The 115343-nt window shown below is 39.9% G+C and carries 112 protein-coding genes, 1 tRNA gene and 2 pseudogenes (1 of these 115 running past the window's edge); 49 read left to right on the top strand and 66 right to left on the bottom strand.

Annotated elements, in window-relative coordinates; genetic code table 11:
- The 3 genes from nusA to ASL19_RS06960 all read right to left on the bottom strand — a co-directional run.
- Nucleotides 1-1143: the 5' portion of a transcription termination factor NusA gene (gene nusA / locus ASL19_RS06970; RefSeq protein ID WP_057177771.1), read on the bottom strand. It extends 144 nt beyond the left edge of the window; the window shows 1143 of its 1287 coding nt (coding positions 1-1143); the start codon lies at nucleotides 1141-1143; its stop codon lies off the left edge, out of view.
- A 207-nt stretch (nucleotides 1144-1350) separates the two neighbouring features.
- The gene (rimP, locus tag ASL19_RS06965) at nucleotides 1351-1812 is read right to left on the bottom strand and encodes a ribosome maturation factor RimP (RefSeq protein ID WP_057177829.1); all 462 of its coding nucleotides are present in this window, start codon (nucleotides 1810-1812) and stop codon (nucleotides 1351-1353) included.
- A 182-nt stretch (nucleotides 1813-1994) separates the two neighbouring features.
- Nucleotides 1995-3389, bottom strand: a complete 1395-nt coding sequence (locus ASL19_RS06960) for a hypothetical protein (protein WP_057177770.1) — start codon at nucleotides 3387-3389, stop codon at nucleotides 1995-1997.
- Nucleotides 3390-3523: 134 nt separating this feature from the next.
- Here ASL19_RS06960 and rfbB point away from each other — a divergent pair, with 134 nt between their 5' ends.
- Genes rfbB through rfbD form a run of 4 tightly spaced genes read left to right on the top strand, consistent with a single transcriptional unit; the run spans nucleotide 3524 to nucleotide 7034 of the window.
- Complete coding sequence (gene rfbB / locus ASL19_RS06955; protein ID WP_057177769.1) at nucleotides 3524-4645, top strand: dTDP-glucose 4,6-dehydratase; 1122 nt, start codon at nucleotides 3524-3526, stop codon at nucleotides 4643-4645.
- 2 nt (nucleotides 4646-4647) lie between these two features.
- A complete protein-coding gene (rfbA, locus tag ASL19_RS06950; protein WP_057177768.1) occupies nucleotides 4648-5529 on the top strand; it encodes a glucose-1-phosphate thymidylyltransferase RfbA in 882 nt (293 codons plus the stop codon).
- 51 nt (nucleotides 5530-5580) lie between these two features.
- The gene (gene rfbC / locus ASL19_RS06945; RefSeq protein WP_057177767.1) at nucleotides 5581-6126 is read left to right on the top strand and encodes a dTDP-4-dehydrorhamnose 3,5-epimerase; all 546 of its coding nucleotides are present in this window, start codon (nucleotides 5581-5583) and stop codon (nucleotides 6124-6126) included.
- On the top strand, nucleotides 6123-7034 hold the full coding sequence (gene rfbD, locus ASL19_RS06940; RefSeq protein ID WP_057177766.1) for a dTDP-4-dehydrorhamnose reductase: 912 nt from the start codon (nucleotides 6123-6125) through the stop codon (nucleotides 7032-7034). Before rfbC ends, rfbD begins: the two co-directional genes overlap by 4 nt.
- Nucleotides 7035-7059: 25 nt before the next feature.
- Here the strand turns inward: rfbD and radA are convergent, their stop codons facing one another.
- Nucleotides 7060-8628, bottom strand: a complete 1569-nt coding sequence (gene radA / locus ASL19_RS06935) for a DNA repair protein RadA (RefSeq protein ID WP_057177765.1) — start codon at nucleotides 8626-8628, stop codon at nucleotides 7060-7062.
- 179 nt (nucleotides 8629-8807) lie between these two features.
- Here radA and rpaB point away from each other — a divergent pair, with 179 nt between their 5' ends.
- Together rpaB and ASL19_RS06925 are read left to right on the top strand one after the other, a co-directional pair.
- Nucleotides 8808-9536: a response regulator transcription factor RpaB gene (rpaB, locus tag ASL19_RS06930; protein WP_006275629.1), complete on the top strand. Its 729-nt coding sequence runs from the start codon at nucleotides 8808-8810 to the stop codon at nucleotides 9534-9536.
- Nucleotides 9536-10198 (top strand): cofactor assembly of complex C subunit B, encoded by a 663-nt coding sequence (locus ASL19_RS06925; RefSeq protein ID WP_057177764.1) that lies wholly within the window; start codon nucleotides 9536-9538, stop codon nucleotides 10196-10198. The genes rpaB and ASL19_RS06925 overlap by 1 nt, the downstream gene beginning before the upstream one ends.
- On the opposite strand, the gene ASL19_RS06920 is transcribed toward ASL19_RS06925, so the two are convergent.
- From ASL19_RS06920 to psbH, 6 genes are all read right to left on the bottom strand, one after another.
- Nucleotides 10190-11617 carry a YcjF family protein gene (locus tag ASL19_RS06920; protein ID WP_057177828.1) on the bottom strand — a complete coding sequence of 476 codons (1428 nt, stop codon included), beginning with the start codon at nucleotides 11615-11617 and terminating at the stop codon, nucleotides 10190-10192. The two genes, ASL19_RS06925 and ASL19_RS06920, sit on opposite strands and share 9 nt — an antisense overlap.
- An 84-nt stretch (nucleotides 11618-11701) precedes the next feature.
- Entirely contained in the window at nucleotides 11702-12742 is a 1041-nt protein-coding gene (gene lpxD / locus ASL19_RS06915) for a UDP-3-O-(3-hydroxymyristoyl)glucosamine N-acyltransferase (RefSeq protein ID WP_006275632.1), read from the bottom strand.
- Between the two features lie 64 nt (nucleotides 12743-12806).
- Complete coding sequence (locus tag ASL19_RS06910; protein ID WP_057177763.1) at nucleotides 12807-14048, bottom strand: NAD(P)/FAD-dependent oxidoreductase; 1242 nt, start codon at nucleotides 14046-14048, stop codon at nucleotides 12807-12809.
- A complete protein-coding gene (pth, locus tag ASL19_RS06905) occupies nucleotides 14045-14674 on the bottom strand; it encodes an aminoacyl-tRNA hydrolase (protein ID WP_057177762.1) in 630 nt (209 codons plus the stop codon). Before pth ends, ASL19_RS06910 begins: the two co-directional genes overlap by 4 nt.
- A 7-nt stretch (nucleotides 14675-14681) precedes the next feature.
- Nucleotides 14682-14933: a TatA/E family twin arginine-targeting protein translocase gene (locus tag ASL19_RS06900; protein WP_006275635.1), complete on the bottom strand. Its 252-nt coding sequence runs from the start codon at nucleotides 14931-14933 to the stop codon at nucleotides 14682-14684.
- A gap of 179 nt (nucleotides 14934-15112) precedes the next feature.
- Entirely contained in the window at nucleotides 15113-15316 is a 204-nt protein-coding gene (psbH, locus tag ASL19_RS06895; protein ID WP_006275636.1) for a photosystem II reaction center phosphoprotein PsbH, read from the bottom strand.
- Between the two features lie 244 nt (nucleotides 15317-15560).
- Between psbH and psbN the strand changes: the two genes are divergently transcribed.
- Nucleotides 15561-15698, top strand: coding sequence for a photosystem II reaction center protein PsbN (gene psbN / locus ASL19_RS06890; protein ID WP_006275637.1), 138 nt, complete (start codon nucleotides 15561-15563; stop codon nucleotides 15696-15698).
- A 54-nt stretch (nucleotides 15699-15752) separates the two neighbouring features.
- Here the strand turns inward: psbN and ASL19_RS06885 are convergent, their stop codons facing one another.
- On the bottom strand, nucleotides 15753-18887 hold the full coding sequence (locus tag ASL19_RS06885; protein WP_057177761.1) for an alpha-mannosidase: 3135 nt from the start codon (nucleotides 18885-18887) through the stop codon (nucleotides 15753-15755).
- A 37-nt stretch (nucleotides 18888-18924) separates the two neighbouring features.
- Here ASL19_RS06885 and ASL19_RS06880 point away from each other — a divergent pair, with 37 nt between their 5' ends.
- Nucleotides 18925-20127, top strand: a complete 1203-nt coding sequence (locus ASL19_RS06880) for a hypothetical protein (protein WP_057177760.1) — start codon at nucleotides 18925-18927, stop codon at nucleotides 20125-20127.
- A 30-nt stretch (nucleotides 20128-20157) separates the two neighbouring features.
- Complete coding sequence (locus ASL19_RS06875; protein ID WP_057177759.1) at nucleotides 20158-21078, top strand: M23 family metallopeptidase; 921 nt, start codon at nucleotides 20158-20160, stop codon at nucleotides 21076-21078.
- Here ASL19_RS06875 and ASL19_RS06870 read toward each other — a convergent pair.
- Together ASL19_RS06870 and ASL19_RS06865 are read right to left on the bottom strand one after the other, a co-directional pair.
- Nucleotides 21075-21695 carry a L,D-transpeptidase gene (locus tag ASL19_RS06870; protein ID WP_057177758.1) on the bottom strand — a complete coding sequence of 207 codons (621 nt, stop codon included), beginning with the start codon at nucleotides 21693-21695 and terminating at the stop codon, nucleotides 21075-21077. The two genes, ASL19_RS06875 and ASL19_RS06870, sit on opposite strands and share 4 nt — an antisense overlap.
- A gap of 354 nt (nucleotides 21696-22049) precedes the next feature.
- Nucleotides 22050-22889, bottom strand: coding sequence for a fatty acid desaturase (locus tag ASL19_RS06865; RefSeq protein WP_006275642.1), 840 nt, complete (start codon nucleotides 22887-22889; stop codon nucleotides 22050-22052).
- Between the two features lie 515 nt (nucleotides 22890-23404).
- Between ASL19_RS06865 and ASL19_RS06860 the strand changes: the two genes are divergently transcribed.
- Both ASL19_RS06860 and ASL19_RS06855 read left to right on the top strand, forming a co-directional pair.
- A complete protein-coding gene (locus tag ASL19_RS06860; protein WP_040007870.1) occupies nucleotides 23405-24061 on the top strand; it encodes a sigma-70 family RNA polymerase sigma factor in 657 nt (218 codons plus the stop codon).
- On the top strand, nucleotides 24062-24625 hold the full coding sequence (locus ASL19_RS06855) for a zf-HC2 domain-containing protein (protein WP_235528946.1): 564 nt from the start codon (nucleotides 24062-24064) through the stop codon (nucleotides 24623-24625).
- A 4-nt stretch (nucleotides 24626-24629) separates the two neighbouring features.
- Here ASL19_RS06855 and ASL19_RS06850 read toward each other — a convergent pair whose 3' ends face one another.
- The 6 genes from ASL19_RS06850 to ASL19_RS06825 all read right to left on the bottom strand — a co-directional run bounded on the left by ASL19_RS06850 (nucleotide 24630) and on the right by ASL19_RS06825 (nucleotide 30953).
- Complete coding sequence (locus ASL19_RS06850) at nucleotides 24630-26981, bottom strand: ATP-dependent helicase (protein ID WP_057177757.1); 2352 nt, start codon at nucleotides 26979-26981, stop codon at nucleotides 24630-24632.
- A 121-nt stretch (nucleotides 26982-27102) separates the two neighbouring features.
- Nucleotides 27103-27765 carry a hypothetical protein gene (locus ASL19_RS06845; RefSeq protein ID WP_057177756.1) on the bottom strand — a complete coding sequence of 221 codons (663 nt, stop codon included), beginning with the start codon at nucleotides 27763-27765 and terminating at the stop codon, nucleotides 27103-27105.
- 6 nt (nucleotides 27766-27771) lie between these two features.
- On the bottom strand, nucleotides 27772-28863 hold the full coding sequence (locus ASL19_RS06840) for a RuBisCO accumulation factor 1 (RefSeq protein WP_057177755.1): 1092 nt from the start codon (nucleotides 28861-28863) through the stop codon (nucleotides 27772-27774).
- 132 nt (nucleotides 28864-28995) lie between these two features.
- Nucleotides 28996-29646 (bottom strand): Uma2 family endonuclease, encoded by a 651-nt coding sequence (locus ASL19_RS06835; RefSeq protein WP_057177754.1) that lies wholly within the window; start codon nucleotides 29644-29646, stop codon nucleotides 28996-28998.
- Between the two features lie 41 nt (nucleotides 29647-29687).
- A complete protein-coding gene (locus ASL19_RS06830) occupies nucleotides 29688-30470 on the bottom strand; it encodes an ATP-binding protein (RefSeq protein WP_082604663.1) in 783 nt (260 codons plus the stop codon).
- Between the two features lie 36 nt (nucleotides 30471-30506).
- The gene (locus ASL19_RS06825) at nucleotides 30507-30953 is read right to left on the bottom strand and encodes a DUF29 domain-containing protein (protein WP_057177753.1); all 447 of its coding nucleotides are present in this window, start codon (nucleotides 30951-30953) and stop codon (nucleotides 30507-30509) included.
- A 245-nt stretch (nucleotides 30954-31198) separates the two neighbouring features.
- On the opposite strand from ASL19_RS06825, the gene ubiE reads away from it, so the two are divergent.
- The 3 genes from ubiE (at nucleotide 31199) to ASL19_RS06810 (ending at nucleotide 33529) form a co-directional block, all read left to right on the top strand.
- On the top strand, nucleotides 31199-31891 hold the full coding sequence (gene ubiE / locus ASL19_RS06820; protein WP_057177752.1) for a bifunctional demethylmenaquinone methyltransferase/2-methoxy-6-polyprenyl-1,4-benzoquinol methylase UbiE: 693 nt from the start codon (nucleotides 31199-31201) through the stop codon (nucleotides 31889-31891).
- Between the two features lie 21 nt (nucleotides 31892-31912).
- Nucleotides 31913-33148 (top strand): DUF445 domain-containing protein, encoded by a 1236-nt coding sequence (locus ASL19_RS06815; RefSeq protein ID WP_057177751.1) that lies wholly within the window; start codon nucleotides 31913-31915, stop codon nucleotides 33146-33148.
- Nucleotides 33149-33316: 168 nt separating this feature from the next.
- Nucleotides 33317-33529 (top strand): hypothetical protein, encoded by a 213-nt coding sequence (locus ASL19_RS06810; RefSeq protein WP_006275651.1) that lies wholly within the window; start codon nucleotides 33317-33319, stop codon nucleotides 33527-33529.
- Nucleotides 33530-33987: 458 nt separating this feature from the next.
- Here the strand turns inward: ASL19_RS06810 and larE are convergent, their stop codons facing one another.
- Nucleotides 33988-34821, bottom strand: coding sequence for an ATP-dependent sacrificial sulfur transferase LarE (gene larE / locus ASL19_RS06805; protein WP_057177750.1), 834 nt, complete (start codon nucleotides 34819-34821; stop codon nucleotides 33988-33990).
- A 66-nt stretch (nucleotides 34822-34887) separates the two neighbouring features.
- Nucleotides 34888-36741: a hybrid histidine kinase/response regulator HrmK gene (hrmK, locus tag ASL19_RS06800; protein WP_057177749.1), complete on the bottom strand. Its 1854-nt coding sequence runs from the start codon at nucleotides 36739-36741 to the stop codon at nucleotides 34888-34890.
- 206 nt (nucleotides 36742-36947) lie between these two features.
- On the opposite strand from hrmK, the gene ASL19_RS06795 reads away from it, so the two are divergent.
- The gene (locus tag ASL19_RS06795; protein WP_057177748.1) at nucleotides 36948-37814 is read left to right on the top strand and encodes a branched-chain amino acid ABC transporter permease; all 867 of its coding nucleotides are present in this window, start codon (nucleotides 36948-36950) and stop codon (nucleotides 37812-37814) included.
- Between the two features lie 43 nt (nucleotides 37815-37857).
- Here ASL19_RS06795 and ASL19_RS17830 read toward each other — a convergent pair whose 3' ends face one another.
- Nucleotides 37858-37974 (bottom strand): photosystem I protein PsaX, encoded by a 117-nt coding sequence (locus tag ASL19_RS17830; RefSeq protein ID WP_040007874.1) that lies wholly within the window; start codon nucleotides 37972-37974, stop codon nucleotides 37858-37860.
- Nucleotides 37975-38073: 99 nt separating this feature from the next.
- Nucleotides 38074-39384, bottom strand: a complete 1311-nt coding sequence (hemL, locus tag ASL19_RS06785; protein WP_057177747.1) for a glutamate-1-semialdehyde 2,1-aminomutase — start codon at nucleotides 39382-39384, stop codon at nucleotides 38074-38076.
- A gap of 133 nt (nucleotides 39385-39517) precedes the next feature.
- Between hemL and hisIE the strand changes: the two genes are divergently transcribed.
- The 3 genes from hisIE (at nucleotide 39518) to hemE (ending at nucleotide 42289) form a co-directional block, all read left to right on the top strand.
- Nucleotides 39518-40171, top strand: coding sequence for a bifunctional phosphoribosyl-AMP cyclohydrolase/phosphoribosyl-ATP diphosphatase HisIE (gene hisIE / locus ASL19_RS06780; RefSeq protein ID WP_006275658.1), 654 nt, complete (start codon nucleotides 39518-39520; stop codon nucleotides 40169-40171).
- A 15-nt stretch (nucleotides 40172-40186) separates the two neighbouring features.
- Nucleotides 40187-41140 (top strand): NAD(P)-dependent oxidoreductase, encoded by a 954-nt coding sequence (locus ASL19_RS06775; protein WP_057177746.1) that lies wholly within the window; start codon nucleotides 40187-40189, stop codon nucleotides 41138-41140.
- A 96-nt stretch (nucleotides 41141-41236) separates the two neighbouring features.
- Complete coding sequence (gene hemE / locus ASL19_RS06770) at nucleotides 41237-42289, top strand: uroporphyrinogen decarboxylase (protein WP_057177745.1); 1053 nt, start codon at nucleotides 41237-41239, stop codon at nucleotides 42287-42289.
- A 20-nt stretch (nucleotides 42290-42309) separates the two neighbouring features.
- Here hemE and ASL19_RS06765 read toward each other — a convergent pair whose 3' ends face one another.
- Nucleotides 42310-43629, bottom strand: a complete 1320-nt coding sequence (locus tag ASL19_RS06765; RefSeq protein ID WP_057177826.1) for an ABC transporter substrate-binding protein — start codon at nucleotides 43627-43629, stop codon at nucleotides 42310-42312.
- A gap of 55 nt (nucleotides 43630-43684) precedes the next feature.
- Nucleotides 43685-44350, bottom strand: coding sequence for a glycosyltransferase family A protein (locus ASL19_RS06760; RefSeq protein ID WP_057177744.1), 666 nt, complete (start codon nucleotides 44348-44350; stop codon nucleotides 43685-43687).
- Nucleotides 44351-44541: 191 nt separating this feature from the next.
- Here ASL19_RS06760 and ASL19_RS06755 point away from each other — a divergent pair, with 191 nt between their 5' ends.
- Both ASL19_RS06755 and ASL19_RS06750 read left to right on the top strand, forming a co-directional pair.
- Nucleotides 44542-45756 carry a glycosyltransferase gene (locus ASL19_RS06755; RefSeq protein ID WP_057177743.1) on the top strand — a complete coding sequence of 405 codons (1215 nt, stop codon included), beginning with the start codon at nucleotides 44542-44544 and terminating at the stop codon, nucleotides 45754-45756.
- Between the two features lie 49 nt (nucleotides 45757-45805).
- Nucleotides 45806-46549 carry a bifunctional 2-polyprenyl-6-hydroxyphenol methylase/3-demethylubiquinol 3-O-methyltransferase UbiG gene (locus tag ASL19_RS06750; protein WP_057177742.1) on the top strand — a complete coding sequence of 248 codons (744 nt, stop codon included), beginning with the start codon at nucleotides 45806-45808 and terminating at the stop codon, nucleotides 46547-46549.
- A 1-nt stretch (nucleotide 46550) separates the two neighbouring features.
- On the opposite strand, the gene ASL19_RS06745 is transcribed toward ASL19_RS06750, so the two are convergent.
- The 5 genes from ASL19_RS06745 to dapF form a co-directional block, all read right to left on the bottom strand.
- On the bottom strand, nucleotides 46551-47471 hold the full coding sequence (locus ASL19_RS06745; protein WP_057177741.1) for an LD-carboxypeptidase: 921 nt from the start codon (nucleotides 47469-47471) through the stop codon (nucleotides 46551-46553).
- On the bottom strand, nucleotides 47449-48537 hold the full coding sequence (gene aroC, locus ASL19_RS06740) for a chorismate synthase (RefSeq protein WP_057177740.1): 1089 nt from the start codon (nucleotides 48535-48537) through the stop codon (nucleotides 47449-47451). Before aroC ends, ASL19_RS06745 begins: the two co-directional genes overlap by 23 nt.
- 143 nt (nucleotides 48538-48680) lie before the next feature.
- Nucleotides 48681-50396, bottom strand: coding sequence for a diflavin flavoprotein (locus tag ASL19_RS06735; RefSeq protein ID WP_057177825.1), 1716 nt, complete (start codon nucleotides 50394-50396; stop codon nucleotides 48681-48683).
- 42 nt (nucleotides 50397-50438) lie between these two features.
- Complete coding sequence (locus ASL19_RS06730) at nucleotides 50439-52151, bottom strand: diflavin flavoprotein (protein ID WP_057177739.1); 1713 nt, start codon at nucleotides 52149-52151, stop codon at nucleotides 50439-50441.
- Nucleotides 52152-52471: 320 nt separating this feature from the next.
- On the bottom strand, nucleotides 52472-53311 hold the full coding sequence (gene dapF, locus ASL19_RS06725) for a diaminopimelate epimerase (protein ID WP_057177738.1): 840 nt from the start codon (nucleotides 53309-53311) through the stop codon (nucleotides 52472-52474).
- Between the two features lie 5 nt (nucleotides 53312-53316).
- Here dapF and ASL19_RS06720 point away from each other — a divergent pair, with 5 nt between their 5' ends.
- Nucleotides 53317-53607, top strand: coding sequence for a hypothetical protein (locus ASL19_RS06720; RefSeq protein ID WP_006275668.1), 291 nt, complete (start codon nucleotides 53317-53319; stop codon nucleotides 53605-53607).
- Nucleotides 53608-53631: 24 nt separating this feature from the next.
- Here ASL19_RS06720 and ASL19_RS06715 read toward each other — a convergent pair whose 3' ends face one another.
- The 3 genes from ASL19_RS06715 to ASL19_RS06705 form a co-directional block, all read right to left on the bottom strand.
- Nucleotides 53632-55914: a cation:proton antiporter gene (locus tag ASL19_RS06715; protein WP_057177737.1), complete on the bottom strand. Its 2283-nt coding sequence runs from the start codon at nucleotides 55912-55914 to the stop codon at nucleotides 53632-53634.
- A 108-nt stretch (nucleotides 55915-56022) separates the two neighbouring features.
- Nucleotides 56023-56229, bottom strand: a complete 207-nt coding sequence (gene thiS, locus ASL19_RS06710; RefSeq protein WP_006275670.1) for a sulfur carrier protein ThiS — start codon at nucleotides 56227-56229, stop codon at nucleotides 56023-56025.
- Between the two features lie 42 nt (nucleotides 56230-56271).
- Complete coding sequence (locus ASL19_RS06705) at nucleotides 56272-57381, bottom strand: hypothetical protein (RefSeq protein WP_057177736.1); 1110 nt, start codon at nucleotides 57379-57381, stop codon at nucleotides 56272-56274.
- 283 nt (nucleotides 57382-57664) lie between these two features.
- Between ASL19_RS06705 and ASL19_RS17460 the strand changes: the two are divergent.
- Nucleotides 57665-57742, top strand: a pseudogene (locus tag ASL19_RS17460) (Mo-dependent nitrogenase C-terminal domain-containing protein); the annotation flags it as partial.
- A gap of 60 nt (nucleotides 57743-57802) precedes the next feature.
- On the top strand, nucleotides 57803-58822 hold the full coding sequence (obgE, locus tag ASL19_RS06700; RefSeq protein WP_040007883.1) for a GTPase ObgE: 1020 nt from the start codon (nucleotides 57803-57805) through the stop codon (nucleotides 58820-58822).
- 172 nt (nucleotides 58823-58994) lie between these two features.
- Here the strand turns inward: obgE and ASL19_RS06695 are convergent, their stop codons facing one another.
- Nucleotides 58995-59285, bottom strand: a complete 291-nt coding sequence (locus ASL19_RS06695) for an RNA-binding protein (RefSeq protein ID WP_006275673.1) — start codon at nucleotides 59283-59285, stop codon at nucleotides 58995-58997.
- Between the two features lie 257 nt (nucleotides 59286-59542).
- On the opposite strand from ASL19_RS06695, the gene ASL19_RS17825 reads away from it, so the two are divergent.
- The gene (locus ASL19_RS17825) at nucleotides 59543-59683 is read left to right on the top strand and encodes a hypothetical protein (RefSeq protein WP_161808582.1); all 141 of its coding nucleotides are present in this window, start codon (nucleotides 59543-59545) and stop codon (nucleotides 59681-59683) included.
- Here the strand turns inward: ASL19_RS17825 and ASL19_RS06690 are convergent.
- Nucleotides 59680-59898, bottom strand: a complete 219-nt coding sequence (locus tag ASL19_RS06690; protein WP_006275674.1) for a hypothetical protein — start codon at nucleotides 59896-59898, stop codon at nucleotides 59680-59682. The genes ASL19_RS17825 and ASL19_RS06690 overlap by 4 nt on opposite strands.
- Nucleotides 59899-59980: 82 nt before the next feature.
- Here ASL19_RS06690 and ASL19_RS06685 point away from each other — a divergent pair, with 82 nt between their 5' ends.
- Nucleotides 59981-60835 carry a DUF3598 family protein gene (locus tag ASL19_RS06685; RefSeq protein ID WP_057177735.1) on the top strand — a complete coding sequence of 285 codons (855 nt, stop codon included), beginning with the start codon at nucleotides 59981-59983 and terminating at the stop codon, nucleotides 60833-60835.
- Between the two features lie 29 nt (nucleotides 60836-60864).
- On the opposite strand, the pseudogene nrdJ reads toward ASL19_RS06685, so the two are convergent.
- The 5 genes and pseudogenes from nrdJ to ASL19_RS06665 all read right to left on the bottom strand — a co-directional run.
- A pseudogene (gene nrdJ, locus ASL19_RS06680) lies at nucleotides 60865-62916 on the bottom strand (ribonucleoside-triphosphate reductase, adenosylcobalamin-dependent); the annotation flags it as partial.
- An 87-nt stretch (nucleotides 62917-63003) separates the two neighbouring features.
- On the bottom strand, nucleotides 63004-64251 hold the full coding sequence (locus tag ASL19_RS06675) for a reverse transcriptase N-terminal domain-containing protein (protein ID WP_235528945.1): 1248 nt from the start codon (nucleotides 64249-64251) through the stop codon (nucleotides 63004-63006).
- Nucleotides 64252-64283: 32 nt separating this feature from the next.
- Entirely contained in the window at nucleotides 64284-64436 is a 153-nt protein-coding gene (locus ASL19_RS17820; protein WP_161489553.1) for a hypothetical protein, read from the bottom strand.
- 429 nt (nucleotides 64437-64865) lie between these two features.
- Nucleotides 64866-65129 (bottom strand): hypothetical protein, encoded by a 264-nt coding sequence (locus ASL19_RS06670; protein WP_006275679.1) that lies wholly within the window; start codon nucleotides 65127-65129, stop codon nucleotides 64866-64868.
- Between the two features lie 148 nt (nucleotides 65130-65277).
- Nucleotides 65278-65886, bottom strand: coding sequence for a hypothetical protein (locus ASL19_RS06665; RefSeq protein ID WP_057177733.1), 609 nt, complete (start codon nucleotides 65884-65886; stop codon nucleotides 65278-65280).
- An 82-nt stretch (nucleotides 65887-65968) separates the two neighbouring features.
- On the opposite strand from ASL19_RS06665, the gene mnmG reads away from it, so the two are divergent.
- Nucleotides 65969-67909, top strand: a complete 1941-nt coding sequence (gene mnmG, locus ASL19_RS06660; protein WP_057177823.1) for a tRNA uridine-5-carboxymethylaminomethyl(34) synthesis enzyme MnmG — start codon at nucleotides 65969-65971, stop codon at nucleotides 67907-67909.
- A gap of 8 nt (nucleotides 67910-67917) precedes the next feature.
- Here mnmG and ASL19_RS06655 read toward each other — a convergent pair whose 3' ends face one another.
- Nucleotides 67918-68460 (bottom strand): hypothetical protein, encoded by a 543-nt coding sequence (locus ASL19_RS06655; protein ID WP_006275681.1) that lies wholly within the window; start codon nucleotides 68458-68460, stop codon nucleotides 67918-67920.
- Between the two features lie 312 nt (nucleotides 68461-68772).
- On the opposite strand from ASL19_RS06655, the gene ASL19_RS06650 reads away from it, so the two are divergent.
- Nucleotides 68773-70671, top strand: a complete 1899-nt coding sequence (locus ASL19_RS06650) for an ATP-binding protein (protein WP_057177732.1) — start codon at nucleotides 68773-68775, stop codon at nucleotides 70669-70671.
- A gap of 104 nt (nucleotides 70672-70775) precedes the next feature.
- Here ASL19_RS06650 and cysE read toward each other — a convergent pair whose 3' ends face one another.
- Nucleotides 70776-71549, bottom strand: a complete 774-nt coding sequence (cysE, locus tag ASL19_RS06645) for a serine O-acetyltransferase (RefSeq protein WP_006275683.1) — start codon at nucleotides 71547-71549, stop codon at nucleotides 70776-70778.
- A gap of 88 nt (nucleotides 71550-71637) precedes the next feature.
- Entirely contained in the window at nucleotides 71638-73293 is a 1656-nt protein-coding gene (locus ASL19_RS06640) for a DUF3352 domain-containing protein (RefSeq protein ID WP_057177822.1), read from the bottom strand.
- 76 nt (nucleotides 73294-73369) lie between these two features.
- Between ASL19_RS06640 and ASL19_RS06635 the strand changes: the two genes are divergently transcribed.
- The 5 genes from ASL19_RS06635 to ASL19_RS06615 all read left to right on the top strand — a co-directional run bounded on the left by ASL19_RS06635 (nucleotide 73370) and on the right by ASL19_RS06615 (nucleotide 77195).
- Nucleotides 73370-73717: a rhodanese-like domain-containing protein gene (locus ASL19_RS06635; protein ID WP_057177731.1), complete on the top strand. Its 348-nt coding sequence runs from the start codon at nucleotides 73370-73372 to the stop codon at nucleotides 73715-73717.
- Nucleotides 73718-74005: 288 nt separating this feature from the next.
- Complete coding sequence (gene hrcA / locus ASL19_RS06630) at nucleotides 74006-75088, top strand: heat-inducible transcriptional repressor HrcA (protein WP_006275686.1); 1083 nt, start codon at nucleotides 74006-74008, stop codon at nucleotides 75086-75088.
- Between the two features lie 48 nt (nucleotides 75089-75136).
- Nucleotides 75137-75784 (top strand): hypothetical protein, encoded by a 648-nt coding sequence (locus ASL19_RS06625; protein ID WP_057177730.1) that lies wholly within the window; start codon nucleotides 75137-75139, stop codon nucleotides 75782-75784.
- 37 nt (nucleotides 75785-75821) lie between these two features.
- Entirely contained in the window at nucleotides 75822-76580 is a 759-nt protein-coding gene (locus ASL19_RS06620; RefSeq protein WP_057177729.1) for a class I SAM-dependent methyltransferase, read from the top strand.
- 12 nt (nucleotides 76581-76592) lie between these two features.
- Nucleotides 76593-77195, top strand: coding sequence for a hypothetical protein (locus tag ASL19_RS06615; protein WP_057177728.1), 603 nt, complete (start codon nucleotides 76593-76595; stop codon nucleotides 77193-77195).
- 23 nt (nucleotides 77196-77218) lie between these two features.
- Here the strand turns inward: ASL19_RS06615 and ASL19_RS06610 are convergent, their stop codons facing one another.
- Genes ASL19_RS06610 through ASL19_RS06595 form a run of 4 tightly spaced genes read right to left on the bottom strand, consistent with a single transcriptional unit; the run spans nucleotide 77219 to nucleotide 80735 of the window.
- Nucleotides 77219-77665, bottom strand: a complete 447-nt coding sequence (locus ASL19_RS06610) for a DUF29 domain-containing protein (protein ID WP_057177727.1) — start codon at nucleotides 77663-77665, stop codon at nucleotides 77219-77221.
- A 6-nt stretch (nucleotides 77666-77671) separates the two neighbouring features.
- The gene (locus ASL19_RS06605) at nucleotides 77672-78118 is read right to left on the bottom strand and encodes an SRPBCC family protein (RefSeq protein WP_006275691.1); all 447 of its coding nucleotides are present in this window, start codon (nucleotides 78116-78118) and stop codon (nucleotides 77672-77674) included.
- 25 nt (nucleotides 78119-78143) lie between these two features.
- On the bottom strand, nucleotides 78144-79784 hold the full coding sequence (locus tag ASL19_RS06600) for a radical SAM protein (protein ID WP_057177726.1): 1641 nt from the start codon (nucleotides 79782-79784) through the stop codon (nucleotides 78144-78146).
- A gap of 39 nt (nucleotides 79785-79823) precedes the next feature.
- Nucleotides 79824-80735: an alpha/beta fold hydrolase gene (locus ASL19_RS06595; RefSeq protein ID WP_235528944.1), complete on the bottom strand. Its 912-nt coding sequence runs from the start codon at nucleotides 80733-80735 to the stop codon at nucleotides 79824-79826.
- Between the two features lie 122 nt (nucleotides 80736-80857).
- Here ASL19_RS06595 and ASL19_RS17455 point away from each other — a divergent pair, with 122 nt between their 5' ends.
- A complete protein-coding gene (locus ASL19_RS17455; protein ID WP_141303925.1) occupies nucleotides 80858-81058 on the top strand; it encodes a hypothetical protein in 201 nt (66 codons plus the stop codon).
- 6 nt (nucleotides 81059-81064) lie between these two features.
- Here ASL19_RS17455 and ASL19_RS06590 read toward each other — a convergent pair whose 3' ends face one another.
- The gene (locus ASL19_RS06590) at nucleotides 81065-81946 is read right to left on the bottom strand and encodes an alpha/beta fold hydrolase (protein WP_057177725.1); all 882 of its coding nucleotides are present in this window, start codon (nucleotides 81944-81946) and stop codon (nucleotides 81065-81067) included.
- A gap of 190 nt (nucleotides 81947-82136) precedes the next feature.
- Between ASL19_RS06590 and pyrH the strand changes: the two genes are divergently transcribed.
- Nucleotides 82137-82865: a UMP kinase gene (gene pyrH / locus ASL19_RS06585; protein WP_006275695.1), complete on the top strand. Its 729-nt coding sequence runs from the start codon at nucleotides 82137-82139 to the stop codon at nucleotides 82863-82865.
- Entirely contained in the window at nucleotides 82852-83400 is a 549-nt protein-coding gene (gene frr / locus ASL19_RS06580) for a ribosome recycling factor (RefSeq protein ID WP_006275696.1), read from the top strand. The genes pyrH and frr overlap by 14 nt, the downstream gene beginning before the upstream one ends.
- Nucleotides 83401-83458: 58 nt before the next feature.
- Here frr and ASL19_RS06575 read toward each other — a convergent pair whose 3' ends face one another.
- Nucleotides 83459-83920 carry an AbrB family transcriptional regulator gene (locus ASL19_RS06575; RefSeq protein WP_057177724.1) on the bottom strand — a complete coding sequence of 154 codons (462 nt, stop codon included), beginning with the start codon at nucleotides 83918-83920 and terminating at the stop codon, nucleotides 83459-83461.
- Between the two features lie 817 nt (nucleotides 83921-84737).
- On the opposite strand from ASL19_RS06575, the gene ASL19_RS06570 reads away from it, so the two are divergent.
- A complete protein-coding gene (locus ASL19_RS06570; protein WP_181407064.1) occupies nucleotides 84738-85751 on the top strand; it encodes a succinate dehydrogenase/fumarate reductase iron-sulfur subunit in 1014 nt (337 codons plus the stop codon).
- Here ASL19_RS06570 and ASL19_RS06565 read toward each other — a convergent pair.
- The 4 genes from ASL19_RS06565 to psbX all read right to left on the bottom strand — a co-directional run bounded on the left by ASL19_RS06565 (nucleotide 85748) and on the right by psbX (nucleotide 87960).
- Complete coding sequence (locus ASL19_RS06565; RefSeq protein WP_057177820.1) at nucleotides 85748-86290, bottom strand: TolB family protein; 543 nt, start codon at nucleotides 86288-86290, stop codon at nucleotides 85748-85750. The two genes, ASL19_RS06570 and ASL19_RS06565, sit on opposite strands and share 4 nt — an antisense overlap.
- A gap of 13 nt (nucleotides 86291-86303) precedes the next feature.
- Complete coding sequence (locus tag ASL19_RS06560) at nucleotides 86304-86816, bottom strand: TolB family protein (RefSeq protein WP_057177722.1); 513 nt, start codon at nucleotides 86814-86816, stop codon at nucleotides 86304-86306.
- Between the two features lie 64 nt (nucleotides 86817-86880).
- Nucleotides 86881-87771 (bottom strand): Ycf66 family protein, encoded by an 891-nt coding sequence (locus ASL19_RS06555; protein WP_057177721.1) that lies wholly within the window; start codon nucleotides 87769-87771, stop codon nucleotides 86881-86883.
- A gap of 69 nt (nucleotides 87772-87840) precedes the next feature.
- Nucleotides 87841-87960 carry a photosystem II reaction center X protein gene (gene psbX / locus ASL19_RS06550; protein ID WP_006275703.1) on the bottom strand — a complete coding sequence of 40 codons (120 nt, stop codon included), beginning with the start codon at nucleotides 87958-87960 and terminating at the stop codon, nucleotides 87841-87843.
- A 101-nt stretch (nucleotides 87961-88061) separates the two neighbouring features.
- On the opposite strand from psbX, the gene ASL19_RS06545 reads away from it, so the two are divergent.
- Nucleotides 88062-88358 carry a YggT family protein gene (locus ASL19_RS06545; RefSeq protein ID WP_057177819.1) on the top strand — a complete coding sequence of 99 codons (297 nt, stop codon included), beginning with the start codon at nucleotides 88062-88064 and terminating at the stop codon, nucleotides 88356-88358.
- 16 nt (nucleotides 88359-88374) lie between these two features.
- On the opposite strand, the gene accC is transcribed toward ASL19_RS06545, so the two are convergent.
- Entirely contained in the window at nucleotides 88375-89721 is a 1347-nt protein-coding gene (gene accC, locus ASL19_RS06540) for an acetyl-CoA carboxylase biotin carboxylase subunit (protein ID WP_006275705.1), read from the bottom strand.
- A gap of 211 nt (nucleotides 89722-89932) precedes the next feature.
- Here accC and ASL19_RS06535 point away from each other — a divergent pair.
- Nucleotides 89933-90013 (top strand) — tRNA-Leu (locus ASL19_RS06535).
- A 10-nt stretch (nucleotides 90014-90023) separates the two neighbouring features.
- On the opposite strand, the gene ASL19_RS06530 is transcribed toward ASL19_RS06535, so the two are convergent.
- The 4 genes from ASL19_RS06530 to ASL19_RS06515 form a co-directional block, all read right to left on the bottom strand.
- A complete protein-coding gene (locus ASL19_RS06530) occupies nucleotides 90024-90653 on the bottom strand; it encodes a phosphoribosylanthranilate isomerase (protein ID WP_057177720.1) in 630 nt (209 codons plus the stop codon).
- Nucleotides 90654-90665: 12 nt separating this feature from the next.
- The gene (gene hemN, locus ASL19_RS06525; RefSeq protein ID WP_057177719.1) at nucleotides 90666-92048 is read right to left on the bottom strand and encodes an oxygen-independent coproporphyrinogen III oxidase; all 1383 of its coding nucleotides are present in this window, start codon (nucleotides 92046-92048) and stop codon (nucleotides 90666-90668) included.
- A gap of 68 nt (nucleotides 92049-92116) precedes the next feature.
- A complete protein-coding gene (locus tag ASL19_RS06520; protein WP_057177818.1) occupies nucleotides 92117-92791 on the bottom strand; it encodes a heme oxygenase (biliverdin-producing) in 675 nt (224 codons plus the stop codon).
- Between the two features lie 174 nt (nucleotides 92792-92965).
- Nucleotides 92966-93535, bottom strand: a complete 570-nt coding sequence (locus ASL19_RS06515; RefSeq protein ID WP_057177718.1) for a DUF721 domain-containing protein — start codon at nucleotides 93533-93535, stop codon at nucleotides 92966-92968.
- A gap of 125 nt (nucleotides 93536-93660) precedes the next feature.
- On the opposite strand from ASL19_RS06515, the gene ASL19_RS06510 reads away from it, so the two are divergent.
- The 4 genes from ASL19_RS06510 (at nucleotide 93661) to ASL19_RS06495 (ending at nucleotide 97443) form a co-directional block, all read left to right on the top strand.
- A complete protein-coding gene (locus ASL19_RS06510; RefSeq protein ID WP_057177717.1) occupies nucleotides 93661-94857 on the top strand; it encodes a hypothetical protein in 1197 nt (398 codons plus the stop codon).
- A gap of 132 nt (nucleotides 94858-94989) precedes the next feature.
- A complete protein-coding gene (locus ASL19_RS06505; RefSeq protein ID WP_057177716.1) occupies nucleotides 94990-95778 on the top strand; it encodes a PspA/IM30 family protein in 789 nt (262 codons plus the stop codon).
- A gap of 94 nt (nucleotides 95779-95872) precedes the next feature.
- Nucleotides 95873-96205 carry a co-chaperone YbbN gene (locus ASL19_RS06500; RefSeq protein ID WP_057177715.1) on the top strand — a complete coding sequence of 111 codons (333 nt, stop codon included), beginning with the start codon at nucleotides 95873-95875 and terminating at the stop codon, nucleotides 96203-96205.
- A 35-nt stretch (nucleotides 96206-96240) separates the two neighbouring features.
- Nucleotides 96241-97443 carry an LL-diaminopimelate aminotransferase gene (locus tag ASL19_RS06495; protein WP_181407042.1) on the top strand — a complete coding sequence of 401 codons (1203 nt, stop codon included), beginning with the start codon at nucleotides 96241-96243 and terminating at the stop codon, nucleotides 97441-97443.
- Here ASL19_RS06495 and ASL19_RS06490 read toward each other — a convergent pair.
- Nucleotides 97435-98085, bottom strand: a complete 651-nt coding sequence (locus ASL19_RS06490) for a LuxR C-terminal-related transcriptional regulator (protein ID WP_006275715.1) — start codon at nucleotides 98083-98085, stop codon at nucleotides 97435-97437. The genes ASL19_RS06495 and ASL19_RS06490 overlap by 9 nt on opposite strands.
- Nucleotides 98086-98181: 96 nt before the next feature.
- Here ASL19_RS06490 and ASL19_RS06485 point away from each other — a divergent pair, with 96 nt between their 5' ends.
- Nucleotides 98182-98826: a DUF3386 domain-containing protein gene (locus ASL19_RS06485; RefSeq protein WP_006275716.1), complete on the top strand. Its 645-nt coding sequence runs from the start codon at nucleotides 98182-98184 to the stop codon at nucleotides 98824-98826.
- Between the two features lie 45 nt (nucleotides 98827-98871).
- On the opposite strand, the gene ASL19_RS06480 is transcribed toward ASL19_RS06485, so the two are convergent.
- A complete protein-coding gene (locus ASL19_RS06480) occupies nucleotides 98872-99774 on the bottom strand; it encodes an alpha/beta fold hydrolase (protein WP_057177714.1) in 903 nt (300 codons plus the stop codon).
- Between the two features lie 19 nt (nucleotides 99775-99793).
- Nucleotides 99794-100285, bottom strand: coding sequence for a HugZ family protein (locus ASL19_RS06475; protein ID WP_057177713.1), 492 nt, complete (start codon nucleotides 100283-100285; stop codon nucleotides 99794-99796).
- A 143-nt stretch (nucleotides 100286-100428) separates the two neighbouring features.
- Here ASL19_RS06475 and ASL19_RS06470 point away from each other — a divergent pair, with 143 nt between their 5' ends.
- Both ASL19_RS06470 and ASL19_RS06465 read left to right on the top strand, forming a co-directional pair.
- On the top strand, nucleotides 100429-101922 hold the full coding sequence (locus ASL19_RS06470; RefSeq protein WP_057177712.1) for a CIA30 family protein: 1494 nt from the start codon (nucleotides 100429-100431) through the stop codon (nucleotides 101920-101922).
- 141 nt (nucleotides 101923-102063) lie between these two features.
- The gene (locus ASL19_RS06465) at nucleotides 102064-103053 is read left to right on the top strand and encodes a PRC-barrel domain-containing protein (protein WP_057177711.1); all 990 of its coding nucleotides are present in this window, start codon (nucleotides 102064-102066) and stop codon (nucleotides 103051-103053) included.
- Between the two features lie 28 nt (nucleotides 103054-103081).
- Here the strand turns inward: ASL19_RS06465 and ASL19_RS06460 are convergent, their stop codons facing one another.
- The 4 genes from ASL19_RS06460 to ASL19_RS06445 all read right to left on the bottom strand — a co-directional run bounded on the left by ASL19_RS06460 (nucleotide 103082) and on the right by ASL19_RS06445 (nucleotide 109879).
- Nucleotides 103082-103678: a hypothetical protein gene (locus ASL19_RS06460; protein ID WP_235528943.1), complete on the bottom strand. Its 597-nt coding sequence runs from the start codon at nucleotides 103676-103678 to the stop codon at nucleotides 103082-103084.
- Between the two features lie 61 nt (nucleotides 103679-103739).
- Nucleotides 103740-106733 (bottom strand): virulence factor SrfB, encoded by a 2994-nt coding sequence (locus tag ASL19_RS06455; RefSeq protein WP_057177709.1) that lies wholly within the window; start codon nucleotides 106731-106733, stop codon nucleotides 103740-103742.
- A gap of 46 nt (nucleotides 106734-106779) precedes the next feature.
- On the bottom strand, nucleotides 106780-109341 hold the full coding sequence (locus ASL19_RS06450) for a dynamin family protein (protein ID WP_057177708.1): 2562 nt from the start codon (nucleotides 109339-109341) through the stop codon (nucleotides 106780-106782).
- Between the two features lie 97 nt (nucleotides 109342-109438).
- Complete coding sequence (locus ASL19_RS06445) at nucleotides 109439-109879, bottom strand: hypothetical protein (RefSeq protein ID WP_040007895.1); 441 nt, start codon at nucleotides 109877-109879, stop codon at nucleotides 109439-109441.
- 234 nt (nucleotides 109880-110113) lie between these two features.
- Between ASL19_RS06445 and ASL19_RS06440 the strand changes: the two genes are divergently transcribed.
- Genes ASL19_RS06440 through ASL19_RS06425 form a run of 4 tightly spaced genes read left to right on the top strand, consistent with a single transcriptional unit; the run spans nucleotide 110114 to nucleotide 113854 of the window.
- Nucleotides 110114-110449, top strand: coding sequence for a hypothetical protein (locus tag ASL19_RS06440; protein WP_057177707.1), 336 nt, complete (start codon nucleotides 110114-110116; stop codon nucleotides 110447-110449).
- Nucleotides 110450-110492: 43 nt separating this feature from the next.
- Nucleotides 110493-112541 (top strand): pentapeptide repeat-containing protein, encoded by a 2049-nt coding sequence (locus tag ASL19_RS06435; RefSeq protein ID WP_006275727.1) that lies wholly within the window; start codon nucleotides 110493-110495, stop codon nucleotides 112539-112541.
- 22 nt (nucleotides 112542-112563) lie between these two features.
- Nucleotides 112564-113055, top strand: a complete 492-nt coding sequence (locus ASL19_RS06430; RefSeq protein ID WP_057177706.1) for a hypothetical protein — start codon at nucleotides 112564-112566, stop codon at nucleotides 113053-113055.
- 19 nt (nucleotides 113056-113074) lie between these two features.
- Nucleotides 113075-113854, top strand: a complete 780-nt coding sequence (locus tag ASL19_RS06425; protein WP_057177705.1) for a cobalt-precorrin-6A reductase — start codon at nucleotides 113075-113077, stop codon at nucleotides 113852-113854.
- Here the strand turns inward: ASL19_RS06425 and ASL19_RS06420 are convergent.
- Nucleotides 113826-115166, bottom strand: a complete 1341-nt coding sequence (locus ASL19_RS06420) for an amino acid permease (RefSeq protein ID WP_200959809.1) — start codon at nucleotides 115164-115166, stop codon at nucleotides 113826-113828. The two genes, ASL19_RS06425 and ASL19_RS06420, sit on opposite strands and share 29 nt — an antisense overlap.
- Between the last annotated feature and the right edge of the window lie 177 nt (nucleotides 115167-115343).

Raw genomic sequence — 115343 nt, 5'->3', positions numbered from 1 at the left:
CTCCGCTCCATAATCATATTTGGCCTGGTCTTTAATATCTATTTTCCATCCGGTTAACCGTGCAGCTAATCTCACGTTTTGACCTTCTTTGCCAATGGCTAAACTCAGCTGATCTTCAGCTACTAAAACGTGGGTCTGGCGACTTTCAGGATCCATTAAGCGTACCTCATCTACCCTAGCAGGACTCAACGCGTTAGCAATATAGGTGGCTGGATCCGGTGACCAGCGAATTACATCTATTTTTTCACCGCGCAATTCGTTAACCACTACTTGAATTCTTGATCCCCTAGCTCCAATGCACGCCCCTACCGGATCCACATCCCGATCTAAAGTATCTACTGCTATTTTAGTCCTCGGACCAACATAACGGGAAGGAGGATTGGCCTCCCGAGCTACTGCTACTATTCGCACTACCTCATCCTCTATTTCTGGCACCTCGTTAGCGAATAAGTAAACTACTAATCCTGCATCCGCACGAGATACTAGCAATTGTGGCCCTCTTTGTTGTCCTTGAGAAACTTTTTTTAAGTATACCTTAAATGTTGCATTAGATCTATAAGTATCATTTGGCAATTGTTCCCTTTTTGGTAGTTCTGCCTCCACCTCTGGCTGACCAAAACTACTACTAACTGCTAATATTACAGATTGTCTTTCAAATCTTAAAACTCTTGCTTGTAAAACCGTACCTTCTAAGTCTTGAAATTCTTCCTGCACCATTTGACGCTGTTGGTCTCGCAACTTCTGTGCTAAAACCTGTTTGGTTTGCATGGCTGCCATGCGTCCAAACTCCCCTTGATCTGGTGTCACATCTAAGACTACTGAATCCCCAGATTGAGCCTCAGGCGCTACCTGTTGCACTTCATCTAAGGAAATCTGATGATCACCATTGGTTACTTCTTCTACGATTGTTTTGGTGGAAAGAACCCGAAATCCCTCCCCATCAATATCTAGTTCTACCTCAAAGTTATCAAAATAATTTTCGTCAAATTGTCTGCGCTCTAAATTCTGGGCGCGGCGGTAGCGTTCATAACCTTTAAGTAGTGCCTCCCTAATGGATGATTGTACTGCTAAACGGGGTAAATTTCGCTCTAGGCTAATTTTTTCAATTAAATCTTTTAATCCGGGTAAAGTAACCATTGACATAAGCAGTCTCCTTAATCCTTAATTTTTATCCGTGCAAACGCTGCAATTTTGCACTGTTTATGTTGCCAATTTTTAGGAAAATCGTTGACTAATTTTATAGCTTTGGTAAGAACGCTTAAAACAGGTTTATGGCGTGACTGCTGGATAGACGTTCTAGATCGCTATATCTCTATATTTTCTCAATCACATAAAAAAATCTCAATTTCATTAGGGGTGATCATCTAATTGCACCTTGGTAACCAGGGATCTGAGAATTTCTACTACACGACCCTTTTGATTTAAGTAAATTTTTGTTTCATCTCGACGAATCAACTGACCTCTCCATTCTTTTTCTCCATCATCGGGATCACAGGTAGATACAACTACAGGAAATCCTTTAAAGGAAATAAATTCCCTGTCAGTTGCCAATTCCCTCGAAATCCCTGGGCTAGATACTTCTAAAACATAAGTGTCTGGAATAATCTCAGCTGCGTCTAGGGAACTTTCTAAAGCACGGCTCATCTTTTCACAATCGTTTAGACTAGTATCTTGTTGAGGATTGCGAATATCTACACGCAAAATGGGAGGACGCTGGTTTGTATGAAAAACCATGCCCACAACTTCCAGTCCTAGTTCTGCTGCTAGTGGAGTCGCTAATTCAATAATTTGTGGAACTAAGGGATGAGTCATGCGATAATTGAATAAAAAAAAGTGGGCACCCACCCACTTCCGGCGATAGGGATATCTTCCCAGAAGTCTGAGACGAACTTTTTTAGGTTTGTCTCTCTATGCTAGTGTAATCTATTTTTTTGCTGTTGACACCCTGCTACCAATTAACTGGCAAGAAAAATTCTGCGATCGCCTGATTTTGTTCACACTGCTTTAGACCGCATTTTTCTCGTCTGCTCTATAATTTGCTCTATGTCTTCTTGGGACAATCGCTGCACATAGTTTATTTTTACCTCTTCTAAAAGGTCATTTAGCAAACTTTGGAGTTCTACTAGTATGTGTTTTGCCTGTATTTCTCCTGATAATGTAGTTGTAAATTTACCAATTAAGTCCTTAAAAAGTTGAGCGGTTAGGGGATCTTTACTGACTTTAGTCATTATTGAATAAAGATTTTTGCCAATTTGGTCAGCTATCTCTCCACTGAGTTGATTTTGTACCTGGCTCAATCCTGGCAGCTGTAACAGGTTGCGATAAATTGGGACTTGTTCTAAGGCCCCTTCCATACTACGACTCAAAATGGCATTGATTTCCGGTTGAACCTTAGGCATAACAGTATCAATTAAAATACGTATTAATATTCCTGATATTGCCTCTATTTCATTAATGTTATTAATATCTATATACTCACGTTCATTTTGTTTAGGGTCGAACCAACGACTAATATCACTATGTTGAATCGAGAACTGAATTTGATTAATCACCCGCACCACAACAATTTCCGTGATTTCTTCGGCAAAATTAGCGACTATACCCTGGTGAATCTGTTTTCTTACTAAATATAAGTTTATAAGATTTGATTGGTCTAGACGTACAACGACTGGTACAATACGTAGCCAGCGCCAAAAGGGAAACAACAGAAATAGATCATACCAACGCCATAAAATTGCCTCCAACCAACTAAGATGAGAGTTTTGACGCTTAATATAAAAACTCCGCCATAACAGTTCCAACCCAAATACAGCTACAAATGGTAAATCAACTAACCAAAAATTATTGATCAACTCCCCATTTTCGCCAATTCTCCGGTAGTAATTACTAGCAATACTAGGGAGAATTTGCCGATTAAAAAATTCAATTTCTTCTACCCATCGTCCCTGGGATAAATATTCCGGACTCCAGAAAATTGTAAAAGCGCTCTTTGATGACTCCTGACCTACTCTTTCCCGCATGCGGTTTTTAATTTTTTCTAGGGTTCCACTTTTCCCAGATCCCGCAAAGGGGTTACTATCAATCATATCCATGCTCATACGGCGAATTTCTGCCAGTTTAGTTTTTACAACAGGGGAACCTAAACCACTTTCACTCACCTGGACTTGTAAACTGGCTATATTATTTAAATAGTTCACCGTATCTCGATGGGGTTCAATGCCTTTAATTGGATCATAAATACGACTAAGTTGGGGCAAATTGCGAAAGTAAAAATCTCGCCAAGGTACGTAACTCCAGTCAAACATCACCAGACCCAAATTAAGGGTAGCAGTGATTGCCATCAACCTTTCTAACCATAGATGTTGCTTGGAAATTCTCAACTTACTCATATATAATTGGGTTGCTCACTAGAAACTAGATAGTAATCTTACATGTAGTTAAATACACAAGAATGTTATAAATCTTAAAGGTTTGTTACCTCGGGTTATCTATAGAAATTCAATCAGTCCTAATTGCATTTAATATGTCAAACTACCAGAGAAATGATCTACCAAATTTACTAGTCACCGGTGGCGCGGGATTCATCGGGTCTAACTTTGTCCTGCATGCTAGAAGGTTAGGCTATGGTAACATAATTAATCTAGATAAGCTAACTTATGCCAGTAACCTACAAAACCTGACTGAGATAGAACGGAATGAAAAATATCAAGAGGGTTATAGATTCATTCAAGGAGATATTGGTAACTCTGAGCTAGTGAGTTACCTATTAGAAGAGTATGAAGTAGATGCAGTCATAAATTTTGCAGCAGAAACACATGTTGATCGTTCTATTTTTAGTCCGGGGAATTTTATTGAAACTAATGTAGTTGGAACCTTTAAGCTTCTGGAAGCCAGTAAAACCTACTGGCAAAAACTGTCATCTAAAAAACAGGAATCCTTCCGATTTTTACATATATCCACAGATGAAGTGTATGGTTCTTTAAATGCTGAAGATACAGCTTTTCGAGAAGATAGCCAATATGCGCCTAACAGTCCCTATGCAGCATCTAAAGCATCCGCAGATCATCTTGTTCGTTCTTACCATCATACCTATGGACTACCGACCTTAACGACCAATTGTTCTAATAATTATGGACCATTACAATTTCCTGAAAAACTGATTCCCTTAATGATTATCAACGCTATAAATGGTAAGCCCCTACCCATATATGGTGATGGTCAAAACATCCGGGATTGGTTATATGTCACAGATCACTGTGATGCCATTTATCTAGTTCTGCAAGAGGGTAGAATTGGTGAAAATTATAATATTGGGGGAATGAATGAACAAACGAACTTAGTAGTTGTGAACAAGATTTGTGAGATCTTGGAAAGACTAGCGCCCAAACCCAACTGTGAATACTCATCCCTAATTACCTTTATTAAAGACCGTCCTGGTCATGACCGTCGGTATGCGATTGATTGTAGTAAAATTGCCAAAGAATTAGGTTGGCAACCCAAAGAGAACTTTGAGAGTGGATTAATCAAAACAGTGCGTTGGTATCTAGATAATGCAGCCTGGGTAGAATCTATCCTTAGTGGAGCATACCAAAACTGGATCAAACAGAACTATGAATCTCGTGAAACATCACAGTTAAAGGGGTAACAATGAAAGGAATTATTCTAGCAGGTGGTTCAGGGACAAGACTTTATCCCCTGACTCAGGTAGTTAGTAAACAGCTGATGTCTGTTTATGACAAGCCCATGATTTACTATCCTTTATCCGTACTAATGTTAGCGGGAATCAAAGAAATTTTGATTATTTCTACACCCAGAGACTTGCCACTATTTGAAAAACTGTTGAAGGATGGTAGTCAATGGGGATTAAAGTTTAGTTATGTGGAGCAACCAAAACCAGAAGGATTGGCCCAGGCTTTTATTTTGGGGAAGGACTTCATCAAAAACCAGCCCGTTTGTTTGATTTTAGGAGATAATATATTTTATGGACATGGGTTAACAGAAATTTTAACTCGTGCTGTGCAACTAGAGCATGGAGGGTTAGTATTTGGTTATAAAGTCACCCAACCAGAAAACTATGGTGTGATTGAATTTAACCATTTAGGAAAGGCAATTAGTATTGAAGAAAAACCAAAAATTCCCAAATCAAAATATGCTGTTCCTGGCATTTATTTTTATGATGCTCAAGTGGTAGAAATCGCTGCTAGTTTAAAACCTTCTGCGCGGGGTGAATTAGAAATTACAGATATCAATTTAACCTATCTCCGACAAGAGCAATTAAGGGTGGAAATTTTGGGACGTGGATATGCTTGGTTAGATACGGGTACCCATGATTCCTTACGTAAAGCTAGTAATTTCATTTATACTTTAGAAGAAAGACAGGGGGTAAAAATTGCCTGCATTGAGGAAATTGCCTACAATCAGGGATATATTGATCGTCCCCAACTCCAGTTCTTAGTAGATTCTATGGGTAAAAGTAGTTATGGGATGTATTTGCGACGAATTTTACAAGATGAAATTACTTTTAAATAGTGTTTGTTAAACAATCAAATTTAAACAATCAAATAAACCCAAGAGAATTTTATGAAAGTAAGCAAGACAGAAATTCCAGACGTGCTACTAATTGAACCACAGGTTTTTGGTGATGAGCGAGGTTTTTTCTATGAGAGTTTTAATGAAAAGCTCTTTACAGAAAAAACGGGAATATCTCCTCACTTTGTTCAGGATAATCACTCTCGCTCTGGCAAAAATGTGCTGCGAGGGTTACACTATCAGATTCAGCAACCGCAAGGAAAATTAGTTCGTGTTGCAGTTGGTGAAGTTTTTGATATTGTTGTTGATTTAAGGAAGAGTTCCCCTACCTTTTCTCAATGGGTATGTGTGTATTTATCATCAGCTAATAAGCATCAACTTTGGATTCCACCAGGTTTTGCCCATGGTTTTTTAGTCCTATCAGAATATGCAGATTTCTTGTATAAAACTACGGATTATTACGCACCAGAATATGACCGATGTATTTTATGGAACGATCCAGATTTAGCTATTTCTTGGCCAATTGGGGATGAACCAATTGTTTCCTCCAAGGATAAATCTGGAAAATTATTTTCCCAAGCGGAGGTTTACCCATGAAAATTCTTTTAACTGGTATTTCTGGTCAGGTAGGTTGGGAATTGCAACGCAGTTTGATGACTGTGGGGGATGTGATTTGTTTAGGGAGAAATGAATTAGACTTATCCCAATATGAAACAATTACCTCCACAATTAGGGAGATAAAACCAGATTTAATTGTCAATCCTGCTGCTTATACTGCGGTGGATAGAGCAGAATTAGAACCAGATTTAGCTATGTCTATTAATGGTGTTGCTCCTGGTATTCTTGCTGAGGAAGCAAAAAGGTTAGGAGCTGCTATCGTTCACTATTCTACCGATTATGTTTTTGGTGGGAATCAAAATACTCCCTATCAGGAAAATGACCCAACGTTTCCACAAAATGTTTATGGAAAAACTAAGTTAGCAGGGGAAAAATCTATTCAAGCTGTTGGCACAAATCACCTGATTTTTCGTACTAGTTGGGTTTATGGTCTAAGAGGTAAGAATTTTTTATTAACTATGCAAAGGTTAGCCAAAGAAAGAGAAGAAATTCGAGTGGTTGATGACCAAATCGGGTCACCTACTTGGAGCAGGATGATCGCAGAAGTAACCGCCCAAATCATTGCTCAAATTCGCGGTCAAATGGTGATTTCAGGTACTACTTATCTGGCTGATTTTATGGCTGAGAAAGGGGGGATATATCATCTATCCTGTGGGGGAAAAACCAGTTGGTACGGTTTTGCCAAAGCTATTCTCATCGATAAATTTGCTGATGATCAATATGGTCAATACAAGTTACAAAGGTTAGTGCCAATAACGACACCAGAATACCCCACACCCGCACCCAGACCTAGTTATTCTCTATTAGATAACCAAAAATTATTGGATACTTTTGGTTTGAAAATATCAAATTGGCAACAGGTTTTAGATTTGGCTCTGGATAGTTAGTTTAATAATCTTTCCTAACAATCTTTTAGTCTTCATCCTCCTCCTCTAAATCCAAATCGCTATTTTCTAAAGATTGATGGGGAATAGCTGCTATTATAGCATCTATAACTTTAGAAACTTCTAATATTTCTATCTTCAAGTCAGGAAACTTTTGTCCCTTGGGTATGATTGCTCGTTTAAATCCTAATTTTGCAGCTTCCTTTAATCTCAGCTCCATTTGGGACACTGACCTTACTTGTCCCCCTAACCCTACTTCCCCTATTAATACTGTTTGCGGGTCAACTATTCTATCTCGAAAACTAGCAACAATCGCAACTGCAATCCCTAAATCAACCGCGGGTTCTTCTACGCTCAAACCCCCCGCAGATGCAACATAAGAATCTAGCTTTGACATAGGCACTCCCACTCTTTTTTCTAACACAGCTAGGATTTGTACTAACCGGTTGAAATCTACACCTGTTCCAGCTCTGCGGGGTGAAGGGTAACTTGTAGGACTAACTAAGGCTTGTAGTTCCACAACTATTGGTCTTGTACCCTCACAAGCAACTACAATAGCAGTACCGGGAGAGGGTTCATCCCGATTTCCCAGGAATAACTCCGAGGGATTAGGGACTTCTCTTAACCCATTAGACACCATTTCAAATATACCAATTTCATGGGTAGCTCCGAAACGATTTTTTACGGTTCTTAATAATCTATGGGAAGCAAAGCGATCGCCCTCAAAATATAAAACCGTATCGACTAGGTGTTCTAAAACTCTTGGTCCAGCAATAGTCCCCTCTTTAGTAACATGACCCACAATTAACATGGTAATATCTTCATGTTTGGCGACTTTCATCAAAGCTGCGGTACATTCCCGAACTTGAGCTACGGAACCAGGAGCAGATGTGAGTGCAGGAAAGAAAACAGTTTGTATACTGTCAATTACTGCTAGATTTGGCTTGAGAGAGTCAATTTCTCGGAGAATTTCTTCTAAATCTGTTTCCGGAAGGACATACAAGTCAGAGCTGATGGTGTGGTGTTCCACGGTAACCCTCTGGTCATCTTCCACAGCATCCTCAACATTATTCCCCGGATCTTGTTCAGGTAGTGGGTGAGAACTTTCCGAGCTTGTGTTGATATCCTCTACGGAAACCACCTGGAGAGGTTTGGACATTCCTAAACGAGAAGCGCGTAATTTTACCTGTTGTCCTGATTCTTCTCCCGTCACATAAAGAATACGGTATCGCTGGGATAGTTCATTAGATACTTGGAGTAATAGGGTAGATTTGCCAATACCCGGATCTCCACCAATGAGAACCATAGATCCGGGAACTACACCACCACCAAGTACTCTATCCAACTCCGAATATCCCGATTCCCATCGAGCAATTTGGCGATCGCTAATTTGGTCAAAAGTCAATGATGCTCTGGGTTTAGAAGGCTTAGTGGATTTAGCAGCTGGTTGAGCGCTGTGCCAACCACCCACACCTAAGGAATTGGCATTTTGTTCCACGAGAGAATCATAGGTGTCACAATTAGAACATTTGCCAAACCATTGAGAGAACTCAGACCCACAATTACTGCAAATAAAAATCGTCTTTGGCTTTGCCATGGGTAATATTAAAAAACATTAAAATTTGGTCAGGTGCAAGAAAAGGTAAAAGAAGCAAAACTGGTAGGTAGTAGAAATTGCTTTTTTAGCTTTTTTGAATTAATAGGTAGAATGATATCTTAATATTATGTATGGTATGAAAATTCCACAAAACAAAATTTAACGGAGAGTAGGAAAACTTGGAAAGTAATAAGGAAAAAATCCTCGTAGTGGACGATGAAGCAAGCATTCGGCGGATTTTAGAAACACGCCTTTCCATGATTGGTTATGATGTGGTAACTGCAGGTGATGGAGAAGAGGCTTTGGAAACCTTCCGCAAAGCAGATCCAGATCTGGTAGTTTTAGACGTGATGATGCCTAAGTTAGATGGTTATGGAGTATGTCAAGAGCTGCGTAAGGAGTCCGATGTCCCCATTATCATGCTAACAGCTTTAGGGGATGTAGCTGATCGGATCACAGGTTTAGAATTAGGTGCAGATGACTACGTAGTCAAACCCTTCTCCCCCAAGGAACTGGAAGCGCGGATTCGTTCAGTTTTACGTAGGGTTGATAAAAATGGGACTACTGGTATTCCCAGTTCCGGGGTAATTCATGTTGGCAACATCAAAATAGATACAAATAAGCGACAAGTTTATAAAGGTGATGAACGGATTCGACTAACTGGTATGGAATTTAGTCTATTAGAATTATTAGTAAGTCGTTCTGGAGAGGCATTTTCCCGTTCTGAGATTTTACAAGAGGTGTGGGGATATACACCAGAGCGTCACGTAGATACTCGGGTGGTAGATGTTCATATTTCTCGGTTGCGAGCTAAATTAGAAGATGATCCCAGTAATCCAGAATTAATCTTAACTGCGAGGGGAACAGGTTATCTTTTTCAACGCATCCTAGAAGCAGGGGAAGATTGATGACTACTAAATCTGATCCAAATAGAATTTTACGCCTTCTCCCCCTAGTAGTTGGAAGTCTGGGTGCTGTGTTGTTGTTGGTGAATCGTGTGTTGACACCCCAGCTTACAGAATCTCAAGCTAGGGGTGATGTTTTGGGGGTGATCCTCAGTGCGGTTTTAATCCTCACTGGACTAATTTGGCAACAAGTACAACCCAAATCCCCTGATACTGTGGAACTGATTGGGAAAGAAGGATTTATTCTAGCATCAGATTTACCAGAAACAATCAAGACCGAATTGGCTTGGGCATCCCGTTTATTATTAACTAATACAGTTACGCGATCGCTCGTTGTTTATTATAAAGGTGAGGTTCTGTTAAGACGTGGAATTTTAGGTTCTAAAGCAGAGGTAATACCTGGACCCATACTAGAAAGAGTTCTGGGGACTCAAAAACCAATTTATTTAGTTGCGCTCAGGGTTTACCCTGCCAAAATTGAATTTGATTATTTACCGGAAAACACACAAGGGGTAATTTGTCAACCTATTGGTAAAGAGGGGGTACTAATCCTAGGAGCAAATGCTCCCCGTAGTTATACGAAACAGGATGAAAATTGGATTGAGGGTATTGCGGACAAATTAGCAGTTACCCTGGAAAACCGAATGGAGCAGCAGTCAAGCTAATATGGTTGAAGGTTTAGTTTCAGGTGATAAGCGTTTAACACCCTGCTTGACAAATATTTCCCATAATGCCAAAGTCTGATTTTCTTGAAATACCCTTTGTAGCACTCGACCTAGTGTTTCCATATTTAACTGGTAGTCAGTTGTTAAAGCTATGTCTTGCTGTTCAAAGTACTCAATTAAACTTAAACCAGCTATTTTAGTTAAATAGGCCGCGCTGACACCTTCTACCATCCCCCCAGCGAAAAAGGTAACAGCATTGGTTTTTAAAATACCCGTTACTGCTTTGGTAGATAATTCCACCAGTCCCAACTTGAACATTAGGGTTGCAAGGGTTCTAGCTACTGTTTGGGCCTGATCGAGGGAGATTTTTTGTTGATAGATATTACCTAAATCCATAACCATTTGACCGGTAATGGCCACAGTTGCTAATATATCCAGAGCGGGTAGGGGATTAGCAAATGCAGCAGCACCAGCGATCCACTGATTTTGTTCTACAATAGGTAAAGAGCGATCGCGTCTAATAGAATTCAAGCAATTTCTAGCTTGGGTTTTTAAAAATAGGGACTTACGCCATGTGGTTGCACAAACCAACTGTGGTGCTTGTTGTGCCAAAATCACCTTGAGCTGTTCTACCAACTGTTGAATATTGGCTGTGGGTTGTTCCATACCCTCTTGAATGGATCCATCAGCAAGATGCTTTCTGACCTTTATGGGTAGGGGAGAAGCAGAAATAGGGAGCACATGACCGGGGAATGTTTGTTGCAGGGACTGGAGAATAATCGCGCGTTCCTCAGTCATATACTGGTCTTGCTTATTAAAAACTAGTAGAACTAATTGTTGAGTAGATCGTAATTTTTGCAAAACGTCTAGTTGGGATGCGGTAAGGTCTCCATTAGTGACAAATAGCACCAAATCAGAGTTTTGTAGTCCTAACAAAATAGCAGCATCACCATCCTGACCGAGTTCCGTAAATAAAGGTGATGTTTCCACCAACTCTAAGGGATTAGCAGATAAATTAGATACAGTTTTGAGGAGATGAATTATGGTACTTTTGCCTACAGACTTACCACCGGTAACCGCCATTTGGACTTCCTTTCTATCTAGCTCCAAAGTCAATTTGGCCAGTTGTTCTTGTAGAGTTGACAGACTGGGGTGATCAGCTACCTCATTGGCGATTTGGTGAATAATAGATTGGGTTTGACTGATAACAGCTTCCACCTTATTTCTATCTGGTGGACTATCATGTAGCTGTTCACCGGGTTGATTTTTGCGCAACAACCATAATCCTCCACCAACTGCTAAAGCACCTAACAAACCCAACTCTGCCATTTGTATGATAGAGTCGTGCCAAGTGTTTAACATCCATAGAGAAAAGGATAATCCTAATCCTCCCACTAATATTGGTTTTTGTAAGTTCACAGTTGCCATTCTCCCGAGCATTATTTTTTAGAATATCTCAAAATCAACCACTAAAGTGATTTCCAGTGGCAATTCCGGTAGTTGCTATGGATTTTTTGATAACTGTTTAAAGAAATTATATATCTCTGGCAACCTGCTATATACAGCAGATACCTTTAAATAGAGTTTATGAGGGAGAGCAGGTGAACCTGAGACTATTTCTCCCGGTGCAATATCGCCATGAACACCAGCTTGGGCGCTAACAATTGCTCCATCCCCTATTTTTACCTGATTGGCAATTCCCGTTTGTCCCGCTAGAATGACCCGGTTCCCCACTTTTACACCCCCAGCTATTCCCGCTTGACCAGCAATAGCACAACCTGAACCAATTTGACAACCGTGACCAATTTGCACTAAATTGTCAATTTTAGTGTGTTTACCAATACGTGTTTCCCCCACCGCTGGACGATCCACCGCACTGTTACAACCTATTTCCACCCCATCCTCCAATACTGTATAACCAGACTGTTCCATTTTTAACCAGCCTGTTGTAGTGGGAACAAAACCAAATCCTTCAGCACCAATCACAGTACCACTGTGGATTACACAGTCCGCACCAATTTGACTGCGTTCATGAATGGCACAATTGGCATGTAAAACCGTGCGATCGCCTATTTTTACATCTGGATAAATAACTACATTGGGATAAATAAAGACACCATTACCAATTTCTGTATTAGCAAGTATGACTACATGGGGGCCAATATAGACATGATCACCGATTTTAACACTAGGGTCAATTACAGCGGTGGGGTGAATGGAGGGGGAGGGTTTATATGGTTGATAGAATAGGGAGATAGTCTGTGCAAACAATAGACGGGGTTGGGGGGTTGCTAACCAGGCCATACCCTGAGCAGTAGCTTGCTGATGCAATTTTTCATCTAGGGGTAAAATCAACACACTAGCTTTTGTGGAGGTAAGCAAGGAGGCAAATTTTGGTCCTTCCACATAGCTGATAGTACCCGCTTGTGCTTCGTCTATAGCAGCAACTCCCCTAATTTCAGGATTCAGTTCTGGGTGGGAGGTCAAACTGTGGGATGTAATATTGTTTTGGAGTTTATCCACAACTTGGCTGAAAGATATCATAATTTGACAGATGTTATTTTATTACCTTGTTAATAATTACCTATTATAACTCATCCTCTTGTATCTACATACCCATTGCACATCCGGCTAAATATGCAGTAGTCCAAGCGCTTTGAAAATTAAATCCCCCCGTAATGCCATCTATATCCAAAATTTCTCCTGCAAAGTATAAACCGGGGACTATCTTACTTTCCATGGTTTTAAAATCTACCTCTTTTAAGTCTACACCTCCGCAGGTGACAAACTCTTCTTTAAATTCACCTTTACCGGTTATTACATATTTTCCTCTATGGACTTCTTGTGCTAACTGATTTAACACCTTACTACTTATTTCTGCCCAACGTTCTTCCACACTAATATTTACTCGGTCGATTAAATATTGCCATAGTCGGTGAGGTAAATCTACACCACGATGGAGTGCTATGGCTTTTTTCCCCCATTCTTGTTTTACATCTAAAAGCTTTTGTTTTACTTCCTCTAGGGATAAATCTGGCAACCAATTAATGTATAATTTCCCCTGGTAGCGGTTTTCGTATAGTAATCTAGCACCATAAGCGGAAAGTTTTAATATTGCAGGTCCGCTCACACCCCAATGGGTAACTAATAAAGATCCCGTTTGTTTTAAAACACCTTTTTCCTGTAAAGACAAAGTTAAACTGACAGAATTAACACTAATTCCAGACAAAGACTGTAGTTTAGGATCGGTAATTTTGAAACTGAATAGGGAAGGTACCGGACTCTCAATATGGTGTCCTAAAGCGCGAGCAATCTTATAACCAACTAAACCACTACCTGTAGCTAAAAGCAAGCGATCGCAATACAGGGAATACACATCCCCAGCTGATTTGCAATCAATTTTAAATTGTCCATTCTGACGCTCTACAGAAACCACGGAAGTGCGAGTTTTTAGTCTTACCCCCCCATGAGCTGCAAACTTAATTAAGCATTCAGCAATAGTTTCAGATCGGTCAGTAATAGGAAAAACCCTTCCATCCGCTTCAGTCTTTAATTTCACTCCATGTTCCTCAAACCAAGCGATCGTGTCCTGGGGTTGAAATCGACTAAAAGCACCACGTAACGCCTTACTCCCTCTTGGATAATTTTGGACTAAATCTTGAGGAACAAAACAGGCATTGGTCACATTACAACGTCCACCACCGGAAATCAGTACCTTAGCAAGGGGTTCCAAACCTGCTTCTAAGAGGGTGACTTGAGCTTGAGAATTGGTCTTAGTACAGGCGATCGCACCAAAGAATCCCGCTGCTCCACCTCCAACAACCACAATTTTTAATGACGACAATTTCAAAGCACACCATTCCAGCTATTACAACGGTTCATGGCCTTTTCCACCCCTTGCTTCAAGGTCAATTCCACACATTCCACCACAAATGCCAAAATCGGATCAATTAATTTTGCTTCCTGGGGGGAAAACTTTCCCAAAACATGAGAAACCGTATCACCATCATTATTGGGTAAATTCTTGGGTTTACCAATACCAATACGTAACCGGGGAAAGTTTTGACTATTCAAATGAGAAATAGTGCTTTTCATACCATTGTGTCCACCAGCGGATCCAGATAAACGAAGACGAATCTTTCCCAAAGGCAAATCCATATCATCATAAATTACCAACACCGATTCAGGTGGCAACTTGTACCAACTAGTAACTGCTTGAATAGACTCACCAGAACGATTCATATAGGTTAGCGGTTTCAAAATCCTAATTTTCTTACTTCCCAGCGCTAAACCCTCCCCAAACTGTCCTTGAAACTTCCGATTTTCCGTTACAGGAATATGCCAATTACGGGAAATAGCATCAATAGCAGCAAAACCAATATTATGTCGTGTTTGGTTATACTTAGGCTCAGGATTGCCTAACCCAACTATGAGCTGGGGAATAACCAAAGTAGGTGGAGTAATAACTTCTATCATCCGATTATTAGGAATGCTTCTGCTCCTTACTAGACTCTATTTGTTTCGGTTCAATTTCAGCAGTGGTCTTAATAGTCTCCTCCAGTTGTTGAACTTCTTTTTTAAACTCATTTTGAAACTCACTAGAAGCTTGTTGGAAACTACGAATAGTTTTGGCCAAGCTGCGACCAATTTCCGGTAGTTTCTTGGGTCCAAAAATTAACAAAGCTACTACCCCAATCACAACCATTTCCGGTAGACCAATACCAAATATATTCATAAAACCTCACAGTAATTGAACAATTATTTACTTCAACCCTAACAGATTAGACATAAAACTGCTTGTACTTTGACAATCATTTTTGGAGCAGCAAAAATGCAAGGAATCCGTCCCCGCTACTTGAGTAGTAACCGGAGACGGAAATTTCAACCTAAGTTTTTGATTGACATGGATAGAAATCAGCCACCCAAACTGCGCCAGTCTACAAGCACGTCTTGAATCAACAAAGATTTGTTGTAGACCTGCAGAATAATAAGCAAGAATACGAAAAACAAACCCATAAAAACAGCCATTAAAGGAGTTGTACCCCAACCAGGAGCTACCTTACCATATTCAGCGTTTAAGGGTCTGAGGATATCTCCCAATTTAGTCCGTTGTGCCATAGTTCACCTAAGATCAGTTGCCAAAACTTTTTTTTAATTTTCTTATTCCCTATTGTAGGGTGCTGCAATATTTCAGCAGTATTGTAACCTTACATGGGATAATTCTGACTATGAAGATAATACCACTATCCGGGTCAGGTAGTTGACTGTTCTGTAGGAAAACTGAAAGTTTTGTAATTCAGGTTTAATTAGAGTTAAGTTTTGTAATATATTATAACATATCTCATAACATAACTTTAAAATCATGGACTTAGACCCCGGTTTAGTGCTAGGTGTTTCCTTTAGTGCCATTCTCGTTGCTATCACTGCTATGGCCATATACACATCCTTCGGCCCACCCAGTAAAGAATTAGCAGATCCTTTTGAGGATCATGAGGATTAGAAGCACAATCAAGAATAGATAAGGGGGTTTTATCCCCTTTCTACTGAGGCAAGTTTATACTTCCCGAGTGAGAACCTGAAACGTGCTGATTTTCCAGGGTGCAATTGGGTTGACGACAGCGGGATAGATATTTCTTTCTAATAAATCAAGCGGGTTACCCAAGGTAAAAAATTCACTTTTTAAATTTAGGGTTGGTAAGTTTGCGGATTGACCATGACATTCATAAAATCTTAGAATAAAGCTTTGTGGATGGTTTTCGCTGACCTTAAAAGCTGTGATAATCAAATTATCTGCTGCTAGTGTGAGGAAACTGTTGTTTTTAAAAACTGGTGATGGTGATTTTTTAGTTTCGGGATCGAGAAGTACATTTAATGGTATATTGAAGTCGTATGCTCTTCTGACAGTTTCTGCTGCTTGCCAACCACCGGTATGGGGATATAAAGCATAATTGAACTGATGTTCTCCCCGATCTGCTTGAGGGTCTGGCCAGTGGGGACTTCTTAATAAAGTCAACCGCATTTGATTACCCTTGATGTCATATCCATATTTACAGTCATTTAGTAAACTTACACCGTAGTTTCCAGTATTTGTATCTGCTGTCAAATCTGCCCATTTTAAAGCGGGTACTTCCCATTTCGCCTGTTCTGATGGTGTGTGGGGATTAGTAGGACGACGGATGACCCCACAGGGTATTTCATAGGTAGCAATGTCGCTGTTGAGATTTAAAAGAAAAGAGGTTTTCACCAATACTTGATCTTCTTGCCAATTTACACTGTTCTCAATTTTAAGGATTGGGCAATTGGTTTGTAAAACATAATCTTGGGTAAATTCGGACTTGCCAATTTGACGTACAACTCGTAACCTTTGTTGGATAATACCCTTTTCTAACCATTCAATCGACTCTAATTTAGCAGGTGGTAGAGGTTTAGATTCATAATCTGGGTCAATATTCCAAGCATCCCAGTATTGTCCTTTATCCGCAAATGCTTGTAGCTGGTTTCCTGCTCCTTGCAGAACCTCTCGAAATTGGATTTTGTCAAATACACTTTCTAGATCTCCCGTTTGTGAATTGACCCTAACTAGTAAATATTCATTTTCCAGATAAAATTCTAAACAAAACTCTTCCCCACATTTGTTTTCATCCACATCCCCGGGAGAAAGCCAATATATTTGATATCCTATGGAAGGGATAGTAGGAATAAACAATAAACCATCCCTGGTTATTTGATATGGTAGCTGATTACCATCGAAGTCGTGAATTAACCAATGTTGAGGATGGGGAGGTTTGATCTTAACCACTTCCGAACGCTCCCAATTGAGTGAGTTAAAGATAATTACCGGAATGCTGTCAGGTTGAGGAGGTTCGGGCAAATTTATATTCCAGGCGATCGCTCTTAGTGATCTATCTAGGAGAGTAGATCCTAACTGTTGAACTTGTTGCCATTCTGGTAAAGCATCATGGTAAACTTGGGTGATGGAAGAACCGGGTAAAATGTCGTGGAACTGGTGAAATAAAACCTTTTTCCAAGCGGTTTCTAGTTCTGTTTTGGGATAGGGTAAACCATAAACAGCAGTAGCAAGGGTGGAGAATAATTCCGCTTGATATAAGAGATTTTCACATTGACGATTCCATCTTTTCTGATCCGCATGGGTGGTATAGCATCCTCGATGAAATTGTAGATATAATTCATCTTGCCATACTGGCAATTTCTCTGGAAGAATTGCCACAGAAGATTTGAGATATTGCCAATAATTTTCGGCGGTGGAAAATTCTATTTCTGGAAAAATGGGGGAATCCTTCCACCTTCTTGCAAGTTCCAACATATCACGAGTCGGTCCACCACCATGGTCTCCTACACCAGGTAACCAAAGAGCATTTACTAAACCGGTTTTAGTTTCCCATGTAGATAGATAATCAGTCATTTTGACTGGATCTATAGTTTCCCCAATGGGTGGTGACATGTAACTTAATATTTGACTACCATCGGGAGATTGCCACCAAAATAAATCATAATCAAATTGACTGGTATCATTCCAGCGGAGCTTTTGGGTGACAAAGAATTCAATCCCTGCTTGAGTGAGAAACCCAGGCAAAGTTCCACAAAAACCGAAAGTATCAGGAACCCACACTATCGGTGATATTTTTCCAAATTTTTCTAGAAAATAAAGCTGACCATATAACAGTTGTCTAACTATTGATTCCCCCGAAATCAAATTCAAATCTGGTTCTACCCAAAAACCACCTAACACTTCCCATTTTCCTAATTTTACCTGGGTCTGAATTTGAGTAAATAACCAAGACTGATGTTCCTCCATCCACGCATATAAAGCTGGTGTGGTATGACAAAAAATTAACTCAGAAAATTCCGTTTGTAATTTTAATACGGACTCAAAAGTTCTTTGTGCTGCTTTCCAAGTTTCTTGGACTGGCCATAGCCATGCTAAGTCTAAATGTGCATGACCTACTAAAAATAGTTTATTATCTTTAATACTTGTTAACTGGTCTATTCTCAAATAGGTTTGACGAATCTTTTCTAACAAGCTCTTCCAGTCTGATTGTGTTTTTATACCACAGCTAAAATTTATTAACTCTTCTACTTCTGTTACTAGTCTATTCCACTCCGTTGATGAAAGATTTTTTCCCCTAGTTTGGGCGATCGCCAACTCATTAGCTATAAGACCAGGATCTATATCATCCCCCGATTCAAAAATCATCTGGGAGTGCATCAAAGCTCCATCACAATGTCCAGGACTTACCAACCGCAATACAATAAAAAACTCATCTTTTGGTTTTACCTCTTGACTTAAAAGCAACCGTGGGGAACAATCAAATAAATCACCCGTTGACAATAAATTACCATTGAGATAAACCTCAACCGCATCCGCCCACCAAGTTAGAGATAAGCGCGCACATAAACCACTTAAAGGATAATCATATAAGCTTTCTGGCACAGTGAACTTTTGTCCTAACCAAAGTATGTGCTTTCCTTGATTCCAACCCACCTGTTGTTTGTCATTTAACTGTATGGGTTGCCAATGGAGGAGGTTTGATTGTATTACATCGGTAATTTCTAGGTCACCTCGCCAACACACCCAGGATGAAAGTATATTAACTTGACAGTGGGAGTGTAATTGTTCAATTTTGTCTGAGAGGGACTGACTGTGTGTTGGGGGGGTGGGATAATTCATAAAAGCAAACCCTAATTAACTAATAAATAAACTCGCAATGTCCTCCGGTTCCTCTAGTCCTTATCAAAGCCAAGTATTTAAATTTTTCAGTCACCAGTCTCGTCGGTTGTCCCAAAAATTGAGAGGTGCTTTCCGCAATTTACAGTTGGCAACAAAATGGGGGGCGGAGGCTTTGCTTTACCCGCTTCATAAGTCATTACAACCTGATGAACCAGTGGGGAAAAGACTGAAAACTTTGTACCCCCCTTTGGATGACCATACATCAATGGAATCACCAATTGTAAAAGTATTGGAACAAGTTAGGAGTTTACCATCTGCAGCTACTTGGGAATCGGAAAATTTACAAAATGTCAAATCCTCGGGTTGGTTTGGTGGAATTGTGCAAAAGTTGACCGGAGGTGCAAAAGATGACCAGTCTGTAAAAAGTAAGACATTACAGTCTCATATTCCTAAGATAGAAGCAATTGCGGTTAATTTAACAAGTCGTGATTTGGTACTTGTGGGGGAAAACAATAAGGTTTTTGATGTTTTAACACCTATACAACAAAAGCAAATTGCTAATAGCATTGAGGAGCAGATAAATAACTATTCTAACAGTAATGTGGAGATTCTAGCTGATCTCCTTCCGCGTGTATTCTCTTATTCACTGGTTTTGGCATCTAAATGTTTGAAACTTGTAGATACAATGCTGGTTAAAATAGAACATCAAGCTCAGTTACCAGCTAATGTGTCTGTTGGGAGTGCCAATGTTTTGGTCTTAATTCAATCTGTCATAGGTTACATTTTTGAAACTAGACAAATTACCTTAATGGGTGAAGAAACTGCTCCTGTTCTCCCTCACGAACTCACGACCAGTGCCAGGTTTTCTCCTAGCTGGGAACAAGTACAGACATCCCATGTTGGGGAAGTTAAGGAAGATTGTTGGTTAACATGGGAGGATTTATTTGGGAGCGATTTTTCTGATGGTGATTCGCGTCAACCCCGACAAATGTCTAGTTATGGTAAAAATTATCAAACTCAAGAAAGTGACCTCAAATTAGGAAGAGAACAAAATAATTATCCATACCACTATTATCAATTCAAGCCTGATTGGATAGAAATCAAAGCCACATTTATTGGTTATGAAAAACACCCATTGGAGCAGATTTTAACCTGGCTAGATCATCTAATGCTATGGATAGAAATCATATTCACCAGCATATTTTATTTTTGCAAGGGGTTGTTAGAATTGGAGCAATGATTTTTAAAAACTGTCACCAGGTTGAAATTGATGAATACTTACCATAAGTTGCGGATGATTAATCTCACCAGTCTAGGCAAGGTTATCACGGGAATATTGGCAATTACTCCCCTAGCTTGCATCCCGTCAGCAAAAGCATTAGAGGTGCAAATTTTACCACAAACGGTAAAATTGGGAGATACAATCTCAGTATTAATTAAGCCCGATGCGGAACAAACTCTAAATACTGATATCCAAAATCTTATAAAACCTAGTGTTAAAGTTGATGAAAACACATATCCAGCTTTTGCGATCGCACCAAATACCTATCGTTCCCTGATTCCTACTACCCCCCTAGAAAAACCAGGAATAAGAAAAATTACAATACTAGTGGGGGGACAAGAGGAAAAAAAATTAGAGGTAATAGTAGGTAATAGGAAATTTCCGTTACAGAGGATCAACCTACCACCAGGAAAAGCAGGAGTAAAAGCCACAGAATATGAACTAGCTCGTGTAAAACAGTTAAAGGAACTACAAACACCAGAAAAATACTGGAATGGAGTGTTTCTCAATCCCAATAAAGGGAGGATGAGCACGAGATATGGTGTCAGACGGTACTACAATGGCGTATTTGCCCAAGATTACTATCATCGAGGGTTAGACTATGCAGGTGCAGCAGGTTCAGTAGTAATTGCACCAGCAGCGGGGAGAGTAGCATTAGTGGGGAAGGTATCCCAGGGGTTTAGGGTTCATGGGAACGTGGTGGGTATTGACCATGGTCAGGGAGTAACCAGCATTTTCCTCCACTTGAACCGAATTAATGTGAAAGAGGGTGATTTTGTCCAAGCTGGCAACCTCATCGGTACTGTGGGTTCCACAGGTGCTTCTACTGGTCCCCATTTACATTGGGGTTTATATGTCAATGGCAAATCCATTGATCCTATATTTTGGAAAACCAAAACTATTGATTAGTGGCGTACTGATACAGGAGTGCCCAAGTCCACTTGTTCATATAACATTCTTACATCAGGGTTACGCATCCTCAAACAACCATGGGACACAGCACCACCAATCAAATCCTTATTAGGTGTGCCATGGAAACCAATTTCATTCTTACCGTCTGACCAAAAACCAATCCATCGATCTCCCAGGGGACTATCCGTCCCCGCTTCAAATATTTTCCCCGTAATTGGATGTTTCCAAATAGGGTGATGCTCCTTATGTATAACTTTAAAAGTACCCGTGGGAGTCTCCCAACCCTTTTTACCAACTGCAATTGGGTAACTAGCCACCACCTGGTCATAACGATAAACATAAACCCGGCGATCGCTCAAATCGACGACCACATCACTTTGGTTATTTCCCGCTCCGGGAGATGGAGAGTCATTTCCACCACCAAAGAAAAAGCCTTTTAACCCACTATTTGTTTTGTTTTGTTGTGTAGGGACTACCAATCTTGTGTTTTTTTCCCCATCACCAGAATTAGATGAAGAGTTCATATCAGCACCCAAAGCACTATCTCCAATAGTAATACCCGAAGAGAAATCCGGATTGTGCTCATTAGAATTGATATTTGTTCGCAGTATCATGGAAGGGGAATTATTGGACTCATTTGTAAAGGTATACCAATAGAAAACGAGAGAAACAATGGACGTGCCTAAGCAGAGTAACATAAGCATGGGTAGTAAAGGTTTTTTCTTTGCCATTGCAAATAAAGTATAGACTAAACGCTTTAATTTTTTGCCATAGCTGGCCCATTACAATTATTAAACCCTCCGAGAGTGTCAGTTAGCAAAAAATTTATCAGAAATTATCTAATGTAGGATCATCCTGACAAATGGGGTAGAAACTGCAAGAAAATTTTTCCCCATGTATTGACAAATCCTCATGAATGTTAATATTCTGAGGAATCGTGATACCCACAGGTAGGGATCAGGCTAAGCCTATCCCCGGTTCCAGGACACACCATGAGCTGCCAGGATCTGTTGGGCCTTGGTTATCCAAGTAAGGGGGAAACCCGCATCACGGTAGAGGGTGGCCGGGATCTTGTCCTTAATTTCTGCATGGAACTGGGGTAGTTCGCTCCAGTGGCGGCCACATTGGACATGGTGAGCCGTGTGGTAGCCCAGGTTGCAGGTAAAAAAGTTGTACCAGTGATCGGTGATATTATAGGTCGCTTTGTAGGGATCTTTCTCATCCAAACCCGCATGGTGCTCATAGGTGACATAGACTGTCATAAAGAGCAAAAAGGCCATGGGAAATACAAATTGGATCAGGGTATTGACACTGTTCACGGAAGCCAGAGCCAGAAGAACGAGCGCCGTGGCCACCATGTTTTGGATTAGCCTAACCCGGATTTTAGGATACTTTTTGCCCACCTTTAAGGCTTTAGGATAAGCTTGAGTTGTAACAGTCCACGCATATTCTAGGGGGGGCATTGTCCGGCCTTTCTCGTCTTTCCAGGCGGACTCATCCTTCGTTTGGTCAAGGTAGTTAACGTGGTGACCAAAGATATGGTGCAAAACCCAGGCTTCGCCGACAATTCCTGTTTGCAACCCCATCACTAGTTCCAGGGCGCGATTGGCCCACTCTGGATAAAAAAACTTGAGGTGCTGATGGTGGTGATTCCAGCAACAAATGCAACCCTTAATATTTAAGCTAATCAACATCCAAATGATGGGTATAAGGGGGGAAGGGCTAAATAAGAAAACCGCTAAATCGACTCCTAGAACCACAAGGATTGCTGCAATCAGATAAGCGTCTATTTTTTTTCTCAAGAACATATGGATGAACAAGGTTGTCGCAATGATACTATCGGTATCCCATGATCGAGGGCAATCTAGGGATTCCAGAGGTTTCCATTAATTCTACTTCCTTTGAGGGAAGTGCACCCCTCTATTTTAAGCTCTTACCCTGACTGGTGTCCAGACCCACTTTGGGAAGGTCAGCAAATTTTCTTTTGTTTTTCACTGATTCCAAGAGGGGAAGCAGTCCCCTTGTATACATTTAACTCGTGGGCAGGGTTACGCCCTGTTTTATCAGGGTGCGAGATCCCGTAGGGAGTCCTTCCCCATCGCATTTATATATATCCTGTTGGTTTGTTGGGTTTCGTGCCTCAACCCAACCTACGATTATCCACGACAAAACCAGTCGGTTTCCAACCGACTTGCGCTTTGAGACAGGGAATGAATTCCCTGTCTCCCTGACAAATAGAGAAGTGCAATTGTTTTGAAGGTTGGGAACATAAAAAATTAGACTCAGTCTAATAGATAGAGATTATTTTATGCCAGTGGGATCTATGAGTCAGTCTATTGCTGTATCCTGGTCAACTGTTGATGCCAATTATTCACAAGCATCGGTGCAAGTTGATAAACTCTCAAATCAGGATCTTATTTTGCGCTGTCAATCTGGACTGCGCCCGGACAAAGCAGCTTTTGCTGAATTGCTGCGCCGCTATCAGGCCCAGGTGGATAGGGTACTATATCACTTGGCTCCCGACTGGTCTGACAGAGCTGATTTGGCTCAGGAGGTGTGGATTCGAGTCTATCGGAACATTCACCGATTACAAGAACCTGCTAAATTTCGCGGTTGGTTAAGTCGAATTGCCACTAATTTGTTTTATGATGAGCTACGTAAGCGCAAAAGGTCTGGTAGTTCTTTGTCCCTAGATGCTCCTCGTTTAGCAGGGGATGGGGAAATGGATTGGGAAATTGCTAGCGATACACCAAGTCCGGAAGAACAACTCAGAACTAGGGAATTTTATGAGCAACTGCGGGAAGCTATTGCTGATTTACCAGAGATTTTTCGTACTACTATAGTCCTCAGAGAAATCGAAGGTTTAGCATACGAAGAAATTGCTCAAATTACTGGTGCTTCCCTAGGAACGGTCAAATCTAGAATAGCTAGAGCTCGTTCCCGACTGCAAAGCCAACTACAAAGTTATCTGGATGGTTAAGTGGATTCACAGGAAAATTCCTCTAGTTTACCCGTGGTTAAAGCGAATATGGATAGGTTTAATTATCAGGAATATCATGAAGGGGATCAGTTTGAACTGTTAAGCGCATACTTGGATGGTGAGGTTACAGCTACTGAACGTCAGCGGATAGAGCAGTGGTTGGCAACGGATGAATCCGGTAAGCGTTTATACATGAAACTGCTAAGGTTGAGGCATGGTGTCCGATCCATGTCTGTGCCAAGCTGTTACGCTGCGTCTTCGGAGTTATTTGATCTTGTTTGGAAACGCATAATTTTCCGTCGTCGGATAAATTGGATGTGGGGTGGTGCTGCTATTGCAGCTTGTGTTATTGGTTCCCTATCAGGAATTTTGCCAGGAAATACTTCCAGGTTACAACTAGCACAACAGAAGATAGATAGTGTCCAAACACAAGCACCAATCTCTCCTTTAATGGTCGCCCTCAATAACCCAATAGTTGAAATTCCCAAAACTGCTGTGGTGCGACCAGCAAAAATTGAGGAAATAGACTATATTCAAGAGGAGATGGAGTTTGAGGGGAATTAGGCAATTAGGCGATCGCATTGAGAGCTGTAAATACTGGAGATGGCAAAAGGTCTTGCAAACTATGTGGTTTTGTCCATGTGAAGGGTGCTCTTTTCGCAGCGGACATCCAGAGGAGTTTTTTTGCTCTGGTCATGGCTACATATAGTAATCTGTATTCCTCTGCTAGTTTTAAATCTTTAGCTTCTTCCCATGCTTGTTTAAGCTCAAAAAGACTTTTGTTTGAGTTGTGATTGACATTTTGCTGGGAATTATTCATGGTTTCTGTCCCTTGATGGAGTGCAGTGCGAATTTGGGCGCGAGCAACTTCTGCTAGGCTAAAATCACCTAAGAATTGACTTTGGGGTTTTACCCACAATTTGCCAGGAATTAGATTTTCATGCAAAAAGGGTAGGAACACATAGTCCCAGTCTAGACCTTTGGCTTTGTGCATGGTGATAATTGTTAACTGACCTTTTTTTATATATTTATCTTCATGGTTTTCTGTATCCACCGCTTCAAATTTTTCCGAATTGACTATTTCCACTAATGCATGAATTAGGGAACTTCTCGATCTATCCCCGGTAATTTGGAGATTAACTTTTTCTGCTAATTTATCTGCTGTAGCTAACTCCCCTTGATCATAGTTTAGACTTGAGGCCAAAAAGTAAATTATCTGATATACTGGTATTTCCCATGCTCCTTGCAATAAGTTCCTACATTGTTGAGCAGCTTCCTTAACTACTTGTGTTTGCACCTTAGTGAACGGTGTAGGATATAAAAATTCCTCGGGTAAAATTGCCAAGCTATTAACGTCTTGAGCAGCTATTAATTGTCTTTGCATCAGCACGGTTAATGCAGTTTTTAAAAAATCCTGGGAATGGGGGCGATCGCAAAACTGCAATAAAGCTAAGATTTCTTTTGGTACTTGGGAACGTCTTTCTGTTTCTGCTACCTCATATAGTTCGATATGATGCTGGTTACATATTGGTTCTATATTTTCTGCTAACCATTTACCTTGGCGATTTTCTCTCACTAATATAGCAGCAGTACCTACATTAGTTTTGAATAGTTCTACAATCTTTTGACCTATCAGTTCAACAGTGTGATGAATGTCATCAGGTGTATGTAGTTCCAATCCTTTTCCTGCAGGTGCAGGATTGGCATCGGTTTGCGGATCACCAATATTGACGACTTGAATTTTCTGATTTAGGAATGGTGGTTTTTTTGGTGAATGATTTTGTAGATTCTTTTTCGACCATTGGTGATTTACCCATTCCAGAACAAAGTTAGCCGCATCAATAATAATTCTACTACTACGTCCAGCTTGGTTCATAGTTGCCAGTCTTTGTTCCCCAGCACATTGTTGACAAAATTCCCGAAAATAAATGGGATCTGCAGGCGTAAAAGTGGAATTAATAGCTTGATTAGAATCACCAACCCTGACCAAATTCAAGGTTGTTTTTCCTCCGTTGCTATCTTTTCTTTCTGCCAATATTTCTAATAGTTGAGTTTGTAGCTGACTAGAGTCTTGTGCTTCGTCTTCAAAAACTGCAAAAATCTTATTTTTTTCAATTCGTAACGCACTGGGATTTTTGAAAACTTCTAAAGCTGCCAAAATCATATCATCATAATCAATCAAACCTTGGGACTTCATTAACTTTTCATACTCCTCATATAGTCCCGCTGCAATCCGCAAAATTTGATAGGAGTTTTGAGTTTTCTCACTCCATTGATAGAGAGTTTCCGGTACAATCCCAGAACTTTTAGCCTCATGAATTGTGGTATAAGCTAAATCTGGCAAAATCTCCGTTCTTAAAACCGATTGACGACGCAGTTTCTCCGTTTCTTCCCCATCAAATTGGTGTCCTTCCAATAAACGATAATACATGGTGGGATGCTTGCTAATCCACTGCTCTACAGCTATACTAATTAAACGATGACTCCGATTAGGAGTAATTAACTTCACCTGGTCTAACTCCAAACCAGACAGTTGGGGATAACGAGTGGCAATATTTAAAGCCAAACCATGTAATGTATAAACCACAAACCCCTTTTGTGGTAGAGATAGTTCCCGCAATTTTTCACAAATCTTTAATTTCAGGTTCATAGCAGCGGACTTGGTAAAAGTCACTAGGACTAATTGGGAACGGGAGTGGGAGTAATACTGACGCGCTATGGCAATAGCTGCTGCACTAGCCATTCCCGTGGATTTACCTGCACCAGGGACAGCGGAAACAGCTAATGGTCCCCCCAACCAATCAGCCATTTGCACCTGTCCAGGACGCAATTTTTGCCGAATCTGTTGGATTTTGACCTCTAGTCTATGTTCTCTATCTTGAGAGTCCCATTTTTCACTATTTAAATTCTCAAGTTGCATGGATTTGCTCTGATGATTCTGAATCTTAATCGCGGGTTAAGTAGGGAGGCACAATTATTTAATTCCACCCACCCACTTAATTTTATTGTGATTTGTTTATTGCTCACATCACCCCAATTCTTTAGTGGAGATTGAGATGGTTGGTAACAATCTTTTTGAGGATTTTTAGGATGATTTCTCCCTCATTTTTGGAACTATATTCCCTAGAAAACTCCAGTTCCATTCTTAACTTTTCAGATTCCATACCTTCAATTTTAGCATGGACAAAAGTCCAAACATCAGCAATCGTATAACACCCATATACTTCTTGGGGATCTTGTCTATCCTCTTGCCAATTCAATCTTCCAGCTGTTAGCAGTTGGCCATATAATTGGGATAGAGGATTTTGATTATCTAAACCCTTTTTCGCTTCCACCACCACCAGATATGGAACTTCTACACTATCAACCACGCTCCTAGCTAGTAAACCATCAGCAATTCCTTCTAATTCAAATTGGGGATATTTTGCCTGCAACAATACTTCCGCTAATGCTTGAATTTTACCCCTTTCTGCTAACAGTAAAAAGGGGTAAATTCCCCTAGCCCAAATGGTGGCTTCATTCATTAAATGAATAGAATAATTTAATAAATGAGATTGTATATAGCCCACCTGTTGCTGTTCATCTTGAGTTATGGTTATACTCTCAAGGTCTAACCATTCATAACTCCCAATTCCCTTTTCGTCTAATTGCACAAATCTTTTTAAATCAGATTTAGAAATCTTGGACAGGGTCAACTTTTCCATATCTCATCACTCATCAATTTGCCAACTATCTTTGGTAAAATCTTCGTCTAAAACTTTTTTAGGACGTAAAATGACAATTATGCGTCCTAATATTGTCTGCTCTGGTTGAGTTTCAAACCACTGAAAATCCACTTCTCCATCATTGTCAAAGGCAAAATAACTCCCGTCATCCCAATCTCTTTCATCTCTATCTATCACAATTAGAATTTGTTCGGTTTTGCCAGATTTGCTCTGGGGAAAAATGTTGCTCTCCCCAATTATCACTATTGGATCTTCCGCAGAACGCAACACTTGCCATCCCGGTAATGCTACCCAAGCTTGCTCACCAGCAAATTTAACTATGTTAAAAGGGGCTTCTTCTATAATTAGCGGTACTGACTTGACATCCTTTGGGGTTAGGGGTAATTCTCCTACTACGGGAACTAATCTGGGCAGTTCTTCATCAGACTCTAGTCGAAAATAGGGAAGCAAAGGCGCATTGCGCTGGGGAACAATGGTAAAGTCCGTTAGTAATTGTTCAATCTGTTTTCTGGCTGTACTCGATTGCACAAAACGTAATCCTTTGGCAATTAAACGAGATCTCTCCTGCAGGTCTGAGTTTTGTCTAGCCAGTTTCCAGCATTGGTAAGCAACAGCGTCTCCTGGATGGGTACTGAATCCTTCCGGGGGAGTGGAAAATCGGGAGAAGTCTTTAATAGCTTTAGCAATTTCCCTTGCTTCATCCACATCCAGTTTATGGGCAAAAATTAAATCCGCAGCTGTCGCTCTATCTCCTTGGGTTAATAGTCTCAGTTCGTAAAGAATGTCACTGGCTCTTGTTCCGTAGTAGGCTTTGGTAGCTTCTGATGCGCCGAATTTTTCTAGGGAGCTGTAAACTTGTGCACCAACAACCACCTGATTTTGCTGGATCGGTTCAAATCCTGTAGCTTCAAAAATATCCTGGGGATTATAGCCATTTTTTTGTAAATAGGCGATCGCATTTCCCCACTCTACCCAATTACCTTTTTTCTGTCTCAGTTTTACTAGTAATTCTTCAGCTGTATTATCTGTGTTCTGAATATTTCCCTGGTGGTTTTCTCTGTTGGAAGATTGGGTCATAAGTTACTCTTGTTGTTTTCACCTAGTTTATCCTAATCAACTTTTTTAAAATTTTAAAATAATTAAAATAAAATAATTAAAATAAGTATAAAAAAGAACTGCTCCCTATTTTATTACAATCTATTTAATAAGTCAAGTGGACAATTGATGGCGCAGGTTGCGTAACATACTGCTTGTTCCCCGTTTAATCGCTTGTTGTACTAACTCTGGAATGAGATCTGTAATACTCAGGGATGGAAAGACTCGACTGGTGGTACTCTTTTGATAGTTGTTTTTTTCTAGCAGGTAAATTGTTAGGCGATCATTTTCATAAATCCAGATCTCAGGAACCTGTAGGGTCAAGTATGTATCTAATGTGGTTTGAGAGGTAAGGTCACTCTCAATTGCTAAGTCTGGTGGCGGATCCGTTTCCATATTCATTCGCATCAAGGAGCGAACCCGATCCGCATTCTCTATATAAAAACAGGTATCTGGTTCCAGACCTGCTTGTTCTGGCTTTTTAAAGGTGGTAGAGCCAAAATCTTCCCAAGGTCTGTTTTCAGCATCTAATAGGGTTTTGACAATATCAGAAATAATGCGGTGAGGACGTTCATGAGCAGGAAGGGGAGACACAATTTCTAGGGTTCCATTGCAATAGTTCATTCGGGGCACTTGGCGTTCATCCCCCCAATCTTTATATAAAGCTTCATATTGCTCCCAAGTAACATCGTGAATCAACAAGTGACTACCCGGTGCAATTTCAATGGTAGTGATTGGCAATTTGACCAGATTAAGTGTAGTCATGATATTTTGTTTGTGGAACCAGATTTTGTCGTTATCTTATCCTATGTTAACAGAGTGACCTTAAATTCTTCCCCAATTTCTTCAAAGAGTACATCCTTGCCGAGTTTTTTCGCCTCTTGATAAACCATAGGTAAACCTCTGCCCAATTTATCTATGTATCTGAGGTTTTCCATAAATTTAACAATAACCGGATTTATAGAGTAAGACACTCCAAACCTGAGTTTATCAATAGTGACCGTGTTTGGTAATTTCCCCGGACTCATAAACTCTATCCGGTTATCAAACATAAAAATTCGGATCCTGGAACCGGTTATGGAATAATTACGATGCACACAAGCATTGACAATCAATTCCCGAAACACTTTGTCAGGATATTTTATCCTTTCATCTCTCCTGGTTCCCAAAATAGATGATGGGGTCAGGATATTGTTTTTGATTATTTGTAATGCTGCTTGTACCTGATCTGGCAGTGATCCTTCAATATTTTTTTTGTCTATTAACTCTTCTGAGATTGTATCTCCTAGAAAGTGGGCAAATGAGATAGAAGCATTATGGAAAATCCGCTGGGGATTAATGCCAAAGACCAAAAGACCACCAACTGTCACTTGCTCGTTTTCCGCAATGATATCAGTGTTTTTTAACAGTGTTATTTTCTCTTCCTGTTCCATTTCCATATAGTGGACATCATAACTGTGGAAATATCGATCAATGGCATTGTGATTGAGATAAGACGGATTGGTATTGTCAACTGCTGTGACATCAAAGTGATAAAGTCCACTTTGCTGAAATAGTCTCATTAGTTCAATGATATAGTTGATGTCCATAATAGTTCTTAATCTCTATCAGTTATATTAAATTAACTATGGCAAATATTCTGGATTGAGCACGTCTTTGGGATCAAAGGGACATTCTTGGGGAAATACCTCCAGTTCTAAACCAGTTTCCCGGGAAGCGATGAGTCGAGCATCGCTGTAACACTCGTCAAAAACCTGGGCAAAATATGGTCGCAAGCTAGGACTTTTCTTAAAAGCTCTATTTAAACGCAGACTATGTTCAGTAATTGATGCCCGCCAGCTATCAGTACGTTTATGCTTTTGATATTTCCACTTGAGTAAGTGCTGAAGCACCCGGATTAAATTGCTTTCTAAAGCATCTTTTTGACTATTGCCCATGTCTTCCAGTTCTTCAATGAGATGGGGAATTTCTTTGGGGTCTAACTTACTTAATTGCAAAGCTTGTATGGTTTCCTGAATCCAAAGATAAAAGTCTTGGTCGTAAACTGATGTGTTGCTATTCGATGTAGACATCTTTAAATTACCTGAAAGATTATTAAGCTTTACTGGTTGTCTTTTATATATTAAATTGGTTGACACCCATATTAACACAGCTCCTAATTTTTGACAAGGTGCGATCGCAGATAAATTCCCATTCTTTTAAACGAGCGATCGCTACCAAGACAATTCATGTTATATTGAGACTGGATTCGATTTCATTACCAAAAGTAGTTTGTTTTGTTTTAAATTTTAAATCTCCCAATTTTTTTCCGCCACCAATGAAGCAAGGAATTCGTGATATTTTTGACCGTATTGCTCCTGTGTACGATCAACTTAATGATCGGCTAAGCCTGGGACAACACCGCATCTGGAAGGAAATGACTGTGAAATGGAGTGGTGTGAAACCAGGAGATACTTGTTTAGATTTATGCTGTGGTAGTGGGGATTTAACCTTTCGTTTGGCTCGACGTGCAGGAATTGCTGGTAGAGTATATGGTGTGGATTTCTCTAATAATTTACTTAATGCTGCTAAAAACCGCCAGAAATTATCCCAGAACCCATATTCTATCACCTGGACAGAAGCAGATGTGCTGAGTCTTCCTTTTGTGGATGATCAATTTGACGTTGTGACCATGGGTTATGGTTTAAGAAATGTGACAGATATCACCCGCAGTTTACAGGAAATCTATCGAGTGCTAAAACCTGGGGGTAGGGCGGCAATTTTGGATTTTCATCGTCCTGATGACCACATCTGGAGGACCTTTCAACAATGGTATTTAGATTATCTGGTTGTTCCCCTAGCCACTAATTTGGGTGTAAGGGAAGAATATGCTTACATCAGTCCCAGTTTGCAGCGTTTTCCCAGGGGTAAAGAACAGGTTGCCCTAGCACGTCAAGTTGGGTTTGTCAATGCTGTTCATTATCCAATTTCTAATGCTATGATGGGGGTATTAGTAATTGTCGTTCCCTAATCGAACTGATTCCAAAATCCTGTGGATTGGTCACATCTTTGGCTTTATATGTCACCTCCCGTCCTGGGTGGTGTAATTGGCTATTTCACTAATGATATAGCCATTAAAATGCTTTTCCGTCCCTACAGACCCGTCTATGTTCTGGGACGTAAGTTACCTTTTACTCCTGGTTTGATTCCCAGTAATCAAGAGCGATTGGGAAACAATATTGCCCATGCTATCATGGGTTCCCTCCTAACTCCAGACGAATTACATAAATTGGCTGGACGACTTTTGGCAACTGACCGGGTCAAAGCTGCTATCCTATGGTTGTTGCAATTGGCACTAGCCCAAATTAAACAGGAAAAAAATCAGAAAACTGCTCAGATCTTGGCGGGAATTTTGCGCGATTTATTGGGGGATTCTCTTCCCCGTCTGTTAAGAGTGTTAGCTCGTAAAGAAGATTTTCTAGAAGTACAAATTAATCAAGTTTTTGACCGTCTAATATTAGAGTTTAGACTAAACGAAGAACAGGCTATTTGGTTAGCTGACTGGTTACTGAAGGTTGCTTTTCCACCGGATGTGTTAAGACAAGCAATAATTAATTTTCTCACAGATAAAACTATTCAAACTATTGATGATAGCTTTAGAGAAAAAACTAGTGGTACTTACTGGGTGGTAGCTAATCTTTTCGGTTTACGAAATACTCTTACCCGACTCAGAAGTTTTTGTTTGGATGAGAAGGAATTGACTAATCAACGACTGCAAGAGTTAGTTCAAGACCTACAATTGGGCGATCGCCTGAAAAAGCTATTACAGGATTTATCCCTGCAAAATTTGCCCATTGGCACAGTTCGTGAATTAAGAAAGAGTGTAAAAGAGAGCATAAGATATTATCTGCGAGACACTGGCAGTAACCTGATACAGGAAGTAACAGAATCAGCGGACTGGGAAAAAATTTCCATGCTTCTACTAAATCGTCTGCGCGATTCAGCCATTGTTAACAGTTCCCTAGAGTCTGTGGCTCAAGAGTTAGCCCTAATCTTAGACAAGTATTTAGAAAAAGATCTAGAAACCATTGTAGCGCAAGCAATTCCAATTTTATCCCTGGATAAAGTTATTGTAGAAAAAGTGAAGGCCACCTCACCTGCTGACTTAGAAGCAGCTATTGAGGGGATTGTCAAGAACGAGTTACAGGCAATTGTGAATCTAGGAGGTATTTTAGGGTTAGGGGTGGGTCTGTTACAGGTAGGACTTCTCCTTCTAAACCAGGTCTAGTCAGGGTTGGCATCAAAAAATGGAGAAGGAGGAGTAAGGAGGGGAAGATAGAGAAAAGGGGGATAGGTGGAGGGAAGAAGATAAAGAAAATTAAAAAAAAAATTGTTAAGTTTTATTATGTAGACAATAATTGCATTTAAAGTGCTAAGATTTTATCCGAAGTCGTTAATGTTTATTGTGAATTCCGTGGCTAGAGCAAGTACCGCAATTGGCGTAAGTCCAGTGATCAAAGAGACTGTGCAAAAACAGGCACATTCTACCCGTCTGACGTTAAAAGAGGTTATCCTCATGGGTATGTTGGCAATTGATAAGCTAGATGACCAAGGTCGTCAAGAGTTAGCTGATCAAGTGCACAAAATGCAAGTGGACGGCGAAATTTAACTCGGACTAGTCTTGATTCCTGGGTGAAGACCAAGAATTAAGACTGTCATCAGGCTAATATCAAGTTAAAGTCGTATCTCCAGCAACCTCAAAGCAAATCCCAAGGAAATCTGGAATCAAAGTGATGAAATTTTGACTTTCCTGGGTTTAGTTTCATCAGTAGCTAGATTTCTTTGGGAACCATTTTAAGTAAGAAATAACCTCAAAATTTTTAGGTGGAATAGCTACAGTCCTGACCAAAAACAGGTGCTAATTTGGGCGAATTCCTCCTAATAGTTTTAGCTTGTGCCGGGATCTAAATGCGGCTATAAATATAAAGGCGCGTGGGACACACGCCCTCAAAGCTCAATCAATGTCTTCATAGAAGAGTCGTTGAGAAGCCCACACTCACCTGTAAGGGAGTGTGTGGAGTATGTCACTTATTGTTATTTTTCTGCTTTCCTTTTTCTCTATCAGGATTATTTTTTGGGAAGGACGGGACCCTGTTTTGTCAAGACTCGATTCAGCTTACCACTCTGATAACCCTCTAAATCTAAGGTGACGTAAATAAACCCTAGATTTTCCAGAGTGGTTACTAGGGTAGGTAAGTCTGTTTTGAGGACGAAATCCTTGATTTTTTCCGGTGGGAGTTCAATTCTAGCAGTTTCCCCCTCTGATCTGACTCGCAGGTCTTCCCAACCCAAAGTTTTTAAATATATTTCTGCTCTCCCCACACGTTGTAATTTTTCTATGGTGATTTCTTCTCCGTAGGGGAATCGGGAACTTAGACAGGGTTGGGCGGGTTTGTTCCACCAGGGTAGTGCTAATTGTTGGGAAAGTTGACGCACTTCCATTTTAGTAATTCCTATTTCTGCTAGGGGTGATCTTGCTCCCCTTTCTTTTGCAGCTTGAATTCCCGGTCTGTAGTCTTTGAGATCGTCAGCGTTTACCCCATCAATCACATAACTGTATCCCCATTCTAATGCTAGGGGTTTGAGCGTGTCATGTAATTCACTTTTACAAAAGTAGCACCGGTTAACTGGATTGGACGTGTAGTTGGGATTGGCCATCTCTTGAGTATGGACAATTTTATGGGTTATCCCAATGGTTGCTGCTTGTGCAGTAGCTTCTGTTAACTCTTCCGGTAGTAAAGATGGGGATACTGCAGTTACCGCTACCGCGCGATCGCCTAATACTTCATGAGCAACCTTGGCTACTAGTGTGCTATCAACTCCTCCGGAATAGGCTATTAAAGCATGTCCCATTTCGGCAAATAAGGTCTTTAATTTTTCTAATTTTTCTGTGAGTGTCATATTTTTAATATTTTATACATATATGGCTTGATCCAGAAAGCTATGGACAAGTAGGATGGTTGATTGCTAGGAGTTCTGGCACTTTTCCAGTATAGCACCGAGATTTGTCAAATTTATGGGTTTAGGAATATAGTGGGTGAAACCGGAAGCTAGACATATTTCTCTGTCTCCCTTCATGGCCATTGCTGTTTGAGCAATGATAGGAATGTTCTGATATCTGGGGTCTTTTCTGATTTCTGATACTAAGTTCAGTCCGTTACCATCTGGCAGTTTCAAATCCATTAAGATGATTGTCGGTTGCACTTGTGGTAAATTTACCCACATTTCTGTGGCAGTTTTTACGTGTATAACTTGATAGCCTAATCTATTTAGATAAGTCTTTATGAGTTCACTATTATTTAGATCATTTTCTACTAGTAATATTGTGCAGTGATTGATTTTTTGAATATTGGTTGGAGTATTAATTAGGTGGTCAAGAGTTTTGTCAATTAGTTCTGGGTCTTGTTCTGGTTGAATTTCTAGTATTTGGGTAGTTCTCTCAGATTTGAGAGGTAGAATAATAGTAAATTCAGAACCTTGATTTAATTGCGATCGCACCTCAATACTACCTCCATGAATTTCCGCAAGTTGTTTGGTCACAATCAATCCTAAACCGGTGCCATGATTTTGTTGGGTATTTATGGTATTTACTAGTTGGGTATAGGGACGAAACAGTAGAGACAGGTCTTCCCCAGAAATGCCAACTCCCGTATCCCATACTGTAAATCTCAACCATGAATCTTTAAGAACAACTCGTAAACCTACACTCCCTACATTAGTAAACTTTATGGCATTAAACAATAGATTTAATAGCATTTGCTTCAGTCGTAGAGGATCCACCAACAGAGTGTTCACATCCTCATTGATTTCCAATTGTAATTTTAAACCCTTATCTCCTGCTTTTTCCTTCACTAGGGCCAAAACACTTTTACACAATGATGGTATATCGGCTACTTCCCATTGCACTTCTAGCTGATTGGCTTCTATTTTGGAAAGGTCTAAAATGTCATTGATTAAACTCAATAAATGCTTACCGCTGGATTGAATAATCTGTAAATATTCTTGATGGCGTTCTCTTTCCGCTTGGTAACCTTGAGCTAATAATAACTCAGTAAATCCAATAATCGAAGTCAAGGGGGTTCTGATTTCGTGACTAGTGTTGGCCAAAAATTGATTTTTAAGTTTATTCTTACGTTCTAGGTTGTAATTAAACTGTAATAGGGATTGATAGGAATATTTTAAAGTCTGAATTTTTTGAGTTTGTATTAAATAAGTCCAGGAATATTTAATGGCTTTTTGAATAAACTGCGATCGCCAGTGCAAGGGAGAAAATTGAGGTTTAGCAAGACCAGATAAATCAGATAGGGGATGAAGAGCAATTAGCCATTTAGTCACATTAGTAGAATCATCAGGAAAACGCCAAGCTAGGGGAGGGTTGTGCTTTTCCATTTCCAGGAGATCGGGGAGACCAATATGGGATTCCAAATTCCATCTGGAGGTTGTTTGTGACAGGGATGGAGGTGAAGTTGGTGAATTACACATCAAGACAATTCTAGCCATATTTTCTTGAGGTTCACACTCAGCTATATATAATGTAATACCTTCAAGACCCAACCCATTAAAATTCAAAGCAGCATAAACCTCATTAAGCAGAGTTTGCAAAATCTGGGACTCAGCGATTTTTGCCTCCTGGGTATTAGGTTCACCCGTGCTTAAAGGTGTATTAACTGCTGTGAATAAGCAAAAATTTAGACTAAGTTGTAACCGATTCAAATGTTTTTCCAACCACAAATCATATCCTTGTTGTTGGATGGTGCGTAAGAGTTTGGGGGTTTTATCTATCCGAGGATTTCCTTTTGGTAAGTTTGAGTATTTGTACATAAAAAGTGACCAAAGATACTAACCTTAGCGGAAAACAGCGGGAGATAAATAAGGGTTATATTTTCATATAGTGATCTCCACACTGTGTATGTTAACACAGAAGTTAATCTTCCTCACTAGCTTCGTATGAGATATAACTTATGATATTCATAGGGTGATATTGATGTTAGAATCTAAGTAAAGTGACTTTATAGTAGTATTTATTAATGGATGCACAACTAGCTCAATTAATTATTAATGGGATTGCGGTAGGTAGTATTATTGCCTTGGCAGCAGTAGGACTAACACTCACTTATGGAATTTTAAGACTATCGAATTTTGCCCATGGAGACTTTTTAACCTTAGGGGCATATTTTACCTGGGTGATAAACGGGTGGGGAATGAACATTTGGTTATCAATGGTTGTTGCAGCCATATTAACCGTGATAGCGATGTTAATAACAGAGAAGATACTGTGGTCAAGAATGAGAGCATTACGTGCCACATCTACCACCCTGATTATCATCTCCATTGGACTGGCCCTATTTGTCCGTAACGGGATTATTTTTCTTTGGGGGGGTAAAAACCAAAATTACAATCTTCCGGTAATTCAGGCCTTGGATATAAGCGGTTTGAAAGTGCCACAAAATCAATTACTAGTTTTAGTCCTAGCCATATTGGCGATTTTGTTCCTGCACTATATATTACAGAACACCAAAATTGGTAAAGCCATGCGAGCAGTAGCAGATGATCTAGATTTAGCCAGGGTTTCCGGGATTAATGTAGAACGAGTAATTCTTTGGACCTGGATTATTGCGGGTAGCTTTACCTCCCTAGGCGGTAGTATGTATGGTTTAATTACTGCTGTTCGTCCTAACATGGGCTGGTTTTTAATTTTACCCCTATTCGCCTCAGTAATTTTAGGGGGAATTGGCAACCCTTATGGTGCCATATTTGCTGCCTTTATTATTGGCATTGCCCAGGAAGTCAGCACTCCTTGGTTAGGATCTCAGTATAAGCAAGGAGTTGCCTTGTTAATTATGATTTTAGTTTTACTCATTCGTCCCAAAGGACTGTTTAAAGGAACAGTGTAGGGGAGGGGCTAGAAACTGGGAGATTCGGTCCCTCTCCACCTACCTACTCAATAATATGGAAATAATAAGCTGCTACTAAAAAGTTGATAGCCAGTAGCAGTATGGCCCAACTGGCGCGGAAAACATAACTGGGTTTGGTTTCTTTTGTTTTAGAAGTCATATTTGACCCTCCTGATTTAATCACATTTCCACAAATACCAAACAGCAGTACCAAATTTCCACTATCTTTAAAAATGTTCAAAGTTTAGCTACTCTCCACCTAGGTTGGGGAATTAACTCCCCTGAGTACCTCCTTCACCACTGCTAGGGTTTGGTCTATATCTTCTTCTGTATGAGCTAAAGAAGTAAAACCAGCTTCAAATTGGGAAGGAGCTAGATAAATACCACGTTCCAACATGGCCCGATAAAACCTACCAAATTTGACTGTGTCTGATTTTTTGGCATCCTCATAATTATGCACGGGACCTGATGTAAAAAATAGACCAAACATGGCGCTGATACTGCCACCACACACACTGTGTCCCGCTTCCTTGGCAATTGTTAGCATTCCATTGACTAATTTCTGGGTGATTCTCTCTAAATAATCGTAAGTTCCCGGTTTCTGTAATAGTTCTAATGTTTTAATTCCAGCAGTCATAGCTAAGGGATTTCCAGATAGGGTTCCCGCTTGATAGACTGGACCTGCTGGAGCAATCATGGACATGATTTCTCGACGACCTCCATAAGCTCCTACGGGTAATCCCCCACCTATCACTTTCCCTAGGGTGGTTAAATCAGGGGTAATGCCAAATTTTGCCTGGGCACCACCATAAGCAATTCGGAACCCGGTCATTACTTCGTCAAATACTAGTAATGCTCCGTTTTCTTGGGTAATTTCTCTTAACCCTTCTAAAAACCCTGCGTCGGGAGCAATAAACCCAGCATTCCCTACTACTGGTTCTAAAATTACCCCAGCTATTTCTCCTGGGTTTTGTTCAAATAGTGCTTTGACCGCTTCTAAATCATTAAAAGGGGCTGTTAATGTACCTTTTGTGGCAGATTTTGGCACTCCCGGTGAATCTGGTAACCCCAGGGTGGCTACTCCTGAACCTGCTTTGACTAAAAACATGTCCGCATGTCCATGGTAACAACCTTCAAATTTGATGATTTTTTCCCTATTGGTGTAAGCTCGCATTAGTCTCAGCACTGCCATACAAGCTTCTGTACCAGAATTAACAAATCTTACCATTTCAATACTGGGCACAGCATCAATTACCATTTCTGCTAGGATATTTTCTAGCACACAGGGCGCGCCAAAACTTGTACCTTTTTCTAGAGCTTGATGTAGGGCACTAATTACTTCTGGATTGGCGTGTCCACAAATGGCTGGACCCCAGCTGCCTACATAGTCAATGTATTTGTTACCATCCACATCCCAAATATGAGCACCTTTAACCCTATCAAATACTATTGGTTGCCCACCAACTGATTTAAAGGCGCGTACGGGTGAGCTAACTCCTCCTGGCATTAAATTTTGAGCTGCTGCAAAGATTTCCTGGGATTTTGTGGTTCTAATAGTAGTGTCTACCAAGGTGATCTCCTATAAGTGGTGATTAATTTCAGTTTCTATGAAAGAATAGGATAAACTTATCCTATTGTTTTATCCCATATTTTGATATGGTTTGATTATTGAGATGATTCTTAAATAAAGTCCGTCGCACACTATGCTATCCTCCCAATCTCTATCTTTAGAATCCTCTATCCCAGTGGAAAAAATTCGCTACGACCAATATGGTCTTGTACCAGCAATCATCCAAGACTATCTTGATGGTACTGTGTTAATGATGGCTTGGATGAATCAGGAATCATTACAACGAACTTTAACTACAGGAGAAACCTGGTTTTGGAGTCGTTCCCGTCAGGAATTTTGGCACAAGGGAGCTACTTCCGGTCATATTCAAAAGGTGAAAACTGCTCGCTATGATTGTGATAGTGATGCTCTACTATTTAGTGTGGAACAGATTGGTGATATCGCTTGTCACACCGGGGAACGTAGTTGTTTTCATCAGTTGGATGACACCAAAATTATTCCCCCTCCCCCAGATTCCCTATCTCACCTTTTTCATGTGATATGCGATCGCCGGGATTATCCTGCGGAAGGTTCTTACACCTGTAAGTTATTAGCAGGGGGGGATAATAAAATTTTAAAGAAGATAGGTGAAGAAAGTGCGGAGGTAGTCATGGCTTTTAAAGATGATGACCCAGATGCGATCGCGGGTGAAGTGGCGGACTTGTTTTATCATACTCTTGTGGCTTTGGCCCATCACCAAGTAGATTTAAGATCGGTCTATCGCAAGCTAGAAGAGCGGAGGAAGTAGGGGAGAAAATTTTCAATGAATCAAAAACGAATTTTAATCACGGGTGCCAGCGGTTGTATTGGTCACTACATTAGTGAAACACTAATAGAAAACACCAATCATCAACTTTATTTACTGGTGAGAAATCCTAACAAACTGCAAGTTAATACTGATATGCGTCCTGGTGTGACCATATTACAGGGCGACATGGGGGAAATTAGTAATTTGGGGAATTTACTCAAAACTATTGACACAGCGGTTTTAACAGCTACTTCCTGGGGAGGAAATAATATCTTTGATATTAATGTCAATAAAACCATACAACTAATGAATCTATTAAATCCTGACAGGTGTGAACAGGTAATTTATTTTTCTACTGCTAGTGTTTTAAATCGTGAAAATCAACCCTTAAAAGAAGCTGGAGAAATTGGCACCGACTATATTAGCTCCAAATACAAGTGTTTACGTAAAATTGAGGATTTAGAGATTTTCCCCAAAATTACCACAGTATTCCCCACCCTAGTATTGGGAGGAGATGAAAACAAACCCTACTCTCACCTGACCTCGGGTATTCATGAAGTGACAAAATATCTGAATATAATTCGGTTTTTAAAAACCGATGGTAGTTTTCACTTTATCCATGGTAAAGACATTGCCAAGGTGGTAGAGCATTTGATTGATCACCCACCACAAAAAGGAGACCCCAGAAGACTGGTTTTAGGTCAAGCACCACTAACAGTAAATCAAGCTATAGAAGAGGTGTGTGAATACCTAAACAAAAAGATTTACTTTCGCATTCCCCTTTCTCTAGCTTTAGCAGATTTAATCATTAAAGTCTTTAAAATTCAAATGGCCTCCTGGGACAGATTCTGCATGAGGTATAGACATTTTACCTATAACAATCCCATTAACCCAGGAATTTTCGACCTACCCAACTATTGTCCCACCATGACAGATGTTCTCAAAACCAGCGGAGTCAGCAAAGGTTGAAGAATGTTGAGTTTTATAAAGATATAAGAGGGAACCGTAAGCTGGGGATGATAAGCTAAACATGAAATATAAAAGTGACTTAGGATGAAGTGTTAAATGGGTGTTTCCTCAACGGTTCCTCTCCTGCTCCGAGCTGCACGCGGTGAAAAGGTAGATCGTCCTCCCGTGTGGATGATGCGTCAAGCGGGACGTTACATGAAAGCTTATAGAGATCTGCGGGAGAAATATCCTTCCTTTCGGGAACGCTCAGAAATTCCTGAGGTGGCCATTGAAGTCTCCCTCCAACCCTGGAGAGCTTTCCAACCCGATGGAGTAATTTTATTTTCCGATATTGTCACTCCCCTACCTGGAATGGGTATTGACATGGATATTGCGGAAGGAAAAGGGCCAATTATTTTTTCGCCTATTCGCACTCAACAACAAGTTGATGAGTTACACCCACTAGATCCAGAAACCGCTTTACCTTTTATTCGTCAGATTTTGGGAGCGTTGCGTCAGGAAGTAGGTAGTGCATCAACCGTACTGGGCTTTGTTGGCGCACCCTGGACTTTAGCAGCTTACGCAGTGGAAGGAAAAGGCTCTAAAACCTATTCTATAATTAAGAATATGGCTTTCTCAGATTCTAATATTCTCCATCAGTTATTAGACAAGTTGGCAGAATCTATAGCCGTATATATCCGCTACCAAATAGATTGTGGTGCTCAAGTAGTACAAATGTTCGATTCTTGGGCAGGGCAATTAAGTCCCCAAGATTATGATATCTTTGCCTTACCTTACCAAAAAAAGGTGTTTGAGTTAGTGAAAAGAACCCATCCACAAACACCCCTGATTTTGTTAGTTACGGGTAGTGCGGGACTGTTGGAAAGAATGGCTACCTCTGGTGCGGATATTCTCACCATTGACTGGACTGTGGATATGGCAGATGCACGTAGAAGATTGGGTAATAACGTTAAGGTGCAGGGAAATTTAGATCCAGGGGTATTATTTGGGTCAAAGCAGTTTATCCGGGAGAGAATTTTAGACACAGTTCGCAAAGCTGGCAATTGGGGACACATACTTAATTTGGGACACGGAGTGTTACCAGAAACACCAGAAGAGAATGTGGCTTTTTTCTTTGAGACTGCCAAAAACCTTCATGTTCCGGTGTAGTTTCCATTTTGGTTGGCAATTTAGGGGGAGGACATGTCTCCCCAAATTACATCCAAACGTTCCTGAGCTTGTTTTAAGGCAACTTCAGCTGAGGACTTGCCCAATAATGTTTGTTCAATTGCTCTACCTAAATTTTCCGAGATCCGACTAAAACCAGCTATAGTGGGAAGGGAACCAGCTAGGGGAATTTGGTCTAGGAATACCTTTAACCAGGGTCTGGTTTGGAGATAGTCTTGATATTCAGGACTATTTAAAGATTTGATATTGACGGGTAAAAAACCGGTTCCTATAGACCAGGGGGTTTGAAATTCTTGACTGACAATAAACTCCAGGAATTTAAGAGCAGCTTGTTGTTTTTCTGAAGTGGTCTTCATCATAAATATATTACCCGTACCAGTTACCGTTGCTGGAGTAGTATAGGTGGGGATAGGAAACGCATTAAAGGGTATGGGAGATTTTGTAATATAAGACCATGGTCCAGTAATTTGCATAGCCACCCGACCAGCGAAAAAAGCATCTTCCTCATAACCTCTTTCTGGTGGAGATAGGGTTGCTACACCTGTTTGTAATAGTTGTTGCCAAAATTTGATTGCGGTAATAGCAGCAGGGTTGTTGAGATTTGGATAGTTGTCCGTCATGATTCCCCCCCCTGCACTTAATACAAAGGGAAACCAAGTGAAAACAGTCCATCCCCCTTTACCTAGAGGTAATAATATGCCATACTGTTCTGGGTGTCCGTCTCGATTTTTATCTAGGGTTAATTTTTGAGCAACTGCTATTAATTCTTCCCAAGTTTTAGGAGTTTGGGTGATACCAGCAGCTTCAAATAAATCCGGACGATAAAAAATGCCGACGTTGCTATTCCACAATGGTAATGACCACAATTTGCCATTTAGTTTTAACTGCTCTAACAAGTTAGGAAATACCTCAGATTTATGTGGAAATTGATTCCACCATTGGTCTAGGGGAGTTACCGCATCTAGTTCTACAATTTGTCCGGTAATTCCAGGGTTATAAACCAAAAGATCGGGAGTGGCGTTACCAACTACAGAGGTTAATATTTTAGGTAATGCCATATCTGATCCCAAAATAAACAACGAATCAACTTGAATATTTGGGTGAGTTTGATTGAATTTGGTCACTAGTTTTTGAAAAACATCCCGATTCGCTGGTGGGTTAATTCCTTGCCATAAAGTTAGATGGGTAATATGGTTTTTTTGAGGTATGTTGTTTTGACAACCACTCAATATTGCCAAGGAACATAAACTCAATAAGCATAACAGTATGGAAATCTGGCGACTTAATTGCCACCTATTCAGCTGTAGTAGTGGTTTGATCATCACTTTAACATACATGTTGTTTATGAAGTTTTTTTCACGCTTGCGGGGTCGCGGTTTAAGATAAAGAATGCAGGATTTTATCAGTAAACTCCCTAGTTATACTCACTTCAGCTCTAGTGTAAATATACGTTTCCGGTTGGGAGAGTTTATGGGTTCTAACCAGCTTCTCCGCTCTGTCCCAAAAGTCTGTATCTTCACCATAGGGAAGATTATTAAACCCCTCTAAATCAAAAAATACTTTCCGTTTGCCAAAAAATGTCGGACCCAAAATACAATCTCGCAGGTTGATGATTTTCCCAGGTTGGAAAAAATCCGCTACAAATATATCCTCTTCACAAGCAAATCCACCTGCAATCAAATCCACCTCCGGATTACTTTCCATATACTCTAAACGTGTGGCTAGGTGATTTGGTAGGTACGTATCATCACTATCAATAAATGTGATATACTTTCCGAAGCAAGCCTGGATCCCAACGTTTTTGGCATAAGGTGATTTCCGATTTTGATGTTTTAGATAACGTATATTGCCATATTTTAATAGATATTCATTGATTATGGTAAAAGTTTCATCCTCACTACCATCATCAACAACTAAAAGTTCCCAATTGTGATGTGTTTGATTTATTACACTTTCAACACAGTTTACCAAGTATTTGGCGCGATTAAATGTACATAGAATAATACTGATTTCTGGTTTGAGATCAAATTTGATGGGACTCATAGTTCTGGTGAGTGGTTAAGGTTGGCGATCGCTCAAAACTTCCTGTATACTCAAGGTTGGTATATTAGGTGGTGATTGACAAACGGTAAAGTCTTGGTCAAGAATACCACTTAATTACCATGGAGTCAATATGATGACACTTTTCAACGAACCTCTTGAACTGCAAACACTTCCTAACTGCTCGAAAAATTATGAAATCTAATCAGCATATTTGTCATTTAGTTTTAAGTAATATTGGGGGAGCGCCCAGAACTGCAAATTCCCTAATTTCTACTCAGTCTCAAGCTGGTTATAAAGTCTCCACAATAGTATTGACTGATTTGGATTTACAATGGATAGTTGATTTTAAAGCTGCTGAAAAACTCATAATTATGAAAGTTGCCGGCAATTTATTTTATATTGGTGGAGTAATGCATCAAATATGGATAGCTATAAAATTAAGTAAAGTAATTGCGGAATTAAAGCCGGATATTATTGTTTGCCATACTGCATTTATTACGAAACTTTTTTATCTTTCTCAATTGATTCCAAGAAGTGTAAAAATCCCCTATATCAGTTATCTTCATACTGATTTCATTTCTGAATTACAGGGTGAAAGCAAAAACAACTCATTGATAGGAATATTTCAAAATTTATCTATAGGTGTTGATAATCGGATTAGTTTGAGTAGTCTTCAGCAAGCTAGCGGATTAGTATTTGTTTGTAAAAGTCTCTATGAAAGATTATTAAATCTGGGATTAAATCCCCGTCAAGTGGAAGTATGCTATAACCCTGCTATACCTGATACAAATAATCAGCCATTAAATTCCACAGCTGAGCTATGGTTAAAAAACCAGGAGTTAATTAATTTTGTATCTGCTGCTAGATTCCATCATCAAAAGGATCATCCAACTTTATTGAAAGCATTTGCTCTAGCTAGTCAGTATCATTCCAATATCCGTTTAATTTTACTAGGAGATGGCAATTTAAAAACAGAAATGCAAGAATTTGCAAATTATTTAAACATTAGTGATATTGTTCTATTTGCAGGTACTGTTACAAATCCTAGAGCTTACTTTTTATTATCTAGAGCAGTAATCCTCGCTTCTCATTATGAAGGATTTGGGATGGTGTTGGTAGAAGCTGTAGCTAGTGGAGTAACCTTTATTGCTAGTGATTGTCCAGTTGGACCACGTGAAATTTCTGAAGTATTAGAGTGTGGATGTTTAGTACCACCAAATGATGTAGATGCTTTGTCAAAAGCAATTATTAATCATGTAGAAACTCCTAAAGAGATAATAGACCGTTCTGAAAAAATAGAACGACTATTTAGTGAGTCTAGTTGTGCCAATAAATTAGAGATGTTAATCGAAAAAATTTTGCAGAAAAAACCTAAACATAATGCTAAACCACAGTTCAATCTTTGATAGGATTATAAGATACAGGACTATTTTATAAAAGAGGTAAAAAAAGAATATGACGATACCACCCATTCCATCGTTTTTGACTAGCTTTTGGCAAGATGCTTTTAGCTTGAAGCAACATCTTAGGGAATTTTTGAATTTGGATGAGAAAACCCTGGAAAGTAAACTAGCTGCTGGTCAACAAGAAATGAGTGAATTAGGTCACAAAGATTTTGACTGGGAAAAAGCTACTGCTTTCTATAAAGATCAGGTCAAGAATGAGTATCTTTTTGACCTTGGAGGTTGGCATTTAACGAGTCGTGATAATATTGGTAACACTTTACTTATAATCGCCAAATATGCTCACGGTAGGGTGTTAGATTTTGGTGGGGGAATTGGTACTCATGCCATTGGTGCTGCATTGTCACCGAATGTGAACCAAGTAGTTTATGTTGACATAAACCCGATTAATCGTGACTTTGTAGAATTTAGGTCTAAACAGCTAGGATTAGATAAAAAAATTGTTTTGTCTGGGGAAATACCCGATTTAGAGGTATTTGATACTATTGTTTGTTTTGATGTTTTAGAACATTTACCAGATCCTGTTGAGCAACTACTTATGTTCCACGAGTCCCTAGATCATGGGGGAAAAATTATTTTGAATTGGTGTTTCTTTAAAGGTTTCAATCAAGAATTTCCTTTTCATCATGATGATCCCCAATTGCTAAATAGGTTTTTCCAGACTTTGCAAACTAAATTTATAGAAGTTTTTCACCCCTATCTTATAAATGCTCGTTGTTATCAAAAATGGTCCTAAATCAGAGAATTTCTAATGTTCCTTGCACCGCATCTAATCTTGCTCGTACTCCCACAGGTAAAGCAGCATTAGGAATGTCATGACCAAAAGGTAGGTCAGACACAATAGGTATACCTAAATCAGATAGGCGATCGCATAAAACTTCCTGTATAGTCAAGCTTGGTATATTAGGGGGTGGTTGACAATTAGTAAACCCTCCCAAAGCAATACCTTTTACTTGACTAAGAATACCACTTAATCGCCATTGAGTCAACATTCTGTCAATTCGATAAGGTGCTTCAGTAACATCCTCCAAAGCTAATATTACACCATCCATTGGTGGTAAAAGGGGTGTTCCTAAAAGATGGGTAGCTACAGTCAAGTTTCCAGGAAGTAATATTCCTGTTACCTGACCGTTTCCCCAACCTTTACCCTGTAATTGGTGAATAGCTCTACCCTCTACCCAGTCAAATAACCTTTCAATTGACCATGGTGGTTCATCACATAAAGTAGTCAGTACAGGTGCATGTACACCAGAAATTCCCCCTTTATATAGACTCCACAGTAGAACGGTAATATCAGAGAATCCAATTAGCCATTTTGGGTCTGGTGGATTTTGCTCCCAGTGCCAATTTTCCAAAATACGAGCACTACCAAACCCCCCTCTAGCACAAATAATTCCACGACATTGGGGATCTTGCCATGCTGCGCACAACTGGTGACGACGGTGGTCATCAGTGCCCGCGAGATAGCCATATCGCTTTTCTATGTTATCACTAATTTGAACATTATAACCACGGTCTCGCCAAATTTTTACACCCTTTTCAAAAGCTGTAATTTCTCTGAGTCCACCACTGGGAGCAATAACGCGTAATAGATCCCCTGGTCTCAGGGGAGACGGTAATAAAGTTGGAGCAATCTTAGAGGAGTTTACATTGTGCATAGTGTCTCAATAGATGATCACATAAAACCAAAGCTACCATTCCATCCACCATAGGTACTGCACGGGGTAAAACACAAGGATCATGTCTTCCCTTTCCCGCTAAGACGGTTTCTTCCCCTTCCTTGGTGACTGTTTTTTGTTCCTTTCTAATAGTCGCAGTTGGTTTAAAAGCAACTCTTAAAATAATATTTTCACCATTAGAAATTCCCCCTTGAATTCCACCCGAACGGTTAGTAACAGTTCTAATATCACCATGGGGACCTATATAGAATTCATCATTATGTTCAAAACCCGTTAATAAAGTTCCTGCAAAGCCAGAACCAATCTCAAAACCTTTACTAGCAGGTAGAGACATAACAGCTTTGGCTAAATCAGCTTCCAACTTGTCAAAAACCGGTTCTCCTAAACCTTTAGGAACGTTGCGCACCACGCACTCTACCACCCCACCAATGGAATTACCATCCCTACCGGTTTTCTCAATTAGTTCTATCATCTGGGGTGCAATTTCTGCGTCAGGACAGCGGACAATATTACTCTCCACATCTGCTAGAGTCACAGTATTAGTGTCAACAGTTCCCTCCAAATCCTTAATACGTTTAACGTAAGCAATAATTTCCACACCTGCTACCTGAAGTAAAATCTTCTTGGCGATCGCCCCTGCTGCTACCCTACCGATGGTTTCACGTGCAGAAGATCTACCACCACCCTGCCAATTTCTGAATCCATATTTAGCGTCGTAGGTAGCATCCGCGTGGGAGGGACGGTATTTTTCAGACATTTCGTCATAATCCTGGGAGCGGGTATCTTTATTCCTCACCAGAATGGCAATTGGTGTTCCCAGGGTCTTACCCTCAAATACCCCGGATAAAATCTCACAGCTGTCTGCTTCTTTGCGGGGTGTGGTGATTTTACTTTGTCCTGGTCTTCTTCTATCCAGTTCAAATTGAATTTCTGCGGGAGAAATCTCCAGTCTAGGAGGACAACCATCAATTATAACTCCCACACCTCCACCGTGAGATTCACCAAATGTCGTAATTCGGAAAAGATGACCAAATGTGCTACCCATGTTATTGAGAAAATACTTGCTCAGTCAATTGTACCACACCGCTCCTGTAGGAATGAATTCCCTTACCCGACACCCAAAGTCGGTTGAAAAACGATTGGTTTTACCGTAGCCCATTTTAAGTTAAGTTTAATAACTCAACATCTTTATGAGGCTTTTGTCTTATTTATGGCTGTCACTCCATCAGGATTGATGAGTTTACCGTGGTCAACGGTGGCATAAATTACCCAATGATCTCCACAATCTAAATGCTGATTAACGGAACATTCTAAATAAGCAGCTGCATCAGCTAGAATAGGAGAGTTATTTTCCCCTACTATAGTTCTAATCCCACTCAGATGGTGTTCTATGGGAGTAAAATTCCTGCGGAAGGATTTTATATAGTCTGTGTGAATACCTTCACTGAAAATATTCAGTACAAATTTACTGCCAATGTACATTAGACATTCTATGGCTCTTTCCTTAGCGATCGCCACTGTAATTCCCGGTGGTTTAAATGTAGCTTGAGAAACCCAGGTGACCAAGATTGCCATGGAAATTTCTGCTTGTTTAGTAGTCAATACACATACGGATCCAACTATTTTACCTACTGCTTGTTCTGTTGGTGTGGCAATTTCCCGGGGTGGGTGAGTTTTTTTGGTCTTTTTTAGGTTTTGACCAAAGTCTCTACCCATTTCCTCACAGATTTTTAATGTTAGTTCGTCAGGTTTGAATTTGACTTTTAGAGTATCAAATCCAAAGGGAAATCCTGCATGTTTCAGTTTTGTTTCCACTATATCTAAAGCTTCTCCACTCCATCCGTAGGAACCGAATACACCCACCAATTTGCTGTTATCGCTAGTAGCTAACACAATAGCTAATGCGGTTTGAATGGGTGTAGGTGCATGACCACCGATAGTAGGGGTACCAATAATTAAAGCGTCTGCTTTTTCCACGGTGGTATGAATTTCTTCGGGGGAGGTAAATTCACAATTAATAGATTTGACTGCTATACCAGTTTTAGTTATCCCCAGAGCTATTGCTTGTGCTAGGGTAGCTGTATTTCCATAAGCGGAAGCATAAAGTAAAGCTACGGATATTTCCCGCTCTTTTTGAGCGTGACTCCATTGAAAATAGGATTGAGTTAACTTAATTAACCCACTACGAATTAATGGACCATGACCTACTCCATAAATTTGAACTTGCAAGTGGGCAATTTTTTCTAGTGCTGCTTCTACATGGGTTATGTGGGGCGCCATTAAACAATTAAAATAGTATTTTTGATCTTCTTCCAATTCCTGGTAATTACTATCTAAATTGTCATCAAAAACCTGATCATTACAAAGATGAGCTGCAAATAATTTACCGGTATAAAGAATTTGGGTTTGTGGGTCATAAGTACAAAGTGCTTCTGGCCATCTAGGACTAGGATTGGGGAGGAATTTTAAAATATGACCTTGACCTAAATCTAAAGTTTCTTTCCCCCGCATAATCAAAATCTTCAGATCTTCGTCTGGGAAAGTGGAATGTAAATTATTAGCACTAGGAAGAGAACAAACAAAAGTAATTTGTGGTGCTAGTTCCAATAATGCTGTTAAGGTTGGTACGCGATTGGGACTAAAGTGACCCAAAATTACATAGTCTAAGTTTTGCCAATGGATTTGGTTTTGTAAAGCTGCTAGATAAATGTTGATGAAACTTGCACCGGGTGGATCAATGATGGCAATTTTATCTGCTGTGATTAAATAGGAGTTGGCAGTTGTACCACGACAAAGTCCATATTCAATTTCAAATCTTAATCGTGACCAACTTCTAGCTCTTAAAATCTGTGTGTTAGTCCCAATACTCCCAATTTGTACATCCCGTGGTTTAGATTCTATCATAGGTATTTTAGGTGCAATAAAACTCAAGAAACCCCATATATCTTAATAATAGTTTCCTACTTTACGGTGACGCACTGCTGTTAAACCATTAGTCTGGGAAACTTTGCCATCTTCAACAGTGCAATATAAGATCCTATGGTCACTACATTCCATCCTGCTGATGACTTCACATTCCATATATGCTAGGGCGTCATTTAAAATTGGTGAACCATTTTTACCAGGTTGAAATTTCACTCCTGCAAATCTATCCATACCTGGTAGTAATCGTTTGAGAAAGTGTTTTTTCAACTCTTGATAGTTTCCTTCTGCTAAGACGTTAAGAATAAAGCGATCGCCTGGTTGTAATAGATTATTAATAGGTCGATCATGGGCAACTGCTATGGTAAATCCCAAGGGTTGAAAACTAGCTTGTGCTACCCAAGAAGCCATCATGCCATCGCTAATTTCACCTTTTTTAGCAGTTATAATATATAGTCCACTACTAATTCTCCCTAGGGCTTTTTCCATGTTCACATCCAGAGATTTCGTCTGGTTATTATTGGTTTTCTCTAGGATCAATTTCCCTAAATTTGTACCTGCTCTAGTACACATTTTATAGGTGGATTCGCTAGGAATTTCTCTCATGCGAATGGCAGTAAATCCCTCTTTAATTCCTAAATCAATAAACTTTCTTCCTAAGATATCTATCGGTTGGTCATCACTGCCAAAAGACTCAAATAAACCTAGGAACTGATGACTTTTGACTCCAGCTAAAATGCAACTAATACCTGCTTGAGCAACCGTTGAAGAACTCGGTGGCATTCCTACAATTAAACCCGATGCTCTAGTGGCTAGTTCTTGAATTTCTGCAAGGTTGTCTCTATGCAAATCAATGATTTCTACCCCCACACCTGTTTTTTGTAAACCATCACCAATTGCATGAGCTAACTGATCACTATATCCATAACCAGAAACATAAAATAAACCTACAGTGTTCTCTGTCTTGGTTTGTTTTTGACTCCAATTTTGATAATGTTCGGTTAGGGTTTCCAGATGATGATAGAGTAAGGGTCCATGTCCACTAGCAATAATTTTAATTTTACCTAGTTCACCCATTCTCTTCATAGCATTTAATAAAGAACGGGAATTTGGACCCATTAGGCAATCATAATAAAATCTAAAATCCGCCTCAATCGCTTCTAAATCTTCGTCGAAAGTGCGATGATCACAAAAGTGCATCCCAAAAGCATCACAGGTGTAAAGAATCTGGGTTTTGCGATCAAAGCTAAAAATTGTGTCTGGCCAATGTAAGTTGGGAGCGCTGACAAATTCTATTTCATGTCCCTTGCCAATATTCACGCGATCGCCACTTTTAACTATTCTTTTAGAAAAGGGACTATGTACCAAACCTTCTAAAAATTGAATGGCAACTCTGGATGCTAATACTGTAGCTCTAGGTGCTAATCTCAGCACGTCTTCTATTAATCCACTATGGTCGGGTTCAGTATGACTAACAATGATATAATCAATGGTCTGAGGGTCAACTAGGTTATTTAGGGTCTCTAAATACAATTGACGAAATTTCTGATGGGATGTATCAATCAGAATGGTCTCTTCACCCTGTATTAAATAGGAATTATAGGTCGTGCCATTTTGTAAACTAAACTCAATATCAAAGCGATCACGATCCCAATCTAGAGAACGAATCGCAATGGTATTGGGAGCAATTTCTACAGTTTGGATGGTCAAACGTGGTGTCTCTGATATCGCTACCATGATTCGTCTTCTATGATTAATAATATTTTTTCTCTTCTACTATTTTCTGGTTAAATTCTTTTTTCGGTTGTAATCAACAATGTATTTTTTAAAAACTAAAATGTATCTTTAGTTATCACCCCATGGAACTTGGGAAAATGCTAAGATTCTATCCTTGGCATTCTAATCTAGCTATCAAGGATAAAAAAGCATAAATTATGGATAACACTAATACTTTAGATTTAATTACTGGAGGACTAGCAGTCCTCATTTTGCTGGGTGGGATGGTGATGATGTTTACCACTGTCTTTACCACCAAGAGATGATTCCACCCAGATCCCTTACATTTTACCGGTAAATACCCGCTCCGCTGGACCGGTCATATAAATCCTTTGATCGGTTTCTGACCATTCAATTTCTAAGTTCCCCCCCGGTAGTTCTATAATCGCCATGCGATCGCATAAATTATTCAAAACTCCAGCAACTAGGGAAGCACAAGCACCTGTACCACACGCTAGGGTAATACCTGCTCCTCTTTCCCACACTCGCATTTTTAAGTGATGAGGATTAACAACCTGAATGAACTCTGTGTTGGTACGTTGAGGAAAAACTGGATGATGTTCAAATTCAGGACCAATAATTTCTAAGGGAATACTCGCTACATCCTCCACAAAGGTAATACAATGAGGATTCCCCATGCTTACACAGGTAATATGCCAAGTTTGGTTCCCAATTTCTAGGGGGAGGTTAATTACCTTGCTGTTACCAGGTGCTAGGGTTGTGGGAATCTCCTGAGCAAGTAAACGAGGTGAACCCATATCTACCCTCACTTGACCATCATCCGTCAGTTGGGGTCTAATTACACCAGCTAGGGTGTGAATTAAATAGTAGTCCTTACTGCGGGAAATTCCTTCCAATTCGGTTAAAAAAGCAGCTAAACAGCGAATACCGTTACCACACATTTCTGGTTCCGAACCATCGGAATTGAAAATTCTCATGGTGTAGTCTGTTCCCTTTTGACCGGGAAGGGCAAAAATAACACCGTCAGCACCAATGCCAAAATGGCGATCGCACATCCTTATGGCCATTTCGGGGGTAATTAGGGGAGTTAGGTCACAACGGTTGTCAATCAGAATAAAATCATTGCCCAAACCGTGATACTTTGTAAATTCTATGGTCATTTTCGATGATCAAATCTAAATTGCTAGTCAACCTAAACCTTATTTCTTCTGTCCCAAAAATGCCACCCATAGAATTTGACACCACTTTACCCAGTATTCGACAAATACAAAACTGGATCAAGCAGAAAACTACTGTGCAGTTTAAATTGACTACTGGTGATACTATCACTGCTAGGATTTTTTGGCAAGATGTTAACTGTATATGTGTGGTGGATTCTCAAGATGACCATATTACAATTAATAGACTGGCTATTGTCTATTTAAAGGTGTCCCATGATAGCAATCCACCAACATAATAGATATTCACTTAATATTCAAATTTATTCATGAACATCAGATAGGGCTTGTATAACAAACGGTTTGTCAAGTAACTTTTCCATCTGCTCTGGGTAGTGTTGAGGCAAGTTACCACATAGTAAAACCTGATCTCCAACTTTCAGATCCACATTGGTGGGATTACCACTTAACTTACCATCCCGACGGATTGCTTGCACTTTTATTCCATAATCTTTATAAATCAAATCCGCCAAATTATTACCCAAAATGGGAGAATTAACCTGAACTGTTACCCACTGACAAGCACTTGCTCCCCCTGGAACTGCAATACTACCCTGGGCAAAATCTACTAAAGCTGTTAGTTCCTCATCTGCACCCACCACCAATAGGCGATCGCCTGATTCTAGTCGTGTACCATTATGGGGATAATCTATTTCTGTGCCATCAGCACGACGAATAGCCATTAAACTAACTCCAATGAGACGACGCATATCCAATTCCTCTAAGGTCATCCCAATTAAAGGAGAATTAACAGGTAGGTCATACCAACGACGGTTTAAATCCTGGGTGACTTTCTGTAGGTGCTGGGAAACTTGAGCAGCAGACCATTCTGGTCGTAAATCCAAATAATGATCTTGACGTATTTGCTGCATTTTTTGCTCTATTAGCTCTTTCCCTAGTCCCACATCCATTAGTAAGTGGGAGGCCATTTCCAAACTAGCTTCAAATTCTGGTTGCACTACTTCCTTCGCACCCAACTGATAAAGTACCTCAATATTCTTATCCTGAGTAGCACGCACCACTAAATCTAATTCCGGTGATAACTCCAAAGCCCTTTTTAAACATAGACGAATGCTTGTAGGGTCAGGAAGTGCGATCGCCATTGCTTTGGCATAGTTTACTCCAGCGGTTTCTAACACGTGAAAACTAACTGCATTACCATATACATAAGGTATTCCCGATTCCCGTAACTGCTGAATTCGACTTTCTGACTGTTCAATCACTACCACAGGTAACTGGTAGGGTTCTAGCAACCGCACCAAATTTTGACCGATGCGACCATAACCACAAATTACCACATGATCTTTGGTGGGTAGGTCTTCTGTAAAATCCTCTGCTCTTTCATCCACTAGATAGGGTTTTAACCAAGGTATAAACTCTACTAAATTAAATAAAAATGGTATGACTCTCAGCACGAAGGGAGTCAACATTAAAGTAACAGCTGTTGTCCCCACAATCAACAAATACACATGACGGGAAACCAACCCTAACACCTGACCCTCACTAGCAAGTACAAAAGAAAACTCACCGATTTGAGCCAATCCTAATCCGGCAATCAAAGCTGTTTTAAGTGGGTAGCGAAATAATTTAACCAAGGGGGTAATAATTAAAAACTTCCCTAGGAACACCAGAGCAACTAAACCCAGAATCAAATCCAGATTTTGCCATAAAAACACCGGATCAATTAACATCCCGATAGAAGCAAAAAACAAACTGGCAAAAACATCTCGTAGCGGTTCAACAATCGTCAATGTTTCGTCCGCATATTCCACCTCAGAAATCATTAACCCCGCGACAAAAGCTCCCATTTCAATGGAAAGACCCAAATATTCGGTTAGGATGGCAATAGATAAACATAAGGTCACCACACCCAATAGGAACAACTCTCGACTTTCCGTGCGTGCTAAAAGACGCAATATACGTGGCATTATCCAAATACCAACAACTACAGCGCCCGCTGTAAATAAAGCAATGCGCACGATGGCATTGAAGAGTGCTAAACCTATAGATTCTCCTGGTTGATGGAGAGCGGGCAAAATTGCCAGCATTAAACCTAGAGCTAGGTCCTGAATCACCAAAATACCTAGCATCACCTGAGCATGGTTTGTCTCTGTTTCATTGCGCTCCATCAAACATTTGAGAACAACTGCTGTAGATGAGAGAGAAAGAATAGAACCTAAAAATACGCCCTTAGCAGGTAAAGTTTCCCAAGCACCGGTAATACCACAAACAATCACAGTAGTAATAATAGTGAGAATAATTTGTAATCCCCCACCGCCCAACGCTATAGCCCTTACCTTTTTCAGCTGACTAAAGGAAAATTCTACCCCCAAGGCAAACAATAAAAAAGCTACACCAAATTGTGCAAGAGTTTCTACTTGCACTACCTCCCTGATTAAACCCAATCCGGTGGGTCCAACAATCATTCCTCCCACCAGATATCCCAGGAGGACAGGTTGTTTCAGCAAAGCTGCTAACATTCCACCACAAGCAGCGACAGCAAACACTGAAACCAAATCCACAATCAACCGAAAATCTTCTTGCACGGAGGTTCCATCATAAATATAAAGATTATTAATCTTAGTTTACAAAACTTTTCATTTTTTTTACCACATCCTGGAGAGAGTCCGTGACTGTTGTTAAACAATATCCATTTAGCCTCCACCCACAATGGTAACAATTTCCAGGTGGTCACCATCCTGGATTTGGGTTTCTGACCAAAATTGATGGTGTAAAATTTCACCATTGTATTCCACAGCTACCAATCGAGGGTTAAAACCCAGTTTTCGCAGTAATTCTGGTAAACAAGTTGCTGGTGGAACGGTGCGACTTTCTCCATTTACTTGTAAGGTGACATACATGATTTTTCGTAAACCCCAACTTTTTAATAACTTAATCCTCTTTTATGTTAATAGGGAATGGTATGTCTTTTTAAGTGTTTCCTCAATTGAACCCATACTTTTCCACAATTCAATTAGTTGATGGGACTTGGTTTTGCGACTGAGTAAAATTTGTTTTAATGTATCTAAAAACTTAACATCTGAATCATTAATCAAAGCCTCCTCAGCAGCTGTTAGAAGTTTATTAGCCATGTTAAAAATATCCTCATGGTTAAATCCTTCTTTAGCAGAAATTTGATGCAGCTTGGCATCGGGTATAATAGCCCTGTCTAATAAAGTGGTATCTAGTATCAAACCCTTTAATAATGCCAATAGACCTGCATAAATAGCAAAATCATCACAACTATCACAGGCTTTAAACTCTATTCTGCCAATTTCAGCTGGAATCCGAGCTATCTTAGTTAGTGAAGGCGTACTTGTAATCAGCTGTTGTTGGTTCTCTACAAATACTAGGGTAGCAGATCTTTTTCCCGTTCTGATAAAGGTTCTCACCGAAAGTCCATCCCAGAGAGTACCATGATAAAATGGTGAACTATAAGTAAAAGGAACAATAAAAGGACTGTAGTAGGTCAATTTTTGACCGATATCAATTACCTTTTCCATTGGTAAATCTGCCAGAGAAATATTTAAATCTGGTCCATAAGAAACCATATAGATATAGGCAGTTTGTTCATCAGGATACACCTGTAATTGTTGGAGTTCAAAATCATTTAATGGTGGTTGTGGTTCAAATTTACAGGTATAGGGATTAAAGCTGGCTAAAATGGGAACAAACCCCCGATTATTAGCCACTTGGCTCAACAAAGAAAAACTGGTAGTTAATTCATCAATGGCACCTTGAATAGTTGGATGTATGGTAGTTCTAATTTCAATTCCCTTGGGGGAACAATCCAGTAATGCTCCCCCCGCATCAAATCTTTCAAATCCCTCAATATACCATCTTTTCTTTTTAATTCCCGCATCCCCAACTCTTAACTCCAGATAATCATGGGGATAAATGGGCAAAGCATCAACTATTTGTTGAAAGTCTTGAAAATTTGTGCAGTTAAAATCGGCGAACTTTCCCTGGTGGTTGATAAAAGCTACTTCATGTTCAATTCCAAAAAAAAACATATATACTTCTCAAAAAATTTACTGTTAACAATTCACATCATATATCTTAACAGTTCAATTAGCAAGTCTCACCTCCACACCCGATGGTTTTTAAAAACTTACCACCACAAGAAGTAAACCGCAAAATAATCTCCACGAATAATTCCCCATCTATCCAGAAACAGTCATAATAGGAATGACCTACTTAAAAAATTTTTGGGCGTGAGTTTTTATGAGTGCTACTCCCTATACCACAGAACAAATCGCAGGCGGAAAACTTCCTGCGAACAGCAGGTGGCGATCGCAATTAGTTGGGTTACGTTTCCGCGCTTTGTCCTATCTTGCAGATGATTGTCAGGAGGATATTTCCAAATACATCTAGAGATGGCTATAATGGTTTTCCATGGCAAATAATGTCCAAAATGTCCAAGTAATTACTAGTATGCAATTTATAGACCAAGCAATTATTGAGGTAGAAGCAGGTAAAGGTGGTGATGGTATTGTGGCTTTCCGCAGGGAAAAATATGTCCCAGCAGGTGGTCCTTCCGGTGGAAACGGAGGGAAGGGCGGTTCGGTAATTTTTGTGGCAGATCCCAATCTCCAAACTCTATTGGACTTTAGATACAAACACTTATTTAAAGCGGAAAATGGCGATCGTGGTGGTCCCAATAATTGTACGGGTGCTGGTGGCAAAGATTTAATTGTGGAAGTTCCCTGCGGTACTGCTATTTATGATGGAACAACGGATGGTTTATTATGTGATTTAGTGGAACCACAACAACGGTTTCGCGCAGCAGAAGGAGGTAAGGGTGGACTGGGAAATCAGCACTTTCTCAGTAACCGCAACCGCGCTCCAGAATACTCACTCCCCGGTCTGGAAGGAGAAAAAAAGGTTTTGCGCTTGGAGTTAAAACTGTTAGCAGAAGTCGGTATTATCGGTTTACCCAATGCTGGTAAGTCAACTTTAATCTCTTCCCTGTCTGCTGCACGTCCCAAAATCGCTGATTATCCTTTTACTACCCTAATTCCTAATTTGGGTGTGGTGAAAAAACCCACGGGTGATGGTACGGTATTTGCTGATATTCCAGGTCTAATTGAGGGCGCATCCAATGGTGCAGGCCTAGGTCATGACTTCTTACGTCACATCGAACGCACCCGAATCCTCTTACATCTCATAGATAGTACCAGTGAAGATGTTATTGCTGACTATCACACTATTCAAGCAGAACTCAAAGCCTACGACAGAGGCTTGGCTAAACGACCACAGATTTTAGCTCTTAACAAGGTTGATGCTGTGGATCAAGAAGTTGTGGATTTAAATGGACTAGCTACAAGGTTAAACCACCTATCCCTAGCCCCAGTTTTTATTATTTCCGCTGTCACTCGCACAGGGTTAGATGCTATGATGCAAGAAATATGGCAAGTACTAGATCAGATTAATCCTGTTCAAACAAAAATATAAGAACGAAAAAATATGGATGGTAGATCAACATCACCCACCCCGAACAAACCCTAGACACCTCACGGAAGCAAGGCGGTCAAGCTCTGGAGATATCTAGGAGCAACAACTTGCTATTGTTTATATACTATTGGTAGTGTTAAGAGTGCCGAGATTTTTATAGTTTGTCCTCTGACTATCCTTTGGAGTGTCCTTTCCTTGGTCTATTCTCCCTATTATTCTCCTCTTTTGGTTTAGCTTTGTTCACTCTTAGTTGACGACCCATCCATTCTGCACCGTCCAATTCTGATATGGCAGCATCTTCTTGTGCATCTTCGTTCATTTCAACAAAAGCGAACCCGCGCATCTTTCCTGTTTCGCGGTCAGTAGGTAAAACAACTCTTTTTACCTCGCCATAATCTGCAAACACGGCTTTTAAGTCTGCTTCAGTTGCGCGGTAAGAGAGATTTCCAATGTAGATAGTCATTGTGAGTCACGTAATTTTCAACAAAGGGGGATGGTTAGTAAAAAAATGCAACTTGGCAATTTTTTAGCGTTGGTTTGTGGACAACTAGGAAGCCGATTAGACGCTCTCAGATTTGCCACACCACTCAACACAGCCATCCATTAATATATTGACATAAGCACTGACCTAGAAGATCAGGGATTCTTGACGATTGTCCACAACTTGCTACCTAAGTAGTATTGTTGCTTTCACGTCCGTTTAAAGTCTGCCAATTCCTCATGCCGACCACCTATGTATTTTACACTGGTTTACTCAAAATGGCAAGTAGTTTGGCAAAAATAGCCCAAAAATATGGTTTAAGCACCTGCATGAAGGTGAGCTATAATGCTTACTCATCATGGGTTCTAGACTTTGATTAATCAATAGAAATTTGTTGAGGTTTATTTTTGGCTCCATTTTGGTCATCAGTGGCACTTTTACAAGACTGACATGAGGAAGTTTGCTTATCCAGCCAGGTTTTTACCGGATCCTCAGTCAGATTGATTCGTAATAGTCCAGAGACAAACCCGCTGAGAAAGGAAACGGGATGCTCTTTTAGCTCTTGAAACAGAGGCGATAATTCACTGATAAACATTACACTCTCCACCCATAATGTAATAATGTAAAAACCTATTATAGATTATAGCTGTAGTCACTCGCAAGGGGGGAATGGGCTTATGTTAACTAATTGGCGCAATTTTCTCAAAAATGCTGGGGAGTGGAGGGGCTCATTCACTCGCATCTCTGGTCAAGGGGAGATTTTGGATTCTACTCTGAGTATTTTAAACTTAGAGGCTACTAATAACAACGAAACTGTATTGTTTAGACTACGACGTTTCCAAGGTCATGATTATGATAGTCCTGTTATTCAAGACTATCAACAGGAATATACATCCCTGGCTAAAGAGAATATTTTTTTTGAAACAGGTGCTTTTTCTAAGGGAACCGTGCAACTGGCCCCCTTTGCTGAATTTGGTGCGGAATATGGTTTTGTCCATGAGAACCGCAGGTCTCGTTTGGTGCAATTATATAATAAGGACGGTGAACTAAGCGGTTTAACGCTAATTAGGGAGTTTCGTAGTTTTACGGATGCACAGGAGAGACCCCAACTAACAGTAGAACAGCTAATCGGTAAGTGGCAAGGAATATCGCATACGGTTTACTCAGATCTAAGACCATCCAATAAAGAAACAACTTACTTGGAAATTAAAAAACTAGATAATGGGCATTTAGAAAAACAGCAATTGTTTGCTGGGGAAGAAATGATTTCTCTCGGTAAAATAGTAGACAACAGGTTGATATTTGAACCATCATCCAGACAACAATCTAATCAAAAGTTAAACAATGAGGAAATACTTTTGCCAGATGGTGTGTCTAGCAACGTTCCCCCAAAACTGGAGCGGAGAAAAGAGTTTTTCATCGAAGCAGGTTGGTTAGTCAAAGATACAGAAAGACAAAGACTGATTCGTAGTTATAATGCTCAGGGAGAATGGATTAGCTCCAGCCATATAGTGGAAATCAAAATGGCATGATGGCTGCATCCACCTCCGTTTTTAAAAACCTACGACTTTTCTATAAGCTGTTCGGGAAACATACATTTGTCAGAATCACAAGCAGTTGGCCCTGATTCTATTAATTCACCTAAATCATAACGACTTAGAGCTTGACAAAAATCTTCCGTTTTCCGTCGCAACTTTACCTGAGCGGATAACATTTGATATGTTTTCTGATCTATCGGTTCAAAGGGTAGACGAGGAAAGGTTTGAATATCATCAAATCTCCCTAGTATGGCTGCTGAAATATACCCTTCATCCTTCTGAATGGCTTCATATATGCGAGTTCCTAAGCATTCAACTTCGTCATATCTCAATTCTAAGGTTGCTGAGGTATTATGGGTAGTATAACACCTCTGTACCTCCATGACAAAATCTAACTGAGCCAAAGCAGAAAATTTGGATACATCTATTTTGTCTGCTCCTGGTAAATCCGCCCAAGAAACCGCTACGGGGATTTCTACTAACCACTCACTACAACGGGGGTCAAAGGGATTATCCAGTAAATTACCTTGTTCGTCTTTATCAGATTGGGAAGGTATGACACTGTACCCATAATCCAAACAAGCTAGAGCTACTGGGTCGTTTTTACGGAAAGTAATCCGACGAATAAATCGTTGCGCTTTGGGAGGGTGCCAACCAGGAGAAGCACCTGTTAATAAGGATTTTGTGCCGCTAGGTTGAACAGTGGTACACCGATTGGGCCTTTTAATCCCATGTTTGTCGCAATATTCCCAAACGGTTTGATGTACTATTTCTCGCCATTTATTGAGATATTTTTGCTCACCCCGTTTAAATATTAGTCCTTCCTGGGTTTCTGGTCTTCCCTGTTCCCACCAATGTAACCACTCCACACCAAAAGCATGAACAAAGAAGTCAAACAACCCCGTGAAGGAAACACCAACAATGGGATCCAATTCTCGACTATGTTGATAGCGGATCTCCTGAAATTTGTGATTTAATAAGGCAGCTACGGATATAGCAGCTGCTTTAAAGGCTTCCTCCTGTTCCTTATAGTTATCAGGATCAATTTGGTTTAAATGTACTTCGGCTAAGTTACAATGGAAGTCAGCACCAATAATTTCACCACAGGGGTTTAAACCATATCTACCCAAACGATGTTCCAGCTCTGAATCTTCCATCTCTGGATAATTTTCTTTTATCCATGTTCTGGCCTGGCCTGTTGCATAAGCATTCAGAAACTGTTTTTTTAGTTCAATGGTTTTGAGTAAATCAATATTTGCTCTAGCTACTGTTTCACCAGCCCATTGAATTGCTCCTTCACCACTATAATACTGTTTCTGAACAGCTGCAAGGCATTCTTCTAAAGTAGGTTTGTGATGAAACACTCGAGTATGATTGGCCATGCGCAAAGCATCTCTTTCTGGGTCTATGCTCCAGTTTCCTTGAGCATCTTGTTTCCACAGATTATCTTTGGCTGTTGCTCCATTTTCATCCTCTGCGATGAATTGTCTCATACCCGCCGATCTCCGAATATTACCAGCAACAATTGATACGGCAGCTTCGTCTATTAATAGACAGCATTCGACGGAATTTAACTTTCTACCTACAGCTTGGTTGAGAATAGAAGCACAACGAGTATATAATCCGGATAATTTGACTGGGTTAGCAACACCACCAAATCCCTTGAGGGTTTCTCCGGAGCGACGCACATCATCAAGATTTACACACACTTGAATATCATCGGTAAAGCGTATATCCGTAGAGAGTTCCAGAAGGGTTTGGTAGGAATTTACCCAACCTTCTCGACTATCTCCTACATAAATAGTCACCCGATTACCTTCTATAACTGTTTCTGTAAACTCCCGACGGTCTTTTTCTGGAGTGTTGCCAATTTTCCCCTGAATGGTCACCTGTAACCGATTACGAATGGGGGGTAATTGATTAATATACTGGGGTTCAATCACTGCTCCTGTACCACAACCCATCATGGCCAGATCCATCATTAAACCAAATGCTTGCCAATCTATGAGGTTTGTAGAAGTGCAGTTATAAGCTCCAGAGAAATTTTTCGACTTTTTTAACCATTCCGTATGACCCTAAGCCACATTGTCTCCAATATGACTCGGCTTCAGAACCGTGCGTGATACTTTCGCATCACACGGCTCCTCAATGATTTGGCTCTTTTAAGAGTACCAATTTGGGGTTGATGTCTTGATATAGGTGTCACACTGCTTGACAGCGTTGAGAAATCCATGATGGTAGGTAAGGTACACCGGTTGACTTTCTTCAAACGCACGAAATACCCAATTAGCTTGGTCTTTGGAGCCAAAATATTTCTCGACCCACTGTTTGGTGGATTTGTGATTATGTCTGGCCTTCACCCAGGCAATTAATTTTAAGGTCATTAGGTGGTCTAGCTTTTGGAATGTTTTAGCACTATTAACAGGGAAATAATAGTTACTCCATCTGGTAATGATGGGATTTAGTCGTTTAATTAAGTCTAATTGGGATTGACAAGACTTAAATTTATCTATTTCTTGAGCTAGTTCCCCATAATGGGTTTTAATTGCTTCTTGACTGGGCTGGATGAAAGTTTGATACCTTTGTGGTTGGGAATGGGTTTTGATTTCATATTGGCGGATATTAAAGTCCAGAAAATTGAACCCAGGGGATTTTGTACCCTTGAGAGTTTGCTCCAAGTTGATTTGTATACCTAGATCACTCAGAAACTTCTCAATCAGTATTTTAGCCTTGATAATTACATCGAATTCAGAATCTAGCAGTGCAAATTCGCTGCCATGTCTAATCAAGGTTATTTCCTCTTTTTTACCTGGAATAGTTTTGCCATATTCTCGGACAATTTTTTCCATGCCATGGAGAGCAATATTGACTAAAAGCGGGGAAAGTAAACTACCGGGATGGATTATCTCTTGATTTAATAACCATGAGTTAAGATTGTATATACCCGATTTCATTCCTACCCTTATTTGCCTACGGAGTTTTGGGAAAGTATTTATCTTACTTAATAGCTTTTCGTAGTCAATTTGCTCGAAGTGTTGGGCAAGATTGACACTGATAACATACTTGCTACCATACCTCATTGCCTCTTTAATAGCCATTATAGGATCCATATAAGTTTTACCCGGTCGGAATCCATAACTATGAGACTCAAATTTAGCCTCCCACTCAGGTTCTAGAGCCAGTTTAATCAATAATTGTTGTGCTTGGTATTCTGTTCTTACTTGCCGAATAGCAAGCATTTTGGCAGACCAGGAATTGAGCAGAGTCTTTTGCAGTTTACGCACTACCTTAACATCTCCCCGACTAGAGGCTTGATAAATTCTCTGTTGCAACTTGTACACAGCCCTTTCTAGCTTACGCCAGTTTATCTGTGCCCATACCACCATCGGTGTTTTCCGTGTTTTAGTCATTTTCATTGCTATATGAAACTCTATCTTCCAAATCATCGGGAATCTGTCAGCTTATTCATACCCATTACAGGTAGACCTTTGCTTCTGATTCCATCTCTTTTTATTAGAGCTTGCGGATTGGTTCCTACTTCCCTATCGACCCCGGAAAGAGCTGCTAATAAAATTACTTCGTTCCGTATAACCATTGATTTGAGTGTTTAGGATGGCACTACTCAGCCGGAGACAGGAAAGCGTGACCTTAATGGTGGTACTTTTGGGTTCCTTAATGTCTCTTTGTCTTTTGACAGCAGCGTATCAACCATTTTTTTCGCTACTTGCTAGGTGACGACTGTTTAGATGTACCTTCACTTTCGTTATCCATGCACTCCTGCTCGCTGGGATTCACCTCATGGTTTGGTGTTACCAGCTTTTTTCCCCGCTTTACCCTTTGATTACCAGTCCCTAGGTAGGGGAAATGCTTTCACTCCCACGCTTGGAGGATAGGACTCTGTGTCTATCACATCACCTATAAGGTTATACAGTTATTTGGGTTCGGTTAACCGTACTTTTTTATTCGGTTGTTGAACCCACCGAATCATCCCCCGGTTGAATTAAACCAGTTTCGATTCAACGAATCACACACCACCAACCCACAACCATCTTCCACTCGGTAAGGCTTTCATCTGTAGTTGCATTTTTTCTAACAGTGCAGTTTCTTCCAAGTTGAGTTTTCCTAACTCTACTAGTCCTTTTAAAGTGCGATCGCATACATCGCTCCAGGATTCTCTTAATCCTGTTTGGGTGCGACGGCTATAGGTCCTGAAAAACACAGGATTGGCTGCGGGAGCAGTTTCGGGAAAGGACGCAATCTGGCGTGGACGTTTCAGTTCTTGAACCATAATTAGTTGGATAAGGTTTACTGACTAACAGATTAAGACTATAACCTCAAGTAGTTTTAGGATCAAAGATTGCTAAATTTGCCACTTTATGCTCTGTTGTTTTTGTATTGGAAGTTACAAATCTATCCACGGAAGATGATCGATAGTGCTATAGTACAATTAATCCCAAAAGAATACCTAGGATTTTATTAAGATCACTGATATAGTAGTTATTTAGGTCAATCAATAACTTGCTTTCTACTAACTGCAAAAATTTCCAAATGTCCCCTGTGGTTAAGGCTCCATAAATAGTTTTAATTTCAGGTGATCCATTATGTTGCTGTTGATTGAACAGCTGAGCTGCTAACATGGTAGCTGCACACTGACCCAAGCCAGCTTTAATGTTTTCATTTTTTGCTTCGACAATAATTGCCACAGGAGCATTAATAATTAATTGCTCCCGAGAGAGACTGATAATAAAATCACAATAGCCAGTTAAACCTTGTTCAGGATCCACATTAAAATCACTGCCAGAAAACAGACTAATTTGATAATTGGCCCTGCGTCGTACTTCCAACAAAATAGGGGTGATGATGAATTCTGATCGCGCTTTTTCCGTATTGATTGCTAGGGCCATTTCCATAGTTTCCCCCAGAGTGCTGATTAATTTATCACTAGGTTCCACGGAGTTGACATGGGCAAATAAATCCGGATCTTCATTAATTTCGATGTGAAATTTATTTCTAAATTGAGTTAAACTAAAATCACTGTACGCCATTTTCTTCACCTTTGGTGCGGTATATAATTACAATTAAAAACACCAACTAAAAATCCCCCAATATTTTTTCACCATAATGATTATGGAAACTACTGTTCAAAATGCTATTCAAAATAATAATCACCATAACATTGAATTTCAAGATGCTTATGATGTAATTGTAGTAGGCGCAGGTCATGCTGGTTGTGAAGCAGCTTTAGCTGCTGCTCGTCTTGGTTGTCCTACCCTATTGTTAACCCTGAATCTGGATAAAATCGCTTGGCAACCATGTAATCCAGCGGTGGGAGGTCCAGCCAAATCCCAACTTACCCATGAGGTAGATGCTCTAGGTGGGGAAATCGGTAAAATGGCAGACCGTACCTACCTGCAAAAACGAGTCCTGAACTCCTCTCGAGGTCCAGCAGTTTGGGCCCTACGAGCTCAAACTGATAAACGTGAATATGCAGCTGTGATGAAGGGAATTGTGGAAAACCAGGAAAACTTGACCATTCGGGAAGCTATGGTAACCGACTTGGTTTTGGGCAAAAACGATGAAATAATTGGGGTTGAAACCTATTTTGGTGTGGCTTTTGCATGTAAAGCTGTGATTTTAACTACAGGAACCTTTTTAGGAGGGAGAATTTGGGTAGGAAATAAATCCATGGAAGCTGGTCGAGCAGGAGAATTTGCAGCAGTGGGTTTAACTACCACCCTCCATCGCTTGGGTTTTGAAACTGGAAGATTGAAAACTGGAACTCCCGCTCGGGTGGATAAGCGATCTGTAGATTACAGCAAAATGGAAATCCAACCGGGAGATGAGGAAGTCCGTTGGTTTAGTTTTGACCCGGAAGTATGGGTAGAAAAAGAGCAAATTCCCTGTTACATGACCCGCACTACTCCGGAAACCCATCGTCTGATTCAAGAAAATCTCCGTCTATCTCCCGTATATGGGGGTTGGGTGGATGCTAAAGGTCCTCGTTACTGTCCCAGCATTGAGGATAAGATAGTTCGGTTTGCAGACAAGGAAAGTCATCAGATATTTATTGAACCAGAAGGGAGAGATATACCAGAACTCTATATTCAGGGTTTTTCCACGGGATTACCAGAAACTTTGCAAATTCTCATGTTGAGAAGTCTTCCCGGTTTGGAAAAATGTGTGATGCTACGTCCAGCCTATGCAGTAGAGTATGACTACTTACCTGCAACTCAATGCTACCCATCTTTAATGACTAAAAAAATAGAAGGTCTTTTTTGTGCCGGACAAATTAATGGCACAACGGGTTATGAAGAGGCAGCTGCTCAAGGATTGGTGGCGGGCATTAATGCGGTTCAGTTTGCCCAAGGTCGAGAAATGGTGATTTTTCCCCGGGAACAAAGTTATATTGGCACTTTAATTGATGATTTGTGCACGAAGGATTTACGAGAACCCTATCGTATGCTCACCAGTCGCTCAGAATATCGGTTGTTACTAAGATCTGATAATGCGGATCAACGTATGACCCCCCTAGGAAGAGCAATAGGTTTAATTGATGACAGAAGATGGAATTTGTTTACTAGAAAACAAGAACAAATTATTGGGGAAAAGGAAAGACTCCATTCCACCAGAATTAAGGAGCATGAGGATATTGGTAGGTTGATTACTCAACATACTCAACAGGTTATTAAGGGTTCCATCACCCTCGCAGATCTGTTGCGTCGTCCAGAAATCCATTATTCTGATTTGGAAAGATACGGACTTGGCAATCCCCATCTCCATGGAGCGGAAAAGGAAGGTGCGGAAATAGATATTAAGTATTCTGGGTATTTAGCCAGACAGCAAAACCAAATCGACCAAATCGCTCGTCAAGCAAATCGCCATCTACCCCCCAATTTGGATTATAATTCTATTACCACTCTTTCTAAGGAAGCTAGGGAAAAACTCACCACGGTTAAACCTCTCACGGTTGGACAAGCATCCCGCATTGGAGGAGTTAACCCTGCTGATATTAATGCCCTACTTGTCTATCTGGAAACTAGACAAAATTTGACCACATCCCCTTGGTAATAATGGAGTTAATGTTCTATTATATAGCCAGCCCACATAAAACTAGCGGTTAATACGGTAGCTAGACCGACCAAAATACCCCTTAATAGTTTGACCTGGGAGCGGAGTTGTGTTACTTCATGGTTAACTTCATAAATTTGGTCTTGAGTCATGGGAGGTAGGGAATTAATATCTTTAATTACTTCCACCCTAGGACTTGGTAAGGGTGTAGGTTGGGGGGGTTTAAACTCTATTTGGGTATGTAACCAGTCAGCAATGAGTTGGGGGCAATTTTTTTTGAACCATTGCCAAGCAATCATCCGGAATGCGGGTTTGGATGTTTTCGAGATCCATTTTAAGAGCTTATTTATAGTACCGTAGCGAAACTTTTGGTTAATTAGATTATTAGCACCGATATCATAAAGACAATTCAAGATTAGTTTAATAGTGGACTCTTCCCTTTGAAACATACTAGATAATAGTATTAACACATCCTGCATTAGTTTTTCTTCTAATTGAGCTTCGGTGGGTAATTTCCCGAATTGGTTGGGTGCGGGCAATTGTTGAGACATAAATTTGACACACTCTCAGTAGAAGCAGTGTAAGTTAAAGTGAGTATTTACAAGGTGGGAACACACTTGAAAATACGGATAATTAACGTCCTTGCCAAAAGATAGCACCTTGAGCGGTATTAATTAACCAGTATTCAACCGATTGTTAAAAAAACTTAATATCCGGATGAAAATTACCAGAACTGGAAAGCACTATATGAACTGGTAGATAGATTTTTAATTTTTGTGGCGTTGCAGCAGTGTTGAATCTGATATGGCAAGTGTTGTACCGTAGCGATGATAGTGTATACATTTTTGGAAGTGAGTCCTGCGATGGTTAAACTCCGTCAATCTTCCTTTAGACGAATTTTAGTAACCAGAATATTACTGGTCTTTGTTCCGGTTTTATTAATTGGGGAAATAGCCGCACTGAATAAAGCACGTTCAAGCTTGCTAAATAATGTTCGGCAAAATTTAATTGATAGTGCGATTAATAAAGGAGAGAAAATTACAGATGCGATCGCCACCCTAGAAACCAATTTACTGACAGCTACTCAGACTCAAGCGATAAAATCGGGGTCAGTTATAGAAGTGGAAAAATTAATCAAGCAAATAGAGAGATTATTGCCCAATCAAATTGATTGTATTCAACTCAATCATCTTGATAATAGGGATGATAGGAATCCGGTGATTGCTAGTAGCTGTGGCGATCAACCTTTGATAGAAAATAGTATGTCATGGATTAATAGTCAATTTTCTGGTGGAATTAGTCATCAGGTTCACATTACACCAGTTTTACCATTGAAATCGGGAATTACTGGTAAACGTCCTGCAGAAAACCAACTGGAATTAGTTTTGTCAGCACCAGTGTATAATCAGCGGGGAAATTTGGCTTATGTTTTAATTATTAAAACTACACTACACCGACAAATGGAAAATCAACGAGGTTCTCTCATTGGTGCTTTAGTAGTGATTAGTGAAGACGGGACTATTCTGGCCCATCCATCTTTAGAAACCATAGGAACTAATATTAATAAATATACAGATTTGCAGCAGCTAAAAGGAGTTATTAAAGATGCTCTTGAGGGTAATAATAACTCCATAAATTTTCATTTTAGCGACGGAGAGGACTCGGTAGCTGGGTATACAGCTATTCCCAATCCTATTACTAAACAAAGACAGGAAAAATGGGTGATATTAGCTGTTGCTAGTGTTAGAGATGCTCTTTTAGGATTAGATCAGATTAAACTGATACTTATTGCTTTAACAGTTGGTTTGGTAGGTGCTAGTTTATTGGTTTCCTTGTATTTGGCACCTTTGTTAGCAGATCCTGTAGAGGAGTTAAGGGACTATGCTTTAAATATTCACAGTCATCATGCAGTACAACCAATTCCGCGCAATTTTAGAATTAAGGAGTTTAATCAATTAGCTCAAGCACTGGATCAAATGGTGGAACGACTGAAAGCATGGACAGAAGAGTTAGAAATGGCTTGGAAGGAGGCTAAATCAGCTAACACCGTCAAAAGTCAGTTTTTAGCCAACACATCCCATGAATTGAGAAATCCCCTCAATATTATTATTAACTGTGTGCGTTTAGTGAGAGATGGTTTATGTGACGATAAGGAGGAGGAATTAGAGTTTTTAAAAAAAGCTGATGATACAGCAATTCATCTTTTAGGGATTATTAATGATTTGTTAGATATTTCTAAAATAGAAGCTGGTAAACTTTCGGTGGTGATGATTCCGTTGGAATTACGCCAATTATTACTAGAAGTAATTAATTTACAATCAGTCAACGTGCAAAAGAAGGGACTGCAATTAAAATGTGAAATATCAGAGCAAGTTATCCCTATTAAGGGTGATAGAATCAAACTCAAACAGGTGCTGATCAATGTTATTGGTAATGCCACTAAATTCACTGAAGAAGGAAGTATTACAATTAGCACTAAAGTTATCAAACAACATAGTAAATTATATGTGGTTATTTCCGTGGTGGATACTGGTATAGGTATAGATCCACAGCAGCAGCAAAAATTATTTCGTCCCTTTGTGATGGTAGATGGTACGACCACGCGCAAATTTGAGGGAACGGGTTTAGGATTAGCTATTTCCCGCAATTTGATTGAATTAATGGGGGGGAAAATTACTTTGGAAAGTTTGGGTTTAAATCGGGGAACAACGGTTAAGATTATTCTACCACTTATAGATATTTCTCTGCTTATTAGTAGTTAGGTTGACCCAATAATTTAAGTGTTATTTGACTCCCCGGTCTAAAGACACGGGGGTTCAGGAGAAGTCAACCATATTTGCACATTTTAGACCCAAATTTTTGATAACTAAATACCCGCACCATCCAAAAATTCTTGTATGGCTTTATCGCGAATATGACAGAGTTTCTGTTCCCTAGGTGATTCTTGATCTGCTATTAGTTTACCCACTAAAACTGGGCTCTTCAGATAACTAGGGAAAGATGGAATTGGGTCTTTGAGATTTTTGATTTCTTCCTCTAGCATTTCGATACGATTAACTAAAGCTCGAATTGCTTCTGCTTCAGAATCAGGTAGATTATTATGTTCCAAGGGAGCAATACGCACCCCTGAACGATAGATAATTCTCCCTGGTATACCAACAACAGTACAATTGGATGGTACATCCCTGAGTACTACCGAACCTGCACCAATACGAACATTACTACCTATTTGGAGATTACCTAACACCTTAGCACCCGCACCAACAACCACGTTTTCTCCCAGGGTGGGGTGACGTTTACCGCTTTGTTTACCCGTACCACCTAGGGTTACACCCTGATATATAAGAGCATAATCACCCACAATGGCAGTTTCTCCAATCACCACTCCCATACCATGGTCAATAAATACTCCTTTACCAATTACCGCACCTGGATGTATTTCCACACCCGTGAAAAATCTAGCTATCTGGGAAATGAGACGGGGAATTAGGGGAATACCCATGGTATGTAGGGTATGTGCTATTCTATGGAAGATGAGAGCTTGTAAACCCGGATAGCAAAATAAAACTTCCAACCAGTTGCGAGCAGCTGGATCCCGTTCAAAGATAATACGAAAATCGTCACGCAGTGTAGATAGCATCGAGATATTATCCAAAAAAGCTACTTTCTTATTTTAAATCATAGGGCACTAGATTTCCAACTCTGGTGAAAAATATTGGTCAAAGTCTTTAATCTTTAAGCTGGAAAAACACTCCACCTTTCCACATCCCTGGGTTCTGACCATAATTGTTAATTGTGAGCGATCGCAAGTTTTTAAAAAGTGGTTGAGCGAACAATTCCCCCAATGGAACTAGGGGTTGTTGACTTTCGAGAAATCTTTGACTTTTTTGCCAGTCCATATACACATAACCCTGGTTGGTTTGTGATCTATGACCAGCAGCTGTCTTAAATTGGCGGTTTTGGGTAAGGGGATTTTCTTGATGGGTGAGGATTTTTTCCATTGTTAAAATATCGGAAGCAAAAATTTCATAGTTATCAACTGTTGTATGAAGACCTATGATTTGTGCATCTACAACTTTATTAAGGAATTTTAGTTTTGTCCATGCAAAAATTGTTTGGTCATTTAATGGGAACGAACTAACATTAAATCCCTGTTTTACAGCTACAGTATTTAAGTGAGCAATCCCCTGGATTAGACTGGGGGAATTTTCCACAATAAAGGTCCAATGAGTATTATCCTCCAAACTAGGAAAAATCCCCAGAGCATATTCGCCATCTATCCAACTGAAAATATCATTGGCCAAGGTGATTCCTAATTGTTCTTGAATTTCCCACAAATGTGGTAATAACCTACGAGTACCTGTAGTTGGGGATCCGTAAATAGTAGTTGTTGCTTGTTGCCAAAGTTTATTTATACTACTCTCCTCCTGGAGATTAGCGCCAATAATTGCTAAACCAACAGATTCCGGAAGATAATTCACAGCATTATTTAACCTTGCCCTAGATGCTTGGTTAGGAACCGGGGATGGGTTAAAAAATCCAGTTTCTACCAACAAACCATCAGGATTTAACACTAAGGAAAGAAGCTGACTATCATAGTTGGCAGAACTTGATGTTTCTGGAAACTCTAAATTTTGCCATCTTGCCAAATATGGTAAATTAAAATATCCCAGAGCTAGGGCATTTTTAGGCAGTTCTTGAATAGCTTTTTGATATTTGGGAGAACTGACTAAATTCAAATTCGGAGCTTGAACATTATTAATTGACTCTTTTAAAACCTTGATATCATTGGCAAACAAAACATATTTACCTACAACCGCACCAGCTAAAGAACTGTTGATTTCAAACCCCGAAAATTGACTGGATATTAACTTGTTTTCACTGGGCAGATCATAAACCAACTTTGTACCATTATATTTTGCAACTTCTAGTGTTTTTCCTAATAAAGCTCTTTGAGAAAATAATAATTTAATAAACTCCCGGCTTTCAGTTGGATCCTCCGTTTCCAATATCATTAAATATCCCGGTTGCATGCCATTATCTGGGTTACGGTCTAGATCCCCAGTGGTAACAACCAAGCTAATTTCCTTACCTAACCAGGATTGAATATCATTAGTTATATTTTTTGCCAATAATTTGGCGATCGCCTGAGTAAATTCCCGGTCTAAAGATTGTAACTCCTGGGGATTAACCAGTAGAGATATCATTGCAGGTGATGTTCGAGAAACAAACATACTAGCCCCCGGTTGAGAAATGGGGGTAATAGTCTTACTTGTATGGGGGAGCCAGTATAAGCCAGTAGTAGCAATTAACAGCAAAGTAATAATACCAGCCAAGATCCAACCAAAAGATAAGCGTTGATAATTCGCGTTCAAATTATTCACTTTTAACCTACTTTCCCGCTTTTTTGTCGCCACCATATAGTATAATTTGAGTTGGCAGTTTAACAATTATGTTACGATGACTAATCAATCTTTTAAAGAAATTCGAGTTCAAGAACTACAACAACGTTTAATCCAGGATGGTTCAAATTTACAGTTACTAGACGTGCGAGAACCACAAGAGATTGCCATAGCACAAATTTCTGGTTTTGTCAATCTCCCCCTGAGTGAATATAATCAATGGCAAGGAGAAATTTCCACCCGTTTTGATACTTCTAAGGAAACCCTGGTATTATGCCACCATGGTTCAAGATCTGCTCAAATGTGCCAATGGCTTTTATCTCAGGGATTTAGAGACGTTAGTAATATTGTAGGTGGGATAGATGCCTATTCTCTCTTGGTCGATAACTCCATACCTCGATATTAAACACTGTGTTTACAGATAGGAAGTGCTTCATCATCTTGCTACCCATTAAAAGGTAGCTTTTTGTATCAGCAAGCACAAACTTTTGTAGAAAATTTATGGGAAGATTGTAGAATGGTTGGATATGGGTGATCCAGTATAAGTAATACAAATATAGACAGGTACTGCAACTTGTTAGACTTTAGGTTTGTTAAAGTAATAGATTTTTAATTTCCCTTTATTTTTCCCTTGTCCGTGTCGCGAGACAAACTTTTGCACCCCTTAAAATACGCCTTCACCAAAATATACTTTATGCAAGTCCAGCTGACCAATCGACAACAACATATACTATGGGCAACGGTAAGACATTACATTGCCACGGCGGAGCCAGTTGGTTCAAAAGCTTTAATTGAAGAGTTTGACCTTGGTATTAGTTCTGCCACTATTCGTAGTGTGATGGGCGTTTTAGAGAAATCGGGTTTATTGTACCAACCCCATACTTCTGCGGGTAGGATTCCCTCGGATTCAGGTTATCGTATATATGTGAATCAGCTGATGAAACCGTCAGCAGCTTTAGTCAAGGAAGTGGAATCCACCTTACAGCAGCGACTACCTTGGGATGATTGGAGTTTAGAAGCCTTATTACAGGGTGCGGCACAGATTTTAGCGACTTTAAGTGGCTGTATTACCCTAATTACCATGCCACAAGCTAACACTACCCAAATCAGACACTTACAACTTTTACAAGTGGAAACGGGAAAAGTCATGGTGATTGTGGTCACTGATGGATATGAAACCCATTCCAAAGTGGTGGACTTGTTCCCAGAATCGGGTGTAAATCAACTGGAAGCAGAAACGATTGACAGAGAACTACAAATACTTTCTAACTTTTTAAATACCAGCTTGCGTAACTATACCTTATCAGATCTAGCCAATATGAATTGGAGTGAATTAGATCGGGAATTTCAAAGTTATGGAGAACTGTTGAAAAAGTCCTTGACAGAATTACTCAAGCGTGCATCCAATCCACCAAATAGCCAAATTATGGTGCGGGGTGTGGGAGAGGTATTAAGACAACCGGAATTTTCCCAGGTGCAGCAAGTACAAACAATAATGCATCTCCTAGAAGAAGAACAAGAACAACTATGGAAATTAATATGTGACGAACCGGAGATAGAAGAAACTGGTCAACCCAAGGTAACAGTGCGCATTGGCACAGAAAATCCCTTAGAACCTATGAGAACCTGCTCCCTAATTTTTTCTAGTTATCGTAGGGGTACAGTACCTGTTGGAAGGGTAGGAGTTTTGGGACCAACTAGGTTAGACTATGAAAATGCCATTGCAGTGGTAGCAGCAGCAGCAGCATATCTTTCGGAAGCATTTAACTACTATTGATTTGCTATTGATGTTATGGTTTTAATTGGTGTGTAGAGGCGTGACAAAATGTTCAGAAGAATCATGTTATTGGCAATATGGCTAGGGTTTGTCAGCTACGCCTTTTTCCTTGCTCCCCCTGATAACTTTCCCTTAACTGTAGAGCTAATCAAAAACCTGTGTATAGGAAATTGGCAAGGTATTAATCCTGTGATTATCGCCCTATTTTATTTAATGGGAATTTGGCCTTTGGTGTATAGTGCAGTCTTGTTTTTTGATGGAAGGGGACAAAAAATAGTGGCTTGGCCATTTGCGTTTGCATCCTTTGGCGTTGGTGCTTTTGCCATTTTGCCCTATTTAGCTTTAAGAGCAGAAAACCCAGAATTTACGGGGGATAAAAACTGGTTTTTAAAAAATTTCGACTCTCGATGGACAGGAATTTTATTAACTTTAGCAGCACTGGTTTTGGTAGGATATGGGTGGAGAGGGGATGGGTTTGATTTTGTTCATCAATGGCAAACCAATAGATTTATTCATGTAATGACCCTGGATTTTTTGCTACTGAGTCTATTATTTCCCATACTATTGGGAGATGACATGACGCGACGGGGTTGGCACAATCATCGATTATGGTGGTTATTTGCCTTGATTCCCCTTTTTGGTCCTTTGGTTTATTTGTGTGTTAGACCACCCATAAAAGAATCAACCTCCCAATAATACCGGAGGTCAACAGTTGATAAAATAGATAAAATATATGCAGATCAACGAAAAAACAGATATTAAGAAATCACAACCTAGTCAAGATGAAAGCTTCTCAGCTAAAGAGTTTTTCAATAGACAGTGGGAAGTTTATCAAAAGGTATTAAACAATAATTACATGGGACATCAGGAAATATATGATGTGCTACACAAATTATTAGCTGAATGGTCAAAACCCTTTACTATGCTAGATTTAGGGTGTGGGGATGCCAGTTTCACTAGTGGAGCTTTATTAAACACCCAAATTACTGAATATACAGGTGTAGACGTATCCACAGCTGCGTTGGTGGATGCTGAACAAAACATTGCCCTAATTGGATGCGAGAGAAAACTTGTGTCAGCAGACTGTTGGCAATTCACCAATGATTTAGTCCAAGATGGAACCCACAAATTTGATGTTGTTCTCATATCCTTCGCTCTTCACCATTTGCAACCGGAGGAAAAAGAACGGATAATTAATAATATCAGAACCCTGTTAAATCCCCATGGAGTTTTCATCCTTATTGACATCATCCGTCGAGAAAAGGAAGATCGGGAAAGTTATATACAACGTTATTTAGGGAATGTGAAAAGGGACTGGTCTTTAATTGACCCCCAAGAGTATACAATGGTAGAAAATCATATTTCATCCAGTGATTTTCCTGAAACTCAGTCTTGGTTTCAAACCATCTCTCAAAAACTGGGTTTTAGCAACTTCACACCGGTTTATTGTGACAATTTAGATACTACAGAGCTATTGTGTTTTTATCGCTAGAGACTAGGAACTATGCCATACAGTCAGTTCACATTTAGTAAAGTCAAAGAACAGTTTGACCTTACAGTTACTGAAGGCGTCCGGTTTTTTCCCCCAGATATTGACCCAATTGTACCTAGTCAAAAATTGCTAGCAATTTTAGAAGATATCCCATGGGCGATCGCAGTTGATACGGAAAAAGCTCGTTCTGAGGTAATTATTAACCCGGTGTTGTTAGAGCTGAGGCGTATATTTGATCGCCAGATCAGCATTTTTTCTGGGGAGGAATTTAGCGTTGATCCTGGAATAGGACTAACTGGATTTTGTGATTTTCTCATTAGTAAATCAGCGGAGCAGTTAGCTATCGAAGCACCTGCTATGGTAATTATAGAAGCAAAGAAGGCGGATTTAAAGGTTGGAATTGGGCAATGTATAGCGGAAATGGTAGCTGCACAGAGATTTAATCAAGCATGTAACCGACAAGTTTCCACAGTATATGGTTGTATTAGCAGCGGTACACAATGGCGATTTTTACAACTGGAAGGTTCCGTTGTTACTATTGATTTAACAGACTATCCTTTACCTCCAGTGGAGGTGATTTTAGGTTTTTTGGTTTGGATGATCAAAAACTGTTAATAATAAACAGCATACCTGTGTTTTTAAAAATAACTTTGATTCAAAAGCTGTTCTAAACAGTAAGGACAATCTTGAGGGAAACTAACCTCAAATCTAGTTTTCTGTCGCACATATCTGAAAGCACCTTGGTATATCTTTTCTAGTTCAGTATAAAGATAATTGTGCAAGTTAGTTGTTAATAATCTCTCAAGTTGGTTCCGGAAACCGACAATTTCTGTTTGCCAATGATTTCTATTAATTTCAGACTCCTCGTGCCAATATTGCAATAATAAAAGATGCCTAATAATCTGCTCCAAAAGACTAGCTACAGCATTTTTATCTCTTTTACTCAATGCTTCTAGCTCCTCAACCAAATGCTGTAAATCCAAGTCATAAAACCGTTTTTCTTTGAGCAAAACAATTGTTTTTTCCAACCATAAATTCTCATCTATATCATAAAGCAAGTGTAAATTTTCAGAACTGCTATACATGATTATTTACACCTCACATTCCCGTTTAGTAATAAAATGACGGTAGCGAAACATTGCTTCCAATTGCACTTGAACCACCCACCCACCTATTAATTCTAGTCTTTCAGCACCGGGGAGAGAATATTTAATATTATCAGTTAATCTTGTTTGACCATTTTCTTCCATAAACTCATGACGATGTACCCATGAATCAAAAGGTCCTGACACCTGTTCGTCAGTAAACAGTCGATATTTCTCACATTCAGTATGACGCGCTAACCAGGTCAGGGGTAGTACCCCCACAAACAATCTAAATTCTGTGATAGCACCTTTATTGAGTCCCCCCTCCCGACGCAACACTTGCACAGGTTGCCAAGGAGGAGTAAGGAGCTTCAAAACATCCTGTCTCTCATGGAATTCCCAAACTACTTGGACTGGTGCATTAATAATTGAAGAATGAGAAAAGTGTAACATGAATAAAACCTAAATTGAATTTTTTCTACCTGTTGACTTTAAGTGGGGAAAGAGAACGAAAATGACTAGTTGCTATTTCTAAATGTTTAATTAGGGTAGATGGTGGTAATGGTCCTTGTAGGTGATTCCAAGGGAGGATTTGCTGGGGTGACCAGTGACTATGAACGTAAAAGTCTAAATCGGGAATTTTACCTTTTAATTCCTTAAATGCTCGTTTATAACTTCCTAAAGAGTCACCAAAATTACGGGTTAGTTCTAACAAATAAGAAAGACGACGGTCTCCCCTAGACAACAAAGACTGAATCACAGACCAATTATAACTTTCGGGACGAAAATCTATACCTTGGGGTTTTAGTTGTTTTTGTAAGAACTGTAACCTCTTTTCCGCACTCTTGTTAACTCCAAACCATTGGAACGGAGTATGGGACTTAGGAACAAAGGTGCTACATCCTAGAGTTAATCGTAATCCGGGGGTAGCCTTTTTTATATCTCTCATCATAGTCACCGTAGCATCTAAATCTTCAGGTTCCTCCCCGGGAATACCCACCATGCCATATAATTTTAACCCTGATAAACCCCCAGCTTTAGCATTAATAGCAGCTTGAATAATTTCTTTATTATCTAATTTTTTATTAATAATCTGGCGGAGTTTTTCTGAACCACTCTCTACAGCAATGGTCAAAGAATGGCAATCTCTTGTGGCTAAAGTATGAGCTAATTTTTGGGTAACCGTATTGGTTCTTACAGAAGCAACACTCAATCGCACATCATCATATTTAGGTTGACTAATATAATCCAAAAGGTCAGAAAATTCTGGATGTTGAGTTACAGATGCACCCAGTAAACCTAGACGATTAGTAATTTTTAAACCCTGTTCAATAGCAGGAATTAAAGAACCTTCCAAACTGGCGGTTCTAAAGGGCAAAGTTAAATAACTGGCTAAACAAAACCGACACATTTCCGGACAACTGCGCACCACCTCCACCATGAAAATATTTTCCCATGCTGCTTTTTGTGTCACCACTGTGGAAACCGAAAGATTATTTCCTCTATAGGTCTGCTTGTGAACAAGGGGAGGAATATCAACCTCCAGAGGGTAAATAGCCTTGATTTCCCCATCTTCACCCCAATATTCAACATCATATAAACTGGGAATATAGATTCCCGGTACTTGAGCTAAGGTTCTAAGTTGAACACTTTTAGGAGCTTGTCTAACTTGCTTATAACAATCAATAAAACTCTCTAATAAAGTCTCTCCATCACCCAATAGCACCACATCAAAAAAATCAGCAAAGGGTTCGGGATTAGCAGTTAAAACCGGACCACCACCAAAAACCAGCGGATATTCCAAACCCCGATTACTTGCACGTACAGGAATTTGTAAAGACTCTAAAATCTGCAAGATGTTCACATAATCCAATTCCCAGGACATGGAAAAACCAATAATTTCCGCTTGTCTAGGGAGAGGTTCTTGCACATCGGTAAATAAGCGACTTACTTGTAGATCATTGCGCATTGCTAAAGTTGCCCATACCACCTGATAACCAAGACTAGTGATACCCACAGTGTATTCATTGGGGAAGGCAAAAATCACAGGGATAGGATTAGTGCTGGGTTGAGCTGGGGTAAATAACAGACGTTCGGACTCAAATACGGATGGTGTCACAGATGTGCAATAGTTTGTTCTACTGGTCTTACCATTATATCACAATATTTTACCAGTAAAATCTAAAATGTGCTGTGCCGTAATTTCTGGCTTTTCTACATGAGGAATGTGACCACAGTCGGGAATCCAAATTAATTGACTTTGGGGAATTGCTTGTCTAAATTTATCCCCATCCTTCGTCCCTAGTATTCTATCACTGTCTCCCCATAAAATTAGGGTTGGTTGCCCAATTTTCCCTAACTCCTCTAATTTAAAGGCTTGATAACCACCACTTTGGGTAAAGGTAATTAATGATTCCTTCCAATTTGCCATTTCTATGTGCAGGTCACGACAACATAAGGTGTCATCATTAATTAAATTGGGATTTTTGTAAGCAGAACGGCAAATGCGATCGCGCACTTGGGAATTACGCAAAAACTCTGCTGCTAATGAGTATAGTTGGGGGAACATTAATTTACTTAAAGCCGAACCCCCTTTTAAACCAGCACTATCAATTAAGATTAGCTTTTGTACCAATTCAGGATAGGTAAGAGCAAAATCAATAGCTGCTGCGCCCCCCATAGAAGCTCCTAGCAGAATCACAGGTTGACCAATAAGGGTTTTCCAAAAATGATACAGATGGGTTTTAATCGCAGCAGGACTATACCCAATATCCCGTTGTCTTTCGGTAAAACCAAACCCCAGCAAATCTACCGCCCAAGTTGGATGGGTAGGAGCTAACAAGGGCAAAAGTCGGCGGAACTCCAAAACCGAACTATCAAAACCATGAATTAATAATATGGGGGTGTTCCCACTACCCTGGACGACATAGCTAGTCCTAATTGGTTGGGGACTTAAAGGAGTAATCATCTCCTCAATTTGGATACTTTGAGCTAAAGCTACAGAAGTTGGTTCCGAGAGTTGTTCAATAGCTGACGGCAAAAAAATCATTCTGTCCCAAGAGGTAGTCATTAGTTATCAGATTGTAACTTTGGCATTATGAATTTGGGCGCTGACTTTCTTATAAATAAACTATAGGTATGTAACACCTTTTAATCATTAAGTCTGGTTTATCATTAACACTGGAGTATGTCATGTTAAAACCAAATACCCTATCCCATATCCTACCAGAGTTGTCTGTGGAAGAACAACAACTAATTTCTGGGGGTGGACATTGGAAAAAATTCCCCTACCATGGTCATTACCGTCCGTGGCATCGTCATGACCACAGAGTATATTATTACAATTCTTCCTGTAATAATAACTGTGGATATGATGACAGATGCTGCGACTAGTCAAATTCAGTAACTATGGATCCACTCTTGTAAAAGAGAATTTACCAATTCAGGAGCTTCATCCTGGGGACAATGTCCCACTCCTTCCAGAGGAATAAATTTTTGCACCTGGGGAAAATTGGCTAACTCCCTACCTAGATCGATTGGTTCCCAGGGGTCAGCCGTTCCCCATAAAATGATTGCCTGACAAGGTAATATCGGTAACAAGTCCTCCGGTAAGGGTCCGCTGGAATAGTTGGTGAAGGCTAAGAATACATCAGCAGCACCAGGGTCTCTTGCTGGTTTCATCAAAATATCTACCAATTCATCCGTAACTGCTTCTTTAACATTATAAGCTTGCAAAAGAATTCTTTTGACGGTTTTGGGTTGAGCTAGTTGACTAAAAAAGAAGTTGCCAATGGATTTAATAGATAGGAATTTTTGTAACAGGGGGGTTCCTACCCGCCTAATCCAGGGTAAATTTTGCCGTTTGCGGTCATGTAATAATCTCAGGGAGCAATTTAGTAAAGCAATTGATAAAGCTATATCCGGACTGCTAACGGCTGCCTGCATTGCTACAATACAACCAATAGAGTTACCAACTAAAAATGCGGGCTTGCCTACTACTTGTTGACAAAAGTCAACTATTTGCTTTCCCCAAGTTTCTAGGGTGTAAGTGATTTTTTCATTGGGTTGGGGTTTAGCAGAAGCTCCAAAACCAATTAAATCAATAGCGTACACCTGACAAGTTTCCGCAAGGACAGGTATGTTTTTGCGCCAGTGTCCCCAAGAAGCACCAAATCCATGTACTAAAATTACCGCTGGTCCTTTAGTCCCTTGCATTTGATAGGATATAGGTAGTCCTTGCCAAAACCAAGTTTTTGTAGATGTGAATGTGGTAGAATTCATAGGTTGTCAGCTCAAAAACTGCCAAGGCAAAAAAATGGGTTTAAATAATGTTACAAATTACAAATCATAAACTATAAATGTAAAAATAACAATAAGTTACAAAAATCAATTTAGGACTAGACACAGATTGCCACTCTACTGCTATCTTAAATTGGAGGCAATTGCAACTTATTTCATAAAGCGTAACTTCATGGGAACGAATTACCAACGGGTTTTACTGAAACTGAGCGGTGAGGCCTTAATGGGCAACTTGGGCTATGGCATTGATCCAGAAGTAGTCAAGGGAATAGCTCAAGAATTAGCAGAGGTCGTGGCCACTGGTGTTCAAGTCGCTATCGTGGTTGGTGGTGGCAACATTTTTAGGGGCGTTAAAGCAGCATCAGCAGGTATGGACAGGGCAACTGCTGATTATATAGGAATGATTGCCACAGTAATGAATGCCATGACTCTACAGGACTCCCTAGAGAGGATAGGAGTACAAACAAGAGTACAAACTGCGATCGCCATGCAAGAGGTGGCTGAACCATATATCCGTCGTCGTGCCATCCGTCATTTAGAAAAAGGACGAGTGGTAATTTTTGGTGCGGGTTCAGGAAATCCTTTCTTTACCACGGACACCACTGCTGCTTTAAGAGCAGCGGAAATCGAAGCAAATGTGATTTTTAAGGCTACTAAGGTAGACGGTATCTACAACGCAGACCCTAAAGTTCATTCCGACGCCAAACGCTATAAAACCCTCACCTATGGTCACGTTTTGGCGGAGGATTTGCGAGTGATGGATAGTACCGCAATTGCCCTATGTAAAGAAAATAATATTCCAATTCTCGTCTTTGACTTAACGGTACGGGGAAATATCCGTCGCGCAGTCATGGGAGAATCTATTGGTACTCTTGTGGGAGGTTCTTGTGAAATTAGCTGAAGCTGAAAGTACAATGAATAAGACCGTTGAAGCTACGCAAAGAGCTTTCAACAGCATTCGCACCGGTCGTGCCAATGCTAGTTTGCTAGATAAAGTACAAGTCGACTATTATGGATCCCCTACTTCCCTGAAATCCCTGGCCAACATTACTACACCGGATGCAACAACTATTCTCATCCAACCCTATGACAGAACCAGTCTGAATATAGTGGAAAAGGCTATCTCCTTGTCTGATGTAGGTCTAACTCCTAGTAATGATGGTTCTGTGATTCGCCTAAACATACCACCTTTAACATCTGACCGGCGTAAAGAATTAGTTAAACTAGCTGCCAAGTATGCTGAAGAAGGTCGGGTAGGAATTCGCAATATTCGACGTGATGCTCTAGACTCAATCCGCAAGCAGGAAAAAGCGGGGGAGGTTTCAGAAGACGAATCCCGGGATCAGCAGGACAAATTGCAAAAGATCACCAGCAAATATACTGCGAAAATTGATGAATTGCTTGCAGAAAAGGAGAAAGATATTACTACAGTGTAGATGGGGTGGGGGGTCATGAGATCTCTAAAAACCCCATAACCCCCACTCCTATTGGAATTTATTCCTCTTCATCGCTGTCTAAATCGTCATCATCATCAGTTTCTAAACTGTCATCATCACCATCAGTCTCGGAAGATAGTAGTTTTTTATCACTTTCACTTAGTTGAATCAGGTGAATATGTTTATAACCCAGACGAATTTCAAATTCATCTCCGGGTTTTAAACCCATGGCCTTGGTGTAAGTAGCACCAATGACAATTTGACGGTTTTGATGGACACTTACACGATAGGTTGGTTCTCTTCCTCTTCCATCTTTCGTTGATTCTGGACTGAGGGGAATACCTCTAGCAGATAACAAAGCATCATAAAAATCCGTGAGGTTAACACGCACCTGATTATTTTTAGTTACGGTGTAATACCCACATTGCTTTGCTCTTTCTCGGCGGGGTAAATTGGAAAGTTCTTTTACCCTAGACAGCAATGCTTTTCCTGTTAATGGGGCACTTGCGGTTTCAGTCATTATGCTCAAAATTCCCTTAATCTATGCAAACAGATCATGTAAAGTAGTCTAGTTTTACATTTAGCTTGCAGCCAATGTTCATAGCTACTTAAAACTTGCAGTTTAACTGTGAATTACCTGCTTATATTATCAGCCCTGTCACCTTCATTTGGGTTATTCGCTCTGTGAGAGGTTTATCCAGGGACATTTATGAGGTGATTCTACAACACTTTCAACCATTATTCACCATCAGCAAAAACTGACCTTAATTTTTGGGCGCTCCCAAAGTGATGTAATGCCAGTGGTGTAATTTTAAGGCACCTTTGCAAATTGGGCTAGTTCCACTCCTAAAAAGTGGTAGATACGATAAGTCGCAGGGTTTTCACTTTTAGTTCTTGCTGTTGAGTTGTAGGTTGGTACCCACTCCCCATCTTGAGCTAGAACCCAGTATTCTCTAAAGCACATACACCCGTTGATCTGACCTGGAAAATTTAGAAAATTCTCCCAGTCTGTTTATCAACAAAGCACTATCAACCGCACTTGTACGACTGTTAGTCCTGCTCTTGGTGCAGTTTCATATCAAATACTATCATGAATCAATAGTAGCAAAATATTTCTTTAATTGAAAAAACAATTTACAATTTATTATCTATCCATTAGACATCTCCCCCAGAGGGGTCATTTATCAAGTCATCGCAAAAGTCGCGGGCATTTTTTCTGAGGTTTATGCTCCTGGATCTATATTTATATAATAAGGATGAGTCTATTGATTATTATCTGGCAATCTGGGTTAGATGGAGCAGCCAGGTTTTTTAAAAATAAAACAGGAGCCTTATATATGGAAGTTATTTTGCAGATTATTCGTCAGCAACCCAATTCTACTCCCGTGGTTCAATCCTATAATCTACAGGTGGATCCCGGAAATACAATCTTGGATTGTCTTAATCGTATTAAGTGGGAACAAGATGGAACTTTGGCATTCCGCAAAAACTGTCGTAATACTATTTGTGGTAGCTGTGCTATGGTGATTAATGGACGTTCCGCTTTAGCTTGCAAAGAAAATGTTGGCAGCGAACTGGCTAGGTTAACAAATATTTCTGCTTCTGTTTACCCGGTGGATCATCATACCATTAATTCAATTACCGTCGCCCCCCTGGGAAATATGCCTGTAATTAAGGATTTGGTGGTGGATATGACCAGTTTTTGGGATAATCTGGAGGCGGTTACACCATATATTAGTACAGCAGCACGACAAATCCCAGAAAGGGAATTTCTTCAAACCCCCCAGGAGCGATCGCTTTTAGACCAGACGGGAAATTGTATTATGTGTGGTGCATGTTATTCCGAGTGTAATGCTCGTCAGGTCAACCCAGATTTTGTTGGTCCCCATGCTTTAGCTAAAGCCTATCGTATGGTAGCAGATTCCCGTGATGACAATCAAGAAAATCGCTTGGAAGAATATAATCATACAACTCAAGGTGTGTGGGGTTGCACTCGCTGTTTCTATTGTGATTCTGTATGTCCCATGGGAGTAGAACCTTTAGCACAAATCAACAAAATCAAACAAAAGATTTTAGAACGTAAACAAGCTAATGAAAGTCGTTCTATTCGCCACCGTAAGGTACTGGTAGATTTAGTTAAACAGGGAGGATGGATAGATGAGCGTCAGTTTGGAGTACAAGTGGTTGGCAATTATTTTCGCGATCTCAAAGGACTACTTTCTCTAGCTCCCCTGGGTTTAAGAATGTTAGTCCGAGGCAAGTTTCCTCTTTCCTTTGAGCCATCAGCAGGTACCCAGGAAGTAAGATCTCTTATAGAGTCCATCCAAAAGGAGGAATCAAAATCACATTAGGATATATTTAATTTTTGACCAAATCGGTCACAAACCAAAATATCCCATTGTCCATCATTGGTGAACTCAAATGCAATTCTATTGCCATCAGCACTAATGGTGGGATTGCGGAATTGAGCTACTAAATTGGTGGTTAAGTTACGAGATTGGCGTGTTTCTCTATCATAAAGAAAAATGCCAGATTTTCCTTGACGACTAGCAGCAAAAACAACATAACGACCATCCTGACTTACCGCAGGATGGTCAGCCATGGTGTCAAAGGTATTCAGTCCAGGTAAATCTACTAGACTCCTAGTAATTGTGTCAAATAAATACACATCTTGGCTACCCCCACGGTCAGTAACAAACACAATATATCTACCACTAATCTGTGGGTTAAACTCAGAAGCTAAACTGTTTAAACCACGACCACCAGAGTCAAAAGGATAACTTAATATTCGCGGGTAACCAAAACATCCAGCTAACAAACCTGAGATCAAAACCAAGCTCAAGAGTAAAATGGCAGATGACCTAGATAACTTATGTAAATTATATAACATACCACCCTTCAGACTAATTTCCCACCGCCCTACCATTAGGAATATCTAACTCCACAGTTGGTCCACGATCTAAAACTTCAATATCCCATTGTCCACGACCAGCAGATTGGAAGACAATATAACGCCCATCAGGACTAATATCCGGATTTTTAATCCAACCCCCGTATGTGGGAGTTAACACTTGTGACCGTTTTGTAACCCGGTCATAAAGAGCTATCACTGGTTTAGCGCGATCGCTTGTTAAATAGCAAATATAACGACCAGTGTAGCTAAGACTAGGATTTTCCACAATAGTTTCTCGTCGGTTTAAACCAGAAATGGGAGCAAAGCCTTGATTTTGCAAATCATAGACCAATAACTGCTGACTACCACTACGATTAGAAACAAAAGCTAGAAACTTTCCATCACCACTCAAAGCAGGATCCTGTTCTGTATAGCGGGTATTGACCGAAAAAATATCCATCCTCACTTCACCAGTGCCACAAGAGACCAGTAAAATAGCCAGTGCCAAAATTAGGACTTGCATGAAAAAGTGAGGAGGGGGAAAAAAGAACCGAATTAGATGCACAGCAGATTCAAATTACGCGTAATTAACTAATATCATCCAAATCATCAGAATTATCTGGTTTTCGGGTTGGTGTTTCTATGGGATTATAGGGTACATAATCAGCATTAATGGGCTCATCAGACATAAAAGACTCCACGGGGGGACGACGCCTTCTTGGTCTGGTGGGGGGTTCATTCTGAGGAAATTCTGGAGATTGAGGTTTACGAGGACGAGACGGTTTTCTGGTTTCTGAACGGGGAGATTCCCAGTCATCAACTGGTCTAGGAGGAGCGCCCCAATTTTCATCAGACTCATAACTATTAGGACGGTTTGAGGAGCTTCCATAACCAGTGCGGCCTTTTTTAGTTCGTGAATCTGGTTGTTCCCGACCACTACGACGTGGTGTCCTTTGGGGAGTGTCTTCGTAGTTCTCTTGACTGGGACGATCATCCCGACTACCGCGAATTCTAGGACGTTGGGGGGGTTCCACTTCTTCCTCTTCGTAGTATGGTAGTGGATCTAGATCTTCATCTACTTCTGCTTGATAATTACGACGTTGAGAATAAGAATATTTTTTACTAACTTCCCGCTCATCATCTACAATGGGCGTATTACGTTTAGCTTGTTGAGTAGCAATACTCCTTAACCTAATACTTTCAACTGCAAAAAATACTGTAGAGCCAACCAACAGCAACTGGCCAAATTGCAAAATCGGGTCAAGTCGCCACCCTTGAAAGATAAGAATAAACCCGCACAATAGTCCAACAGCGGCGAAAAATATATCCTGATCCCGTGAAAGTTCGGGACGCACAGTACGTAGGAAATACAGTGCTGCTCCAGCTACTGCTAGAAAAATTCCCAGCACACTAGCTGAATTAGCCCCGAAATTTACCTGAGCTAGAAGACCAGTCCCATTGATCCCAAAATTTATCATTGCTCTTTTCCTTGTGATATCAATGACTGATGAGGGTTCATCAGTCATTAGTTAACCTGTCTACATTGTCTAATTGCGTTGGACCTTATCTTTTTGGCTGATAAAAATCAAACCTACGGTAGCAGGGATAACTACAATAGCAGTACCCCAAAGTAGACTCCAAAGGAAATTTGCTAAAGAGGGTGTCATAATTCTTAACCTGATTTTTTTACACAATTCATCCTGATTTTAGCAAAGAATGAACTCAATTGTGGTACTATTGGATTTAACTAATAGTCATGACTAGTGTTATGAGTGGTGTTGACCTGATCTCCTGGACTGTTGGACCCCTTCTGGGTGTCATGACCTTTTTATTTATTTTCCGGATCATTTTGACTTGGTATCCCCAGGTGAGTCTTAAACAGTTACCGTTTAGTCTAATTGCCTGGCCAACCGAACCTTTTTTGATCCTACTCAGAAGAATTGTACCACCTCTTGGTGGTGTGGATATCACTCCCATTATTTGGGTAGGTATCTTCAGCTTGGTAAGGGAGTTTTTACTAGGTCAGCAAGGATTACTGACCATGGCGGCACGATTAAATGGGTAGTTACTATCAACAACAACTAGGGAAGTTTCATATCCTGTATGAAACTGGTGTAAACCTGACCTTGTAAAAACTGTGGATGTTCCATAATCCTTTGATGAAATCCAATGGTTGTAGGTAATCCGGTAATTGCACATTCCCTTAGGGCCCGTTTCATACGATTAATAGCTGTATGGCGATCAGGTCCCCAGACGATTAATTTACCAATCAGGGAATCGTAGTAGGGAGGGATTTGGTAATCTGTGTAAACATGAGAATCAATTCTTACCCCTGGTCCTCCTGGTGGTAAGTAACCACTGATTTTACCAGGTGATGGACGAAAGTCATGATCTGGGTCTTCAGCATTGATGCGACATTCGATAGCATGGCCTTGGAGGGTGACCTTATCCTGGTCAAATTTGAGTCTTTCACCTTGAGCAATACGAATTTGCTCCACCAGAAGATCCACACCGGTGACCATTTCAGTCACTGGGTGTTCTACTTGAATCCGGGTGTTCATTTCCATAAAGTAGAAATGACCTGACTTATCTAAGAGAAATTCAATGGTTCCAGCACCTGTGTAGTTGATAAACTGTGCTGCTTTCACAGCTGCATGTCCCATTTTTTCACGTAGATCTTCATCCAGAGCAGGACTAGGAGCTTCTTCTAATAACTTTTGGTTACGACGCTGAATAGAACAGTCCCTTTCTCCTAAATGGATGACATTACCATAGTTATCCGCCAGGATTTGAAATTCGATGTGTCGGGGACGTTCGATAAATTTTTCTATATAGACACCAGCATTACCAAAAGCGGCGCCAGCTTCTCCTTGAGCTGCATGGAACAGCTTAATAAACTCATCTTCACTACGCACAAGACGCATACCCCTTCCACCACCTCCAGCAGTGGCCTTGATCATCACAGGGTAACCTATCTGGTGAGCGATCGCCAGTCCTTGGGTTTCAGTTTCCACCAGTCCATCACTACCGGGAACTGTGGGAACTCCAGCCTTTTGCATGGTTTCCTTGGCTGTGGATTTATCCCCCATTAAGCGAATTGCTTCTGGTGTAGGGCCAATAAATGCAATTTGGTGGTCTGCACAAATCTCCGCGAATCTGGCATTTTCTGCGAGAAAACCATAACCTGGGTGAATAGCAGTTGCACCCCTGGTTAAGGCTGCTGCAATAATGTTGGGAATATTTAAGTAACTTTTAGCACTAGCTGGTTCACCAATACAAACCGCTTCATCAGCCAATTGAACGTGTAGAGCATTACGGTCAACGGTAGAGTGAATAGCAACTGTGGAAATTCCCATTTCTTCACAGGCCCGGAGAATACGAAGGGCTATTTCCCCCCGATTGGCAATTAAAATCTTGTCAAACTTCATTTTTTAGTTACCATATTACTACCAGTGGATTCACATTTTCTCCCATCTGCTTGAATTGACGCTGTTATATTATATTAATTCCCATGATTTTTATGATCACGGGGAAGAAGAAAATCCCAGAAAATCTTTGCCAGAACTTGTTTACAAAACTTTTCAAAAAACATTTGCCATTGTCAATTTACTATGCTATAGTTTGTTTCTAGGCAATCGTGCGGATGTGGCGGAATTGGTATACGCGCACGCTTGAGGTGCGTGTGGCATTGCCTTGCGAGTTCGAGTCTCGCCATCCGCATAATGCCCTGTTAAAGTTGATTGATTCGAGAAAATAAAAGAGCCACCTTGTCTAGATCTTTGTCCCCAGGCGATCGCTCTACTCCACTAGAGAGGTCAATACCATCTGGGTGGATTTGAGTAAGGGCGGTAAGAACATTATCTGGAGTTAATCCTCCTGCTAAAAACCAGGGAAGGGCGGGGCGGAACGATTGTAGGACTTGCCAATCCAAAGTTTTGCCTGTTCCTCCCAACTGTTGGGGATGATAAGCATCCAATAGAAATGTGTCCACACCACTGGTGTAGTTGAGGGTGGTTTCTAGCTGTTCCCAGCTCCTTACCCTAAAGGCTTTAATTAGTTCTATGTTAGGCAGGACTTGACGTAGTTCCTCACAGAACAGTGGTGTTTCGTCCCCATGTAATTGTACACCGGTTAAACTTGATGAACTGACCACTTTGGTAATTTCAAAAATGGTACTGTTTGCGAACACACCAATTTTATCAATATGGTCAGGTATATGGGAAGTAGCTAGGTTAATCTGTTCTATACTGACATAGCGGGGTGAACTAGGTACACAAATAAAACCTAAAGCAGTTGCACCCAGTTGGGTAATTGCCAAAGATTGTTGTGGTTGAGTGATACCGCAAATTTTAATTCGCATTGAAATAGTAAATTATATAGTGCGGGAGAATTTAGACTCCTTCATTTTACTATAAGCGTCAAAGTGACAAGCAATATTTCTCACTAACAATCTACCAATATCCGTGACTTGTATTTCATCAGCGAATAAATTTACCAGTCCATCCCTTTCTAGACGTCCTAATTCTAGGAGTTCCTCATGGAAATACTGATCAAAATTGATGTGATATTTAGCTTCAATCTCCAACTTGCGTAGACAGAAATGAGACATAATAGACATAATTACATCCCGTCTGATCATATCATCTGGAGTTAATTGAATTCCCTTACTGATGGGAACTGCGCCCATTTCCACAGATTGATAGTAATGCTTCAAATCCTTAGAGTTTTGAGAATATGCATTATCTAGCATACTGATAGCAGTGATGCCAAAACCAAACAGTTCAGTTTCTGCATGGGTGGTATAACCTTGGAAGTTTCGTTTTAAAGTACCATTAACCTGAGCGATCGCCAATTCATCATTATGCTTAGCAAAATGGTCCATACCAATAAACAGATATTGGTGACTAGTCAACTGCTCAATAGTCATTTTCATGATGTCTAGTTTTTCTTGAGCGGTGGGTAGAGTAGTAGGGTCAATTTTTTTTTGCACTGGTTTCATCCAGGGGACATAGGCAAAATTAAAGACAACAATTCTGTCTGGGTCAAGAGCAATGGTTTTGGTGAGGGTTTCTTGGAAACCTTGTAAATTTTGGTAAGGTAAACCATAAATTAAATCCACATTCACACTAGAAAAATTGGCTTGTTTAATCCAGTTCATAGCATCAAACAGCATTTTTTCTGGTTGAATTCGGTTAACTGCTAGTTGTACTTGGGGGTCAAAGTCTTGGATACCAAAGCTAATGCGATTAAAGCCAATACTTCGCAGAGAGTTAATATAGTCTCTATTGATATAACGGGGGTTAATTTCAATAGAAACTTCCGCATTTGCATCAACAGAGAAATAGCGATTAATAGTTTCCCATAGAAATTCGACTTGACGTATTTCCAGATAATTGGGAGTACCTCCACCCCAGTGAATTTGAAGAACAGGGCGACTTGTATCAATAAGACGAGAAGTGTTTTTTATTTCCTGAGCTAAATTATTCACATAAGGTTCAGCAATCTTCTTGTTATGAGAGATGACCGTATTACAACCGCAAAAATAGCAAGGAGTTTGACAGAAAGGAATGTGGAAATATAAAGACAGGGGGGTATGACGGTGATTAGAATGAGAAATAGCCATTTCCCAGTCTTGAGTTGTAAATGTTTCAGATAATTCTGTAGCGGGTGGATAACTAGTGTATCTAGGAGCGCGAGTGTCATATTTTTGAATCAAGTCCAAATCAAATTTGACACCTGGTAAAACGAAAACCATAAAAACCTCTGAATTATTCTTGCGTGGGAGAAGGATTTACGCATAAGTTAATTTTGAGTGTTGCTAGATCAAACTAGCTGATTATAGTTAGCTTGACCCAATTTGGTCATTAATATAGGTTCCAACTCTTTCACTATCTCCATATTGAGATAGAAAGCATAATTAGCTTCAGCGACAATTTGATCAGCAGTTGTCTCATCCACCGGTACAAGATCTAATGCTTGGCGATACTGGTTTTTAAAAACCTGTTTATCGGGAATCTGCTCGAAATTATAAAACTCAGTTCCCTCATAACCAGAGAGTTGTAAAGCTGACTGAGCAATTTTCTGCAACATTTGTCCACCGGAAAGATCACCCATATAACGGGTATAGGCATGACCTAATAGTAGAGCAGGTTGATGGCTAGAAAGTTGTTGCAGACGAGCAACATATTTTTGAGTAGCTAAGGATGGTTTTAGGTAACTAGACCAGAGATCACCATAATAAAATAACATATCTTTTTCTAAGGATGGAAGACGATTTAGTTGGGGAAAATACATTACCTTAATTACAGGATGTTGTTGATGTTTAGCAATTGCAGCTTCTAGTTCACCGTAGACAAAATACAGATTGCCCAAAAATTTTCCCAAACATTCTTTGTCTACAATCCCCTTGACGAAACACTTCATAAAACCCACGTTTTCTGCATCCGTATGAGCTTTTTGAGTACCGGAGCGAAGTTTTACCGCTAAGTTATTGCCCATTAGTTTTTCCCTCCAATTTTTGTGCACTAAGAGAGATGAATGGTCTTGCTTGGTTGGAAGCACATCTTTAATAGTCATCATAAAATATTTAACTATGAAACTTCTTGATTAGTTTAAAGATATTCATATTTCTTTAGAGTTTATTCCATAGCATTTCCTCATTTTGTAGTTTAACTACAGTCGCTCCATCACCTTAGCAGCACAGGGAGAACAAATAGTCCAGCGTTCCAGTTCCCCTGGTGGGGATGGACACTGACATTGGGGACACAAAGGTAAATGACTATCCTGGACTTGTTTAGTCCTGAACCAGTTTTCAAAAACCATTTTAACTGAAACCACTGGTTGAGCAATTTGACTAGTATAATTAATATTATTGCTCTGTGCTAAATAGCTGGGATGTTCTTGTCCACAGACAGTTTCTTGTGTTTGGTTTTGTGCTATTTCATTCCATTGTGCAGTTGAGAATCGAATATCTGTTAAAGCAGGAATTTGCAATTGGCTTAACCGCTGATTTAACTTCAATAGGATGGCATAGCGTCCAAAAGTTAAATTTTGTGACCAAGCAGCACTGGAAGTTGCTACCCACAAAACATGACGCCGTATGGACAGGGGACGAGTTTCCCGAGAGACTTTCACACCAACAACCTCCGGCCAAAAATTAAGTAACTTGAGCAAAGGTTCTTCTTGACACCTGGACTCTATTTGGAGAATCCCTAGAATTTGATTAACGGATTTTAACGACATCTAGAATTAAAGATCTTGCTTTATGATTTTTGACGATTTTTTTGCCCGTTTTACTGATACAGTTGACTATACGGTACAAATCCCAGTGTAAATTTCATAATCTAAATTTCAAGGTGTGGTGTCGAATGAGTCAGAATACCAGAACCAATTCTCATAACCCATTCCCCAAGACTTCCAGGCTTAATCCCATCCTGGCCACAGCACTCAAAAACTTGGAGGTGCGACTAGATGAGGAATTGGTTAGATACAGACGCACCCGTTATAGTGCTCGACCGGTTGATGATAAATATATCACCTCCAATAGTGTAGAGTTAAAAGTCCCATCCGGGGAAGAGGGTGATCCTTTATCAAATCGTTTTTCCCCAGACTCCACCCTAGTTTATTCTCAAGGTGGGAGTTATACGGACACAACCACAAGCTTTCCACCAGAACAAGAAATTTTCGATTCCCCATCTTTGGAGGAAGAATCAGCCTTCCAAGCTCCACCAAAAAAGTTAAACAAAAAGAATTTCAATAAAAACAATAAAAAGAAGTCTAATCGCAGTAAGGGTGGGTTGCTCTCACCCTTGGGTGTTTTTTCTATTTTTCTCATGCTCTTGACCAGCTTAGGTTTCGGTTATGTGCTATTTAATTTACGTAGTCTTTCTAAATTGAGTTTAAGTAAGTTTAACCCATTTAACACTAATCCAGAGATTTCCAGCTCTAACACCTCTGAGAATACAAACAGTCCTGCAGTGAACAATCAGTCTTCAATTGGTTCACAATCACTTACTTCTGTTCCTCAACTTCCTAGGGTGTCCCAGAGAAAAAGTGCAAACAATGGTCAATTACCATCCCCGAGCCAACCTGATTCCCCAGTCAACCAGGTTTCTGGCGTGAAAACCCCTCCAAAATCCACTAATCTTCCTGTTTCTCTCCAATCTAGGTCTATTAGAAATTCTACCCGCCAAAATACATCCTCTCGATCTGGCTTAGGAGTTTCATCTAGTAATCCATCCACCCCCCGATCCAATACCCAATTTGCTAGTATTGGTGAGGGAAGAATTAAACGACGAATCAAACAGGAAGTCCCCAGGCAAAACTTACAGCTAGGAGAGGGTTCTAATGCAGCAGCACAAGCGGTCAATAATCCCTATTATTATCTGATAACCGATAATGAGAGTGATACTATCTTGAGTGCAGCTAAGGAGGTTGTCCCCGATGCTTATTTGTCACCTAATCAAAAGTACATCTATCTGGGCGCATTCCTAACTCCAGAGGAAGCAAAACAAAGGTTACAGCAACTAGAAGCTAAGGGAATTAAGGCTCGCTTACGAAATTAATCTTTTCTCTCTTACTGGAGTTATCTTGATATTTATTTTTACACAAGCTCTTGACCTCAATAAAGCAGCTTTGTAAACTTGTTGATAAAGCCATTGTCTTCCAAATAAAAAACACACAAGCAGGAAAAAATTATGGGATTATTTGATAGGTTAAAAAGAGTAGTTAGTGCCAATCTGAATGATTTAGTCAATAAAGCGGAAGATCCAGAAAAAATGCTGGAACAGGCCGTCTTGGAAATGCAGGAAGACCTGGTGGAACTTCGTCAAGGGGTGGCACAAGCTATTGCTGCCCAAAAACGCACGGAAAAGCAATATAATGATGCTGTTAGTGAAGTGAATAAGTGGCAGCGCAATGCCCAGTTGGCTGTACAAAAAGGAGATGAGAACCTGGCACGTCAGGCTTTAGAAAGGAAGAAAAGTGCTAATGAAACCTCTATAGCTCTCAAAACTAGTTTAGACCAGCAGACTAATCAGGTAGACACTCTTAAAAAAAACCTGATCCAATTGGAAAGCAAAATTGCTGAGTACAAAAACAAAAAGGACATGCTCAGGGCGCGAATTACTGCCGCTAAAGCTCAAGAACAGATTGGCTCGATGGTTACTAATATGAATAGTAATAGTGCTATGGCTGCTTTTGAGCGAATGGAAGAGAAAGTTCTCATGCAAGAGGCTCGTGCCCAGTCTACAGCAGAATTAGTGGGTGCGGATTTAGATAGTCAATTTGCTCGTCTGGAAGGTAGTAGTGATATTGATGATGAATTGGCAGCTTTGAAAGCCAGTATACTATCACCAGCTCCTACACCTAAAGGAGAATTACCTCCTGCTGAATCTAGCAGTAGTTCCCAAAAGGATCAAAGCAAATCCGCTGAACCCGTAGATGCTGAATTGGAAGAGCTGAGAAAACAACTGGATAAATTATAATTGACTTTCCCCATCTGACTTTTCGGGTAGTAATGACCAGTTTAGAGTAAACTGGTCCGTAGGTTAACTTGTAAATAATGGCATGGAGAACTTTATGAGTAAGGGTGTAATAACTATCACTGATGCTGAATTTGCATCGGAGGTTCTAGCTGCTGATCAGCCAGTATTAGTCTACTTTTGGGCTCCCTGGTGTGGTCCTTGTAAATTGATGACTGGATTGATGAATCTAGCTGCGGAAAAATATAGCGATCGCCTGAAAATTGTCAAGATGGAGGTGGATCCAAATCCGGATAGCGTCAAAACCTATCAGGTAGAAGGTGTACCTGCATTGAGACTGATTGCATCTAAAAAATTAAAAGCTTCTACGGAGGGGGTGATCGGGAAGGAAAAACTTCTTGGTTGGTTGAATGAGAATTTAGATAATTAACCGCTCCGTTGTTTTTTGTTAGTTCGGTTATTGCCATGTCCAAAAATAAAATCCGATTTGCACAACGTTTACAACCTTTACAGTCTAATGTATTTTCGGATATGGATACAGCTAAGTCTTTAGCTATAGCTGCGGGACAAAAGTTAATTGATTTATCCCTAGGATCTTCTGATTTACCAGCAGAAAATCATGTGATCCAGGCGATCGCCCAGTCCCTGCATGATCCTGGAACTCACGGTTATTTACTGTTTAAAGGTACTCAAAGATTCCGTCAAGTAGCAGCTGAGTGGTATGAACAGAAGTTTGGTATTCCCATAGACCCAGAAACAGAGGTTTTACCATTAATTGGCTCCCAGGAAGGAACTGCGCATTTACCCCTAGCAATTCTTAATCCTGGAGATTTTGCCCTATTGTTGGATCCGGGTTATCCTTCCCACGCGGGTGGAGTGTATTTAGCTAGTGGGCAAATCTATCCCATACCATTAACGCCAACAAATAACTTTTTACCCGTACTAACTGATATTCCCCCAGCAATTGTCAGTCAGTCTAAAATGATGGTTCTAAGTTATCCTCACAATCCCACAGGTGCGATCGCCCCTTTATCCTTTTTTAAGGAGGCTGTGGAATTTTGTCAACAGCATAATATTGTCCTAGTACATGATTTTCCCTATGTGGATTTAGTCTTTACCCAGGGAGAAACAAATGATTCCCAATCTTTAGCTCCTTCAATTTTCCAAGCAGATCCAGAGAAAACCATCAGTATAGAATTCTTTACCTTATCTAAATCCTATAGTATGGGTGGTTTCCGCATTGGTTATGCCATTGGAAATGCTCAATTAATTCAAGCTTTAAAGCAAATAAAGTCGAGTATAGATTTCAATCAATATTTAGGCATTTTAAATGGAGCGATCGCCGCCTTAACTGGTGACCAAGAAAGTGTTAAAAAAACGGTTGACATTTTTCGGCAAAGGCGAGATGGATTTATCAAAAGTCTACATAATAAGGGCTGGGAAGTAGAGATTCCAAAAGCCACCATGTATATTTGGGCAAAACTACCTAACAGATGGAGTAACAATTCAATTAAATTTTGTACGGAATTAGTACAAGCAACAGGGGTAGCTGTTGCTCCTGGGGTAGGGTTTGGTCGAGGTGGGGAAGGATATGTACGTTTTGCATTAGTACAAGAAATGGATATATTGGAGAATGCAGTAGAGAAGATTGCCAACTTTTTAATGTAGTTTCGCCACCATTTCAGCACGAGCAGAAACACCCAACTTCTTAAACATTCTTTTAAGTGACTGCTTAACCGTGTTTTGACTAATCCAAAGTTGGCTGGCAATTTCCCCATTTGTTAACCCCTGAGCAACTAATTTGGCAATTTCTAACTCCCTAGCAGTTAGAGGACATTCAGTAATGGGTTTAACCATATTCCACTTAGCTTGGAGAGTGGCGATTTTTGCTGATAAATGGATACATAAAGCACTTAAATCAGCCAAATCATTATTGTTAAAGGGAGGACTACCAGGATCTCGGGCAAAATTAAGAGTTCCCACCAGTCTACCATCACAAACTATGGGGCCTGTCATCACGTGTTCATGGCGAGTACAAAAATTTTTCCAGTCTTCTGGAGCCAAGACTAACAGTTCATGGGTAGGTGCATGACGTTCTACAACATAACTTCCTACAGGATTGGCCTCCAAACAAACCGCAGGAATTTCTGGAATTTCCATTCCCGTCAAGAACTGGTGTTCTCTAAAGGAAATACCCCAATGGTGCACACCAAAATGTAAGCTGATAGTTTCCATAAGAGCTTGTTGTAATTCCTGCTCAGTTTCAACATGGGCTATTGCTTCAAAAATAGAGTGGAGTGTTTTAGCCATAAAAGTACCCAGTTGGGGACTATGCGAACCTAAAGATTAACTATATTCTAATATTATAAATCACAAAAAGCTATTATCAGCCAGAGGACAAGCATCATGACAGTCACTCAAATCTCTGCCCAAGAACTTTTCCGGGCTGCATATCAAAATCGTTATACCTGGGATGAAAATTTCCCCGGTTACACAGCAGATATCACTTATAAATATGAGGGTCAGGAATTCACTGGCAAAATTCGTATTGATGCCAATTTCAAATGGGAAGTTACCCAAGTAGAAGATGAAGCTGCCAAAAAGGCAATTGACAGTCAAACTTGGGAAATTGCTGTCCATCGCGTAAGGCGCACGTTTGCCCAAACACATGGAGAAAATACCTTTACCTATGGTGGGAAGGATTCCACTGGTGCGGTAGAAATTATTGTTGGCGGAAAATCAGCTGGTGATAAATATAAAGTTCGCAATGATGTAGTTACTCTTGTTCACCGTCATATTCATGGAGTTGTTGTGACTATTAACACTTTCAGTATTCACGAAACGGAAGCGGGATATCTATCTCATACTTATGATTCTGTGTATCACGATCCCAAGACTGGAGAGCAAAAAGGTGGTCGTAGTGAGTTCACGGATGAATATGAAAAAGTAGGCAATTATTACATTCTCAACCGTCGAGAAATCCGCACAGAAACCCCAGCAGGTATGTCAATTCAAGAATTTGTTTTCGCTAATCTGGAGTTACTGGGTTAGACGGGAATTTATGAGCTTGTGGCCGTGGTAAATTGCGGCCCACCCCTATCCTACCCTTTGAGAATCTAAATATTTAGATAATAAACCAATAAAAACTCCGGGGGTTTCTAAATGGGGTAAAATGCCTGTATCAAGCACCTGCTGAAAATCTTTAATTGCCATTTTATTTAAACTGGCTAATCTCCTCCCTAAACTAACATTAGTAAACTGGGCCTGTTCACCCCAAAAAAATATGGTAGGCACTTGTAATTGAGGAATATATAAACTCAGATCAAAATAAAGATTCCCCTTCAAGAATGATAAGGCTGAATATTTACCATCTCTCTTTTGTGCAGAAGTTAAATAGGCCTGCACTATCTCTTGTGACAATCTTTGTGATTTGACAAATAGGAAGTTCTTTAGAAAATTGGTTACAGCTAGTTCATTTTCTGCGCCCAACCCATAAATCAAACTGTCAACAAAGGGTAAGTTAATCACTGGAAGCGGTAATCTCCTACTCGCACCTTGACCAAAATCATTAAAACCCGCAGGACAAACTAAAAATAACTGCTCAAAGGTTTGTGGTTCGGAAATTGCAATGCGAATCATCAAAGCTGCTGTTAAGGACGAAGCAACTACCGTTACAGTATCCGCACAAGTCTGGTGAATAAACTCCTTAATGGTGGTCAAATAATCAACAATTTGATAGTCTCTGACAGGATGATCGGAATCTCCCCAACCAATTAAATCTGGTGCCAAAATGCGATATTTATGGGCAAAAGCTGGATAAACCTTAGACCACTCAAAAGCAGAAGCACCACCGCCAAAGTTGTGCAAAAATAGCAAGGGTGGTAATTTGTCACTTCCCCCAATATCCCAGGGTTCACTGGTCTGGGTATAGTAGACCATTCTACCTAAAGAAGTGTCAACTTGTTTTTTACCAAAGCCACACGGATGGAATTCTAACATAGACCGTTATCTCCTAAAATCAGTCTCGACTAATAGGTACAAGTTGATGCAGGTTATCACCATGAATATGGTAAGCTGCACCAAAACCAATTACAAATCTTCCTCCCGTTGGAGTCAGCTGAAAAACTCGAAAATCAGCCAATCCTTTCAAAACCTCTATAATTGTGCCAAATCTTGCCTGAAATTGATTGACTATTTCTTGCCATTTGCTCGATTCTCTTTCCAGTAAACTGGCTCTACAATCAAAATTTAAACGCCGACGGGCGAAAATATTAGGACTTTCACCCTCATCCTCAATAAATAAAACACTCACATCTGGACGAGACTCAATATTAATAGTATGAATGGATAAACCACTTACATATATGTAAATGTTTTTTAATTCATCCATAACAAAGGGAGCATAGCTAGCATTAGGAATCCCCTGGTCACTAACCGTAGCAATTATGATGCTAGAAAATTGCTGATGAAAGTCCTCATAGTCAGATTGAATTTTTGCCCAATCGCTCATAGATGTAGTCCTATCTATACTATTTATATGGGAGAAGAAATTGCCCGATTCCTGCAAGAGTAATCTAAAGTTGCCATCGGAAAGATCATGTAGTATGATACGGTATAAAGTATATAATACAGATAATAGAGTTGTTAATCATTATGAATGACAAAAAATCTAATCAATGGGATTTGTGTAGATTCCTTAAAACCCTTACTTATTTTGAGGTATTTCCCCTCCTGAACTGGATACAAAACATTCTACAAAATCGTCCTACAAACCAACAAGATCAACCAACAGGGAGAATACAAATGGGTGTAATTTTGGTAGCGGGTGCAACAGGTGGTGTAGGTAAAAGGGTGGTAAAAAAATTATTAACCCAAGGTTATAGGGTACGCTGTTTGGTCAGAGATATAGAGAAAGCAAGGGAAATTTTGGGCAATGAAGCAGATCTGGTGGTGGGAGATATTACAAAACCACAAAGTCTCAATGATTTAGTTATGAGTAATATTCAAGGTGTAGTTTGCTGTACAGCAGTGCGAGTACAACCGGTGGAGGGAGACACACCAGATAGGGCAAAATATAATCAGGGGGTGAAATTCTATCAACCAGAAATAGTAGGAGACACACCAGAAAATGTAGAATATAAAGGGGTGAAAAATTTAATATTAGCTGCCAAAAGATATTTACCAACCACCGGAGAAAAAATCATCTTTGATTTTACTCAACCATCATCAGATATCAAAAATATTTGGGGCGCCTTAGATGATGTGGTCATGGGTGGAGTTAGTTCCAGTAATTTTTACATATTAGAGAAAAGTGCAGTCTTTAATGGCAATGTTTCCACGGCAAATTCGGGAGGTTTTGCTTCCGTAAGAACTAAAAACTTTTCCCCTGCAATTAACCTATCCGGTTTTACGGGGATCAGATTAAGAGTTAAAGGTGATGGACAACGTTATAAAATACTTTTAAGAACAGAAACAACCTGGGATGGCATAGGTTATAGCTACTCCTTCGATACCATAGCAAATACATGGATAGATGTTAACATTCCCTTTGTCAATTTAGTGCCGGTTTTTAGGGCCAAAACCGTAAAAGACTGTCCCAAAATCGATGAAAGTAAAATTTGTTCCGTGCAATTAATGTTAAGTAAGTTTGAATATGATGGTGGGTTAAATCCTAAATTTACCCCCGGTGCATTTACCCTAGAATTAGAATCCATTCAGGCCTATGGTGGTGAAGGTGTATCCCAATTCGTATTGGTTAGTTCTGCAGGTGTAACCCGTCCAGGGAGACCGGGAATTAATTTAGAAGAAGAGCCACCCGCAGTGAGATTAAATGACCAATTAGGAGGAATTTTAACCTGGAAGTTAAAAGGAGAAGATAGTTTAAGAGACAGCCAAATACCTTATACAATTATTAGACCCTGTGCTTTAACAGAAGACAGGGGAGGAAAAGAATTAATAGTAGCCCAGGGTGATAATATTCGCGGTAAAATTAGTCGAGATGATGTGGCAGAAATTTGCCTTCAATCATTACAACAACCACAAGCCAAAAATATTACCTTTGAGGTAAAACAGGGCGAAAATAATGTTGTCTCTCTCAACTGGAGACAGTTGTTCTCCCAATTACAACCGGACAAGACTAGTCGCTAATAATATGCTATTTGTGGTTGATGGGACTCAGTATAGGGCGATCGCTCAATAATTACAGCGACCAAAGCTGTCTATTGTGTTGATTTTTTGTTAAAAATGGTTTATATATAAACCGGATTCGAGATCAGGACGACTTATAGAATGACCTCCGAACAGACAATTAGACGTTCCGATATATTAAATACCCAAGTCATCACCCGCGATAACGGCAAAAGGTTAGGTATCGTGAGTCAGGTGTGGGTAGACATTGACCAAAGAGAGGTTGTGGCCTTTGGATTACGAGATAGCCTGATTTCTATTTCTAGTCTACCTCGCCAAATGTATCTCAGTAGTATCAACCAGATCGGTGATGTGATTTTGGTTGATAATGAAGATGTCATTGAGGAGATTGACGTAGAAGCTCTCAGTAACTTGATTAACTGGGAAGTGATTACAGAAACTGGAGAAGTATTAGGTAGGGTAAGAAGCTTTAAGTTCAATGGTGAAAGTGGTAAAATATCCTCTATAGTTATCGCTTCCCTGGGATTACCCCAAATTCCAGAACAACTGTTAAGTACCTACGAAATTTCTATAGATGAAGTAGTCAGCACCGGGCCCAATAGACTGATTGTATTTGAGGGTGCGGAAGAAAGAGTTAACCAGTTGAGCGTGGGAGTTTTAGAACGTTTAGGTATTGGTAAAGCACCCTGGGAAAGAGACTCGGAGGAGGAATATGGTTATTCTGCACCGCGAGCTGTTTCTCCTGCTAACCAATTACCTAGTGGAGTACCGTTGGAACCACCTAAACCTAAGATTCGCACTCCCCAACCGATAGCGCGAGAACAAGAAGAGTGGAGTCCAGACTATGTAGAAGAGGAAATCAGACCTCAGCGCGAGGTTATGCAAGCCCGTGCCTACGAGTCTATACAATACGAGGAGGAAGAAGATAATTGGAGCGAAACAACTGACAAAGACGCCTATCAAACACCAGCTAGTCCAAAACCCACATCCCAACCTTACAGTAAAACCTATGGTCAACAGTATGAGGATGATGAGGACTTAGAAGGTGATGCTTGGTTAGATGTACCTAAACCGGTGAACATTCCCAAGAAGGTTAAGGAAAAACAGGTGGAATACGAGGAAGAAAGCTGACCAAAAGAATGGGAGACAAGCTCCGTCCTTATGGACGGATTCTCTTGTTCGCTGAAACTACAGAGTTTGCCATTTTTACTAAATCGCTTAAACTGCCCGCTTTTAATCCAATAGTGTACTGCACTCCTTTTTCTCTCCATGTCAGGTTAGCATCGGAGCAGTTAGCACCACATTTAAAATCTTCAAAATAAGCTTTTTTGTTATTGTTTAGGTTTAATTCTTTTCCTACAGGTTTGGGGGTATTACTACTAACTAGCTCTGCACTAATAGCACCAAAACGACAAGCTGTTCCCCCACTACAATCGGGAGTGAATCCTAGTAGGATTTGGTATTTGTTTTTGGTTACCGTTTCCACAATTGAGTAAAGTGGGGGCTCATTTTTCCCAATGGGAATATGGGTTGGTAATAGAATATTGATTTGGGTGGTTTTCTTTAATTTAGATAGAATTGGTTGAAAAACCGGATTAACCTGGGATTTTTTGCCCTGAATTGGCTGTTTTGCTATTATCTGGTGCTGGTAGATTCCTAGTGCTGGGGTGACTGTGATAAGGTTAGTACCGGTGAGCAGTACAAACACGGTACATAATGGACTAATATGCTTGATTGGAAATTTGGAATTCATCATGGTTATTATGTCTATACTCTACTGAATCTTTTGTTGATGTGGAGAAGTCAATATTATAGTTTTAATGCACACCACAAAATGGGTCTCGTTCCCTATCGATTTCATTGGGTTGTAATTCCAATTCACTATAGTAAACACATCCTGGTTGTTGTAAAGATTCCAGACTATGGGATATCCAATAGGGAACTGCTCCTGGGTGCATTCTTAATATTCCCTTACTATCTAGGGTGACATAGTATTGACAAGGGTAATCCGTAGAGATTTCTGGTTTGCTAAGGGATCCAATACGGATCCATTTTTTAGTTTTGGTCAAACTATCGGTTTGACAGATATAGAAATTATGTTGACCATTTTGGGGAAATGGTGGTAAAGGACTACTAATTAATCCCTTTCCAGTTTCTTTGCTTCCATCTTGTAAGTAATGAAACGTTTCTAATATCTGATTTTGACTGTTGTCAACTGCAAAGACTAAATGATAGGCATCCGGTTGATCCACTGTAGCAGATTCTAGGACATTGATAGCAATATCACCATCTTTTAAATTTTCATAATCGCCTATAAGGGCAATATTCCATTTTAATTTTCCATCAACAAATATATCAGAACCAGTTGAATGGGAGTCAATGACAGAATTGATATCAATTCCTGGCACATCTATTAAATAATGGGGACTACCTTGACAGAGTAAAACAGTAAATTGGAGAGTTTGGTCAATTTCAAATTGGACTTGAATTTTTTTGAGAAATTCAGCTTCTTCCATCCTCAAATTTTCCATGAGAGTTTTACCATCAAAACTACCCCAAAGACGTAATTCCCCATCTTGGTAATCTTGACGATAGATGATATTAGTTAATTGAATACCTTGCCAAGTTGTTCTTACTTTAGCGACACTTTCCCAAGGGATAAGTTGATAGAGTTCTTGTCCAGCATTAAAAATAGATAATAATTCCTGAGTTTGGGTTTTGCGCTTGAAGTTGCAGGGTAAATAATAAAATAGATTTTTCACATCTATTTCCAGCTGATTTGCTCCCTTGCGCAGTAAACTTTTAGAAGCTTCCGGATCAAATCTTAACCTTCTTAATTTTTCCGCGTAACAAGCACCAGCAGAAGTTGCTAATTTAGTAAATTCTAGGACAAAAGTAATCCGTTCGGGATTCCAGATAAAGTAGGGAGATTTGCTAAATTCTTGGTAAATTTGGGTTTTCACCAAATCCAGATTACAAGTTTTACCTGAGAGAATTAACCAATCTACCTTTTCATCTCCATTTAAACGACTTTCCATCAGTCCTTTGGCGATTCCTATGGCTTCTCTAATACTAGAAATAGCACAACGTTGAAATTGTTGGGCGTTTATAGTTAGGTAAATAGAATCAGCACCAACCAGTTGAAATTTCACACCACTTTGTAAAAGCAACTCGCTAATTTCTTGCTCATTGAGGGTAAAGGTTAATAAACTATCTTCAGCTCCTTTCTCCCCTAATTTTAATTTGGCGGATTCTGCATATTCCCACAGAGTATAGAAGGTTTGGAGACGTTGAGGAGCTTGTTGCCATCGAGTTGGTAAGACTTTTTCAGCGGTGTCTAAAGCGTCTTTGAAAGCAACATCCCCTTCTGGATTCTCTTTGTCCACACATTTTAATAAACTGCCACTTTTAAATTTGCTCTCTTGTAAAAAGCGCTCGTTGAGTTCTGAATTAATTAAGTCCTCTAGCTTATCACTGGTTATATCGCCATCGGTAACCGCTGTTAATAAAAAATCAGCCAGGGCAATTTTTAACAATCGAAAAACTCGTAAGGTGATTAATTCCCCACCTAATTGTAAATGTCCTGAAGAACCCAATAATTTTGGTGTCAGTTTATAATAACGTCCTCCCAAACCTCTATCCTCACTATTGGCAAAAACAGGAGTTTTATCTTCTAGGGTGAGTTTGATTAATGCTAGGTCGGTCGTACCCCCACCAATGTCCAATACCAGAACATTTTGGGACCAGTTATTTTTTTCCTGACGACAACGGGTTTTAAATGATTCAATACCAATATTCAAATTACCACCAAATTCTCGCCATAAAAAGAATATGGCTACGGAAACAGCTTCGTCATAGGCCGTTTGCACATCATCTAACCCTAATTCCTCTACTAGTGCTTTAATCTCCTTTCGCACCACCGGAGGAGCAACTGTGGGATAGGTGACCACCGCTGTCAAAAAGTCCCCTTGAGAAAATCTTCTACCTGCACGTTGACGATAGTCTTCAGTTAATTCAATTAGGTGTCCCCACGCTGCTTGAATTAATTGGTGAACTTCAATGTTATTATTTTCTAGATCATTTTTTTCTCCCTCATTTATCACCACAGGAAAAGTCCGATTTTGCCCAAAATATCTTTTTGGTGAATGATGAAATCTACTAATAATATCTTTAAGTGAATTAATTGTACCCTGGGCGATCGCCTTTTTGCGGTTATCTCTTGCAGCTCTACCCATTTGCAATTTCAATGGTTGTATTTTACAGATTTCTATTTCACTAGGAATTTCTGTTTGTCTTCTATTAAAATCCAAAACCACTGGAATCAAATTTTGCGACTCTAGGGTAGGAACGCGAAAAACCTCATGATATATTTGATAGAGTTTTTTACTGACAGCGCGACGAAATCTTTCACTGTTTCCCAAACATAGTTCAATTTGACGAAGAGCTTCTAGAAATTTGTCTTTATGGTCGTTTTCAAAAATTTCCCCTATTGTTTCTGGTGGAATTTCCAAATTCCTACCCAGATTGACCAGGAATTTTTCCCATTCGTTCCCACCAATATCTGGTAGAGCTAAATGGGGAGGTGAGTTTAACCATTCCCCTAACCGCTGACGCAGTCTTACTTCTTGTTCTCTGGGTAGGGTTTCTGCAATTGGTACTTCAATAGGGTCAAACATCGTTACTGTAGAGTTAGAAGTGCCAAAATCTACTGCCAACCAGCCTGGAAATCTCTTGTTAGAGTCTTCATTTAGTTTTTCACTTAGTTTCTGACTTAATCGGTTAAGGTAAGTGTCTAGTTCAAAATTGTTCATAGTTTATTTGTTATTGGTTTTTATTGTCACTACAGGTAAAACTACTTTAAGTGTACTCATAGATATGTTGCTGGTCAATAGATGCAATATCACTAAGAATTTCCAACCAGGTAGGTATGGTCAATTCTAAGGTTGTGTCTCCAGCAGCAATATATCTAAGTAGTTCTTCTTTTTTCAATAAGTTTTGCAAACTGGGGATGATTTGATCTAAGATTCCCTCCAATTCTAAATTTATCTGTCGGTTTACTTCGCTCACATATTGAATCAAATGTAAACTAGCACTAGTAATAATTTCATCTCTTAATCGTAAAATAAAAACTTGGTGATTTGTACTGCTAGACAAATATTGACTTCTTTCCACAGACCAATCAAATACTTGTCCTGTATCATGCTTCTCATCCTGTTTGGCTAGGGGAAATATATTTTCCGGTATTATGGGTTTATCTTGATTCTCTATTTCCTCAATAATTGCCTCCTTCCATTGATTTGGTTTTGATGCTAACAACAGTCTATAGAATAGGTCTGCTGCTTCTGCTCCAAACTTATCTTCCATCAATTCTTCCAGTTCGGGATTGAGGGCTAATTTTTCTGACTCCAAATTGATGGTATTAGTTAATTTGACCAATAAATCTATTACAGATTGCCTAATACAATCTCTAGCAAATTTTTCCATATCTTTAATAGTTTGGGCAAAAACGGGATAGAAATCATCACTTTTCGTGGGCAATGTATTATTAACCTTGGTTCCACGATCTGCACGATCAAATAATTTCCCCGCCGCACCTTTAGATTCTACCAAGGCAATTCTACCACCTTGCAATTTATTAAATAATAAAGTCCACTGATTCCAGCTGAGAATTTGATAAGTTAATTCATCTTTGATAAGACTACTAACTACTAAACCACGTCTATCTTTTAGAGGTTCCTTACCCAAATCCCTACGAAAATTACGGTAGACTTTATCCAAACTCTCAATAGCCAATCGCAAATCAACTAGGGCTTGACTATCAGCAGCAGGTACGCCCTGGGCCTGAATTTCAGCCACAATATCTTTCAATTGTTCCTGTTGTTGACGAATAAGATCCGCCCCTCTGCGAGTATCTTCATATAACTGTTTTAACCCATGGGTATTCACATGATTTTGAATCAATTCCCTTAACTTGCTCACACCTCCATCCCGAGCAAAATAATCCAATTGTCTACCCAAAATACTGCGGGAATCCTGGCTTAATAATTTCTGGCTTAACCTCCCCCATTTTTCTTGTAATTTTTTTGGTCGTTCCAGATAATCGGGATAATCTATATTTGCCAAAAATTCATCTGAACCAGCTTTCACCTTAGTTGAACGTTTGGATAATTCCGCTAACCCCAACAATGGCGATAATAGAACAATTCTGTCATCTTCACTGGTAAAAGCTCTCCCACTATCAATAATAGTTTCCAAAATTTTTAAATTTTCTAAAACTACTTCAGTTTCTAAAGCTTTATCATGGTATTCTTCAGCAATTAGACTGTCTAAAATCCTTTCCCCCCCTTCATTCTCTAAAGGTAATTGATCGAAACGTCCTACCCCTACCAAAATTAAATCCTTTAAATCTTGACCTGGACGCTGTTGCTGCATCATCGTAAATATCTTATTGGCGCGATCGCTCCCTGGGGATTTGCCATTTAATAGCACCAAAATAGTTTGTACCTGAGCTAATTCTCGTAAAGAAAGAAAAGTATCTCTAGCACCGGAATTGGCTGCACCCAACCCAGGAAAATCCAACAGAACAAATTCTTCTGCTCCGGTCAAATCCCAAATTTCCCTAGATATTTTCACCTGAATATCCACTCTCCGAATCAAGGGAAAACTATTTTGTAATAATTGGGATGGCAAAATTTGTGGCGCTTTGGGCAATCTAATATGAGCTGGAGGTAAATCCTCAAATCGTAACGTTTGAATTGCCATAGGCAATTCAACTAACTGTAGACCATTTTTGGCAGTTTTGGCATCAATAGTATAGGTTTTATCACATAGAGATTCACCATAAGCTTGATAAGAACGTAAAAATAATACTAACTCTCGTAATAAATAGCGCAGTTCCAAATTATTAGAGCTTTGCCAAGCTTCTTCACACCAGGAAGAAATATCCTTACCAGTTTTAATTTTACCAACCTGTAAAGGTGGTAACCCAGCAGCAACCGCACGGCGATTGGCTTCCGATAACATAAAATGTAAACATTCGTTCACACCCTCATGAGATAAATACTCAACACTATAACTAGTTACTTGAGTAGTACTAAAATTCTCCTGTAGTTGAATATGAATAGCAGTGACATTTCCCGTCGTAGGATTTTCACTAACTGGTAGAGCATCCGCATAACCAATTAAACTACCCAACAACAAACTTTTGCCACTGCTAAACTCGCCCATGACACCAATTTTCACAGGAGAGTTAGCCATTTCCACTGTTTTTTCAGCAGCACCTCGTAACTGCAGTAAACATTCATCTAAACGGGAGGGAATCCAATCTTCCTGCTCAGACAGATGGAGAGGTACAGAGTCAATTTTACGAAGGATAAATTCAGCGTAGTCTTGAAACCTGGTTAATTTGTCTAGTTCCATATTAGTCTTTTTAATCTGAGTGAAACTCTATTGAATTCGCGATTCCTCCCATTTTATCCATCTTACTGAAGTTTGGGAGGTCTTTTCCAACTTTCAGTTAAGGTTGAGGGTTTGGCGAGTTCTTGAACCGAGAAAGATGAACCCTATAGACATATTTTCCTTTGGATAGATTTCCCACATATACCTTGTACTCTCCAGGAGACCAAAATCCAGTCATTTCTGGTTGATTTCCGTCTGGTAACATACAGAAACGTCCACCCGGACCATCAACTAGTAATGTGGCTTTTTCTTCCCCTTCTAGTGTCAGTCTCAGATAGGGTATGGGTTCTTTGACCACAATAATTTGATTGGGTTGGCTAGGAATAAGGCCACAGTCCCTTTTAACTCTTGCTAGGGAATTACCACTAATAACTAGTGGATCCGGAGAAAGTTCCTGTTTAATCTCGATAACTCCCTGTTGTGCTATCACACCCTGGTTCCATGGCAAACCTATGAGGAGGTTAACTGTAAGAAAGGTTAGTAATTTTAGTGTTTTCATTTTCACCTGTGCATCCGTAAACACTTGGATAGAAATTTTGATTAATTTGACCAAACTACTCAAGTTTTGTTCCCGGTTTTACCGTTTTAGGTACATTATTAATTGAACTATCCTGATATAACACGGGACAAATGGAAAATCCTGACTATGGAGTGAGATTTTGTTGACCTTCTCCCCTATTCAATTGTAGATTTATATGTACATGTAAATTTACAGGGGCGATGATAAAACATCATGAGTTCTCAACCACAAGAAGAATGGAAACGTCGCATCCAAGAGTTAAAATCGGAAATTAATTCATTTTACTCTGATCGACCACAGGGTACACAACTGCGTCAAAACATTATTAATCAGGTAAATAGCTATTGGAATCAATATCAAACTTGGTTTCAAAGTTTATCTAGTATGAAAAAGGTCGCTGTTGCTGCCATTACTATCATATTATGTTTTCTAACCTTACAAACAGTATTTAGACTGTTAATTTCCATTATCAGTCTGGTGGTGTTGGGGGTGTTAGTATATCTTGGTTACAGGTTTTTACTTAACAAAAACTTATTCAATAAGCCTTAACCTATTTACTTCAAGTATAGTTCAACTATATACGAATTCGTCAATGGATAATCAATCTAGTCCGTCTCCTCAACCACAAAAAACCAAATCCCTAGCCCTACCAGCAAGACGTTTGCTCGCTTGGTTAGCAGAAATAACCTTAGTGACAGCTAGTGGAGTGATTCCCTTTAGTGTTGGGGCTTATATTAATTCCCAAACCGATTTACAAAGAACACCTTTAAATCCAGTTTTAGCAGGAATAGAAAGAGCGATCGCACAGCCATTGGCCCTACCAGTTAATTATGGCATTCGCAATGTAGCCAGTCCCACCAATTTTTTATGGAGTATAGGGTTGTTAACACCTATTACTCTTGCAGGTTGGCAATTATACTTATTAGCCACAACAGGTAGCACCCTTGTCAAAAAGAAGTTAGGAATCAAGGTAGTTAACAAAGAAGGAAAACCCCCCGGTGTTAAAGCCATTATCATTCGTGAGGGAATAGGGCGTTGGGGTATTCCAGCGAGTATAGCTTATGTGTTGTGGCGTTATAGTTTTGCCTTTCCTAACCTGGAACTATTTACATTTTTAGTTCTAGTAATGGTAATAGCAGAAAGTATAGGTATTAATTCTCGCAAACACCCTCGTGCCATCCATGATCAGTTAGCTGATACATACACCATAGATATTAATATAGCAATCCCTGGTAAACAACTAAGAGAAAGTTCCCCATCTCACCCCATCACCAATTTTACCTTTAACTTTCCCCCCAATCTGACTTTGATTGTAGCCGGTGCAACGGGTATGATAGCCCTATTATCAACTCTGGTAGGTACACAAATATATATTCAAAACCAAGCCAATCAAAGACAAACCCAGCTGGTAAACAATCAAAACTTCCTAGAACTGAGCAAACAAATTAACCCCCAGTCTGGTACTAGCATTGAGGAACGCCAACGAGCAATTCTTGCCATGGGTGGAGTTAACGATCTCCAGTCAATCAAGTATCTAGTAGATTTACTGACTAAAGAAACCGATTCCAGCATATTGAATACTATCCAACAAGCATTATCCAATATAGGAATCACATCCATACCGGAACTAAAACGGGTCAACCAGTTCATTGGCAAAGAAATCAAATCCGGTGCTATTTCTGGTAGTGTGGGGGAACAACTGTTAAACATCAACCAACAGACCATCAACAAAATATTAGCCATTTATAGTGGCAAAACTCACGACTTAGACTTAACAGGGATTCAATTAGGTCCGCAAAATGCCGAAGAAAATTCTCAATTTCAATTAGTGCTAGAAAATGTAGATTTATCCGGGTTGATATTTAAATCTGCCAATCTTAACCAATCTAGTTTTAAAGGCAGTCGTTTTCGCAGTGTAGGAGAAGATGGTCGTTGGGACACCTACGATGATATTATAGCCGACTTGAGTAAAGCCCAACTAAAAAGATCCAATCTATCCAACGCCAATCTCAGTCGAGTTTTAATGAGTCGTGTAGATCTAAGTCGTTCGGTGTTAAACAGAGCAAATCTAGCAAGTAGCAAGTTGATAGATGCCAACCTTAGCAGTGCCCAACTTGTAGGTTCAGATCTACAACAAGCGACCTTGCAAGATGCCGTTCTCACCGGAGCAGATATTAGCGGTGCACAGCTACAAGAAGCCGATTTATATGCTGCTCAATTGGCTCGGGTTTCTGCTATAGGATCCCAACTTTCCCATGCCAACTTAACTAAAACTAATTGGCAAGGTGCAGACCTCTCCGAATCTTATTTAAATCATGCCAACTTAAACAGTGCTAATTTTAGTGCTGCCAATCTTTCTGGTGCTATTTTGCGTTATGCTAACATGACTAACACAAACCTACGCAGTGCTGATATTAGTCGTGCTGATTTAAGAGGGGCAAATTTGGAAGGTACGGATTTTCAGGGAGCGATCTTATTTCCTGGTAAACAGGATCCTAAAGATAGATTTGTAGAAACCTCAGATCTTGGTTCCCAAGCAGCTATTGTTCAGGGTGTAGATTTTAGCAATGCTAAAAACTTAGATGTTCAACAATTAGCCTTCATTTGCACCAATGGAGGAATTCATCCTCGTTGTCCATAACTATAAGGAGTGTTAAACTGTTATGAAATGTACTCAACGCTTAGTTTCTCTTTTAGGTATTGGGTTGGTTTTTAGCTTATTGATGAATCAAAAACCCGCATTAGCGCAAGTAGCTTATGGTAGTTATGTGGGTGTAGGGCCAACGGTGGACACCCAAAACGGTCAAGTTGGTGGAATCTTAGCCTTTCGATATAAGTTATTAGAAGCTCCAGTTTCCTTCCGCACCCAAGCTCTAATTGGTAAAGGTACAGCAGTAGTGCCCACCGTTTCCTACGACATTCCCATTAATTGGCAAACTGATATTTACTTAGGAGCAGGTGTGGTTTTGACCAGTGGTGACACCCCTTCCCCCGTTGGTAATAAAATCAGTTTTGCCCTCCAACCCGGTATTGACTATGCCATACCCAATAGCAGTGCAGTAATTTTTGGTAACGCCATTATTGCCTTTGACGCTTACCGTAATAGTAGTTCCACAGCTGTTTCAGTACAAGGTGGTGTTGGTTTGAGATTTTAACTAACCTTTACCTATATTTATGATACGCGTTTTAATTCTTGGTGGTACCGGTGATGCCATAGAAATCACTAACAAAATAAATCAAATTCCGGAAATACAGGCGATCGCATCGTGGGCGGGTCGAACCAAGAATCCGGTTATGCCCCCTAACGTGCGCATTGGCGGTTTTGGGGGTGTACCTGGGTTAGTAGAATATTTACGGGAACAGAAAATTGATATTGTAATTGATGGGAGTCATCCGTTTGCGGATAGGATATCTTGGAATGCGGACACAGCAGCTAGAGAGGTAGGGATTCCCCGATTATTATTTCATCGTCCAGGTTGGGAAAAAGAATCGGGGGATAATTGGATTGAAGTAGAGAACAATAGGGAAGCTGCGGTCATTTTAGATAAGCAGAGAGTGAGTCACCAAGTTTTTAAAAACCAAATCAACCCAATCAAAAGAGTTTTTTTAACCATAGGTAGACAAGAAATAGGAGCTTTTGCTCATCTAGAGGAAATATGGTTTTTAATGCGAATGATTGATCCTCCAGAGGTAGATAGTAAGATTCCGCGTGGAGAGATATTATTCAATAGAGGACCCTTTGATTTGAGAGACGAAAGAGAGATTTGCACCCGATATAATATAGATGCGATCGTCAGTAAAAACAGTGGGGGGAGCGCCACCTACCCAAAAATTATAGCAGCAAGGGAGATGGGTATACCAGTGGTGATGGTAAAGCGTCCACCCCTACCACCTGGAGAACAGGTAACAGATGTGGAAGGTGTGATCAATTGGCTAATAGATAAAATAAGGTAGGGATATTTATTTGTATTAGAGAAATAATTTCTATAACTTGTTTTGTCATTAGAGTTACTGCTATGATGATCATCATAGCCAATGTGATTTTCCCACCGGGAATCAGGGACTGGTAAATAGAATTTGGTAGTTTTTGTCGTTGTTGCCAACTAACAATTGCGGGAATAATAGCACCCAAAATTGAAACAGTGAGGATCCCACTATATTCTATAGCTATAAAAAAGATGTAGGGGTTGATTGTGCCCAAACCCAGGGGTGGAAGCAGCACCAGAGAGAAAATAGGTAACCGGGAAATTTTCATCTGATTGAGACGGTAAAGATCCTGAAAGAAATCAATCAATCCATAGACAAAACCAATAAAGGATGTGACAATAGCAAATTCCGAGAACACAGTTAATATGATGGCCAAAACTTCTCCTGCTCCCCCTCCTTGTAAAACTTGTAAGGGATCGAAAATAGATCCGTTAGGTTGATTTATTTGCCAAAATTCAAAATTCACACTGCCCAAAATAACAGTATTCCAGCAAAGAAATAAAATTAGAGGAATACCAGAACCAATGATAATAGATTTTCTAATTTTGGGGATATCTCCTTCCAATTGAGTCACTACCACAGGAACAATATTCTGATAAAAAAGAGTCACACAAATAACTGAAATAGCACCACCCACAGCGGTCCAATTTTGGAACAAGAATAGAGAAGTTTTTATATGACCAACCCCCAAAAATAATATTCCCATAAAGGAAACAATCACAATTCCTACCAACACATTATTTAATTTTTCCACAAATTTCTCTTTCCCCCAATACAACATCCCTCCAAATAATATAGTAAAAGTTGTTGTACCTAACCAATGGGGTAAATCCTGATCTAAATTGCATATTTTGGCAAAAGTAGATATGAGGATATCTCCCCCTCGACTAATATATGCCACCAAAATAGCATAATGCTCAATTAAATAAGCAGCACCTGCTATTCTTGCTCCTAAATTACCCAATTTTTTTTCCACAATTGCCAAAAAACCAATGTGAGCAATTCCCTCCATACTCATCACATTTACAGTAATTTCTGCAATTAGTAACCCCGATAATAGGGTGTAGAGCCAAACCAGACAAATGGCAACATTAGAAGGTAATACACCTGAAGGTAGGGTAACTGCAGGTAGGGCAAGAATACCAGCACCAATGGTAGTTCCAGTGATTAAAGCTGTGCTACCTAAAAGGCTACCCGGTTGATGATTTAATCGCTCTCCATCAAATTTGAGGTGAGAAAACAATCGGGTGCTTTGGTCTGGGAAATTTTTTTCTGGCATATCACACGCTAATGGCAAGTTTTCAAAAACTTATTTTACTATCATTGTAATGTTATAAGTAGGCGAGTGGAATTAAATATAAGATGAACGTAGGTTGGGTTGAAGCATGAAACCCAACACCCCCATGGGTCTCGTTCCCCCCCACAAATAATTGCGCCCCCCCATACTACCCTTGCT

It is taken from the genome of Cylindrospermopsis sp. CR12, from assembly GCF_001432185.1.
GTDB classification, from domain to species: Bacteria; Cyanobacteriota; Cyanobacteriia; order Cyanobacteriales; family Nostocaceae; genus Raphidiopsis; species Raphidiopsis raciborskii.
Note: the sequence above shows the minus strand (reverse complement) of the source record. Positions and strands in the feature narration are given on the sequence as shown.

Coding starts and splice junctions, on each gene's coding strand:
- rimP (WP_057177829.1), bottom strand. CDS start 1,812: ATGACTCATCCCTTAGTTCCACAAATTATTGAATTAGCGACTCCACTA.
- ASL19_RS06960 (WP_057177770.1), bottom strand. CDS start 3,389: ATGAGTAAGTTGAGAATTTCCAAGCAACATCTATGGTTAGAAAGGTTG.
- rfbB (WP_057177769.1), top strand. CDS start 3,524: ATGTCAAACTACCAGAGAAATGATCTACCAAATTTACTAGTCACCGGT.
- rfbA (WP_057177768.1), top strand. CDS start 4,648: ATGAAAGGAATTATTCTAGCAGGTGGTTCAGGGACAAGACTTTATCCC.
- rfbC (WP_057177767.1), top strand. CDS start 5,581: ATGAAAGTAAGCAAGACAGAAATTCCAGACGTGCTACTAATTGAACCA.
- rfbD (WP_057177766.1), top strand. CDS start 6,123: ATGAAAATTCTTTTAACTGGTATTTCTGGTCAGGTAGGTTGGGAATTG.
- radA (WP_057177765.1), bottom strand. CDS start 8,628: ATGGCAAAGCCAAAGACGATTTTTATTTGCAGTAATTGTGGGTCTGAG.
- ASL19_RS06925 (WP_057177764.1), top strand. CDS start 9,536: ATGACTACTAAATCTGATCCAAATAGAATTTTACGCCTTCTCCCCCTA.
- lpxD (WP_006275632.1), bottom strand. CDS start 12,742: ATGATATCTTTCAGCCAAGTTGTGGATAAACTCCAAAACAATATTACA.
- pth (WP_057177762.1), bottom strand. CDS start 14,674: ATGATAGAAGTTATTACTCCACCTACTTTGGTTATTCCCCAGCTCATA.
- ASL19_RS06900 (WP_006275635.1), bottom strand. CDS start 14,933: ATGAATATATTTGGTATTGGTCTACCGGAAATGGTTGTGATTGGGGTA.
- psbH (WP_006275636.1), bottom strand. CDS start 15,316: ATGGCACAACGGACTAAATTGGGAGATATCCTCAGACCCTTAAACGCT.
- psbN (WP_006275637.1), top strand. CDS start 15,561: ATGGACTTAGACCCCGGTTTAGTGCTAGGTGTTTCCTTTAGTGCCATT.
- ASL19_RS06885 (WP_057177761.1), bottom strand. CDS start 18,887: ATGAATTATCCCACCCCCCCAACACACAGTCAGTCCCTCTCAGACAAA.
- ASL19_RS06880 (WP_057177760.1), top strand. CDS start 18,925: ATGTCCTCCGGTTCCTCTAGTCCTTATCAAAGCCAAGTATTTAAATTT.
- ASL19_RS06875 (WP_057177759.1), top strand. CDS start 20,158: ATGAATACTTACCATAAGTTGCGGATGATTAATCTCACCAGTCTAGGC.
- ASL19_RS06870 (WP_057177758.1), bottom strand. CDS start 21,695: ATGATACTGCGAACAAATATCAATTCTAATGAGCACAATCCGGATTTC.
- ASL19_RS06865 (WP_006275642.1), bottom strand. CDS start 22,889: ATGTTCTTGAGAAAAAAAATAGACGCTTATCTGATTGCAGCAATCCTT.
- ASL19_RS06860 (WP_040007870.1), top strand. CDS start 23,405: ATGAGTCAGTCTATTGCTGTATCCTGGTCAACTGTTGATGCCAATTAT.
- ASL19_RS06850 (WP_057177757.1), bottom strand. CDS start 26,981: ATGCAACTTGAGAATTTAAATAGTGAAAAATGGGACTCTCAAGATAGA.
- ASL19_RS06845 (WP_057177756.1), bottom strand. CDS start 27,765: ATGGAAAAGTTGACCCTGTCCAAGATTTCTAAATCTGATTTAAAAAGA.
- ASL19_RS06840 (WP_057177755.1), bottom strand. CDS start 28,863: ATGACCCAATCTTCCAACAGAGAAAACCACCAGGGAAATATTCAGAAC.
- ASL19_RS06835 (WP_057177754.1), bottom strand. CDS start 29,646: ATGACTACACTTAATCTGGTCAAATTGCCAATCACTACCATTGAAATT.
- ASL19_RS06830 (WP_082604663.1), bottom strand. CDS start 30,470: ATGGACATCAACTATATCATTGAACTAATGAGACTATTTCAGCAAAGT.
- ASL19_RS06825 (WP_057177753.1), bottom strand. CDS start 30,953: ATGTCTACATCGAATAGCAACACATCAGTTTACGACCAAGACTTTTAT.
- ubiE (WP_057177752.1), top strand. CDS start 31,199: ATGAAGCAAGGAATTCGTGATATTTTTGACCGTATTGCTCCTGTGTAC.
- ASL19_RS06810 (WP_006275651.1), top strand. CDS start 33,317: ATGTTTATTGTGAATTCCGTGGCTAGAGCAAGTACCGCAATTGGCGTA.
- larE (WP_057177750.1), bottom strand. CDS start 34,821: ATGACACTCACAGAAAAATTAGAAAAATTAAAGACCTTATTTGCCGAA.
- hrmK (WP_057177749.1), bottom strand. CDS start 36,741: ATGTACAAATACTCAAACTTACCAAAAGGAAATCCTCGGATAGATAAA.
- ASL19_RS06795 (WP_057177748.1), top strand. CDS start 36,948: ATGGATGCACAACTAGCTCAATTAATTATTAATGGGATTGCGGTAGGT.
- ASL19_RS17830 (WP_040007874.1), bottom strand. CDS start 37,974: ATGACTTCTAAAACAAAAGAAACCAAACCCAGTTATGTTTTCCGCGCC.
- hisIE (WP_006275658.1), top strand. CDS start 39,518: ATGCTATCCTCCCAATCTCTATCTTTAGAATCCTCTATCCCAGTGGAA.
- ASL19_RS06775 (WP_057177746.1), top strand. CDS start 40,187: ATGAATCAAAAACGAATTTTAATCACGGGTGCCAGCGGTTGTATTGGT.
- hemE (WP_057177745.1), top strand. CDS start 41,237: ATGGGTGTTTCCTCAACGGTTCCTCTCCTGCTCCGAGCTGCACGCGGT.
- ASL19_RS06765 (WP_057177826.1), bottom strand. CDS start 43,629: ATGATCAAACCACTACTACAGCTGAATAGGTGGCAATTAAGTCGCCAG.
- ASL19_RS06760 (WP_057177744.1), bottom strand. CDS start 44,350: ATGAGTCCCATCAAATTTGATCTCAAACCAGAAATCAGTATTATTCTA.
- ASL19_RS06755 (WP_057177743.1), top strand. CDS start 44,542: ATGAAATCTAATCAGCATATTTGTCATTTAGTTTTAAGTAATATTGGG.
- ASL19_RS06750 (WP_057177742.1), top strand. CDS start 45,806: ATGACGATACCACCCATTCCATCGTTTTTGACTAGCTTTTGGCAAGAT.
- ASL19_RS06745 (WP_057177741.1), bottom strand. CDS start 47,471: ATGCACAATGTAAACTCCTCTAAGATTGCTCCAACTTTATTACCGTCT.
- aroC (WP_057177740.1), bottom strand. CDS start 48,537: ATGGGTAGCACATTTGGTCATCTTTTCCGAATTACGACATTTGGTGAA.
- ASL19_RS06735 (WP_057177825.1), bottom strand. CDS start 50,396: ATGATAGAATCTAAACCACGGGATGTACAAATTGGGAGTATTGGGACT.
- ASL19_RS06730 (WP_057177739.1), bottom strand. CDS start 52,151: ATGGTAGCGATATCAGAGACACCACGTTTGACCATCCAAACTGTAGAA.
- dapF (WP_057177738.1), bottom strand. CDS start 53,311: ATGACCATAGAATTTACAAAGTATCACGGTTTGGGCAATGATTTTATT.
- ASL19_RS06720 (WP_006275668.1), top strand. CDS start 53,317: ATGATCAAATCTAAATTGCTAGTCAACCTAAACCTTATTTCTTCTGTC.
- thiS (WP_006275670.1), bottom strand. CDS start 56,229: ATGTATGTCACCTTACAAGTAAATGGAGAAAGTCGCACCGTTCCACCA.
- ASL19_RS06705 (WP_057177736.1), bottom strand. CDS start 57,381: ATGTTTTTTTTTGGAATTGAACATGAAGTAGCTTTTATCAACCACCAG.
- obgE (WP_040007883.1), top strand. CDS start 57,803: ATGCAATTTATAGACCAAGCAATTATTGAGGTAGAAGCAGGTAAAGGT.
- ASL19_RS06695 (WP_006275673.1), bottom strand. CDS start 59,285: ATGACTATCTACATTGGAAATCTCTCTTACCGCGCAACTGAAGCAGAC.
- ASL19_RS17825 (WP_161808582.1), top strand. CDS start 59,543: ATGCCGACCACCTATGTATTTTACACTGGTTTACTCAAAATGGCAAGT.
- ASL19_RS06690 (WP_006275674.1), bottom strand. CDS start 59,898: ATGTTTATCAGTGAATTATCGCCTCTGTTTCAAGAGCTAAAAGAGCAT.
- ASL19_RS06685 (WP_057177735.1), top strand. CDS start 59,981: ATGTTAACTAATTGGCGCAATTTTCTCAAAAATGCTGGGGAGTGGAGG.
- ASL19_RS06675 (WP_235528945.1), bottom strand. CDS start 64,251: ATGACTAAAACACGGAAAACACCGATGGTGGTATGGGCACAGATAAAC.
- ASL19_RS17820 (WP_161489553.1), bottom strand. CDS start 64,436: ATGGTTATACGGAACGAAGTAATTTTATTAGCAGCTCTTTCCGGGGTC.
- ASL19_RS06670 (WP_006275679.1), bottom strand. CDS start 65,129: ATGGTTCAAGAACTGAAACGTCCACGCCAGATTGCGTCCTTTCCCGAA.
- ASL19_RS06665 (WP_057177733.1), bottom strand. CDS start 65,886: ATGGCGTACAGTGATTTTAGTTTAACTCAATTTAGAAATAAATTTCAC.
- mnmG (WP_057177823.1), top strand. CDS start 65,969: ATGGAAACTACTGTTCAAAATGCTATTCAAAATAATAATCACCATAAC.
- ASL19_RS06655 (WP_006275681.1), bottom strand. CDS start 68,460: ATGTCTCAACAATTGCCCGCACCCAACCAATTCGGGAAATTACCCACC.
- ASL19_RS06650 (WP_057177732.1), top strand. CDS start 68,773: ATGGTTAAACTCCGTCAATCTTCCTTTAGACGAATTTTAGTAACCAGA.
- cysE (WP_006275683.1), bottom strand. CDS start 71,549: ATGCTATCTACACTGCGTGACGATTTTCGTATTATCTTTGAACGGGAT.
- ASL19_RS06635 (WP_057177731.1), top strand. CDS start 73,370: ATGACTAATCAATCTTTTAAAGAAATTCGAGTTCAAGAACTACAACAA.
- hrcA (WP_006275686.1), top strand. CDS start 74,006: ATGCAAGTCCAGCTGACCAATCGACAACAACATATACTATGGGCAACG.
- ASL19_RS06625 (WP_057177730.1), top strand. CDS start 75,137: ATGTTCAGAAGAATCATGTTATTGGCAATATGGCTAGGGTTTGTCAGC.
- ASL19_RS06620 (WP_057177729.1), top strand. CDS start 75,822: ATGCAGATCAACGAAAAAACAGATATTAAGAAATCACAACCTAGTCAA.
- ASL19_RS06615 (WP_057177728.1), top strand. CDS start 76,593: ATGCCATACAGTCAGTTCACATTTAGTAAAGTCAAAGAACAGTTTGAC.
- ASL19_RS06610 (WP_057177727.1), bottom strand. CDS start 77,665: ATGTATAGCAGTTCTGAAAATTTACACTTGCTTTATGATATAGATGAG.
- ASL19_RS06605 (WP_006275691.1), bottom strand. CDS start 78,118: ATGTTACACTTTTCTCATTCTTCAATTATTAATGCACCAGTCCAAGTA.
- ASL19_RS06595 (WP_235528944.1), bottom strand. CDS start 80,735: ATGACTACCTCTTGGGACAGAATGATTTTTTTGCCGTCAGCTATTGAA.
- ASL19_RS17455 (WP_141303925.1), top strand. CDS start 80,858: ATGTTAAAACCAAATACCCTATCCCATATCCTACCAGAGTTGTCTGTG.
- ASL19_RS06590 (WP_057177725.1), bottom strand. CDS start 81,946: ATGAATTCTACCACATTCACATCTACAAAAACTTGGTTTTGGCAAGGA.
- pyrH (WP_006275695.1), top strand. CDS start 82,137: ATGGGAACGAATTACCAACGGGTTTTACTGAAACTGAGCGGTGAGGCC.
- ASL19_RS06575 (WP_057177724.1), bottom strand. CDS start 83,920: ATGACTGAAACCGCAAGTGCCCCATTAACAGGAAAAGCATTGCTGTCT.
- ASL19_RS06570 (WP_181407064.1), top strand. CDS start 84,738: ATGGAAGTTATTTTGCAGATTATTCGTCAGCAACCCAATTCTACTCCC.
- ASL19_RS06565 (WP_057177820.1), bottom strand. CDS start 86,290: ATGTTATATAATTTACATAAGTTATCTAGGTCATCTGCCATTTTACTC.
- ASL19_RS06560 (WP_057177722.1), bottom strand. CDS start 86,816: ATGCAAGTCCTAATTTTGGCACTGGCTATTTTACTGGTCTCTTGTGGC.
- ASL19_RS06555 (WP_057177721.1), bottom strand. CDS start 87,771: ATGATAAATTTTGGGATCAATGGGACTGGTCTTCTAGCTCAGGTAAAT.
- psbX (WP_006275703.1), bottom strand. CDS start 87,960: ATGACACCCTCTTTAGCAAATTTCCTTTGGAGTCTACTTTGGGGTACT.
- ASL19_RS06545 (WP_057177819.1), top strand. CDS start 88,062: ATGAGTGGTGTTGACCTGATCTCCTGGACTGTTGGACCCCTTCTGGGT.
- accC (WP_006275705.1), bottom strand. CDS start 89,721: ATGAAGTTTGACAAGATTTTAATTGCCAATCGGGGGGAAATAGCCCTT.
- ASL19_RS06530 (WP_057177720.1), bottom strand. CDS start 90,653: ATGCGAATTAAAATTTGCGGTATCACTCAACCACAACAATCTTTGGCA.
- hemN (WP_057177719.1), bottom strand. CDS start 92,048: ATGGTTTTCGTTTTACCAGGTGTCAAATTTGATTTGGACTTGATTCAA.
- ASL19_RS06520 (WP_057177818.1), bottom strand. CDS start 92,791: ATGGGCAATAACTTAGCGGTAAAACTTCGCTCCGGTACTCAAAAAGCT.
- ASL19_RS06515 (WP_057177718.1), bottom strand. CDS start 93,535: ATGTCGTTAAAATCCGTTAATCAAATTCTAGGGATTCTCCAAATAGAG.
- ASL19_RS06510 (WP_057177717.1), top strand. CDS start 93,661: ATGAGTCAGAATACCAGAACCAATTCTCATAACCCATTCCCCAAGACT.
- ASL19_RS06505 (WP_057177716.1), top strand. CDS start 94,990: ATGGGATTATTTGATAGGTTAAAAAGAGTAGTTAGTGCCAATCTGAAT.
- ASL19_RS06500 (WP_057177715.1), top strand. CDS start 95,873: ATGAGTAAGGGTGTAATAACTATCACTGATGCTGAATTTGCATCGGAG.
- ASL19_RS06495 (WP_181407042.1), top strand. CDS start 96,241: ATGTCCAAAAATAAAATCCGATTTGCACAACGTTTACAACCTTTACAG.
- ASL19_RS06490 (WP_006275715.1), bottom strand. CDS start 98,085: ATGGCTAAAACACTCCACTCTATTTTTGAAGCAATAGCCCATGTTGAA.
- ASL19_RS06485 (WP_006275716.1), top strand. CDS start 98,182: ATGACAGTCACTCAAATCTCTGCCCAAGAACTTTTCCGGGCTGCATAT.
- ASL19_RS06480 (WP_057177714.1), bottom strand. CDS start 99,774: ATGTTAGAATTCCATCCGTGTGGCTTTGGTAAAAAACAAGTTGACACT.
- ASL19_RS06475 (WP_057177713.1), bottom strand. CDS start 100,285: ATGAGCGATTGGGCAAAAATTCAATCTGACTATGAGGACTTTCATCAG.
- ASL19_RS06470 (WP_057177712.1), top strand. CDS start 100,429: ATGAATGACAAAAAATCTAATCAATGGGATTTGTGTAGATTCCTTAAA.
- ASL19_RS06465 (WP_057177711.1), top strand. CDS start 102,064: ATGACCTCCGAACAGACAATTAGACGTTCCGATATATTAAATACCCAA.
- ASL19_RS06460 (WP_235528943.1), bottom strand. CDS start 103,678: ATGATGAATTCCAAATTTCCAATCAAGCATATTAGTCCATTATGTACC.
- ASL19_RS06455 (WP_057177709.1), bottom strand. CDS start 106,733: ATGAACAATTTTGAACTAGACACTTACCTTAACCGATTAAGTCAGAAA.
- ASL19_RS06450 (WP_057177708.1), bottom strand. CDS start 109,341: ATGGAACTAGACAAATTAACCAGGTTTCAAGACTACGCTGAATTTATC.
- ASL19_RS06445 (WP_040007895.1), bottom strand. CDS start 109,879: ATGAAAACACTAAAATTACTAACCTTTCTTACAGTTAACCTCCTCATA.
- ASL19_RS06440 (WP_057177707.1), top strand. CDS start 110,114: ATGAGTTCTCAACCACAAGAAGAATGGAAACGTCGCATCCAAGAGTTA.
- ASL19_RS06435 (WP_006275727.1), top strand. CDS start 110,493: ATGGATAATCAATCTAGTCCGTCTCCTCAACCACAAAAAACCAAATCC.
- ASL19_RS06430 (WP_057177706.1), top strand. CDS start 112,564: ATGAAATGTACTCAACGCTTAGTTTCTCTTTTAGGTATTGGGTTGGTT.
- ASL19_RS06425 (WP_057177705.1), top strand. CDS start 113,075: ATGATACGCGTTTTAATTCTTGGTGGTACCGGTGATGCCATAGAAATC.
- ASL19_RS06420 (WP_200959809.1), bottom strand. CDS start 115,166: ATGCCAGAAAAAAATTTCCCAGACCAAAGCACCCGATTGTTTTCTCAC.